At 62.4% G+C, this 111,313-nt stretch carries 115 protein-coding genes and 2 pseudogenes (2 of these 117 running past the window's edge); 49 read left to right on the top strand and 68 right to left on the bottom strand.

The window, feature by feature from the left end:
• From phnE to phnG, 12 genes are all read right to left on the bottom strand, one after another.
• Positions 1–554, bottom strand: the 5' portion of a protein-coding gene (phnE, locus tag AC0L3N_RS17015) for a phosphonate ABC transporter, permease protein PhnE (RefSeq protein ID WP_473548686.1). The gene continues 421 nt to the left of window position 1, outside the view; the window shows 554 of its 975 coding nt (coding positions 1–554); the start codon lies at positions 552–554; the stop codon falls past the left edge of the window.
• A gap of 76 nt (positions 555–630) precedes the next feature.
• Positions 631–1,539 carry a phosphonate ABC transporter substrate-binding protein gene (gene phnD, locus AC0L3N_RS17010; RefSeq protein WP_123151668.1) on the bottom strand — a complete coding sequence of 303 codons (909 nt, stop codon included), beginning with the start codon at positions 1,537–1,539 and terminating at the stop codon, positions 631–633.
• A 162-nt stretch (positions 1,540–1,701) separates the two neighbouring features.
• Positions 1,702–2,559 (bottom strand): phosphonate ABC transporter ATP-binding protein, encoded by an 858-nt coding sequence (phnC, locus tag AC0L3N_RS17005; RefSeq protein ID WP_473548685.1) that lies wholly within the window; start codon positions 2,557–2,559, stop codon positions 1,702–1,704.
• Positions 2,560–2,652: 93 nt separating this feature from the next.
• Positions 2,653–3,330: a DUF1868 domain-containing protein gene (locus AC0L3N_RS17000; RefSeq protein WP_425294164.1), complete on the bottom strand. Its 678-nt coding sequence runs from the start codon at positions 3,328–3,330 to the stop codon at positions 2,653–2,655.
• A 144-nt stretch (positions 3,331–3,474) separates the two neighbouring features.
• Complete coding sequence (locus AC0L3N_RS16995; protein ID WP_165848833.1) at positions 3,475–3,867, bottom strand: hypothetical protein; 393 nt, start codon at positions 3,865–3,867, stop codon at positions 3,475–3,477.
• Between the two features lie 126 nt (positions 3,868–3,993).
• A complete protein-coding gene (locus tag AC0L3N_RS16990; RefSeq protein ID WP_473548684.1) occupies positions 3,994–4,611 on the bottom strand; it encodes a DapH/DapD/GlmU-related protein in 618 nt (205 codons plus the stop codon).
• A complete protein-coding gene (gene phnL / locus AC0L3N_RS16985; RefSeq protein ID WP_473548683.1) occupies positions 4,608–5,315 on the bottom strand; it encodes a phosphonate C-P lyase system protein PhnL in 708 nt (235 codons plus the stop codon). Before phnL ends, AC0L3N_RS16990 begins: the two co-directional genes overlap by 4 nt.
• Before the next feature lie 2 nt (positions 5,316–5,317).
• Positions 5,318–6,094 (bottom strand): phosphonate C-P lyase system protein PhnK, encoded by a 777-nt coding sequence (phnK, locus tag AC0L3N_RS16980; protein WP_473548682.1) that lies wholly within the window; start codon positions 6,092–6,094, stop codon positions 5,318–5,320.
• On the bottom strand, positions 6,091–6,984 hold the full coding sequence (locus AC0L3N_RS16975; protein WP_123151674.1) for an alpha-D-ribose 1-methylphosphonate 5-phosphate C-P-lyase PhnJ: 894 nt from the start codon (positions 6,982–6,984) through the stop codon (positions 6,091–6,093). Before AC0L3N_RS16975 ends, phnK begins: the two co-directional genes overlap by 4 nt.
• Entirely contained in the window at positions 6,981–8,087 is a 1,107-nt protein-coding gene (locus AC0L3N_RS16970; protein WP_473548681.1) for a carbon-phosphorus lyase complex subunit, read from the bottom strand. The genes AC0L3N_RS16975 and AC0L3N_RS16970 overlap by 4 nt, the downstream gene beginning before the upstream one ends.
• Before the next feature lies 1 nt (position 8,088).
• Positions 8,089–8,700 (bottom strand): phosphonate C-P lyase system protein PhnH, encoded by a 612-nt coding sequence (phnH, locus tag AC0L3N_RS16965; protein ID WP_473548680.1) that lies wholly within the window; start codon positions 8,698–8,700, stop codon positions 8,089–8,091.
• Positions 8,700–9,164 (bottom strand): phosphonate C-P lyase system protein PhnG, encoded by a 465-nt coding sequence (gene phnG / locus AC0L3N_RS16960; RefSeq protein WP_473548679.1) that lies wholly within the window; start codon positions 9,162–9,164, stop codon positions 8,700–8,702. Before phnG ends, phnH begins: the two co-directional genes overlap by 1 nt.
• A gap of 123 nt (positions 9,165–9,287) precedes the next feature.
• Between phnG and phnF the strand changes: the two genes are divergently transcribed.
• Positions 9,288–10,037 (top strand): phosphonate metabolism transcriptional regulator PhnF, encoded by a 750-nt coding sequence (gene phnF, locus AC0L3N_RS16955; RefSeq protein ID WP_473548678.1) that lies wholly within the window; start codon positions 9,288–9,290, stop codon positions 10,035–10,037.
• A gap of 249 nt (positions 10,038–10,286) precedes the next feature.
• Here phnF and AC0L3N_RS16950 read toward each other — a convergent pair whose 3' ends face one another.
• From AC0L3N_RS16950 to AC0L3N_RS16925, 6 genes are all read right to left on the bottom strand, one after another.
• The gene (locus AC0L3N_RS16950; protein WP_473548677.1) at positions 10,287–11,303 is read right to left on the bottom strand and encodes a zinc-binding alcohol dehydrogenase family protein; all 1,017 of its coding nucleotides are present in this window, start codon (positions 11,301–11,303) and stop codon (positions 10,287–10,289) included.
• 68 nt (positions 11,304–11,371) lie between these two features.
• Positions 11,372–12,337: an ABC transporter permease gene (locus tag AC0L3N_RS16945; RefSeq protein WP_473548676.1), complete on the bottom strand. Its 966-nt coding sequence runs from the start codon at positions 12,335–12,337 to the stop codon at positions 11,372–11,374.
• Complete coding sequence (locus tag AC0L3N_RS16940) at positions 12,334–13,887, bottom strand: sugar ABC transporter ATP-binding protein (RefSeq protein ID WP_473548675.1); 1,554 nt, start codon at positions 13,885–13,887, stop codon at positions 12,334–12,336. Before AC0L3N_RS16940 ends, AC0L3N_RS16945 begins: the two co-directional genes overlap by 4 nt.
• Positions 13,888–13,978: 91 nt before the next feature.
• The gene (locus tag AC0L3N_RS16935; RefSeq protein ID WP_473548673.1) at positions 13,979–14,974 is read right to left on the bottom strand and encodes a substrate-binding domain-containing protein; all 996 of its coding nucleotides are present in this window, start codon (positions 14,972–14,974) and stop codon (positions 13,979–13,981) included.
• 338 nt (positions 14,975–15,312) lie between these two features.
• A complete protein-coding gene (locus tag AC0L3N_RS16930; protein ID WP_473548672.1) occupies positions 15,313–16,311 on the bottom strand; it encodes an aldo/keto reductase in 999 nt (332 codons plus the stop codon).
• A gap of 62 nt (positions 16,312–16,373) precedes the next feature.
• Positions 16,374–17,924: a UxaA family hydrolase gene (locus tag AC0L3N_RS16925; protein WP_473548671.1), complete on the bottom strand. Its 1,551-nt coding sequence runs from the start codon at positions 17,922–17,924 to the stop codon at positions 16,374–16,376.
• Positions 17,925–18,148: 224 nt separating this feature from the next.
• Here AC0L3N_RS16925 and AC0L3N_RS16920 point away from each other — a divergent pair, with 224 nt between their 5' ends.
• From AC0L3N_RS16920 to gndA, 6 genes are all read left to right on the top strand, one after another.
• On the top strand, positions 18,149–19,075 hold the full coding sequence (locus AC0L3N_RS16920; RefSeq protein WP_473548669.1) for a GntR family transcriptional regulator: 927 nt from the start codon (positions 18,149–18,151) through the stop codon (positions 19,073–19,075).
• Positions 19,076–19,170: 95 nt separating this feature from the next.
• On the top strand, positions 19,171–19,527 hold the full coding sequence (locus tag AC0L3N_RS16915; RefSeq protein WP_473548668.1) for a hypothetical protein: 357 nt from the start codon (positions 19,171–19,173) through the stop codon (positions 19,525–19,527).
• Positions 19,528–19,631: 104 nt separating this feature from the next.
• Positions 19,632–20,171 (top strand): copper chaperone PCu(A)C, encoded by a 540-nt coding sequence (locus tag AC0L3N_RS16910; RefSeq protein WP_473548667.1) that lies wholly within the window; start codon positions 19,632–19,634, stop codon positions 20,169–20,171.
• 57 nt (positions 20,172–20,228) lie between these two features.
• Positions 20,229–20,747 (top strand): YcnI family copper-binding membrane protein, encoded by a 519-nt coding sequence (locus AC0L3N_RS16905; RefSeq protein WP_473548666.1) that lies wholly within the window; start codon positions 20,229–20,231, stop codon positions 20,745–20,747.
• A gap of 51 nt (positions 20,748–20,798) precedes the next feature.
• Positions 20,799–22,436, top strand: a complete 1,638-nt coding sequence (locus tag AC0L3N_RS16900) for a copper resistance CopC/CopD family protein (protein ID WP_473548665.1) — start codon at positions 20,799–20,801, stop codon at positions 22,434–22,436.
• Positions 22,437–22,572: 136 nt separating this feature from the next.
• On the top strand, positions 22,573–24,000 hold the full coding sequence (gene gndA, locus AC0L3N_RS16895; RefSeq protein WP_473548663.1) for an NADP-dependent phosphogluconate dehydrogenase: 1,428 nt from the start codon (positions 22,573–22,575) through the stop codon (positions 23,998–24,000).
• A gap of 171 nt (positions 24,001–24,171) precedes the next feature.
• Here the strand turns inward: gndA and AC0L3N_RS16890 are convergent, their stop codons facing one another.
• The 6 genes from AC0L3N_RS16890 to AC0L3N_RS16865 all read right to left on the bottom strand — a co-directional run bounded on the left by AC0L3N_RS16890 (position 24,172) and on the right by AC0L3N_RS16865 (position 30,982).
• On the bottom strand, positions 24,172–25,824 hold the full coding sequence (locus AC0L3N_RS16890) for an ABC transporter ATP-binding protein (protein WP_473548661.1): 1,653 nt from the start codon (positions 25,822–25,824) through the stop codon (positions 24,172–24,174).
• Positions 25,814–26,698: an ABC transporter permease gene (locus AC0L3N_RS16885; protein WP_091594958.1), complete on the bottom strand. Its 885-nt coding sequence runs from the start codon at positions 26,696–26,698 to the stop codon at positions 25,814–25,816. Before AC0L3N_RS16885 ends, AC0L3N_RS16890 begins: the two co-directional genes overlap by 11 nt.
• Positions 26,695–27,741 carry an ABC transporter permease gene (locus tag AC0L3N_RS16880; RefSeq protein ID WP_473548660.1) on the bottom strand — a complete coding sequence of 349 codons (1,047 nt, stop codon included), beginning with the start codon at positions 27,739–27,741 and terminating at the stop codon, positions 26,695–26,697. The genes AC0L3N_RS16885 and AC0L3N_RS16880 overlap by 4 nt, the downstream gene beginning before the upstream one ends.
• A 72-nt stretch (positions 27,742–27,813) precedes the next feature.
• Positions 27,814–29,421 (bottom strand): ABC transporter substrate-binding protein, encoded by a 1,608-nt coding sequence (locus tag AC0L3N_RS16875; RefSeq protein ID WP_473548659.1) that lies wholly within the window; start codon positions 29,419–29,421, stop codon positions 27,814–27,816.
• Positions 29,422–29,533: 112 nt separating this feature from the next.
• Complete coding sequence (locus AC0L3N_RS16870; RefSeq protein WP_023797723.1) at positions 29,534–29,887, bottom strand: Rieske (2Fe-2S) protein; 354 nt, start codon at positions 29,885–29,887, stop codon at positions 29,534–29,536.
• A gap of 12 nt (positions 29,888–29,899) precedes the next feature.
• Complete coding sequence (locus tag AC0L3N_RS16865; RefSeq protein ID WP_473548657.1) at positions 29,900–30,982, bottom strand: amidohydrolase family protein; 1,083 nt, start codon at positions 30,980–30,982, stop codon at positions 29,900–29,902.
• 133 nt (positions 30,983–31,115) lie between these two features.
• Here AC0L3N_RS16865 and AC0L3N_RS16860 point away from each other — a divergent pair, with 133 nt between their 5' ends.
• Together AC0L3N_RS16860 and AC0L3N_RS16855 are read left to right on the top strand one after the other, a co-directional pair.
• Complete coding sequence (locus AC0L3N_RS16860; protein ID WP_236375494.1) at positions 31,116–31,973, top strand: LysR family transcriptional regulator; 858 nt, start codon at positions 31,116–31,118, stop codon at positions 31,971–31,973.
• An 86-nt stretch (positions 31,974–32,059) separates the two neighbouring features.
• Entirely contained in the window at positions 32,060–33,145 is a 1,086-nt protein-coding gene (locus tag AC0L3N_RS16855; protein WP_236375488.1) for an FAD-binding oxidoreductase, read from the top strand.
• Between the two features lie 347 nt (positions 33,146–33,492).
• On the opposite strand, the gene AC0L3N_RS16850 is transcribed toward AC0L3N_RS16855, so the two are convergent.
• Positions 33,493–34,542 carry a LacI family DNA-binding transcriptional regulator gene (locus AC0L3N_RS16850; RefSeq protein ID WP_473548656.1) on the bottom strand — a complete coding sequence of 350 codons (1,050 nt, stop codon included), beginning with the start codon at positions 34,540–34,542 and terminating at the stop codon, positions 33,493–33,495.
• 419 nt (positions 34,543–34,961) lie between these two features.
• On the opposite strand from AC0L3N_RS16850, the gene AC0L3N_RS16845 reads away from it, so the two are divergent.
• The 8 genes from AC0L3N_RS16845 to AC0L3N_RS16810 all read left to right on the top strand — a co-directional run bounded on the left by AC0L3N_RS16845 (position 34,962) and on the right by AC0L3N_RS16810 (position 43,031).
• Positions 34,962–36,200 carry an ABC transporter substrate-binding protein gene (locus AC0L3N_RS16845; RefSeq protein WP_473548655.1) on the top strand — a complete coding sequence of 413 codons (1,239 nt, stop codon included), beginning with the start codon at positions 34,962–34,964 and terminating at the stop codon, positions 36,198–36,200.
• 102 nt (positions 36,201–36,302) lie between these two features.
• Positions 36,303–37,196, top strand: a complete 894-nt coding sequence (locus AC0L3N_RS16840) for a carbohydrate ABC transporter permease (protein WP_473548653.1) — start codon at positions 36,303–36,305, stop codon at positions 37,194–37,196.
• Complete coding sequence (locus tag AC0L3N_RS16835) at positions 37,189–38,124, top strand: carbohydrate ABC transporter permease (protein WP_473548652.1); 936 nt, start codon at positions 37,189–37,191, stop codon at positions 38,122–38,124. Before AC0L3N_RS16840 ends, AC0L3N_RS16835 begins: the two co-directional genes overlap by 8 nt.
• Positions 38,125–38,126: 2 nt before the next feature.
• The gene (locus AC0L3N_RS16830; RefSeq protein ID WP_473548650.1) at positions 38,127–39,224 is read left to right on the top strand and encodes an ABC transporter ATP-binding protein; all 1,098 of its coding nucleotides are present in this window, start codon (positions 38,127–38,129) and stop codon (positions 39,222–39,224) included.
• A 53-nt stretch (positions 39,225–39,277) separates the two neighbouring features.
• Positions 39,278–40,024, top strand: coding sequence for a sugar phosphate isomerase/epimerase family protein (locus AC0L3N_RS16825; protein WP_473548649.1), 747 nt, complete (start codon positions 39,278–39,280; stop codon positions 40,022–40,024).
• Positions 40,025–40,036: 12 nt separating this feature from the next.
• A complete protein-coding gene (locus AC0L3N_RS16820) occupies positions 40,037–41,200 on the top strand; it encodes a Gfo/Idh/MocA family protein (RefSeq protein ID WP_473548648.1) in 1,164 nt (387 codons plus the stop codon).
• Positions 41,201–41,348: 148 nt separating this feature from the next.
• A complete protein-coding gene (gene mgrA / locus AC0L3N_RS16815) occupies positions 41,349–42,395 on the top strand; it encodes an L-glyceraldehyde 3-phosphate reductase (RefSeq protein ID WP_473548647.1) in 1,047 nt (348 codons plus the stop codon).
• A 231-nt stretch (positions 42,396–42,626) separates the two neighbouring features.
• Positions 42,627–43,031 carry a Fur family transcriptional regulator gene (locus AC0L3N_RS16810; RefSeq protein ID WP_023797411.1) on the top strand — a complete coding sequence of 135 codons (405 nt, stop codon included), beginning with the start codon at positions 42,627–42,629 and terminating at the stop codon, positions 43,029–43,031.
• Positions 43,032–43,230: 199 nt separating this feature from the next.
• Here AC0L3N_RS16810 and polA read toward each other — a convergent pair whose 3' ends face one another.
• Positions 43,231–46,197 (bottom strand): DNA polymerase I, encoded by a 2,967-nt coding sequence (polA, locus tag AC0L3N_RS16805; protein ID WP_473548646.1) that lies wholly within the window; start codon positions 46,195–46,197, stop codon positions 43,231–43,233.
• A 403-nt stretch (positions 46,198–46,600) separates the two neighbouring features.
• Between polA and AC0L3N_RS16800 the strand changes: the two genes are divergently transcribed.
• From AC0L3N_RS16800 to AC0L3N_RS16765, 8 genes are all read left to right on the top strand, one after another.
• On the top strand, positions 46,601–47,986 hold the full coding sequence (locus AC0L3N_RS16800) for a M20/M25/M40 family metallo-hydrolase (protein WP_473548645.1): 1,386 nt from the start codon (positions 46,601–46,603) through the stop codon (positions 47,984–47,986).
• A 196-nt stretch (positions 47,987–48,182) separates the two neighbouring features.
• Complete coding sequence (locus AC0L3N_RS16795; protein WP_095496889.1) at positions 48,183–48,803, top strand: ribonuclease D; 621 nt, start codon at positions 48,183–48,185, stop codon at positions 48,801–48,803.
• Between the two features lie 50 nt (positions 48,804–48,853).
• On the top strand, positions 48,854–49,102 hold the full coding sequence (locus AC0L3N_RS16790; protein WP_095496888.1) for a hypothetical protein: 249 nt from the start codon (positions 48,854–48,856) through the stop codon (positions 49,100–49,102).
• A 105-nt stretch (positions 49,103–49,207) separates the two neighbouring features.
• A complete protein-coding gene (locus tag AC0L3N_RS16785) occupies positions 49,208–49,462 on the top strand; it encodes a GlsB/YeaQ/YmgE family stress response membrane protein (RefSeq protein WP_095496887.1) in 255 nt (84 codons plus the stop codon).
• 26 nt (positions 49,463–49,488) lie between these two features.
• Entirely contained in the window at positions 49,489–49,635 is a 147-nt protein-coding gene (locus AC0L3N_RS16780) for a hypothetical protein (RefSeq protein WP_029348215.1), read from the top strand.
• Positions 49,636–49,840: 205 nt separating this feature from the next.
• Positions 49,841–50,230, top strand: coding sequence for a hypothetical protein (locus AC0L3N_RS16775; RefSeq protein WP_095496886.1), 390 nt, complete (start codon positions 49,841–49,843; stop codon positions 50,228–50,230).
• A gap of 451 nt (positions 50,231–50,681) precedes the next feature.
• Positions 50,682–52,937 (top strand): transglycosylase domain-containing protein, encoded by a 2,256-nt coding sequence (locus tag AC0L3N_RS16770; protein WP_473548643.1) that lies wholly within the window; start codon positions 50,682–50,684, stop codon positions 52,935–52,937.
• A gap of 156 nt (positions 52,938–53,093) precedes the next feature.
• Positions 53,094–53,846 (top strand): SDR family NAD(P)-dependent oxidoreductase, encoded by a 753-nt coding sequence (locus AC0L3N_RS16765; protein WP_027153080.1) that lies wholly within the window; start codon positions 53,094–53,096, stop codon positions 53,844–53,846.
• Positions 53,847–53,870: 24 nt separating this feature from the next.
• Here AC0L3N_RS16765 and AC0L3N_RS16760 read toward each other — a convergent pair.
• Positions 53,871–54,083 (bottom strand): annotated as a pseudogene (locus AC0L3N_RS16760) (NAD-binding protein); the annotation flags it as partial.
• A gap of 88 nt (positions 54,084–54,171) precedes the next feature.
• The gene (locus tag AC0L3N_RS16755) at positions 54,172–54,621 is read right to left on the bottom strand and encodes a baeRF12 domain-containing protein (protein ID WP_095488474.1); all 450 of its coding nucleotides are present in this window, start codon (positions 54,619–54,621) and stop codon (positions 54,172–54,174) included.
• A 315-nt stretch (positions 54,622–54,936) separates the two neighbouring features.
• Here AC0L3N_RS16755 and AC0L3N_RS16750 point away from each other — a divergent pair, with 315 nt between their 5' ends.
• From AC0L3N_RS16750 to AC0L3N_RS16715, 8 genes are all read left to right on the top strand, one after another.
• Positions 54,937–55,107, top strand: coding sequence for a hypothetical protein (locus AC0L3N_RS16750; RefSeq protein ID WP_473548642.1), 171 nt, complete (start codon positions 54,937–54,939; stop codon positions 55,105–55,107).
• The gene (locus AC0L3N_RS16745; RefSeq protein ID WP_123151718.1) at positions 55,100–55,573 is read left to right on the top strand and encodes a cupredoxin domain-containing protein; all 474 of its coding nucleotides are present in this window, start codon (positions 55,100–55,102) and stop codon (positions 55,571–55,573) included. The genes AC0L3N_RS16750 and AC0L3N_RS16745 overlap by 8 nt, the downstream gene beginning before the upstream one ends.
• Before the next feature lie 278 nt (positions 55,574–55,851).
• Positions 55,852–57,303 (top strand): siroheme synthase CysG, encoded by a 1,452-nt coding sequence (gene cysG / locus AC0L3N_RS16740; protein ID WP_473548641.1) that lies wholly within the window; start codon positions 55,852–55,854, stop codon positions 57,301–57,303.
• Complete coding sequence (locus AC0L3N_RS16735) at positions 57,300–57,605, top strand: DUF2849 domain-containing protein (RefSeq protein WP_473527327.1); 306 nt, start codon at positions 57,300–57,302, stop codon at positions 57,603–57,605. The genes cysG and AC0L3N_RS16735 overlap by 4 nt, the downstream gene beginning before the upstream one ends.
• 46 nt (positions 57,606–57,651) lie before the next feature.
• Positions 57,652–59,322, top strand: coding sequence for a nitrite/sulfite reductase (locus tag AC0L3N_RS16730; protein WP_473548640.1), 1,671 nt, complete (start codon positions 57,652–57,654; stop codon positions 59,320–59,322).
• Complete coding sequence (locus AC0L3N_RS16725; RefSeq protein ID WP_473548638.1) at positions 59,297–60,061, top strand: phosphoadenylyl-sulfate reductase; 765 nt, start codon at positions 59,297–59,299, stop codon at positions 60,059–60,061. Before AC0L3N_RS16730 ends, AC0L3N_RS16725 begins: the two co-directional genes overlap by 26 nt.
• Positions 60,062–60,087: 26 nt before the next feature.
• Positions 60,088–60,624, top strand: a complete 537-nt coding sequence (locus AC0L3N_RS16720) for a DUF934 domain-containing protein (RefSeq protein ID WP_095496870.1) — start codon at positions 60,088–60,090, stop codon at positions 60,622–60,624.
• Between the two features lie 137 nt (positions 60,625–60,761).
• The gene (locus AC0L3N_RS16715; RefSeq protein WP_123151722.1) at positions 60,762–61,382 is read left to right on the top strand and encodes a DJ-1/PfpI family protein; all 621 of its coding nucleotides are present in this window, start codon (positions 60,762–60,764) and stop codon (positions 61,380–61,382) included.
• Positions 61,383–61,426: 44 nt separating this feature from the next.
• Here AC0L3N_RS16715 and AC0L3N_RS16710 read toward each other — a convergent pair whose 3' ends face one another.
• Together AC0L3N_RS16710 and AC0L3N_RS16705 are read right to left on the bottom strand one after the other, a co-directional pair.
• Entirely contained in the window at positions 61,427–62,449 is a 1,023-nt protein-coding gene (locus AC0L3N_RS16710; protein WP_123151723.1) for a fatty acid desaturase, read from the bottom strand.
• 149 nt (positions 62,450–62,598) lie between these two features.
• A complete protein-coding gene (locus AC0L3N_RS16705; protein WP_123151785.1) occupies positions 62,599–62,832 on the bottom strand; it encodes a hypothetical protein in 234 nt (77 codons plus the stop codon).
• Between the two features lie 241 nt (positions 62,833–63,073).
• Here AC0L3N_RS16705 and grpE point away from each other — a divergent pair, with 241 nt between their 5' ends.
• Positions 63,074–63,709: a nucleotide exchange factor GrpE gene (grpE, locus tag AC0L3N_RS16700; RefSeq protein ID WP_123151724.1), complete on the top strand. Its 636-nt coding sequence runs from the start codon at positions 63,074–63,076 to the stop codon at positions 63,707–63,709.
• Positions 63,710–63,854: 145 nt separating this feature from the next.
• On the opposite strand, the gene olsB is transcribed toward grpE, so the two are convergent.
• The 11 genes from olsB to sppA form a co-directional block, all read right to left on the bottom strand.
• Positions 63,855–64,730, bottom strand: a complete 876-nt coding sequence (olsB, locus tag AC0L3N_RS16695) for a l-ornithine N(alpha)-acyltransferase (protein WP_165848842.1) — start codon at positions 64,728–64,730, stop codon at positions 63,855–63,857.
• 176 nt (positions 64,731–64,906) lie between these two features.
• A complete protein-coding gene (locus AC0L3N_RS16690; RefSeq protein ID WP_473548637.1) occupies positions 64,907–67,195 on the bottom strand; it encodes a hybrid sensor histidine kinase/response regulator in 2,289 nt (762 codons plus the stop codon).
• A gap of 111 nt (positions 67,196–67,306) precedes the next feature.
• On the bottom strand, positions 67,307–68,296 hold the full coding sequence (acuI, locus tag AC0L3N_RS16685; RefSeq protein WP_473488047.1) for an acrylyl-CoA reductase (NADPH): 990 nt from the start codon (positions 68,294–68,296) through the stop codon (positions 67,307–67,309).
• A gap of 55 nt (positions 68,297–68,351) precedes the next feature.
• Positions 68,352–68,852 carry a signal peptidase II gene (gene lspA, locus AC0L3N_RS16680; protein ID WP_095496863.1) on the bottom strand — a complete coding sequence of 167 codons (501 nt, stop codon included), beginning with the start codon at positions 68,850–68,852 and terminating at the stop codon, positions 68,352–68,354.
• A gap of 8 nt (positions 68,853–68,860) precedes the next feature.
• Entirely contained in the window at positions 68,861–69,718 is an 858-nt protein-coding gene (locus tag AC0L3N_RS16675; RefSeq protein ID WP_123151729.1) for a TrmH family RNA methyltransferase, read from the bottom strand.
• A complete protein-coding gene (locus AC0L3N_RS16670) occupies positions 69,719–70,765 on the bottom strand; it encodes an RsmD family RNA methyltransferase (protein ID WP_473548636.1) in 1,047 nt (348 codons plus the stop codon).
• An 89-nt stretch (positions 70,766–70,854) separates the two neighbouring features.
• Positions 70,855–71,334: a DUF1772 domain-containing protein gene (locus AC0L3N_RS16665; protein ID WP_473548634.1), complete on the bottom strand. Its 480-nt coding sequence runs from the start codon at positions 71,332–71,334 to the stop codon at positions 70,855–70,857.
• Between the two features lie 145 nt (positions 71,335–71,479).
• Positions 71,480–72,460, bottom strand: a complete 981-nt coding sequence (lhpI, locus tag AC0L3N_RS16660) for a bifunctional Delta(1)-pyrroline-2-carboxylate/Delta(1)-piperideine-2-carboxylate reductase (protein ID WP_473548633.1) — start codon at positions 72,458–72,460, stop codon at positions 71,480–71,482.
• Positions 72,461–72,595: 135 nt separating this feature from the next.
• Complete coding sequence (locus AC0L3N_RS16655; RefSeq protein WP_473548631.1) at positions 72,596–72,928, bottom strand: LapA family protein; 333 nt, start codon at positions 72,926–72,928, stop codon at positions 72,596–72,598.
• A gap of 82 nt (positions 72,929–73,010) precedes the next feature.
• The gene (locus AC0L3N_RS16650; RefSeq protein ID WP_006200394.1) at positions 73,011–73,295 is read right to left on the bottom strand and encodes an integration host factor subunit beta; all 285 of its coding nucleotides are present in this window, start codon (positions 73,293–73,295) and stop codon (positions 73,011–73,013) included.
• A gap of 70 nt (positions 73,296–73,365) precedes the next feature.
• On the bottom strand, positions 73,366–74,319 hold the full coding sequence (gene sppA, locus AC0L3N_RS16645; protein ID WP_473548630.1) for a signal peptide peptidase SppA: 954 nt from the start codon (positions 74,317–74,319) through the stop codon (positions 73,366–73,368).
• A 320-nt stretch (positions 74,320–74,639) separates the two neighbouring features.
• Between sppA and lptC the strand changes: the two genes are divergently transcribed.
• The 6 genes from lptC to ptsN all read left to right on the top strand — a co-directional run bounded on the left by lptC (position 74,640) and on the right by ptsN (position 79,888).
• Positions 74,640–75,353 (top strand): LPS export ABC transporter periplasmic protein LptC, encoded by a 714-nt coding sequence (gene lptC / locus AC0L3N_RS16640; RefSeq protein ID WP_473548629.1) that lies wholly within the window; start codon positions 74,640–74,642, stop codon positions 75,351–75,353.
• On the top strand, positions 75,340–75,951 hold the full coding sequence (locus tag AC0L3N_RS16635) for an LptA/OstA family protein (protein WP_473548628.1): 612 nt from the start codon (positions 75,340–75,342) through the stop codon (positions 75,949–75,951). Before lptC ends, AC0L3N_RS16635 begins: the two co-directional genes overlap by 14 nt.
• Positions 75,951–76,769 (top strand): LPS export ABC transporter ATP-binding protein, encoded by an 819-nt coding sequence (gene lptB / locus AC0L3N_RS16630; RefSeq protein ID WP_123151735.1) that lies wholly within the window; start codon positions 75,951–75,953, stop codon positions 76,767–76,769. Before AC0L3N_RS16635 ends, lptB begins: the two co-directional genes overlap by 1 nt.
• A 191-nt stretch (positions 76,770–76,960) precedes the next feature.
• The gene (gene rpoN / locus AC0L3N_RS16625; protein WP_123151736.1) at positions 76,961–78,487 is read left to right on the top strand and encodes an RNA polymerase factor sigma-54; all 1,527 of its coding nucleotides are present in this window, start codon (positions 76,961–76,963) and stop codon (positions 78,485–78,487) included.
• A gap of 268 nt (positions 78,488–78,755) precedes the next feature.
• Complete coding sequence (hpf, locus tag AC0L3N_RS16620) at positions 78,756–79,340, top strand: ribosome hibernation-promoting factor, HPF/YfiA family (protein WP_123151737.1); 585 nt, start codon at positions 78,756–78,758, stop codon at positions 79,338–79,340.
• A gap of 83 nt (positions 79,341–79,423) precedes the next feature.
• Positions 79,424–79,888 (top strand): PTS IIA-like nitrogen regulatory protein PtsN, encoded by a 465-nt coding sequence (gene ptsN, locus AC0L3N_RS16615; RefSeq protein WP_095488401.1) that lies wholly within the window; start codon positions 79,424–79,426, stop codon positions 79,886–79,888.
• Positions 79,889–79,962: 74 nt separating this feature from the next.
• Here ptsN and AC0L3N_RS16610 read toward each other — a convergent pair whose 3' ends face one another.
• Positions 79,963–80,220 (bottom strand): BQ00720 family protein, encoded by a 258-nt coding sequence (locus tag AC0L3N_RS16610; RefSeq protein WP_095496852.1) that lies wholly within the window; start codon positions 80,218–80,220, stop codon positions 79,963–79,965.
• Positions 80,221–80,385: 165 nt separating this feature from the next.
• Entirely contained in the window at positions 80,386–80,811 is a 426-nt protein-coding gene (locus AC0L3N_RS16605; protein WP_095496851.1) for an Hsp20 family protein, read from the bottom strand.
• Between the two features lie 143 nt (positions 80,812–80,954).
• On the opposite strand from AC0L3N_RS16605, the gene AC0L3N_RS16600 reads away from it, so the two are divergent.
• A complete protein-coding gene (locus AC0L3N_RS16600) occupies positions 80,955–81,896 on the top strand; it encodes a nucleoside hydrolase (RefSeq protein WP_473548627.1) in 942 nt (313 codons plus the stop codon).
• 52 nt (positions 81,897–81,948) lie between these two features.
• Here the strand turns inward: AC0L3N_RS16600 and AC0L3N_RS16595 are convergent, their stop codons facing one another.
• From AC0L3N_RS16595 to AC0L3N_RS16575, 5 genes are all read right to left on the bottom strand, one after another.
• Entirely contained in the window at positions 81,949–82,563 is a 615-nt protein-coding gene (locus AC0L3N_RS16595; protein WP_473548625.1) for a LysE family translocator, read from the bottom strand.
• Between the two features lie 110 nt (positions 82,564–82,673).
• Entirely contained in the window at positions 82,674–84,113 is a 1,440-nt protein-coding gene (locus AC0L3N_RS16590) for an amidase (protein WP_473548624.1), read from the bottom strand.
• A gap of 9 nt (positions 84,114–84,122) precedes the next feature.
• Positions 84,123–85,031 carry a ribokinase gene (locus AC0L3N_RS16585; protein WP_473548623.1) on the bottom strand — a complete coding sequence of 303 codons (909 nt, stop codon included), beginning with the start codon at positions 85,029–85,031 and terminating at the stop codon, positions 84,123–84,125.
• 202 nt (positions 85,032–85,233) lie between these two features.
• Positions 85,234–86,112 (bottom strand): methylated-DNA--[protein]-cysteine S-methyltransferase, encoded by an 879-nt coding sequence (locus tag AC0L3N_RS16580; RefSeq protein WP_095496846.1) that lies wholly within the window; start codon positions 86,110–86,112, stop codon positions 85,234–85,236.
• 249 nt (positions 86,113–86,361) lie between these two features.
• Entirely contained in the window at positions 86,362–86,856 is a 495-nt protein-coding gene (locus AC0L3N_RS16575; protein WP_123151742.1) for a DUF2244 domain-containing protein, read from the bottom strand.
• 22 nt (positions 86,857–86,878) lie between these two features.
• Between AC0L3N_RS16575 and nth the strand changes: the two genes are divergently transcribed.
• Complete coding sequence (nth, locus tag AC0L3N_RS16570; protein WP_473548622.1) at positions 86,879–87,682, top strand: endonuclease III; 804 nt, start codon at positions 86,879–86,881, stop codon at positions 87,680–87,682.
• On the opposite strand, the gene AC0L3N_RS16565 is transcribed toward nth, so the two are convergent.
• On the bottom strand, positions 87,676–88,131 hold the full coding sequence (locus AC0L3N_RS16565; RefSeq protein WP_473548621.1) for a DUF2214 family protein: 456 nt from the start codon (positions 88,129–88,131) through the stop codon (positions 87,676–87,678). The two genes, nth and AC0L3N_RS16565, sit on opposite strands and share 7 nt — an antisense overlap.
• A gap of 245 nt (positions 88,132–88,376) precedes the next feature.
• Between AC0L3N_RS16565 and AC0L3N_RS16560 the strand changes: the two genes are divergently transcribed.
• Positions 88,377–88,916: a GNAT family N-acetyltransferase gene (locus tag AC0L3N_RS16560; RefSeq protein WP_473548620.1), complete on the top strand. Its 540-nt coding sequence runs from the start codon at positions 88,377–88,379 to the stop codon at positions 88,914–88,916.
• A 50-nt stretch (positions 88,917–88,966) separates the two neighbouring features.
• On the opposite strand, the gene AC0L3N_RS16555 is transcribed toward AC0L3N_RS16560, so the two are convergent.
• Entirely contained in the window at positions 88,967–89,740 is a 774-nt protein-coding gene (locus AC0L3N_RS16555) for an IclR family transcriptional regulator (RefSeq protein WP_473548619.1), read from the bottom strand.
• 204 nt (positions 89,741–89,944) lie between these two features.
• Between AC0L3N_RS16555 and AC0L3N_RS16550 the strand changes: the two genes are divergently transcribed.
• The 5 genes from AC0L3N_RS16550 (at position 89,945) to AC0L3N_RS16530 (ending at position 95,182) form a co-directional block, all read left to right on the top strand.
• Positions 89,945–90,922: a Bug family tripartite tricarboxylate transporter substrate binding protein gene (locus AC0L3N_RS16550; RefSeq protein ID WP_095496841.1), complete on the top strand. Its 978-nt coding sequence runs from the start codon at positions 89,945–89,947 to the stop codon at positions 90,920–90,922.
• Positions 90,923–91,052: 130 nt separating this feature from the next.
• Positions 91,053–91,589, top strand: a complete 537-nt coding sequence (locus tag AC0L3N_RS16545) for a tripartite tricarboxylate transporter TctB family protein (RefSeq protein ID WP_127208652.1) — start codon at positions 91,053–91,055, stop codon at positions 91,587–91,589.
• A 4-nt stretch (positions 91,590–91,593) separates the two neighbouring features.
• Positions 91,594–93,117, top strand: coding sequence for a tripartite tricarboxylate transporter permease (locus AC0L3N_RS16540; protein ID WP_473548618.1), 1,524 nt, complete (start codon positions 91,594–91,596; stop codon positions 93,115–93,117).
• Between the two features lie 15 nt (positions 93,118–93,132).
• The gene (locus tag AC0L3N_RS16535; protein WP_473548617.1) at positions 93,133–94,317 is read left to right on the top strand and encodes a CaiB/BaiF CoA transferase family protein; all 1,185 of its coding nucleotides are present in this window, start codon (positions 93,133–93,135) and stop codon (positions 94,315–94,317) included.
• A 13-nt stretch (positions 94,318–94,330) separates the two neighbouring features.
• Entirely contained in the window at positions 94,331–95,182 is an 852-nt protein-coding gene (locus AC0L3N_RS16530) for a citryl-CoA lyase (RefSeq protein ID WP_473548616.1), read from the top strand.
• Here AC0L3N_RS16530 and AC0L3N_RS16525 read toward each other — a convergent pair.
• Together AC0L3N_RS16525 and AC0L3N_RS16520 are read right to left on the bottom strand one after the other, a co-directional pair.
• Entirely contained in the window at positions 95,158–95,667 is a 510-nt protein-coding gene (locus tag AC0L3N_RS16525; protein ID WP_473548614.1) for an NUDIX hydrolase, read from the bottom strand. The genes AC0L3N_RS16530 and AC0L3N_RS16525 overlap by 25 nt on opposite strands.
• A gap of 131 nt (positions 95,668–95,798) precedes the next feature.
• Positions 95,799–96,041 (bottom strand): hypothetical protein, encoded by a 243-nt coding sequence (locus tag AC0L3N_RS16520; protein WP_473548612.1) that lies wholly within the window; start codon positions 96,039–96,041, stop codon positions 95,799–95,801.
• 275 nt (positions 96,042–96,316) lie between these two features.
• On the opposite strand from AC0L3N_RS16520, the gene AC0L3N_RS16515 reads away from it, so the two are divergent.
• Positions 96,317–96,472 carry a hypothetical protein gene (locus AC0L3N_RS16515; protein WP_473548611.1) on the top strand — a complete coding sequence of 52 codons (156 nt, stop codon included), beginning with the start codon at positions 96,317–96,319 and terminating at the stop codon, positions 96,470–96,472.
• 20 nt (positions 96,473–96,492) lie between these two features.
• Here AC0L3N_RS16515 and AC0L3N_RS16510 read toward each other — a convergent pair whose 3' ends face one another.
• The 16 genes and pseudogenes from AC0L3N_RS16510 to AC0L3N_RS16435 all read right to left on the bottom strand — a co-directional run.
• Entirely contained in the window at positions 96,493–97,185 is a 693-nt protein-coding gene (locus AC0L3N_RS16510) for a response regulator transcription factor (protein ID WP_473548610.1), read from the bottom strand.
• Positions 97,182–99,899 carry a DUF4118 domain-containing protein gene (locus AC0L3N_RS16505; RefSeq protein ID WP_473548609.1) on the bottom strand — a complete coding sequence of 906 codons (2,718 nt, stop codon included), beginning with the start codon at positions 99,897–99,899 and terminating at the stop codon, positions 97,182–97,184. The genes AC0L3N_RS16510 and AC0L3N_RS16505 overlap by 4 nt, the downstream gene beginning before the upstream one ends.
• 52 nt (positions 99,900–99,951) lie before the next feature.
• Positions 99,952–100,521 carry a potassium-transporting ATPase subunit KdpC gene (kdpC, locus tag AC0L3N_RS16500; protein ID WP_473548608.1) on the bottom strand — a complete coding sequence of 190 codons (570 nt, stop codon included), beginning with the start codon at positions 100,519–100,521 and terminating at the stop codon, positions 99,952–99,954.
• A 12-nt stretch (positions 100,522–100,533) separates the two neighbouring features.
• Positions 100,534–102,627 carry a potassium-transporting ATPase subunit KdpB gene (gene kdpB, locus AC0L3N_RS16495; RefSeq protein ID WP_473548607.1) on the bottom strand — a complete coding sequence of 698 codons (2,094 nt, stop codon included), beginning with the start codon at positions 102,625–102,627 and terminating at the stop codon, positions 100,534–100,536.
• A 235-nt stretch (positions 102,628–102,862) separates the two neighbouring features.
• Positions 102,863–104,566 carry a potassium-transporting ATPase subunit KdpA gene (gene kdpA / locus AC0L3N_RS16490; RefSeq protein ID WP_473548606.1) on the bottom strand — a complete coding sequence of 568 codons (1,704 nt, stop codon included), beginning with the start codon at positions 104,564–104,566 and terminating at the stop codon, positions 102,863–102,865.
• Positions 104,567–104,599: 33 nt separating this feature from the next.
• Positions 104,600–104,689, bottom strand: coding sequence for a K(+)-transporting ATPase subunit F (locus AC0L3N_RS16485; RefSeq protein ID WP_036266998.1), 90 nt, complete (start codon positions 104,687–104,689; stop codon positions 104,600–104,602).
• 352 nt (positions 104,690–105,041) lie between these two features.
• The gene (locus tag AC0L3N_RS16480; RefSeq protein ID WP_473548604.1) at positions 105,042–106,541 is read right to left on the bottom strand and encodes a hypothetical protein; all 1,500 of its coding nucleotides are present in this window, start codon (positions 106,539–106,541) and stop codon (positions 105,042–105,044) included.
• A gap of 77 nt (positions 106,542–106,618) precedes the next feature.
• Complete coding sequence (locus AC0L3N_RS16475; RefSeq protein ID WP_473548603.1) at positions 106,619–107,320, bottom strand: class I SAM-dependent methyltransferase; 702 nt, start codon at positions 107,318–107,320, stop codon at positions 106,619–106,621.
• Positions 107,301–108,350: a glycosyltransferase family 2 protein gene (locus AC0L3N_RS16470; protein WP_473548601.1), complete on the bottom strand. Its 1,050-nt coding sequence runs from the start codon at positions 108,348–108,350 to the stop codon at positions 107,301–107,303. Before AC0L3N_RS16470 ends, AC0L3N_RS16475 begins: the two co-directional genes overlap by 20 nt.
• Positions 108,351–108,522: 172 nt before the next feature.
• Positions 108,523–108,705 (bottom strand): hypothetical protein, encoded by a 183-nt coding sequence (locus AC0L3N_RS16465; protein ID WP_165848837.1) that lies wholly within the window; start codon positions 108,703–108,705, stop codon positions 108,523–108,525.
• On the bottom strand, positions 108,705–108,893 hold the full coding sequence (locus AC0L3N_RS16460; protein ID WP_473548599.1) for a DUF3606 domain-containing protein: 189 nt from the start codon (positions 108,891–108,893) through the stop codon (positions 108,705–108,707). The genes AC0L3N_RS16465 and AC0L3N_RS16460 overlap by 1 nt, the downstream gene beginning before the upstream one ends.
• A gap of 157 nt (positions 108,894–109,050) precedes the next feature.
• Positions 109,051–109,311, bottom strand: coding sequence for a DUF982 domain-containing protein (locus tag AC0L3N_RS16455; RefSeq protein ID WP_165848838.1), 261 nt, complete (start codon positions 109,309–109,311; stop codon positions 109,051–109,053).
• Between the two features lie 269 nt (positions 109,312–109,580).
• Positions 109,581–109,811, bottom strand: coding sequence for a hypothetical protein (locus AC0L3N_RS16450; RefSeq protein ID WP_473548597.1), 231 nt, complete (start codon positions 109,809–109,811; stop codon positions 109,581–109,583).
• Positions 109,812–109,934: 123 nt separating this feature from the next.
• Complete coding sequence (locus AC0L3N_RS16445) at positions 109,935–110,696, bottom strand: NYN domain-containing protein (RefSeq protein ID WP_473548595.1); 762 nt, start codon at positions 110,694–110,696, stop codon at positions 109,935–109,937.
• Positions 110,697–110,777: 81 nt separating this feature from the next.
• A pseudogene (locus AC0L3N_RS16440) lies at positions 110,778–110,966 on the bottom strand (Atu4866 domain-containing protein); the annotation flags it as partial.
• Positions 110,967–111,053: 87 nt separating this feature from the next.
• Positions 111,054–111,313 carry the final stretch of an outer membrane protein gene (locus AC0L3N_RS16435; protein ID WP_473548593.1) on the bottom strand. The gene runs 445 nt beyond the window's last position, so only the last 260 of its 705 coding nucleotides appear in the window; its start codon lies off the right edge, out of view — the gene reads right to left on this strand; the stop codon is at positions 111,054–111,056.

Raw genomic sequence — 111,313 nt, 5'->3', positions numbered from 1 at the left:
GAGAAAATCGCGAGAAAGAAGCCGGCAATAACAATTTCCGGAAAGGCGCGGACGATTTCAAGGAAGCGACGCGTGGCGAAACGGAGCCAGCGGTTGGCCGTGATATTGCTCGCAGCGAGGAAGCAGAGCAGGAAACCGAATGTAGAGCCTACGAGCGTCGAAAACAGGGCGATGTTCAGCGTCTCGATCATCCGGTGGAAATATTCCGGAATGTAGATGCTTTGGGTCAGGTAGACCCGGCCTTCGGGGTAGTCGAACTTGAGGCTGCCATCGTCATAAGGGGACGGCAGGTCGAACAGCGCGCGCGCCGGGTCGAACCAGTCGCGCGGCTTCAACTCCGCGAAAAAGTCGGCGACGTAGGGAAGGCGGTGGAAGAACTTCCCAGCATTTGTTTCGTTGGCGAACCAGAGCGAGCCAGACAGTGCAAAAAACAGGAAAACCAGGCCGCCGATCGTGTAAAGGCGCCGGCGGGCGGCAAGGTCGCGCCAGTGCCGCTCGACAGTAGCTCCCCCCGGTGAAAGCGCGGGCGCGCGGCAGACGTCGGTCGCACTCATCGTTATTTTTTCTCGGCCCCTGATGCGGCAACGCCGCCGGCGGCACATGGCCCCGGCGGCGTTGTGGCAGTTTGCTTTACGAGCCGATCTTCGCCTTACGGGCGTCGATGATCGGCTGGTAGAATTCCGGGGTGACCGGCGAATAGCCCTTGTAGTCGCCGCCTTGTATCGCCGAGAAACAGGCCGGATCGGTTTCCGGAAGCTTGGTCAGGAAATCGGTGATCTTCTGCTTGGCGCCGGCGTCGATTGACGTACGCAATACCAGCGGGCCGTTCGGGATCAGCGGCGACTGCCACAATTCGACGAGGTCGTCCATCTTGAGGACACCCTTGTCGACCATCTTGCGCAGATTGCCCGAGCTGTAGCCGTCGTTGAAGTCGCCGACGCCCGAAGCCCAGGTGGTGCCGGCATCGAACGTGCCCTTCAGGACTTCAAGGACAAGCTGTTCATGGCCGCCGCCGAAACCGGTCGACGCGAAGTAGCTCTTCACATCCATGCCGATGTCCTTGGGCAGTGACGTGACCGGGATCAGGTAACCAGAAGTCGAATCGGGATCGGCGAAACCGAGTTTCTTGCCCTTCATGTCGGCGAGCGTCTTGATGCCGGAATCGGCGCGCGCGACCATGACCGCACGGTAGCCGGTCGAGCCGTCGGTCTGGATCGTCGTCAGGATCGGTTGAACCGCGTCCTTGTTTTCGAGATAGACCTTGGCGTAGGCGGAAGCGCCGAGCTCGGCAAAGTCGAGCGTGCCGCCGAGCAGGCCCTGGATGACGCCGTCATAGTCAGCGGCCGGGAACAGCGAAACTTTTTCCACGCCGAGGACTTCCTTGATGTGGTCGGCGAAGCACTGGTAGTTGCGCAGGCGGTCGGCTTCGTTCTCGCCGCCCAGAATGCCGACGCGGAATTCCTTCAGGTCCTGTGCCTGGACCGCGCCCATCGCCATGGCGAGGATGGAAACGGCACCGAAAACTATTTTTCTAAACATTTCGCGTCTCTCCTGTTGATTCCGGCGTCGCGCCGGAAGCGTTCGAATTTTGATAGCGCCTTTTTTACGCCCGGCCTTGATGCGGACTGGCGGTCCAGGCGCTCTTTCGTCGTCTGCTTTCGTATACTCGTATACAAATATCCACTCGCCGGGATCTTGGAGCTAATAGCCGGGAAATGCCGGCTCGAGCGGCCCGGCGGATGCGGCGATTTTTTTCTTGATGGCAACGCTGGTCGAGGTAATGGCCTCGGAGATTTCACCGCCATTGCTGTCGGCGCCATAGACCATGCGCACGGCCTCGCGGTTGAGCTCTTCGGGCGGGCCGTCGAACACCACCTTGCCGGCGGCCATGCCGATGATGCGGTTGCAATAGGTGCGCGCGGTATCCACCGTGTGGAGATTGGTGACGACGGTGAGGCCCTCGCGCAGATTGATGTCCTGCAGCGAATCCATCACCACCTTGGCGTTGAGCGGGTCGAGCGAGGCGATCGGCTCGTCGGCGAGGATGACTTTCGGCTGCTGCATCATGGCACGGGCAATCGCAACGCGCTGCTGCTGGCCGCCGGACAACGTGCCGGCCGGTTGCAGCGCCGTGCGGGCGATGTCGAGACGCTCGAGCGCCGCGATCGCCTCGGCCCGTTCCTCGCGGGAGAAGACACCGAGCAGATTGACAATTGTCGAGCGGTGATTGAGCCGGCCGAGCAGCACATTGGTCAGCACGTCGAGACGCGGCACCAGGTTGAATTGCTGGAAGATCATGGCGCGATCGCGCTGCCAGCGCCTGAGCAGCGAGCCGCGCAGGCTGGAGACTTCGGCGCCGTCAAAGAAAATCGAGCCCTGGCTCGGATCGATGAGGCGGTTGATCATCCGCAAAAGCGTCGACTTGCCGGCGCCCGAGCGGCCGATGATGCCGACCATCTGACCCTGCGGGATCAAGATGTCGACATTGCTGACGGCGGTGTTCCTGCCAAACCGGCGGGTGACACCGCGGATCTCGAGCGTGGCTGAGGTTGCTGACATAGGCAAGTTCCAGTCCAGTCGCGTTTCGAAGGTCCGTTAACCTTCGCTAGCGCAGCCGCATGAAACTGCGGTGTCGGTTTGATGTCAGTTTTGTTACCGCCCACAGGCCATAGGCGACGCGCCGTCAACCCAGGACCAGAGCTCCTCGAAATGCTTCATGTCCTTGAAACGGCAGAATGCCGGAGCCCGCAACTCGATCACCGGAGCCTGACGGGCGAGCAGCGAAAGGCAATCATCGAACACGTCCTGCCATTGCGATGCACTTTCGTCGTCGAGATGGCGGATCTGATAGGCGAAGGTTATGTGGAATGTGTAGCTGTCGTGGTCGGAATGCCGGTATCCGAACGGCACCGACAGAGCATCGCGCCAGGCGCGCATGACGCGCTCATCCTCGTCCGACGCGCCGGCGACGGTCCGGCCGGTCGGCACGACATCGACGACCCTGACTTTGAACGCACCATGGCCTTCGAAGCCCTTCAGACGCTCCAGATAGAGCCGGGTCATGTCTTCGATGCTGGTGTCGAGAGGCATGTACTGCGGCCAGAAGGGAAGCCGGCGGCGATGTTCGATGATGCCCTGGAACAGCGTCATGTGCAGGCTGGAGATCGGGGTGAAGGCCAGCCGGTCGGGATCGGGCATAGCGCGCATCCGCTCACGCACTTCGATGACCACCGCTTCGGACGGTGAGCCACTGGCGAGATGGCAGACGACAGTGTTGCCGGGCTCGATGAGGAAATTGCCAGCACTGTCGTAGCGCGTGCGGAGATGCACGGGAGGGTTCGGGTTAGAGCCGGCAAAAATCCGGCTAGCGACGGTTTCACGGAGTGAAGCATGGCGATCTCCAGGGAAGACCGCCTCCTGTCCGAGTCATGTGTCAGGCATATGAAAACTGCCCGCAGGGCGAGAAAGGAACCTTCAAAGACAGGGGTTTAACAAGGGCTCGCGATCGACTTCGAGCAACTTGTCCATGTTGGCGGTGCTCTGGCTGGGATCGACAGACTTGAGCGAATTGTAGAGTGCCATGCTCTCGCCCTCCAGCTCACAAGAGGCGGTGCCGCGTTGAGCTTGGCGCGCACGGATCTGGTTCTGCCGTTCGTCCAGCGCAGCTTGCGTGGTGTCCGAGTTCCTGATGATGAAGGCGTTCATGCGGTCGATCCCTGACTGAAGGAAGTCGAGAAAATCACGATCTTGCTTCGGAGCGCAGTTTTCACCGATCGCGTGGATTGATGCATAGATCATCCAGATGCAAAGGACCGCGCCGCGAGGATCCATCTTCGGCACCTGGTTGGCAGGCGCTTGTTGAGGCAAGAGAGTCACCAGCGCAACCAGGCAAGATCCTACCCATCGTCTGAGCATGCCAATCCTTACGTTTTTTCTTACGACTTTTTGCCCGGCAATCGTCAATTAAAAGGCGACAGCGTTGAGCAAGGGACGTTAGCCGCCATATTTTTCCAGAAACGCTTCCGCCGCAAGCGCGCGAAAATCGTCGAGCGCGGCGCGCAGGCGGGCATGGTCCCAATCCCACCAGGCGAGTGCCTGATAGCGTTCCACCGTGCGGCGGTCGAAGCGTTCGCGGATCGGTTTGGCCGGCACGCCGCCGACAATGGTGTAGGGCGCGACGTCTTTCGACACCACGGCGCCGGCGCCGACCGCTGCGCCATCGCCGACGCTGACGCCGGGCAGGATGGTCGAGCCGTGGCCAAGCCAGGTGTCGTGGCCGATGGTGACGCGCCTGGCGCGGCGCTGGGCGAAAAATTCGCTCTCGTGCTCGGCGTCGTCCCAATAGTCAGAGGCGCGATAGGTGAAATGGTGCAGCGTTGGCCGCCAGGTCGGATGGTTGGTGGCGTTGATGCGCACGCTGGCGGCGATGTTGGCGAATTTGCCGATCGTCGCGCACCAGACGCCGCAGTCCTGCATCACGTAGGAATAGTCGCCGAGCGTACTTTCCGAAAGCCGGCAGCGTTCGGCGATCTCGGTCCAGCGGCCGAGCGTCGAGTTCTCGACTTCCGCCGTCTCGTGGACCAGCGGCGTTTCCGACAGTTTTCGGGTCATGCGGCGATTTTCCCGGCGGCAAAAACGGTCACGTCGATAACGCGGTCGGCCACCGCCTCGCGCACGTCGTGGTCGTGGAAAATGCCAAGCAGCGCGACGCCCGCCGCCTTCTTGGCCGCGATCAGCGCAATCACCACGTCGCGGTTCCTGGCGTCGAGCGAAGCGGTCGGCTCGTCGAGCAGCAGGATCGGGTGCTCGGTGATAAAGCCGCGCGCGATGTTGACGCGCTGTTGTTCGCCGCCGGAAAACGTCGCCGGCGGCAGCATCCAGAGCTTTTCCGGCAGGTTGAGTTGCGCCAGCAAGGCGCGCGCCTTGCCGCGCGCGACCTCACGGTCCTCTCCGCGCTCGACCAGCGGTTCGGCGACGACATCCAGCGCCGAGACGCGCGGCACGGTGCGCAGGAACTGGCTGACATAGCCGATCGTGAGCCGGCGCACGGCAAGCACGGTGCGCGGGCTGGCCGTCGCGAGATCGATGAGCCCTTCCTCGTGCTGGACGATGATCTGGCCTACGTCGACGGCGTAGTTGCCGTAGAGCATCTTCAGGATCGAGCTCTTGCCGGCGCCGGACGGGCCGCCGAGCACGGCACATTCGCCGCTCCTGATCGAGAACGACACGCCGGTGACGACAGGCAGCTTGATGCCGTCGCGCAGATGCATGGTGAAGCTCTTGGCGACATCGGAGACGACGAGCGGGGTTGCCATGGTTACACCTGAAGTATCGAGGAAACGAGAAGCTGGGTGTAGGGCGCGCGCGGGTCGTCGAGCACGCGGTCGGTGAGGCCGCTTTCGACGACGCGGCCGTCCTTCATCACCATGATGCGCTGCGACAGCAGACGCGCCACTGCGAGGTCGTGGGTGACGACGATGGCAGCCAGGCCGAGATCGGTGACCAGGCCGCGCAGCAGGTCGAGCAGGCGCGCCTGCACCGAGACGTCGAGGCCGCCGGTCGGCTCGTCCATGAACACCAGCCGCGGCCCGGTGACGAGATTGCGGGCGATCTGCAGGCGCTGGCGCATGCCGCCGGAAAAGGCGCGTGGTTCGTCGTCGATGCGGTCCTCGTCGATCTCGACGCGCGACAGCCAGTCGAGGGCGGTAGCGCGGATTTTCCCATAGTGGCGATCACCCACCGCCATCAGCCGCTCGCCGACATTGGCGCCGGCCGAAACCGTCATGCGCAGCCCGTCGGCGGGGTTCTGGTGGACAAAACCCCAGTCGGTGCGCATCAGGAAGCGGCGCTCGGCCTCGCTCATGCGATAAAGCTCGCGGAACTGGCCGTCGCGCATACGGTAGCTGGCGGTGCCAGAACTCGGCAGCAATCTGGTCGAGAGGCAGTTGAGCAGCGTCGTCTTGCCGGAACCGGATTCGCCGACCACCGCCAGCACCTCGCCTGGCCACAGGTCAAAGGTGACGTTCTCGCAACCGACGCGCGAGCCGTAGAACTTGGACAGCGCGGAAACGCGCAGCAACGGTTCCTCGGTCATTGCGCCGGCTCCATCGTTTCAGGCGCAAGGTGGCCGCGATGGCCTTGTTTGCGCCGCTTCTCGCAATGGTCGGTATCGGAGCAGACGAACATGTGGCCGCCATGGTCGTCGAGGATGACCTCGTCGAGATAGACGTTCTCGGCCGCGCACAGCGCGCAGGGCTGGTCGAATGTCTGCACCTCGAACGGATGGTCCTCGAAGTCGAGGCTGACCACATCGGTGAAAGGCGGCAGCGCATAGATGCGCTTTTCGCGGCCGGCGCCGAAAAGTTGCAGGGCGGGCGAACGGTGCATCTTTGGGTTGTCGAATTTCGGCGTCGGCGAAGGGTCCATCACATAGCGGCCCTCGACCTTGACCGGGTAGGCATAGGTTGTGGCGATGCGGCCGTGCCTGGCGATGTCTTCATAGAGTTTTACATGCATGAGACCGTATTCCTCCAGCGCATGCATTTTGCGCGTTTCTGTCTCGCGCGGCTCGAGGAAGCGCAGCGGCTCGGGAATCGGCACCTGATAGACCAGCACCTGGCCTGCGGTCAGCGGGTGCTCGGGGATGCGGTGGCGGGTCTGGATAATGGTCGCCTTGGCCGTCTCGGTGGTCACGGCGACATTGGCGACCTTCTTGAAGAAGGCGCGGATCGAGACGGCATTGGTGGTGTCGTCGGCGCCCTGGTCGATGACCTTGAGCACATCGTCGGGGCCGATAATCGAAGCGGTGACCTGGACCCCGCCGGTGCCCCAGCCATAAGGCATCGGCATTTCACGTGAGGCGAACGGCACCTGATAGCCGGGAATGGCGATGCCCTTGAGGATCGCCCGGCGGATCATCCGCTTGGTCTGCTCGTCGAGATAGGCGAAGTTGTAGGTGGCGATGTCGGTCGGTTGTGCGGTCATTCCGCGGCCTCCCTTTTTTCTTCGACTTTGCCGGCGCTTTCGCGGGCATCGTGCTCGGCGCGCATGCGGCGCACCAGGTCGAGCTCGGCCTGGAAGTCGACATAGTGCGGCAGCTTGAGGTGCTCGACGAAGCCGGTCGCCTGGACATTGTCGCAATGCGAGATGACGAACTCCTCGTCCTGGGCAGCGGCGACGACGTCTTCGCCGAATTCGGTTGCACGAAGAGCGCGGTCGCAGAGCGCCATGGCCATCGCCTTGCGCTCGCTCTGGCCGAAGACGAGGCCGTAGCCGCGGGTGAATTGCGGCGGCGCCTTGGCCGAGCCCTTGAACTGGTTGACCATCTGGCACTCGGTGACACGCACGGAGCCGAGCGGTACAGCGAATGGCAGCTCCGGCACGTCGAGTTCCAGCTCGACCTCGCCGATGCGAACCTCGCCGACGAAGGGATGGTTGCGGGCATAGCCGCGCTGGGTGGAGTAGCCGAGTGCGAGGAGAAAACCCTCATCGCCGCGTGACAGCGCCTGCAGGCGGATGTCGCGCGCTATCGGGAATTCCAGCGGCTCGCGGGTGATGTCACCCGGGATATGGTCCTGCGGCATGTCGCCATCAGGCTCGATCAGGCCTTCGCGGGCGAGGATGGCAGAGACGCGCGGCATGGCTTCCGCCTCGCTGGCGCGCTGCAGCGGCTCGGCGACATCGCCGCCAAGCTCGGGATCGAGCAACCGATGGGTGTAGTCGAAGGTCGGGCCGAGAAGCTGGCCGCCGGGAAGATCCTTGTAGGTCGCCGACACGCGCCGCTCGACCAGCATCGCGCCGGTGTCGATCGCCCTGGTGTAGCCGAAGCGTGGCAGCGTGGTGCGATAGGCGCGAACCAGGAAGATCGCTTCGATCATGTCGCCGCGCGCCTGAACGATGGCCAGCGCCGCCAATTCGCGGTCGTAGAGCGAACCTTCGCTCATCACCCGGTCGACGCCGAGCGCCAACTGCTCGACGATCTGGTCGAGGCGAAGCGCCGGCACGGAACGGTCGCCGCGGCGGCGGTCGGCGAGCAGGGCGTGGGCGTTGGCAATGGCCGCTTCACCGCCTTTTACTGCGACATACATATCACGCCTCCATCGTCTTGATGCGCGTCGTGCGCGGCAGGCAGGCAACGCCTTCCGGGGTGGCGAGGATAATGTCGACGCCACGGGGAAAACGCTGATTGTTCTGCTTCCATTGTTCGACGAAGTGGCGCGGCATCTGCGCCGGCGCGATTGTCGCGGTTCTTTCGATGCCAGGACCTTCGAGCAGCAGAGGGACGCCTGACACGAGATCGCTCACCTGCAGGATCAGCGTCATCGAGCGGTCGGGATAGTCTTGGGTGCCTTGTGAAAAGCCGTCGAGCGCCATCATCTCGGCCGGCGTGGCGATCAGCGCGAAATGCGCATCGGCTGGCGTGTTGGCAAGTGGCGCGCCGGTGTGGAAGCCGAGCCAGGATTTCACCGCTGCTGGGGCCTGCAAAACGAGGTCGAGCCAGAGCGGCGTGTCATTGTCGCACAGCGCCAGCGCGATGGCACCCGCGGTGGCCGACAGCGGCGCCGGCGGGCGGGCAAAGACCGGCAGAGGCTGCCGGGTGCCCGGCCGCGCCATCGCATCCATCACGGCGCGGAACACTGTCTGGGCGTCGAACACCGGATCGGAAAAGCCGCCCTCGATCGCTTGCGTTGCGATGTCCATCAGTCTTCTCCGCGTACCATGGTGAAGAAATCGACCTTCGTTGCTGCCGTCTCGGCGCGCCGCCGTTCACGTTCGCTGGCCAGTGCGGCCTGCAGCGGCGCAATGAGCTTGGTCTCGAGCTCGTTACGACGGGTGGGATCCTGCCAGAGCGCGTCGGCGATCGCCGCCAGTTTTGCCTTATGCTTGTCACGGCCCAGCGCGTAGCAGTGGCCGACTTCTCCCGAGGCAAGCCGCACCGTCGCGCGGGTGACCGTCGCCTCGCCGACGTTGAATGGCGCGCCGCCGCCGCCGATGCGGCCACGCACGGTGACCAGGCCGGTTTCGGGGCCGCGCAGGAGTTCTGCTTGCGAAGGCAGGCCGGCTTCGTTCCAGAGGCGGACGATATCGTCGCCGGTCGATTGCGCCAACGTCGCCATGACGGCCTTGCGCTCAAGCTGCTGATCGCGCGCTTCCTGTTCTCGCATGGCCGCCGTTCCTTCTCGTTCCAATTTGTATAATGATGTAGACAATTATACAAATTATACCTATTCTCTAAAGCCTGTCCATGACGGATGGATGACAGGGCGAAAAAGATCGGGGGCAAAGAGATGATCGGTCAGCAGATGGCCAGCAGCTTGGAGCGGCGCAGCGGCGTCTCGCTGTGGCGGCAGATCGCCGAGCAGATCATGCATTCGATCGCCGTCGGCGACTTTGCCGAGAATGCTGCGCTGCCACCGGAAGTTGCACTGGCCGAGCGCTATGGCGTCAACCGCCATACGGTGCGCAGCGCCATCGCAGCACTTGTGCAGGATGGCGTGCTCAGGGCCGAGCAGGGGCGCGGCACCTTCGTGTTGTCGCGCAAGCGCCTGTCCTATCCGATCGGCGCGCGCACCCGTTTTTCGGAGGGCTTGCAAGGGCAGGCGTCGGAGCGTCGCAGCGTGCTGCTCGAATCGGCGGTCGAACCGGCCAGCCGGCGCGTCGCCGAAGGGCTGGGGCTTGCCAAGGGTTCGAATGTAATTCGCCTCGAGACGCGCGGCGAAGCCGATGGGCAACCGGTCTCGCGTGCCACCGGCTGGTTCGACGCGGCTCGCTTCGCCGGCATCGATGCCGCCATGGCCGAAACCGGATCGGTGACCGCCTCGTTCCAGCGTTTCGGCATCGGTGACTATCTCAGACAATCGACGGTGTTGTCGGCCCGCCACGCGGACGCCGCCGACCTTGCCGATCTCGATCTGCAGCCCGGCGCCATCGTGTTGGTCACGGTCGCCGTCAACGTTACCCCGGACGGCGAGCCGATCCAGTTCGCCGAAACGCGGTTCCCGGCTGAGCGGGTCGAGCTCAAGATATCGGCGCTTTAAGGTGTGTTGATATTCAGGTGAGACCGGCCTGCAAATGGCTGATACCTGCGCTTCCGGTACTCACGTACCCAAAAGTACGCTGCGTTCCGGTTCTCGGAACCCACCTGTTTGGTCGCTTCGCGCCCGTCTTCGACTCCGACTCGGCCTGACCCGAATCTCAACAGACCTTGGTGCATCTTTGTAGCCAAGTGGAACAAAAACAAACCGGATGCCCTGTTTTGACGCATCTCGCTTTAGGGCGTTCCGGTTTCATCCGACCTGGATGACGGCCTTGATCAGACCGGATTTCTCATGCGCCCAGCGGGCGAGGTCGCGCGGTGTGTCCAAAAGCGTCGTGCGATGGGTGACGAGCTTTGCCAGCGGCACCGCGCCGTTGCGGATCGAAGCGGCGACATGGTCGAAATCGGCGCGTAGCGCGTTGCGGCTGCCGATGAGCGTCATCTCGCGCTTGTGGAATTCAGGATCGGAAAAGATGATGTCGTCCTTGACGACGCTGACCAGGACCAGCGTCCCGCCATGCGCGACATGGGCGAAGGCCGAACGGACGGACTGGGTGTTGCCGGTGGCATCGAAAATCACGTCAAAACCTTCGCCGCCGGTCGCCTCCTTCACCAGATCGGTCGCAGACTGCCGTGAACCGTCGAGCGTGGCGAAGCCGAGTTCACTTGCGGCAAAACCCAGTCTTTCCGCACTCATGTCGAGCAGCGTCACGTCGAGACCGCCGATGCGGGCGAACAGCGCCGTGCCGAGGCCGATCGGCCCGGCGCCGATGACCAGCGTGCGCGCGCCGGGATCTGTTAGCGAGCGCCGCACGCCGTGCGCCCCGATCGCCAGGAATTCGACGGCGGCGGCATCAGCCAGCGACAGGCCGTTTGCCGGATAGAGATTTTGCGCCGGCACCAGGATCCGCTCGCACATGGCGCCGTCGCGGTGGACGCCGAGCACCTCGATCCTGACGCAGCAATTCGGCTTGCCTTGGCGGCAGGCGATGCATTTTCCGCAAGCGAGATACGGGTTGATGATGACCGGGTCGCCGAGGGCCAGATCGACGCCTTCGCCAGCCTCGATCACAGTGCCGGAGACCTCGTGACCCATGATGCGGGGATAGGCGAGGAACGGATGCTTGCCCTCGAAAATGTGATAATCGGTGCCGCAGATGCCGACATGACTGACCGCGACCAATGCCCAGCCAGAGGGCGGAGTGCCTGGCGCTGGGCGGTCTTCCAGAACAAGCTCACCGGGCGAACGGCAGACGACGGCTTTCATGCTTTTATCCAGTCGGTTCATGGCACCGCCGGCCCCGTTAGCGCCGGCCAGCGGTTTGTTAATATGGTCTACTTGCCGCGGCGGCGCAGGCCGTCGAAATAGACGATGACGATGATCAGCACGCCGGTGATGATGCGTTGCCAGAAGGCGTTGACGTTCAAGAGATTGGCGCCGTTGTTGATAGTGGCGAGGATGAAGGCGCCGAGCAGCGGTCCGTGCACCGAGCCGACGGCGCCGAACAGCGAGGTGCCGCCGATCACCGACGAGGCGATCGCCTGCAATTCCCAGCCCTCGGCCTGTGTCGGATTGCCGATGCCGATGCGCGAGGCAAGCAGCACGCCGACAAAAGCTGCACAGAGGCCCGATAGCGTATAGGCCATGTAGATGGTGCGCTGGACGTTGACACCGGACAGACGCGATGCCTCGGCGTTGGAGCCGACCGAGAACAGATACCGGCCCCAGCGGCTGTGATGCAGGAAGATGTAGGCGGGGATGCCGACCAGGATCACCATCCAGAACAGATTGGGGACGCCGAGAAACGAGCCGCGCGAAAACAGCTGGAAGGCATCGTTGTTGATCGAGATCGAGTTGCCGTTGGTCATCAAGAGGCCGATGCCGCGCAGCGAGGTCAATGTCGCCAGCGTGATGATGAAGGGCGGCAGGCCCATCTTGACGATGCCGAAACCGTGGAACAGGCCGATGGCGACGCCGACCAGCAAGGTGATCAGGATGGCGAGGAAAATCGGCACGCCGGCATTGATCAGCATTGCCACGATGACGGTGGCGAAGCCAACGACGGCGCCGACGGAAAGGTCGATACCTCCGGTGATGATGACGAAGGTCTGGCCGACCGCCAGGATGGCGATCATCGAACCTTGCCGCAGCAGGTTCGAGATGTTGTTGGCGGAGGCGAAGCTCGGCGTCGCCACCGACAGGATGACCCACAACAATACCAGCAGCGCCAGCAGTGTCAGCCCGAACAGGGCGTTGTAGTTGCGTTTCGGCCTTTCGGCCGGTATCGCCTCGGTGCTCATGTCTGTCCTCCCGGTTTTTCTTGCTTCTCGGCCAGTGCTTGGGTGAGGATCTCCTCATGGTCGGCGGTGTGAAAACCATGAGTGGCCACCAGTTTGCCGCGCCGGAACACATGCAGCGTGTCGGCGAGTTCATAGACCTCGGGCAGGTAGGACGAGATCAGGATGATGCCGGCGCCCTTGGACAACAGTTCGCCGAACAGGCGGTAGATCTCCGCCTTGGTGCCGACATCGACGCCAACGGTCGGCTCGTCGAAGATGAACAGCTTGGCGCCGTGCGCCAGCCACTTGCCGATGACTATCTTCTGCTGGTTGCCGCCGGACAGGCTGGAGGCGAGCGCGTTGCGCGTCGGCGTCTTGATCCTGAGATTGGCGATCTGGCGATCCGCCTCGGTCTTTTCCTGTGCGCTGGAGATCAGCAGATTGCTGGAGATGCGCTTGTAGATCGGCAGATTGAGATTGAGGCCGACCGGCAGGTTGAGGCAGAGGCCCTGGTCACGGCGGCTTTCCGGCGCCAGCGCCATGCCGAGCCTGATAGCGTCATGCTCGGAGTTGACCTGAACCGCCTTGCCCTCCCAGAGGATCTGGCCGGCCGACTTGCGATGACGGCCGTAGAGCGTGGTGACGAACTCGCTGCGCCCGGCACCGATCAGGCCGTAGAGCCCGACGATTTCGCCGGCACGGACCGTCATCGAGACATTTTCGAAGCCCTTGCCGGAGAGATTTCTGGCTTCGAGGAGCGTCGCGCCCGGGGTAAAATGCTCCTTGTGATAGACTTGCTCGATCGAGCGGTTGATCATCATCTTGACCAGCTCGGCGTCGTTGGTCTCGGCGATGTTCCTGGTTCCGACAAGCGTGCCGTCGCGCAGCACCGAGACACGGTCGGCGAGTTCGAACACCTCTTCCATGCGGTGGCTGATATAGATGATGGTGACGCCTTCGCCCTTCAGCCGGCGGATCAGCGTGAACAGCTGGTCGGCTTCCTTTCGGGTGAGATAGGCAGTCGGTTCGTCGAAGATCAGGAATTTGGTGCCGCGCACGGTGGCACGGGCGGCGGCGATCAGTTGCTGCTGGCCTATGGTCAGGTCACCCAGCACGACATGCGCCGGCAGATCGAAGCCGAGATCGTCGATGATCTTCTGCGCTTCCCTGACCATGGCCCGCTGCTGCAGGATGCCGAAGCGGGAATCCTCCTCGCCGAGGAACATGTTGGCCGCGACAGTGAGATGGCGGCACAGAACGACCTCCTGATGCACGGCATTGATGCCCAGCGCCATCGCCTCATGCGGCGTCGCCAGTGCTGCCGGCTTGCCCTCCCAGATGACGTCGCCGGAGGTGCGCGGCATGACGCCGGTCAGCAGCTTGATCAGGGTGGATTTGCCGGCACCGTTCTCGCCGACAATCGCGTGGATTTCGCTGGCCTTGAAGGCGAGGTTAACCGGCTTCAGTGCGTGCGTGCCGGGATATCGCTTTTCCAGTCCCTTGAGTTCGAGGATCGTCCTGCCCGGTTCCAGCGTTGGGGCCGGATGCAGTTCCTGCGCCGTCGACGTCATGACAATCCTCCCAGATTGGCCTCACGAGTTGCACGAGTGTAGGTCGTTTCCGGGGCAAGAAGCCCCGGAAACGGTGCGACAATGTCGGTGCTCAGTCGAGCTTCGGATTGAGCAGCGCGTCGATCTTCGGGTCTTTCATGTTAGCCTTGGTGACCAGGTTGGCGCCGGTGTCGACATTGGCCTCGACCTTCTCGCCCTTCGAGGCAGCGAGCGCCGTCTTGATGCCGTCATAGCCCATCCGGTACGGATCCTGGACGACGAGGCCGGAAATGACGCCGTCATTGAGGAACTTGACCAGCTTCTCGTCACTGTCGAAGCCGATCAGCCCGACCTTGCCGGCAAGGCTGTTCTCGGCGATCGCCTGACCGACGCCCTGCGCCATGATCAGGTTGGAGGCGAAGATGCCCTTGAGGTTCGGGTTGGCGGTGATCAGGTCGGTCGCGATGTTGAGGCCGGTCGTGGCCTGGCCGTCGGCGTATTTGTCGGCAATGAGCTTGAGGCCGGGATATTTGGCGGCAAGCTGTTCCTTGAAGCCCTGGGCGCGCTGCTCGAGCGAGCCTGCGCCGGGAAGTGCGGTGATCAGGGCGACGTCGCCCTCGATTTTGCCGCCATTGGCTTCGGCGATCGCGGCCGCCAGCCCGTCAGCGGCGACGCGGCCGCCTTGGATATTGTCGGTGGTCAGGAACGAAGTGAAGGCCTTGGAGTCGGCGCCGGAGTCGATGCCGATGATCTTGACCTTGGTGGCTGCCTCATCGATGGGCTTGCCGAGCGCCTTGGCTTCGGTCGGTGCGATGACGACGGCAGCCGGGTCGCCGGCGACGGCGTTTTCAAGGATGGAGATCTGGCCGTTGACGTCGGTCTCCGCCTGGGCGCCGAGTTCCGGCACGTTAACGCCGAGGTCCTTGCCGGCCTTGCGAGCGCCGGCCAGGACGATCTGCCAGTAGAAAGAGGTGGTGTCCTTGACGATGATCGGAATGGTTACGTCCGCCGCCGAAGCCGGCGCCGAATGCATCACGCCGGCAAGCATCGAGGCGGCGGCGAGCGCCACGAATGCGCGGCGGTTGAGAATGCTGGTCACGAATTTCATTAGACTTCCTCCCTAAGTCGCCCGGTGAACGTTGCGGAAGCTCGGTTTGGATAGGCGTTGCTCCAAACAGAACTTTATCAATAAAAAACATTTACCGCATTTTGATAGTATATCGGTCCGGTCGACGCAAGCGGTGTTTCGCATCGCCCTCCGTACGTCTCGACCGGAAGGGAGTGCCGATCCTCATTGGAAATCCTACAAATACTCTCCGAAAAGGTATGGAATATTAATTCCAACAACCAGTCAATATGGAATATTCATTCTTTTTTTGAGGGGTACGATTGTGACGCCTCCTAATCGCACCGTCCGCCGTTTAACCGGCGAAGGCCGCAGGGTCATCAGCCGAGTTTCTGTACGACCGTGTAGGGATCATATTTGGCGAATTCTGTTTCGGGCACCTGGACGTCGAGCAGTTGGAGATTTCGCGCCAGATTGGCCGGTTTGGCGGTGCCCGTCAGCACAGAAGCTACCACAGGCTCGTGCAGCGGGAACTGGAACGCCGCCGCGGCAAGCGGATAGCCGCCCTCGGCGGCGATTTTTTCCATGGCGCCGACGCGGTCGAGAATGTTCTGGGTGGCTGGCAGGTAGTCGAAATGCGCCCCCGGCACCGGGCCGGTCGCCAAGATGCCGGAATTGAAGACGCCACCGATGATCAGCGAGGTCTGCCGTTGCCGGCAAAGCGGCAGCAATTCGGCTTCGGCGGTGCGGTCGAGCAGCGAATAGCGGCTGGCGAGCAGGATGCAGTCGAGCGGCGCCTGGCGCAGCACATCGAGACAGATCTGAACCTCGTTGACGCCAAGGCCGTAGGCGGAAATGACCCTGGACGACTTCAGCTCTTCCAGCGCCTTCAGCCCGCCATCCATAAACTGGCGGAAATGCAGCTTCGTCTTCTCGACGCCATGCGTGTAGACGCCGATGTCGTGGACGAACAGGATGTCGATTCGATTGAGGCCAAGCCGCGCATAGCTGAACTCGACCGAACGCATGATGCCGTCGTAGGAATAGTCATAGTCGAGCGCAAAGGGCAGCGGATCGACATAGGAATGGTCCGGAACCTGGTCTTCCGGCACCGGCCGGAACAGGCGCCCAACCTTGGTCGACAGCACGTAGGAATCCCGCGGCTTGTCGCGCAGGAAATCGCCGAAGCGGCGTTCCGAGAGGCCGAAGCCGTAGAAGGGCGCCGTATCGAAATAGCGCAAGTCGGCATCCCAGGCGACCTGCAGCGTCTGCATCGCCGCCTCGCGCGGGCAAGCTCGGTAGAGGCCGCCGACCGCCGCGCCGCCGAAGCTGACCTCGGTTATTTCCAGCGCGGTGCTGCCAACACAGCGTTTCTTCATGCAAAGCCTCCCACCGGCCATTCGCCTGGCCCGTCTATGTCTTAAGTCAGTTAGTGGCTGGTCTAGAGGGTCGCTCCGAGGTGCCAGGGCACGAACTCGTTGTCGCCGTAGCCGAACTCCTCGCTCTTGGTCTTGCGGCCGGAAGCCGTCTCGACGATCAGTTCGAAGATCTCGCGGCCCATGCCGGCGATGGTCTTTTCGCCCGAGGCGATGACGCCGCAATTCACGTCCATGTCCTCTTCCATCACGTGGTACATGGTCGAGTTGCTGGCGACCTTGATCGACGGTGTCGGCCGGCAGCCGAAGCAGGAACCGCGGCCAGTGGTGAAGACGATGACGTTGGCGCCGCCCGCGACCTGGCCGGTGGCGGAGACCGGGTCGTAGCCGGGCGTGTCCATGAACACCAAGCCGTGCCCGGTGACCTTCTCGGCATAGCCGAAGACACCGTTGAGCGGCGTCTGGCCGCCCTTGGCGACCGCGCCCAGCGACTTCTCCAAAATGGTGGTCAGGCCGCCGCGCTTGTTGCCGGGCGACGGATTGTTGTCGATGGAAGCGCCGTGCTTGGCGACATGGTCTTCCCACCACTTCACATAGCCGTCCAGCTTGGCGGCGATCTCCGGGCTCGCCGCACGGTAGGCCAGCAGATGCTCGGCGCCGTAGATTTCCGTCGTCTCGGAGAGGATGCCGATGCCGCCGACGCCGGCCAGGATATCGACGGCGGCGCCCAGTGCCGGATTGGCGGTGATGCCGGACATGCCGTCCGAGCCGCCGCATTGCAGGCCGACGACGATCTCGCTGACCGGGATCGGCTCACGCTCAAGCTTACCGACCTCCTCGGCGATCTCGGCCAGCACCAGCATCGCCTTTTCGACCGATTTGCGCGAGCCGCCGGCTTCCTGGATGTTGAAATGGCGTTTCCCCGCGGCGACGCCCTTCTGGCCATAGAGGGTGAGTTGGTTGACCTCGCAACCGAGGCCGACCATCAGCACGCCGCCGAAATTCGGATGGCGGGCATAGCCGGCCAGCGTGCGGTGCAGCACCATCATGCCGTCGCCGGTGGCGCTCATGCCGCAGCCCTGGCCGTGGACGATGGGAACGAAGCCGTCGATGCCCGGATATCTGGGAAGCAGCGTGCGGTTCGCCTCGTCGGCGATGGCGTGGCAAACGGTGGCCGAGCAATTGACGCTGGCGAGAATGCCGATGAAGTTGCGCGTGCCGGCACGGCCGTCGGCGCGACGGTAGCCCATGAAGGTGCGGGCGCGGTCGGCCTCGGTCGCGTGCACGGCTTCGCTCGGCGGCACCACCGGCAAACGCCCGGACTCGAATACCAGATTGTGCGAATGGACATGCTCGCCGGGCGCGATGTCCTGGGTGGCGCGGCCGATCGCTTGAGCGTATTTGACCACGGCCTCGCCGGCGGCGATCGGCTTGATCGCCACCTTGTGGCCGGGTTCGATCAACGCCGTGGCGACGGCACCGCCCGGCAGGACCGCGCCGATCTCGATGCGGCCATTGGCGACCGCGACATTGTCGGCGGGAGACAGAAGAATGCTGTTTGCGGGGTTCACTGGCAGTTTCCTGGGTGTTCCTGGGATGGGCAAGCGGATTGACATGCGCCTGTTAAAAGATAATGTCTTTTATCGTGAAAAAACAGTTTTGCGTCAATTGTTTTTTCGTGACGACGCCGCGCGTTCTTATGGATGCAGAGGACGGGGCACCGGAATCAGGGCTGACTTCTGAAGAGCAATTCCGCTTTTTGGGGGCCTGCGCTAGGAACGTTTGTCAATATCGCGCTTCAAGCCGGCCGCCGCAAGCGCCGGCGCGCAATGGGGCAGGGATGTCGAAGAGCAATAACGTCTATAAGGACGCCTACAATCGCGGTCTGCGGCTGCTCGACGAAACGAAAAGCCTGCCGTCGGAGCCCGAATTGGGTGTGCTGCTCGGCGTCAGCCGCACGACGATCCGCACCATCCTTGCGCGCATGGAAGAAACGGGGCTGATCGCCTGGAACAAACGCAGCAAGACGGTCTTGCGCGTGCCGCGGCCGGACGACTTTTTCCCCGAGGAAGAGACCGACACGCTGTCGCAGATCATCGAGCGCTCTTTCATGCGGCGGCTGCTTGCCGGCGGCGCCGAGCCCGGCATGCAGATCAACGAACTCGAACTGGCGCGCGAGATCGGCGTCGGCACCACCAGCGTGCGCGAGTTCCTGATCCGCTTTTCCCGCTTTGGGCTGATCGAGAAGCGCCGCAACAGCCATTGGGTGCTGAAAGGTTTTACCCGCGCTTTTGCGCTGGAATTGACTGAAATCCGCGAGATGTTCGAATTGCGCTCGGCTGCCGCCTTTGCCGCGCTGCCGGAAGACAGCCCGGTGTGGGCCGACCTCGACCTGCTGGAAGACGAGCACCGCCTGCTGGCGCGCGAGATCGCCACGCGCTTCAACGAATTCTCGGAGCTCGACGAGCGCTTTCACCGGCTGATCCACCGCGCGTCGCACAATCGCTTCATCGTCGATTTCTACGACGTCATCGCCATGATCTTCCATTACCACTACCAGTGGAACAAGGCGCAGGAGCGCGAGCGCAACGAAGTGGCGGTCGCGGAGCATCTGGCCTATATCGCGGCGCTCAAATCGCGCGATCCCGGCAAGGTCGACGCCGCCTGCCGCAAGCATCTGAAGTCGGCGCGGCACACGCTGCTGACGTCGATTCCGGAAGGCCAGCAGCCGCAACGGGCTCAAAGCGCCGCGTTGCCGCAGCAGTGATTTGGCGATTTTCCACCTGCTGAGCCCGTGCTAGATATCTGGCCATTGCTGCGTGAAGAGGCAGGTCTTTGAATATCCGGCGGAGACGATGGAGCATGCCGGCCGCGTTCGCTGCGGCCTATTTGCTCGTGCTCCAGTCGGCGCTTGGCGCATTCGCCTTCGGCATCGGGCCGAATGCTTCGCAACTTGACGCCTTCGGCAATGTCATCTGCACCCAGGAGGGCGCGGCCCAGCTTCCAGGCGGCGATCCACACCAGCAGCACATGCCGGCTTGCAGTATGCTTGGCTGCGGCATGGCCTCGGCTGTTTACGCGCCGCCGCCCGCTGCCGCCACGGTGCCCGGCAATTTTCCCGTCGAAATCGTCGCCTTTGTGCTGCCGGCGTTCCAGCACCTCGATCTCACCCGCGACCGCTCTCCATCGAATCCGCGTGCGCCGCCGGCGACGGCCTGATCCGTTCCCAGATCGCCTTGCGGAAGTCTTGGCGAGCGCATTCATTCGACATCGAAACTGTTCGCGACCGGCTACCGGCGCGCTCTCTCAGTTCTGGAGCTATCATGTCTCACTTTTTCCGCGCGCGATTCGGCCGCAACAGGTCCTTCCTGCACAGCTTCGAGGAGCGACTCGGCATCACCGTGTTCCTCCTCGCCCTCCTGTTCGTCGGCGCCCAGGCCGTTTTCGCGCATGAGTTCAGGGTTGGCGACCTCGAGATCGGGCATCCCTGGTCGCGCGCCACGCCACCTGGCGCCAAAGTGGCCGGCGGCTATTTCACCGTCACCAACACCGGCAGTTCGCCGGACCGGCTGCTGTCGATCTCCTCTGAAGTTTCGGCCAAGACCGAACTGCATGAGATGGGCGTCAGCGATGGCGTCATGACCATGCGGCCGGTCACCGGTGGCCTTGAAATTCCGGCCGGCGGCAAGGTCGCGCTGGCACCCGGCGGCTATCATCTGATGTTCGTCGGGCTGAAACGGCAACCGAAGCAAGGCGAGACCTTTCCAGCCACGCTGACCTTCGAGAAGGCCGGCAGCGTCACTGTCGACTTCGCCGTGGAAGGCATCGGCGAAACTGGCGGCATGGACAATCATGCTAACTGATCCGGCACGCCAACTGACCCGGCCAGATCCGGACAATTCGAAATTTGAGGGACCATCATGAACAGGTATCTTCTGTCGGCCGGCGCGTTTTTCGCCTTGGGGACAAGCACGGCCTTTGCCCACATTACGCTGGAAACACAGGAGGCGGCGGTCGGTTCGACCTATAAGGCCGTCCTGCGCGTGCCGCATGGCTGTGAGGGCAAGGCAACGACCGCCGTGCGCGTGCAGATCCCGGAAGGGGTCATTTCGGTAAAGCCGATGCCGAAGCCGGGCTGGACGCTGCAGGTCAAGAAAGGCAGATACGAAAAATCCTACCAGCTCCACGGTGAGGCGGTGACGTCAGGCGCTAGGGAAATCGACTGGAGCGGCGGCAGCCTGCCGGACGAATTCTACGACGAATTCGCCTTCCGCGGGACACTGGCGGCGGAGCTGCCGGCCGGCCAAACGCTCTATTTCCCGGTGGTGCAGGAATGCGACGGCGCTGCCGAACGCTGGATCGAGATTCCGGCGGCCGGCCAGGATGAGGATGCCCTGGAATATCCGGCGCCGGGCCTCAAGCTTTCGCCGAAGAAATGATTTTTTGGCGGCGCGCTTTGAAAGAGCGCGTCGCTGTTTTGTGGCGGTGACATGAGTGCTGTGTCCTTACAGCGGACGGTCTGGGCGGCCGGCAAGCGCATCGGCCGATTTGCCGGCGGCCTGCTGGCTGCGATCGTGCTGCTTGCCGCTATTGCCGCGCCAAGTCCGGCCTTCGCCCACGCGGCGCTGATCACAACCGAGCCGGCGGACGGCGCCGTGCTTGCGCAGAACCCCGCGCAGTTCTCGCTGACCTTCAGCGAGCCGGCCTCGCCGCTGGTGCTGACCTTGGTGCAGCCTGACGGGACGCCGGTTCCGCTGACGTCTTTTCGGCTCAATGGCCAGACGATCGAGATCGACAATCCGCAAACGCTCGGATCCGGCACGCATGTGCTGAGTTGGCGAGTGATTTCCGCCGATGGCCATCCGGTCGGCGGCTCGGTGCTGTTTTCCATCGGCGCGCCGAGTGCTGCGCCGCCCGTCTCCGAAGCTGTCGACCGGGGCTTGAGGTCGGCGATCTGGATCGGCAAGGTCTTTCTCTATGTCGGCCTCTTTCTCGGCGTCGGCGGCGCCTTTGCCATCGCCTGGCTGGCGAAGGGCGGGTGTTCCGGCCAGCGCTTCGTCATCGCCGCAATCCTGTGCGGCCTTGTCGCGGCGCCCTTGTCGCTCGGCTTTCAGGGACTGGACGCGCTCGGTTCACCGCTCGCCCGGCTGGCGCAGCCGGGCGTCTGGCAGGCAGGGCTCGGCACCAGCTTTGGCTGGGCGGTGCTGGTCGGGCTGGTGGCGCTCGGGCTAGGCCTGCTGTCGCTGGTCGGGCCGCGCGGCGGCGCAAAACTGTTTGCCCTTGCCGGCTTGGCCGGTGTCGGTGCCGCCCTCGCCGCCAGCGGGCATGCAAGTGCCGCCGAACCGCAATGGCTGACAAGGCCGATGGTGTTTCTGCACGGCGCCGGTATCGCGTTCTGGGCCGGGGCGCTGGCGCCGCTCGGTCTCGCCATGAGGCGGAAACCGGTCGAGGCCGCGCCTTTCCTGCACCGGTTTTCCCAAGCGATCCTGCCCGTCGTGGCCGTGCTTGCCACCACCGGCATCGTGCTGGCTGTCATCCAGGTGCAGGCGCCCGCAGCTTTGCCCGAAACCGCCTATGGCCGGCTGCTGCTGATCAAGTTGGCGCTGCTGTTCTTTCTGTTCACGCTCGCCGTCATCAATCGCTGGAAGCTGACCGGTCCGGCCGAAGCGGGAGAGACGGAAGTACAGAGGAGGCTGTTCCGCTCGATCGGCATTGAAATGCTGATCGTTCTGGCGATTTTCGGCGTTGCCGCCGGCTGGCGCTTCACGCCGCCGCCACGCGCCCTGGCGATCGCAGCAGCGCAGCCGGCATCGGTGCATATCCACACGCCGAAGGCGATGGCCGACCTCAGCATCACACCCGGCCATGTTGGGCCGGTTGCCGCCTCGATCATTATCATGACCGGCGATTTCGGCCCGCTCGACGCTGAACAAGTGACGCTGGTGCTGTCAAAACCCGACTCCGGCATCGAGCCGATCAAGCGCGCGGCGACAAAGCCAGGCGACGGCACATGGCGCGTCGACGGTCTCGTCGTCCCGGTTCCCGGCCGATGGACCGCGCGGCTCGATATTCTCGTCTCGGATTTCGAGATCGTGAAGATCGAGGCGCCGATCGACATCAGGCCGTGAGGACAAGCTGGCGGTCTGCAACACAATCCGGCGAGGCGGTTGACGCGGCCCTGAAGGCCCGTCAATCATCTCGGCAAGAATGGTCATCGCCGCAAAATCGCGGTCTAGCAAAAGATCCGAAAGCAGGGAAGAAACGATGGAAAAAGCCGAAATCGGCCTGATCGGCCTTGGCACGATGGGCTCCAACCTGGCGCTCAACATCGCCGAGAAAGGGCACCGCATAGCCGTCTTCAACCGCACCGCCGCGCGCACCGACGCCTTTGTCGAGAATGCCGGGGCGCTGAAGGACATGGTCGTGCCCTGCTACAGCCTGGAGGAACTCGCCGCCGCCATCCGGCCGCCGCGGCCGATCATCATCATGGTGCTGGCCGGCAAGCCGGTCGACGAGCAGATCGCGGCGCTGCGCGGCGTGCTGTCGGCCAACGACATCGTCATCGATGCCGGCAACGCCAATTTCCGTGACACGATGCGACGCTTTTCCGAGCTTACCGATTCGGGTCTCACATTCATCGGCATGGGCGTGTCCGGCGGCGAGGAGGGCGCGCGCCATGGACCGTCGATCATGGTCGGCGGCACGGAAGAGTCCTGGAAACGCGTCGAAAAGGTGCTGACCGCCATTTCGGCCAAGTTCAGGGATGAGCCCTGTGCGGCATGGCTTGGCACCGATGGTGCCGGGCATTTCGTCAAGACCATCCACAACGGCATCGAATATGCCGATATGCAGATGATCGCCGAGATCTACGGCATCTTACGCGACGGCTTAAGCATGGGGCCGAAGGAGATCGCACAGGTGTTTGCCGGCTGGAACAAGGGCCGGCTCAACTCCTATCTGATCGAGATCACCGCCAGGGTGCTGGCCGCCGACGATCCGAAGACAGGCAAGCCGATGGTCGACGTCATCCTCGACCGCGCCGGCCAGAAGGGCACCGGCAAATGGTCGGTGATCGAGGCGCAGCAGCTCGGCATTCCGGCCACGGCGATCGAGGCCGCGGTGGCGGCGCGCGTGCTGTCGTCGATCAAGGACGAGCGCCTGGCCGCCGAAAAGGCCTATGGCGATAGCGGCGTGACCACCATTTCCGGAGACAGGGACGCGCTTCTCGACGATCTCGAGCTGGCGCTGTTCGCCGGCAAGATATCAGCCTATGCGCAAGGCTTCGCGGTGATGAGCGGCGCGTCGAAGGAATTCAACTGGAACCTGCCGATGCCGACCATTGCCGAGATCTGGCGGGCCGGCTGCATCATCCGCTCGCAAATGCTGGACACGATGGCGGAAGCTTTCGGCACCGGCGGGGCGGCCACCAATCTTTTGATGGCACCGGCCTTCATCGCGATGATGCAGGAAGCGCATCCGTCGCTCCGGCGCATCGTGGCAAGGGCGTCGGAAGCCGGCTCACCGGTGCCGGCGCTGTCGTCGGCGCTCGCCTATTTCGACAGCTACCGCCAGGGACGCGGCACCTCGAACCTGATCCAGGCGCAACGCGATTTCTTCGGCGCGCACGGCTTCGAGCGCATCGACGGGCCGGGCGCGTTCCATGGTCCTTGGGGGAGCGGAGCGGCTGGCTAGCGCCTGATATCGGCCGTTGAGGTGACCGTTGCTACTGCCTGAAAGGAGACATTGTTGCGACCATTCTGGACGTCGCGGTTGCGGCATAACCGGTGATTCCCGCCATCCCTCAATATCGGACGTTCGCGCGAGAACTGGAGCCGGAGTCTCAAGCGGTCAATAGGTTGGGATTCAGTTCGCCGCGCCGACCCGCTTGCGCTCCCGGGTTTCCAGCAGCTTCGTCAGCCAGTCTGGATCCATCTCCGGCACGGAGGAGAGAAGCAGTTCGGTATACGGAGCATGCGGCGGCGTCAGGATTTCGGTCTTGAGCCCCTGCTCGACGACTTTGCCTTGGTGCATGACGACAATTTCGTCGGCGATTGCCCGCACCGTCGCGATGTCGTGCGTGATGAAAATATAGCTGACTCCGAATTCTTGTTGCAGCCGCATAAGGAGCTTCAGGATCTCTTCCTGTACGATCTGGTCGAGCGCCGAGGTCACCTCGTCGCAGATGATGAGCTCCGGATTAGCAGCCAGCGCCCGGGCAATGCAGATGCGCTGCTTCTGACCGCCCGAAAGTTCGCCCGGCAGACGGTCGAGGAAGCTTTCGTCCATCTCGATCATGTGCATGAGTTCGCCAACGCGGCGGTCGCACGCCGCCCCTTTGAGGCCGAGATAGAACTCGAGCGGCCGGGAGATGACTTCCTCGACGGTCTGACGCGGATTGAGCGCGTTGTCAGGCATCTGATAGATCATCTGAATGCGGCGCAGAATGTCTTTGGGCCTCTCTTTCAGAGTTCTTGGCAGACGATGCCCCGCAAATGAGATCGAGCCCGAGACCGGCGGCAGCAGGCCGGTGATGACGCGGGCGAGCGTTGATTTACCGGAACCAGATTCACCGACGACCGCTACCGTCCGTCCGCGCGGCACCTTGATCGATACATCCTGCAGAACCTTGACTTTCCCTGCGTAGGCGGCGGTGATGTTATCGATCGTGAGCAGATGGTCCGCGGCCGGCACTTCGGGTTTGGCTAGCTTTCGCACCGCCCAGAGCGTCCTCGTATAGTCTTCGGCCGGCGCCGCAAGCATCTGGCGTGTTTCGGCCTCCTCCACAGTACGGCCATGGCGCAGAACCATGATCCGGTCCGCCATCTGCGCAACCACGGCCAGATCATGCGTGACGTAGATCGCGGCAGTGTTGAATTCTTCGACAACCTTACGGATCGAGGCGAGGACCTCGACCTGTGTGGTCACGTCGAGCGCCGTCGTCGGCTCGTCGAAGACGATCAGGTCGGGCCGGCAGGCCATAGCCATCGCCGTCATAGCCCGCTGCAACTGCCCTCCGGAGACCTGGTGAGGATAGCGGAAGCCGATGGTGTCCGGATCCGGCAGGTGAAGACGCCGGTAAAGTTTGATGGCATCCCGATTCGCTGCCTCGCGACTGGCGATCCCGTGCGCCACGACCGTTTCGACGGTCTGATCGAGGAGCCGATGGGCCGGGTTGAAGGAAGCGGCCGCGCTTTGCGCGACATAGGCGATGCGCGAGCCTCGGAGCCGTCGCCGTGCGGTTTCGGCCATGGCGAGGAGGTCGATCCCGTCGAACAGGATGGATCCTTGCGTGATCCGGCAGCCTGGCTTGGCATATCCCATCGCGGCAAGCCCAATGGTGGACTTTCCGGCGCCGGACTCGCCAATGAGGCCGAGAACCTCACCGCGCTTTAGCGAGAGATCCACACCGCGAACGATCGGATGCCAGCGCTCGTCGGAAAACCCTTCGACGTGAAGGTTGCGAACGCTGAGGAGTTTCGTTCCCTTTTCGCGTTGGCCAGAATTCTTACTTTTCATCGCGCAACCCGCTTGTCGCATGCAAGAACCAGTCGACAACGAAATTCACCGAGACCGTGAGAAGGGCAATCGCGCCTGCCGGCAAGAGCGGAGTGATGTCGCCATAGGTGATGAGGGTAGCGTTTTCCCGCACCATCGAGCCCCAGTCGGCAGTCGGCGGCTGGATGCCGACGCCGAGAAAGGAGAGCGCGGCGATGGTGAGGAAAACGAAACAGAAGCGCAGGCCGAATTCCGCGATCAGCGGCGGCAGCACGTTGGGCAGGATCTCCTTGGTCAGAATCCATCTCGGCCCTTCGCCACGCAGTTGCGCGGCTTCGACATATTCCATGACGGCAACATTCAGCCCGACCGCGCGCGCCAGCCGGAATACGCGGGTCGAATCGAGCAGGGCGATGATGAGGATCAGGCTGGTGACCGACGAACCGAAGATGGATAGCAACATCAGCGCGAAGATGAGGCTCGGGATCGACATCAGCACGTCTACCGCGCGCGACAGAATCTGGTCGAGCCACCCCCGGTACATCGCGGCCAGCAAACCGAGCGTGACGCCGACCGCGAAGGACAGAAGCGTAGTCGCGAAGGCGATGCCGATCGTATTGCGCGCGCCATAGATCAGCCGGGTGAGCACGTCGCGACCGAGTTGGTCGGTCCCGACGATGAACTCTTGGCTCCAAGGCGCGAAAGCCTCGGTGAAAACCTGCGTTTCTCCGTAGGGCGCTATCCAGGGCGCTAACAGCGCGACGAAGACGTAGCCAAGGATGACCACGATGCCGAACCAGGCGCTGAATGGAGCCTTTTTGAGTGCGGTTTTTACCCGGGAGGCGCGCGTGCGCCTCTGTCTTGAGACCGCCACGACATGTTCGGTGCTGGTCATCGCGGGTGCAAAAGCCTCGGATTGGTGGCAATGGAAATGATGTCGGCGGTCAGGTTGAGCAGGATGTAGGTTGCCGCGAAGATTAGGGCGCAGGCTTGCACGACCGGAACATCCCGGGACTTCACCGCATCGACCATCAATTGGCCGATGCCGGGATAGACGAACACCACCTCGACCACGACCACGCCGACGATGAGATAAGCGAGGTTGAACGCAATCACCGTGATGATAGGCGCCCAGGCATTGGGCAGGGCGTGTCTGAGAACGATTGTCATAGGCGACATTCCCTTGAGCCGCGCCATATCGATATAGGGGCTTGCCAGCATGTTGATAATCGCCGCGCGCGTCATACGCATCATATGGGCAACAATCACCAGCGTGAGGGTGATGGACGGCAGCGCTGCGCGCCAGACGTGCTCCCAGAACGGCGTTTGGTCGCTGATGTTCGCCAGTGTCGGAAATTTGGGAACCAGGTTCAGGACCCAGTTGATCGAAGCCGCGAGCCACTCGGGCAGGGATTGTGCGAATTCGGTTCCGATGAACGTGTCGCGCGAGATGATGAGGTAGGCCAGCATATAGGCGACGAAGAATTCGGGGAATGAAATCGTCGTCAGCGTCACCGTGTTCACCACACGGTCGAACCAGCTGTTGCGGTAGAGAGCGGCGAGAATGCCAAGTCCTAGCGCGAGTGGAACCGCTATAAGGGCGGTCATCACGGCAAGGAACATCGTGTTGTAGAGCCGGGGCGCAATGATCTCGGCGACTGTGCGCCGGTAGCCGGTGCGGCTTGCGAAGGAAGAGCCGAAATCCCCCTGCACGATCTGCCCGACCCAAGCGAAATAGCGCTCAACCGGCGGACGATCGATGCCGATCTCGCGCTGGAATGCGGCGACCGTCTCGGGCGTCGCGGATTGCCCGAGCATCGCCTTGGCGAAATCGCCCGGAAGCATGGCAATCGCCGAAAAGATGATGATGGTGACGATGAACAGCGTGATCAGGCCGAGACCCAGGCGCTGCAAAACCGTCCTAACGACCGGGTTCATGGGCGGTGCCTTCGAGCGTTTCCCCTGAAAAGAGCGAACCGCCCGCGCCGCCGGCGGTTCGCCTGGCGAACGTCACGCGTTGGCTACCCACCAGCGCTCGGCCATCTTCAGTCCGTCATTTTCCCAGTTCGGCGCCACCTCGCCATGCGCCAGTTTCTTGGACTTGGCGCTGACAAAATTGTTGAAGACCAGGACGATGGCGCCGCCGTCGTCATGCGTCAACTGCTGCATTTCGGCATACATCGCGGAGCGCTTGGCCTCGTCGGTCTCCGCGCGTGCCTGGATCAGCAGTTCGTTGAAGCGGGGATTTTTCCAGAACGTCTCGTTCCAGCTGGAATCGGCCGAGTAGGCCTGCGTGAACATCCAGTCGGCCGTTGCACGACCGCTCCAATAGGAGGCGCACCACGGTTTCTTGAGCCAGATATTGTCCCAATAGGCGTCCTCGGCCTCGCGCACCACATTGACATCGATGCCGCATTGGGCCGCCGTCTCGCGGATGAGGGCGGCTGCGTCCACGGCGCCGGCGAAAGCCGCGTCGGCGACGGAAAGGTCGACCTTGAGATTTTCCATACCCGCTTTTTTCAGATGGAAGCGGGCCTTTTCAGGATCGAACTTGTGCTGCGGCTCCGGATTGATGGCGAACTTGATAGCCGGTGCGATCGGGTTGTCATTCCCGACGGTTGCATGGCCAAGGAAGATCTTCTGCGCGATTTCCTCGCGGTCGATCGCCCATTTCAGGGCCATGCGCACATCGGGGTTGTCGAATGGGGCAACCGTCACGTTCATAGGCAGCGTGTAGTGGCCGTAGCCGGTGACCTCAAGGATATCGATATTCGGCTTGTGCTTCAGCATACCGAGCGTTTTCAGGTCGGCGCGGCCGATATAATCCACCTCGCCGGTTGACAGCGCGGCCATACGCGCGGCGAGGTCCGTGATGGCGATAAACTCCACCTCGTCAAAATAGGGTTTGCCGTTCTTGAAGTAGTTGGGATTGCGCTTGAGCTTGGCCGAGACGCCTGGCTGAAAGTTCTCAAGCACGAAGGCACCGGTCCGGACGCCCGATTCCCAGTCCGCCTTTCCGTCCTTGGCAGGCATGACGACAAGGTGATAGTCGCTCATGATGTAGGGAAAGTCGGCATTGCCGCTTTTTAGCGTGAAAACGATCGTTTCCGGACCGTCCGCCTTGATGTTGGTCACCGATTCGAGCAGCGACTTCGCCGCCGATTTGGTGTCGGCTCCCATGTGATATTGCATAGAGGCGACCACGTCGTCCGCCGTGATGGTCTTGCCGTTGTGGAAGGTCGCACCTTTGCGCAGCTTGAAGACCCATGTCGTCGCGTCGTCCGAGGTCTCGAAGCTCTCGGCAAGGTCCGGCTGGATGCTGCCTTTCGCGTCGATCTCGGTCAGGCTGTTGGACATGGCACCCGAAAAGGCGGTTTGCGTGAAGGTATCGGGATAGCCGGCCGGATCGATCGAATCGGTCGTCGCGCCATGCGCCAAGCCGAGCTTGGCGAAGCCGCCTTGCTTGGGTGCGGCCCGCGCCACGCTCACGAAGAGCATATCTGCGGCGGCGACCGTCAGGCCTGCCGCCAGCCCTAGATGGATGAAATCACGGCGCGAAACCTTGCCGCGGCCGATCAGGTTTTGCGCCAAGCGCAGTTTATATTCAGATTCCGACACTGCTTCCTCCCATTGCGGATTTCCCGCATTCTTGTTGTTGGCATTACCGAGCAGATCTGGCGGATTCAGCCGATTTGCCTCCTTTCGATTTTTCCGCGGTTTGACGCAAATCTTACGCCGTTACATAGATTTCACCAGCTTCCACCGTGACCGGGAATGTTCGGGCACGTACGCCCGGATCGACCAGGGCCGCACCGGTTTTTATGTCGAATTCCCAGCCGTGCCAGGCGCAGCGCACGATCTCGTTCTCGCGGTGATAGATGAATTGCGCTTGGTCGACCGGCGCCGTGGTTCCGCATTGCGGTCCCTCGCAAAGCGGAGCGCCGCGGTGCGGACAAACGTTCAGCAAGGCATGGAATGAATCTCCGATGCGGAAAACCCCGACTGAAAGGCTGCGGATTTTGGCGATGTAGGGAGTTCCGGTCTCGATTTCGTCGACGCGGCAAATGTATGTCTTCTCAGCCATGGTTTGCTCCCGTCACGCGGCATTCGCCGCTTGCGTGCGGGGAATGCGTTTATAGACCTCGAGCGCATTCAATCCCATGATCTTGCTTTTCCAGGCGGGCGGGATGTGTAGCGTGTTGGCATCGTCATAATCCCAATGCGGGTAGTCGGAGGCAAACATCAGCGTGTTCTCGCCGTCCATTGCTTCGAGAGTGGACCAGAGATGCTGAACGTTCGCGGGCTGCTCCAGTGGTTGCGTGGAGAAGCGGATGTTGCGCCGGCAATACTCGGAGGGCAGCATCTTCAGCCACGGCGTTTCCTTGCGCAGCGCTTTGTAGTCTGCGTCCAGGCGCCACAATACCGACGGAACCCAAGCCACGCCGCACTCGATGATCACAAAATACAGATCCGGCCATTTCTCGAAAACGCCATGCGCGATCATGCTCGCAACATGCGCCAAGGCCGACATGTGAAGAATTGCGTGCGTCTCCCAGAAAAAGGTCGTCGGAGCCGGCGCGACCGCGTTCCAGTTGATGCCGCCATGGCCGCCCAGGTGAATCGCAAATGGTAGCCCGACTTCGGCGCAGGCCTCGAAAATGGGATGGTAAAAGGGATCGCCGTAGGGTTTGACCGAGCCTTGGGAGGCTAGAACCTGGACCATACGGGGGTGGTTGCCGAGGCGGCGGATCTCGGCTGCTGCGAGCTTCGGATCCTGCGGCGCGATGATGATCGAACCCATGAAGCGGCTGTCTTTGGGAAGCCACTCGGCGATTTGATAGTCGTTATAGGCGCTGACCAGCGCGCCAGCGTAATATGGGTTTGCCAGCGTGGAAGCCTCTATCGGCTCGTCGCCGGTGAGGATGGCGGCCCCGACATTATATTTGTCGAGATGCTTTTCCTTCATGATGAGATAATTGTCGGCTTCGGTCTCTGGCCTGACATCCTTGCGGGAAAAGTCCTGCGGGTGAAACCAGGGACGGTGCCCGTGTGGGAAGGCGCCTCTCGGACCAGTTTTCTCGCCTTCCATGAACATGTCTTTCCAGACGCCGGAAAGGTAGGGCTCGAGCACCGTCGCGCTCGACCAGTAATTGTGACAATCGCAATCGACTATGAACACCCTATCCAACTCCCTGGCGTGGCAGGCCGGCTAACCGAGCCGGCTTCTTCAACTGCAGCTTCCGCCTTGGGAATTATTTGATCAAGCTTGTGATTTGGGGTAATACGATCGGATTTTTCGATTGCGAGGCGACATGCAGCTGGATCACATCGAGACCTTTCTCGACATCATGGAATCGCGAAATTTTAACCGCACTGCGGATCGTTTGGGCGTAACGCAGTCAACAGTCAGCGCCCGCATCAGGAACCTGGAGCAGGCCATCGGTTCGGAGCTCTTCCTGCGAGGACGCGCCGGCGCCGAACCGACCGCGGCGGGGCGGCGTTTCGAAGCCTATGCGCGCGCCATGCTCTCGACATGGTCACAGGCCCGCCATGACGTGCGGGCATTTAACCGGTTCGAAGGCACCTTGCGCGTCGCTGCCCAGGTCGGGATGACGCGCTCGATATTGCCAGGTTGGGTGGAGACGTTGTTCCAAGTGCTGCCAAAATCGTCAATTCACGTGGAATCCGACTATTCACCGCAAATGATTTCCGATTTGAGCTTGGGAAACCTCGATATTGCTGTGGTCTACGCGCCCCGATACCTGCCTGAAATCTCCTACGATCCTCTTATGGTCGAAGAATACGTGATGGTGTCTACGTCTGCCAGGATCCTGTCGGAGGTCAACCCGGATACGTATATCCGGCCAGGCTACACGGTCGCGCTTGAAAAAGCCCACGCCGTGGCGCTACCGGAATTGGCGATAGGCCGCCTTTCGATGGGCTCGGAAACGCTCGCCGAAGCGATGCTGCGGCGCATGGGTGGCTCTTGCTATATGCGCAGTGACGACGCTCGGCGATATACCGCCGAGCGGCCGTCTTTTGTGGTCGAGGGTGCGCCCGCGCTTCAGCAGCCCGTTCACACCGCTATTTTGGCGCGCCGCAAGCACGAGCCGATCATCCGTAGAGGGATTCGCGCGCTCCATCTGGCCGTTATGTCCATGGAAAGTTAGATCGAAATACCCGATTGTAAAGGGGACATCTGCCGCTTTTTTTAAAGCATCCCGGCTGCCATCCTGGCCAGGTCAAGCAGAGTCAAATGATGAACGCGCACGCTTCCTTTTCGACCACCGATTTCGCTCCGGCGATGCGTCAACGGCAATGGGCGGAGAGCGCAAGACAGTTCGTGCGCTGCCGACGCGTCATCGATGACACGTCCGATGTCAGGACATTCGTTTTTTCGGCCGCTTCTGGCCACATGTTCAGCTTCAGTGCAGGCCAGTATTTAGTCCTGCACCTGACGATCGACGGCACCCGAGTAACAAGATCGTACTCGGTGTCGTCTCCGCCGACTCGACCGCTCGACCTGCAGATCACGGTGAAGCGGGTGAAGGGCGGGCTTGTTTCCAACTGGCTTCACGACAATCTCCGGCCGGGCCACGACATTGAAATCGAAGGGCCGGTCGGACGTTTCAACTTCGACGATCTGCCATCCGAGAAGCCGCTTTTCCTTTCGGGCGGCAGCGGCATCACTCCCGTTATGTCGATGCTGCGGGCGCTAACCGACCGGGCATCTGGTCATGACATCCGTTTCATTCACTGCGCTCGGACGGCGAACGACATCGCTTTCCGCTCCGAGTTGGAGGCGCTCGCCGCGCGATTCTCCAATGTCGATGTAAGCTTCATCTGCAGTCAGGAAGGTTCGGCGTGGCAGGGCCCTATGGGTCGGATCGACGGCCCCATGCTCTTGCGGCTGGCTCCCGACCTTCACCAGCGCACGTCTTACGTTTGCGGCCCCGAGCCGTTTATGCAGACGGTTCGGGCCTGTGTCGCGGAGATCGGCATCGCACCCTCGCAGTACCACGAGGAAAGTTTCGGCGGCGCCGTGGGCAATTCCATGCCTCCTCAATCGGCTGCCGCTGGCCCAACTTGTGTCCGTTTCGCCCGGTCTGGCGTGGAGCACCTGTGTGCGCCTGGAGAGACTCTGCTCGATGCGGCGCGCAATAGCGGCCTCTACATCCCTACCGCATGCCAGCAGGGCATTTGCGGAACCTGTCGGACGGTCAAGCTCTCAGGTGACGTCGTGATCGACGACCTTGGAGGACTCAGCCTTGAAGAGAAGGCGGCTGGTTATGTGCTGGCTTGCTGCAGCCGGCCGCAAGGCACCGTTTGCCTCGATCTCTGACCTCATTGCGAATTGATGGCCAAGCCCGGCGCTGCGGGCATGCCGGTGGCTCACATGATTGGATAAACGGCGCGCGCACTCATGAGTCGGTTCCGGCAACCTGCGCTTGGCCGCTGGATCCTTTGAATGTCGGCTTTCGGGCGGCATCGTGCGGCGGGAATGGTCGGATTGGGTCAGATCACGTCGGTACCCGCGGGGGGCCTGAAGGGCCGCTTGTTATAATCCGAGCCTCAAAGCTGCCAGTCAGCAGCGCGCATTTTGCAGCCAAGTGGAATCACTTGGCGTCGCAGAAATGCGGCTAAGACAAATAGATGGAGATGCCCAGTTCAATTTGAACGTATCCCGCTCTAGTCGGGACGGCGATAGGCCAGAACCTCGGTCGGCTTGCTCAGGCTCTGCAAGGAGCCAGGTGCCGCGCCGCCGATCCAGCCCAGCACCGACCGGGCGAGCTCGGCGCCGGCCAGCCGGAAGTTCTCGTTGACGACCAGCAATTCCCTGCGGAACAGGTGCAGCAGGTCGGACGACTGCTTGGACACCACGTCGACGTCCCGGCCGAGCTTGAGGCCGGCGTCCTCGATGCCGGCAACGATCGCGAGTGTCGCGGCAGCGGCACTGCTGACGAAACCGTCCGGCCTGACGCCGCGGCGCATCAGCTGCGCGGTCCTCATCCTGATCTGCTCGATCGAATGGTCGACCGAAACGGTGTTGAACGGGATTTCGCTGGCGCCGACCTCGCTCAGCGCATCGGTGAAGCCGTTCAGCGTATGACTGTGGTAGGTCAGCTCGACTGGAGGCGCCAGCAGAGCCAGCCTGCGGCGGCCGATGCCGGCCAGATGGCGTACAGCCTCGGTCGCGAACGCGTAATTGTCGAAATCATGATAGGGATGGATCAGCCCCATATCGGTGCGGCCATGCGTGGCAAAGGGGATACCACGCTCCAGCATGTAACGGGCCCTGGAGTCATTCGGCTGAGTGCGCGAAATGATGACGCCGTCGGCGGAGCCGGTTTCCACCAGATAGCGTATCGGGTCCAGGGGGTCCTGCGAACGTGAGTAGGGCGTCACGATCAGGTGATAGGGTGTGTCGGCGATGACTTCCGAGACGCCGTAGATGATGTCCGAGACAAAGCTCATGATCTCGCGCTCGGTGTTGAGCACGAGACTGATGACGCTGGTCTTGCCGGTCCGCAGGCGCACACCGGCACGGTTCGGCCGGTAGCCAATCTGCTTAGCGACGAGCTGGACGCGTCGCCTGGTCTCGGCGCCGATTTCAGGCGCGTCCTTCAACGCCCGCGACACGGTGGTGACGCCCAGCCCGGTCATGAAGGCAAGCGTCTTCAGCGTCGGCCGGCCCCGTCCCGACGCCTCGTCGTCCTTTTCCGTCTGATCTCTGTCCATTCATCCCGCCCGTCAGGCGCATAGCAGTTGTCGTGCAGGCCGGCAATCGGCGGATTGCGGCTCGCCCGCGACTCTCCGCCTGATGAACACCTTATATACTGAAACGTTACAGATTGTCACTTGCCATCGCATAGCGGTTGGTGACAGGTATCCTGCACGAGCGACGCTCCATTCGACGCAAAGTCGTTGGGACGTCGGCAAGGGATTGCCTGCGGAGCAGGATTTTGCCGGATTTCGTTAATTGCAACCGTCATTTTTGCGGTGCAACCTACCTTGCTGCGGTGCAATGGAAGGCAGTTGCGCGGGCAGATTTGTTCGCAGCTCGAAAAAATGTTGAACCGCTGCTATTCGGGGTTGCGCGCCTCCCGCAATTGCCTTATCGAAAATCTGTAACGTTTCAGATTCTGGGAGGAGCCGAAATGCGATACCAATTCATCACCGCTGCGTTGGCGGTGACAACCGCGCTGTCATTCGCCGGCCCGGCGGCAGCGACGGATCTGGAAGTCACCCATTGGTGGACTTCGGGCGGCGAGGCGGCGGCGGTCGCCGAATTCGCCAAGGCGTTCGACGCGACAGGTAATCATTGGGTCGACGGCGCTATCGCCGGCTCCGGCGGCACGGCGCGGCCGATCATGATCAGCCGCATCACTGGCGGCGATCCCATGGGCGCCACCCAGTTCAACCACGGCCGGCAAGCGGAAGAATTGGTGCAGGCCGGTCTGATGCGCGACTTGACCGATCTCGCCACCAGGGACAAGTGGGCGGAAATCGTACAGCCGAAGAGCCTGCTCGACGGCTGTACCCTCAACGGCAAGATCTATTGCGTGCCGGTCAACATTCACTCCTGGCAGTGGCTGTGGCTGTCGAACGCGGCATTCGAAAAGGCCGGTGTGCCGGTGCCGAAGAATTGGAATGAATATGTCGCAGCCGCGCCTGCGCTGGAGAAGGCAGGCATCATACCGCTCGCGGTCGGCGGGCAGCCTTGGCAATCCTCCGGGGCCTTCGACGTGCTGCTTACGGCGGTCGGCGGCACGGACACTTTCTTGAAGGTCTATCGCGACAAGGACGCGGAATTCGCCGCCGGACCCGAGGTCGCCAAGGTGTTCAAGGCCGCGGACGATGCCCGCAAGATGGCGAAGAACACCAATGTGCAGGACTGGAACCAGGCCACCAATCTCGTCATCTCCGGCAAGGCCGGCGGCCAGATCATGGGCGACTGGGCGCAGGGCGAGTTCCAGGTTGCCGGCCAGACCGCCGGCAAGGACTACACGTGTCTTCCCGGCCTTGGCCTGAACGAGGTCATCGCTACCGGCGGCGACGCCTTCTACTTCCCGCTGCTACAGGACGCTGAAAAGTCCAAGGCGCAGGAAGCGCTGGCCGAAGCGCTGCTCGATCCCAAGACGCAGGTCGCCTTCAACCTCAAGAAGGGTTCGCTGCCGGTGCGCGGCGATATCGACCTCAAGGCGGCGAACGACTGCATGAAGAAAGGGCTCGACATCCTGGCCAAGGGCAGCGTCATGCCCTGGACGGACCAGCTGCTGTCACAGGACACCCAAAAGCAGAAGGAGGACCTTTTCTCCGAGTTCTTCGCCAAGCCGGACATGACCGTGGAAGAGGCGCAAAAGCGCTTCGCCGACATCGTCGCCTCAGCGGACTGACGATCGACGAACCGCTCGCTCCCGGCCCGCGACCGCGGGGCCGGGAGCTCCGGGTCTAGTCTTGACCCGCCCGCCCTTACCCGATCCAGCCCGGCTGTGCAGATGAGCAAGAGCGAACGCCCCAACCAACTCTTCCGCAACCTTAATGCCAAGGTTGCCTCTATTCCGATGGTCCTCACCGCGCTGGTGATCTTCGTCGGCGGCAGCGCGTGGACGGTGCTCTATTCCTTCACCAATTCGAAGCTCCTGCCGCGGCTGAACTTCGTTGGGCTCGACCAGTATTATCGGCTGTGGTCGACGCCGCGTTGGCTGGTCTCGATCGAGAACCTCCTGGTCTACGGCGTGCTGTCGCTGGTGTTCTCTCTGGTCATCGGCTTCGTGCTGGCGGCGCTGCTCGACCAGAAGATCCGCTTCGAGGATACGTTCCGCACTATTTTCCTCTACCCTTTTGCGCTCTCCTTCATCGTCACCGGTCTTGTCTGGCAGTGGCTGCTCAACCCGGAGTTCGGAATCCAGGGGGTGGTGCGCGGCCTCGGTTGGGAAAGCTTCAATTTCGATCCGCTCTACAATTCCAACATCGTCATCTACGGCATATTGATCGCCGCGCTCTGGCAGGGCACCGGGCTCATCATGTGCCTGATGCTGGCCGGCCTGCGCGGCATCGACGAGGATATCTGGAAGGCCGCGCGGGTGGACGGGATACCGACCTTGAAGACCTATCTCTTCATCATCATCCCGATGATGCGGCCGGTCTTCATCACCGCGCTGGTCATCATCGCTGCCGGTATCGTCAAGGTCTATGACCTGGTTGTCGCCCAGACCAGCGGCGGTCCCGGCATCGCCTCCGAAGTGCCGGCCAAATATGTCTATGACTACATGTTCTTCGCCCAGAACCTCGGCCAGGGCTTCGCCGCCTCGACCATGATGCTGCTGTCGGTGGTGGTCGTCATCGTGCCGTGGGCTTACCTCGAATTCGGAGGCAAGAAGCATGGCTGACCTTGCCGTTTCCCTGCCTGCCGGTACGGGTTCTAACGGGCTTGAGGCATCCGGGCCGCGAGGGCCGAAGCCGCGGCATGTGTTCTCGCGCCGCAACATCTTCCTCTATGGCACGCTCATCGTGGTGGCGCTGTATTATCTGCTGCCGCTCTATGTGATGGTGGTGACATCGCTCAAGGGCATGCCGGAGATACGCCTCGGCAATATCTTCTCACCGCCGCTCGAGATCACCTTTGAGCCTTGGGTGAAGGCCTGGTCCAGCGCCTGCACCGGCCTCAACTGCGACGGGCTCTCGCGCGGCTTCTGGAATTCGGTGCGCATCACCGTTCCGTCGGTCATCCTGTCGATCGCGATCGCTTCGGTGAACGGGTATGCGCTTGCCAACTGGCGCTTCAAGGGGGCCGACACTTTCTTCGTGATCCTGATCGTCGGCGCCTTCATCCCCTATCAGGTGATGATCTATCCGATTGTCATCATCCTGCGCGAAGTCGGCCTCTATGGCAGCCTGAGCGGCCTGGTGATCGTCCATTCCATTTTCGGCATGCCGATCCTGACTCTGTTGTTCCGCAACTATTTCTCTTCCATGCCGGAGGAACTGTTCCGGGCGGCGCGCGTTGACGGCGCCGGCTTCTGGGGCATCTATTTCCGTATCATGCTGCCGATGTCGCTGCCGATCTTCGTCGTCGCCATCATCCTGCAGGTGACCGGTATCTGGAACGACTTCCTGTTCGGCGTCGTCTACACCCGCCCCGACACCTATCCGATGACGGTGCAGCTCAACAACATCGTCAACTCGGTGCAAGGCGTGAAGGAATACAACGTCAACATGGCCGCCACCATCCTGACCGGCCTCGTACCGCTCGTCGTCTACTTCGTTTCCGGCAAGCTTTTCGTGCGTGGCATCGCCGCCGGCGCGGTGAAAGGATGATGATGACAAGACTCGAAAATCCCAGCGTTTCGATCCAGGACCTGTCGCTGAATTTCGGCGCAATTTCGGTGCTGGAAACGCTCAACATCGATGTCGCCGAGGGCGAGTTCATCGTGCTGCTCGGGCCGTCCGGCTGCGGCAAGTCGACCTTGCTCAACTGCATCGCCGGCCTACTCGACGTTTCGGACGGCCGCATCTTCATCAAGGGCAAGAACGTCACCTGGGAGGAGCCCAAGGACCGTGGCATCGGCATGGTGTTCCAGTCCTATGCGCTCTACCCGCAGATGACTGTCGAGAAGAACCTGTCCTTCGGGCTGCGCGTTGCCGGTATTCCCAGGGACGAGATCGCCAAGCGCATCGCGCGGGCCGCCGAGATCCTGCAGATCGAGCCGCTGCTGCAGCGCAAGCCGTCGGCGCTTTCGGGCGGCCAGCGCCAACGTGTGGCGATCGGGCGGGCGCTGGTGCGCGACGTCGACGTCTTCCTGTTCGACGAGCCGCTTTCCAATCTCGACGCCAAGCTGCGCGCCGAGCTGCGTGTCGAAATCAAGCTGCTGCACAGCAAGCTACAGAACACCATGATCTATGTCACCCACGACCAGATCGAGGCGATGACGCTGGCCGACCGCATCGCGGTGATGAAGGGCGGCGTCATCCAGCAGCTCGACGCACCGCAGACCATCTACAACCGCCCGGTCAACCGTTTCGTCGCCGGCTTCCTCGGCTCGCCGGCGATGAATTTCCTCGACGGCCGGCTGGAGAAAAATGATGGCAACTGGCACTTCGTCGCCGAGGAAGTGCGGATCCCGCTTGCCACCTACGCTTTCGAAAAGGAGCCCGTGCCGGGAGCGGCGGTGTTCGGTATCCGGCCCGAGCATGTCGCGTTCAACAGCGACGCTGGATGGCTGTTCACAGCCACGGCAAATGTCGTGGTCGTCGAACCCATGGGGTCCGACACGCTGGTCTGGCTGAAGCTCGGAAATCAGAACTTCACCGTGCGGGTGACATCTGAGCGCACGCCAAACAACGCCGACAGGGTGAGCATCGGTTTTGACCCGATGCGCGCTTCGCTGTTCGACGCCGCAACCGGCGCCCGCCTGTAACCCCCAAGAATTTCACCTCAAGCCCATCCATCCCCAGAGAACGGACAGAGACGATGAACTGGTCATTCCAACTTTACAGCGCCCGCAATTTCCAACCTTGGGAAGGGGTGCTCAAGATGCTGGGCGAGCTCGGCTACGCGCAAGTCGAAGGGTTCGGCGGCGTCTATGGCGACCCCAAGGCATTTCGTGCCGAACTCGACAAGAACGGGCTGGCCATGCCGACCGGCCATTTCTCGATCGACGCGCTCGAGAACGATTTCGACGGCGTGCGCAAAATCGCCGACGCACTCGGCATCACTCTGCTCATCTGCCCCTATCTGGTCGCCGAGAGCAGGCCGACCGACGCGGCCGGCTGGCGCGGCTTCGGCGCACGCCTGGCCAAGGTCGGCGAGACGGCTGAGAAAGCCGGCTACGGCTTTGCCTGGCACAATCATGACTTCGAGTTCAAGACGCTTGCCGACGGCTCGGTGCCGCAAGACCACATCCTGGCGGCAGCGCCCGACATCGGCTGGGAGATGGACGTCGCCTGGGTGGTGCGCGGCGGCGACGATCCGCTGCCCTGGATCGAGAAGTATGGCAAACGCATTGCCGCCGTCCATGTCAAGGACATTGCCAAACCCGGCGAGGGTCTCGACGAGGACGGCTGGTCGGATGTCGGCCATGGCACGATCGACTGGGCCGGACTGATCCAGGCGCTGCGCACCAAGAGCGCCGCCAAATACTACGTCATGGAACAGGACAACCCCAACGATATCGAGCGCTTCGCCCGCCGCTCGATCGCAGCCGCCAAGACCTATTAGGAGCAAACCAGCATGGCAAGAAAACTTGGGGTCGGCGTCATCGGCTGCGGCAATATCTCGAAAGCGTATTTCTCGTTTGCGCCGCTGTTTCGCGGCATCGAGATGCGCGCCTGTGCGGATATCAACATGGATGCAGCCAAGGCGCGGGCGAAGGAGTTCAAGCTGCGCGCCGAGACAGTCGAAGGACTGCTCAAGGCTGACGATATCGACATCATCGTCAACCTCACCGTTCCGGCGGTGCATTACGAGGTGTCGAAACAGATCCTCGATGCCGGCAAGCACGTCTATTCGGAAAAGCCGTTCGTTCTGTCGGTCAAGGAAGGGCTCGACCTGAAGAAGCTGGCGGAGAGAGAGGGACTGCGCATCGGCTCGGCGCCCGATACTTTCCTCGGTGGCGCGCACCAGCTTGTCCGCAACCTGATCGACAGTGGCAAGCTCGGCAAGATCACAAGCGGCACATGCCACGTGATGAACCATGGGATGGAGCATTGGCACCCCAATCCGGACTTCTTCTTCCAGCCTGGCGCTGGGCCGGTGCTCGACATCGGACCCTACTATATCACCAACCTGATCCAGCTGATCGGGCCGGTGAAGCAGGTGGCAGCCTTCGCTTCGATCCCGAAGACAGAACGTACCATCAGTTCGAAGCCGCGCGCCGGCGAAAAAGTCCTGGTCGCCACGCCGACGACGATCCACGGCGTGATGGAGTTCGAGAATGGCGCCGTGGTGACGCTCAATACCAGCTGGGACGTGTGGAGCCATGGCCATGCGCCGATGGAACTCTACGGCGAGTTGGGCACGGTGTTTTTGCCGGATCCGAATTTCTTCGGCGGTGACGTTCGCATCACCGATGCCGCCAAGCCGGTCAAGAAGCTGCCGAAGTGGAAGCATCCGTTCGGCATGGCCAACCAGATGCATTCGCACGGCATGATGGCCAACTATCGCACCGCCGGTCTCGCCGACATGGCACTAGCGATCACGGAAGGCCGGCCGCATCGGTGCTCGATGGAACTTGCGCTGCATGCCGTGGATGTGATGACCGGCATGTTGCGGTCGGGCGCGAGCGGAAAGTTCGTTGCCATGCAGACCACCTGCGAACGGCCTGCGGCCCTGGGCGTCAAGGATGCGGAAGGGCTGTTGGCGAAGAAGAAACAGCTCTTGGCAAAGAAGAAGTAGCATAAGCGCTCCAGTGATTGCGACACGTGCTGTTTTCCGTCGACCCCTCTCCCCATGAAAATGGGGAGAGGCTAAGGGTGAGGGCAGAGCCGACTCACCCTTTTCGCGGTAGCAGCTGCCGGGCTCGCTTTTGCTTTGAGGATCTCCCATGCCGTATGTGCCCGCCGAAAACCGCTACGAGAAAATGATCTACAATCGCTGCGGGCGATCCGGCCTGAAATTGCCGGCGATCTCGCTCGGACTCTGGCACAATTTCGGCGGCGACACGCCGCACCGGACCAAGCAGGCGATCGCGCGCAAGGCCTTCGATCTCGGCATCACGCATTTCGACCTCGCCAACAATTACGGTCCACCGCCCGGTTCGGCGGAGACGGCTTTCGGCGAAATCCTGCGGACGGATTTCTCCTCCTATCGTGACGAGCTGATCATCTCGACCAAGGCCGGTTATGAGATGTGGGCCGGACCCTATGGCGAATGGGGCGGGCGCAAATATGTGCTGGCCAGCCTCGACCAGAGCCTGAAGCGGATGGGGCTCGACTATGTCGACATCTTCTATTCGCACCGCTTCGATCCTGATACTCCGCTGGAAGAAACGATGGGCGCGCTCGATCACGCGGTGCGCTCGGGTAAGGCGCTTTATGCCGGCATCTCCTCCTACAATTCGCAGCGCACGCGCGAGGCCGCCGACATTTTGAAGCAGCTCGGCACGCCTTGCATCATCCATCAGCCGAGCTATTCGATGCTCAACCGCTGGGTCGAGGACGATGGTCTGCTCGACACGCTGGAGGGGCTCGGCGTCGGCTCGATCGTGTTCACGCCGCTGGCGCAAGGCATGCTGACCGACAAATATCTCGGCGGCATCCCGGAGGGCAGCCGCGCCAGCCAAGGCAAGTCGCTGAGGCCGGCCTTCATCAACGACAAGACCATCGCCAACATCAAGGCGCTGAACGCGATTGCCGGCCGACGCGGGCAGACGCTGGCGCAGATGGCGCTGGCCTGGGTGCTGCGCAAGGGCCGGGTGACCTCGGCGCTGATCGGCGCCAGCCGGCCGGAACAGGTCGAGGATTGCGTCGGCGCGCTGAAGGCGCTCGACTTCAGCGATGCCGAGCTCGCCGATATCGACACCTACGCGCGCGAAGCCGACATCAATCTGTGGGCCGCCTCCGCCGAGCGCAAGGGTCCGCCACGGAAGTGATTGGCAGCGCATAGCCGAACAGGTACGGCGGGAACTGCTCCCGCCGTTTTTTTACTCGGCCGCCAATGTCTGCTTCGAAATTTGGGCCTGCCCGGAGTTGGCCGGCTTCTGGGCCATGCCGACACAGAAACAGTAGCAAAAAGGCCCGTTCGTCGCTATCTGGATAGGACTGGAGCCGCTTGCATGCGGAAATGACGTGCAACCGGCGCAATACGGGTTGGAAACAGGATCATGGCGGCAAGGGATGTGCTGACGAAAAACCAGCTGTGCGTGCTTGAGAAACTCGAGGCCGCCAGCGGGCCGCTCAGCGCCTATACATTGCTCGACCAGCTTCGCGATCGGGGTTTTCGAGCACCGCTGCAAGTCTATCGCGCGCTCGACACGCTGGTGAAGTCCGGCTTCGTGCACAGGCTCGAAAGCCTCAATTCCTTTGTCGCCTGCGCCGAGCCGCACGACCACAGTCATTCGATGACCGCCTTTGCCATCTGCGACACATGCGGGCAGGTGACCGAATTTTCCGACCATGATGTCGGACACCGGCTCGACGAATGGGTGCGCTCGACCGGCTTCGCCGCCAAGAAGGCGGTGATCGAGTTCCGCGGCACCTGTGCCAAATGCCTGGCCGAGGCGGCTTAGCTCTTCGTCATCCTAGGGCGGAGCGACGCAAAGCGGAGCGAAGACCCTAGGATCCATTCCGTTACGTTTCCGGCACTTGCAGCGCCGCAGAAAAATTCTCCGCCGCCGCTGCGCTTTGGCGTCACGGCATAGATCCCAGGGTCTGCGCCGCGTCGCTTCGCTCCTTGCTTCGCCCTGGGATGACGAAGGCGATGAAAGTTCAATGCGCCTCTTCCCAATTGTCGGCGGCGCGGGCGTCGACGTGCAGCGGCACTGACATCGACACCGCCGGCATCGCGGCGTTCTCCATCACATGGCGCACGACGGGGATCGTCGCCTCGACCTCCGCTTCGGCCGTCTCGAAGACCAGTTCGTCATGCACTTGCAGCAACATGCGGGCGGAAAGCTTCGCTTTTTCCAGCGCATCGTCCATGCGTATCATGGCGCGGCGGATGATGTCGGCCGCGGTGCCCTGCAGCCGGGCATTGATCGAGGCGCGCTCGTTGAAGGCACGGACTGAAGGATTCGACGACCGTATCTCCGGATAGTGGATGCGGCGGCCGAAGATGGTTTCGACGAAGCCGTGCTCGCGGGCATAGGCCTTGGTCGCGTCGATGTAGTCGCGGATGCCCGGGAAGCGTTCGAAATATTTCTTGATATAGGCGCCGGCCTCTTCGCGCGGGATCGACAGCTGATTGGCGAGGCCAAAGGCGGAAATGCCGTAGATGATGCCAAAATTGATCGCCTTGGCGCGGCGGCGTATCTCCGCGGGCATGCCCTCGACCGGCACGTTGAACATCTCCGACGCGGTGATGGAGTGGATGTCGGCGCCGTCGGCAAACGCCTGCTTGAGCTGCGGGATCTCGGCGACATGGGCGAGCACGCGCAGCTCGATCTGGCTGTAGTCGGCGGAAACCAGCTTGTTGCCCTTGTCGGCGATGAAGGCTGTCCTGATCTTCCGACCCTCGACGGTGCGTACCGGGATGTTTTGCAGGTTGGGATCGGAGGACGACAGCCGGCCCGTCGTCGTCGCGGCAAGGGCGTAGGAGGTGTGGACGCGCTTCGTATCGGGATGGACGAAACCCGGCAGCGCATCGGTATAGGTCGATTTCAATTTGGTCAGCTGGCGCCAGTCGACGATCTTGCGCGGCAGTTCGTGGCCTTCTGCGGCGAGGTCTTCCAGGAGCTGCGCCGAGGTCGACCATTGGCCGGTCTTGGTCTTGGAGCCACCGGGCAGGCCCATCCTGCCGAACAAGATGTCGCCGAGCTGTTTTGGCGAGCCGATATTGATGCGCTCGCCGACGAGCTGGTAGATTTCATCCTCCAGCCGCGCGGCGCCCTGTGCCAGTTCGCCGGAGAGCCGCGACAGGATCTGCCGGTCGACGGAGATGCCGCGCTGCTCCATCCTTGCCAGAACCGGCACCAGCGGCCGTTCCAGCCGCTCGTAGACTGAGACGAGGCCCTTGGCGGCAAGCCGTGGCTTCAGCACCCGCCAGAGCCTGAGCGTCACATCGGCGTGCTCCGCGGCATAAGTCGTTGCCTTGTCGATATCGACCTGGTCGAAGCCGACGAAGCTTCTTCCAGAGCCGGCCAGCTCCTTGAGAGTAATGGTCGAGTGGCCGAGCCACTTTTCCGACAGAGCCGCCATGCTGTGGCCGCCGGACGTGCCTGCGTCGAGCACGTAGGAAATCAGCATGGTGTCGTCGAAGGGGGCGACATCGATGCCGTGGCGGCTCATGACGACGAGATCGTATTTCAGCTCCTGCACGATCTTGAGAACCGACTTGTCCTCCAGCAACGGCTTCAGGATGCCAAGCGCCTCACGGATCGGGATCTGGTTTTCGACCATTCCGCCGCCGAGCAGGTCGCCATTGCCGCTTTTATGAGCGAGCGGCACATAGGCGGCGCGACCGGGCGCGGTGGCTATGGACAGGCCGATCAGCTCGGCCCGCATCGGATCGGCTGACGTGGTCTCGGTGTCGAAGGCGACGATGCCGGTCTCCATCGCCTCGGCCACCCATGCATTCAGCACTGCTGTGTCGCGGATGGAGACGTAGGCGCTGGTGTCGATCTTGCTGGCGGTGGCGTCCTCGAAGCGAAGCGCCGAGAGAAGCGATGGCGTGTCGCCTTCCTTGGGTTCCACCTTGACGGTGGCCGGCACTGCTTCTCCGGCTTCGTCTGTCACTGTGCCTGCCGCGCTTCCGGCGGCTGCCGCCACGCCAAACCCGACATCGGGACCATGCGCGGTGTCGGCGCGCTCGATAATGACGGGCACGGCCTTAACATCAGCCGCTTCCGTTCCGGTCGCTTCCGCCACGCGGCGGGTCAGCGAGGAGAATTCCATCGTCTTGAGGAAGCCGATCAGCTTTGGTCCGTCGGGCGGATGCAACACGAAATCGTCGAGTCCGCTGATCCCCGGCACGTCATTCTTCAGCGTCACCAGTTCACGCGAAATGCGCGCCTTGTCGGCGTTGGCAATGATCGATTCGCGCCGTTTGTCCTGCTTGATCTCGGCGGCGCGGGCGAGCAGCGTATCTAGATCGCCGAACTGTTCCAGCAATTGCGCCGCGGTCTTCGGCCCGATGCCGGGCACGCCCGGCACATTGTCGACCGAATCGCCGGTCAGCGCCTGCAGGTCGATCATTTTTTCTGGCGGCACGCCCCATTTCTCGATCACCTCGGGAACGCCGATCTGGCGGTCCTTCATCGGGTCGTACATGGCGACCGAAGGGCCGACCAGTTGCATCAGATCCTTGTCGGAGGAAATGATGGTGGTGTCGCCGCCGGCTTCGCAGGCAAGCCGGCAATAGGTGGCGATCAGGTCGTCGGCCTCATAGCCTTCTGTCTCGAGGCAGGGCAGGTTGAAGGCCCTGGTCGCCTGGCGGATCAGGCCGAACTGCGGGATCAGATCTTCCGGCGGTGCCGAGCGGTTGGCCTTGTATTCGGGGTAGAGGTCGTTGCGGAAGGTTTTCGACGAATAGTCGAAGATGACGGCGAAATGCGTCGGCACGATGCCGACATCGGTGTTGCGGGCGTCCTGCGTCAGCTTCCACACCATGTTGCAGAAGCCGAGCACGGCACTGGTTGGCAGCCCGTCGGATTTGCGGGTCAGCGGCGGTAGCGCGTGATAGGCACGGAAGATGTAGCCGGAGCCGTCGACAAGGAAGAGATGATCGCCTTTTTTCATGGGACGAAGGGATAGCGCGGCGCGGCGTCGTGGTCCATGCCAAAGGCGGCCTCAACCACCGGTTCCGGCAACATCCCTGACAAGTCGATCCGATCACGGGTATGTTACGAAAGTGTAATCTTCGTGCCCTTGAATCGCCACGTTCGGAGACACAGATAAACGCCATCGGCATTTTTCGCCGAGGTCCGGAGCAAGGCCCGTCCCCCGCCTATCCCGGACACTTGCGGCAGCCTATCCCCCTCTCCGGGCTGCCGCATCGTTTCGAGTAAAGGCCGCCGTGGTTCCCCCTCCACCACGGCGGCATTTTTTTGCTCTTTGAAGCCCGTGGTCCAACGACCGCCGGCTTTTCGTTTCTGCCTCGCAGCTTTAGGGTTGCCGCTCAGAATCGAAAGGCCTGATAAAAATGTCCAGAATTTCTCCCGTCCTCGACCACCTCGACAACAACCTCGACGAGAGCCTGGAGCGCCTGTTCGGCCTGCTCAGGATCAAGTCGATCTCGACCGACCCGACCTATGCCGCAGACTGCCGCAAGGCGGCGGAATGGCTGGTGGCGGAGCTCAAACTGATCGGCTTCGACGCCGGCGTGCGTGACACGCCAGGCCATCCGATGGTGGTGGCGCACCATGACGGGCCGGCGGGCGCACCGCATGTCCTGTTCTATGGCCATTACGACGTGCAGCCGGTCGACCCGATCGAGCTTTGGGAAAGCGATCCGTTCGCACCTTCGGTGAAGGAGATCGAGCCCGGCCATCGGGTGATCACGGGACGTGGTTCGGCCGACGACAAGGGGCAGCTGATGACCTTCGTCGAGGCTTGCCGCGCTTGGAAGCAAGCGCATGGCGGGCTGCCGTGCCGCATCACAATCCTGTTCGAAGGCGAGGAGGAGTCCGGCTCGCCATCGCTGAAGCCGTTCCTCGAGGCAAATGCGGCCGAGCTCAAGGCCGACTTTGCGCTTGTCTGCGACACCGGCATGTGGGACCGCGATACGCCGTCCATCTGCGTCGCGCTGCGCGGACTGGTCGGCGAGGAGATCACGGTGAAGGCCGCCGACCGCGACTTGCATTCCGGTCTCTATGGCGGTGCTGCCGCCAATCCAATCCGCATCCTGGCCAGGATACTGGCCGACATCCACGACCAGAACGCCCATGTCACCATTCCGGGGTTCTATGACGGCGTCGAGGAGACGCCTTCGCAGATCCTGAAGTCATGGGAGGCGCTCGGCGAGACCGCCGAGACGTTCCTTGGGCCTGTCGGCCTGTCGATCCCATCCGGCGAAAAGGGCCGCTCGGTGCTCGAACTCACCTGGGCGCGGCCGACGGCCGAGTTCAACGGCATTACCGGCGGCTATACCGGCAAGGGGTTCAAGACGGTGATCGCGGCGGAAGCCTCGGCAAAAGTTTCCTTCCGCCTTGTCCACAAGCAGAATCCCCAGAAGATCCGAGTCGCTTTCCAGGCCTTCGTCAGGGAGCGCATCCCTGCCGACTGCTCAGTCGATTTCCACCCGCATGGCGGCTCGCCGGCGATCCAGCTTTCCTACGACTCGCCGTTTCTCGCCAAGGCCAAGGACGCGCTGTCCGACGAATGGCCGAAACCGGCGGTGATGACGGGAAGCGGCGGCTCGATTCCGGTGGTCGGCGATTTCCAGACCTATCTCGGCATCGAATCGTTGCTGGTCGGTTTCGGGCTCGACGATGACCGCATCCATTCGCCGAACGAGAAATACGAGATGAGTTCCTTCCACAAGGGACAACGCTCCTGGGCGCGCATTCTCGATGCGCTGACACGCTGACAGGGCAAGAATTCAACTTTCTGTTGATTTTTCATCGGATCGCGGCAAGGACGGGCTAAAGCGCGTCGCGTTTGACCTGCCTGATGCGACGCGCTTTAGGTTGTTGTTTTATGCAGGTCGTTATCGCAAAACCGCTGCACACTTTTGCGCGACATGCATTAGAGCGACGTGCGTCCAGTCGCGACCGGAGAAGATGATGAGCGATATCCGCTTCCATAAGAACGACCTACCGGGGCTCTTGCACTACGACGTCGGGGCGGTCGCCATCGACACGGAGACGCTGGGACTCAATCCGCATCGCGACCGGCTTTGCGTGGTGCAGATCTCGCCGGGCGACGGTTCCGCCGACGTCATCCAGATCGCGCCCGGCCAGAAGAAGGCGCCGAACCTTGTCAGCCTGCTCAAGAACCGCAGCATAACCAAGCTGTTCCATTTCGGCCGTTTCGATCTCGCCGTGCTCTACAACGCCTTCGGCGTCATGCCGGAGCCGGTGTTCTGCACCAAGATCGCCTCGCGGCTTACCCGAACCTATACCGACCGGCACGGGCTGAAGGACATCTGCTTTGAGCTTCTCGGCGTCAGCCTGTCGAAGGCGCAGCAATCGTCGGACTGGGCGGCGGAGACGCTGTCGCCCGAACAACTCGAATACGCCGCCTCCGACGTGCTCTATCTGCACCAGCTGCGCGATGTTCTGACAGCGCGGCTGGCGCGCGACAACCGGAGCAAGGAGGCCGAGGCCTGCTTCCGCTTCCTGCCCACGCGTGCGAAACTCGACCTGATGGGCTGGGATGAGGCAGACATCTTCGCCCACAGCTAAGGTGAACCAGGTGTTCGCCGCGACGTTCTGTCGGTCCATGGAGGGATGAAATGGCTGCCAGAAAACCAATCGAAACAGCGCCCAAGGATGGCTCCAAGGTCACCGTCTACTGGAAGGACAGCGACGGCGTGATGAACGAATCCATCGCGCAGTACCGGTCGCTCGACCGCCTGAAGGCGGCCGGCGGCGACTGGGACGAGAACGACACCGGCTGGTGGGCGTATACGGACGGCCATACGCAAAGGAAGATCGAACCGATCAGCTGGCGGCCTGCATCCGGGGATGACGACGACGAATGACGCCGCTGGCGGCGCCGGCTCCTTTCCAATAGTTTGGCCCTGTTGCAATCGGAGGTCGATTCGGAGCTTGCTGCTCCGCGGCCATTCGCTCAGGAGGGATATGCAATGGGTACTGAAAGCCTGCTTGTCTTCATCATCATCGGCGCCATCGCCGGTTGGCTCGCCGGCCTGATGGTCAAGGGTTTCGGCCTCGGCCTTGTCGGCAATATCGCCGTCGGCATTGTCGGTGCCTTCATCGCCGGTTGGCTCTTCCCAAGGCTGGGGTTCGCCATAGGCGGTGGCATATTTGCCTCCATCATCCACGCCACGATCGGCGCGGTCATCCTGCTCGTGCTGATCAAGCTGGTGAAGCAGGCCTGATCCTCGAAGCACATCAAGGGCGCGCCATGAAACAGAACATGCTCTATCTCATCATCGGCGCGCTCGTCGTGGTGGTCATCGCGCTCGGCGTCTATGTCTATCGCGAGCAAACCAGGCCGAAGGGCGTGGAACTCAAGATCGACGACAAAGGCATTTCGATCCAGCAGAACTGAGCGCGCCGGGTTGGCGCGGCAAAGGTGCCGACGACCTACCCCATCAGGCCGAAAATTGACGATAAGGCAGGGGCCGCTCCATCCTTCGATGCAGCCGGAGAGAAGCCAAGCTGGATATGTAATGAGAGTGACGTATCGACACATTCGCGGTATGATCTTGGTACAGGGAGTTTGGGGCCAACCCACCTACTATTAGGAGGTTGCCATGAGGCACCAAACACTGGACCAACTGCATACGGTGGCAAAGGTACACAGAGACCCAACACCTCCTGCAATGGACCGAACCCAGCGTCTCGAACGTTGGTCAAAACTTCTTGAACGGCAGCCCAACCGACTCCTCACCGCACTTATCGGGACCGAATATCGTTCGTCACCCGAGCGCGAAATTATGCGTGGCGAAGGCTCGCCAATATCGGTTGCCTTCGAGGATTCGATCCTGCGCGATGAGGGGCTGAAAGACGATACTTATGGCGAAGCAAAGCGTTTCTTCGAATTGACCGACAATGAGCTCCACGAAATTGTCTGCTACTGCCATGTGGGCGAGACGATGCAATCATCCTGGGCAGCGCTTTCCGTTCGTGCTGCGATTGGCTAACGAATGATCCCCCAGTGCGCGTGACTTTGGTGACAAGGTCATGCGTAGATTCAATGGTTTAGAGCGCGGTCGAACGCACTTTACCGATCGCGCTCTAATGACGAGCATAGATTGCGGCTACCTTGCTATGGGCGGTCCGCGCCGAACGACTGCGGCTGGGCAGTTGATGCCGAAATGCGAGACCGCTCCGCCGTCTCGCGATAGACGCCCTTGTTGCCGACCGCCAGGAGCAAGGAACGGAGCGGTGACGTGCCGTAACGCATTGAATTAACTTTGAACCATTTAACCCGCCCTTAAATCGCCGCATCTACTCTTCACCCCGAACGCCATGGAGCGACGTGCGTCCGTTCGGACGCACAGAGTGCGCTCTACGACTTTGAAGCTTCGCATCAGCCCGAAAATTGCGAGTTGCGGGCCGATGCGATAGGCATCGGGACAGACAGCACAGCGCATGGCGAACCGCAGAGACAGCCGCATCGAACCGAGCTTCGAGGGACCGCCACGGGCGAAATCCTCGGCCGGTTTTTCGGTGAGCGAGGAGGATCGCGTCGTGCCGAGCAACCGCAAGACCTCTGCAAAGCGCCAATCGGCCAAGACAAAGTCGTCGCGTCGAGGACGCGGCAAAAGCCGGCGCGGCCTGTTCGGCGTGCTCGGCCGGTTGGCCTACTGGTGCTTCGTTCTGGCCATCTGGGGCGGCATCGCCACCGCCGGCATCGTTGTCTATTACGGTGCGAAAATGCCGGCGGCCACCACCTGGGCCATTCCCGACCGCGCACCCAATATCAGGATCGTCTCCGTCGACGGAAAGCTGCTTGCCAATCGCGGCATGAGCGGCGGCGAAGCCGTCGGCCTGCATGAAATGTCGGCCTATATTCCCGAGGCCGTCATCGCCATCGAAGATCGCCGCTTCTATTCGCATTTGGGCATCGACCCGATCGGTCTGTCCAGAGCCATGGTGGCCAACGTTCTCGGCGGGCGTTTTTCGCAGGGCGGCTCGACGCTGACGCAGCAATTGGCGAAAAACCTGTTCCTGACGCCCGATCGCACGCTGGAACGCAAGGTGCAGGAAGTGCTTCTGGCGCTGTGGCTCGAGCACAAGCACACCAAGGACCAGATCCTCGAAATGTACCTCAACCGGGTCTATTTCGGCTCCGGCGCCTATGGTGTCGAAGCGGCCTCGCGCCGCTATTTCGGCAAGAGCGCGCGCGATGTCACGCTGCCCGAAGCCGCACTCCTCGCTGGCCTGTTGAAGGCGCCCTCGCGACTGTCTCCGGCGCGTGACCCGAAGGCGGCCGAGCAGCGCGCGCAGCTCGTTCTCGCCGCCATGCGCGACGAAGGCAAGATCAGCGCCAAGGAACTGACCACGGCGATGACCGCGCCGGCGTCGCGGGTGGCATCCTACTGGACGGGCTCGGAAAACTATGTCGCCGACACCATCGTGGAAAAACTGCCCGACCTGATCGGCGACGTGCGCGGCGACATCATCGTCGACACCACCGTCGACCTCACGCTGCAGAAGCTCGCCGAACAATCGATCCGCCGGCTGATCGACGGGAGCGGCAAAAAGCTCAATGCCAGCCAGGGCGTGCTGGTGTCGATAGACAATTCCGGCGCGGTACGTGCCATGGTCGGCGGCTATGATTATTCGACCAGCCAGTTCGACCGTGCCTCGGAGGCGCGCCGCCAGCCGGGCTCGGCGTTTAAGCCGTTTGTTTACATGGCGGCGCTGGAGGCCGGCCGTACGCCCGACAGCGTGCGCAATGACGCGCCGATCAGAATAGGCAAATGGACGCCAACCAATTACGGCGGCAAGTATTTCGGCAAGGTGACGCTGGCGACGGCGCTGGCGAAATCGCTGAACTCGGTGGCCGCCCAGCTGACGATGGAAGTCGGACCTGACGCCGTCGTCGAGGCGGCGCATCGCATGGGCATCCAGTCCGACCTCACGGCCAACACCTCGATCGCGCTCGGCACCTCTGAAGTGACGCCGCTTGAATTGACGTCGGCCTATGTCCCCTTTGCCAATGGCGGCCACCGGCCGGACGTCCATTTTATCCGCCGCGTGACGACAGCCGGCGGCAAGGTGCTCTACGACAACAATGGCGGCGGCGCCCCGCGCGTCGTCAAGCCCGAGATTGTCGGTATGATGAACTCGATGATGACCGGCACTGTCGAAATCGGCACTGCCAGGAAGGCGGCCTTTGCCTGGCCGGCCGCCGGCAAGACCGGCACCAGCCAGAATTCGCGCGACGCCTGGTTCATCGGCTATACCGCCAATCTCACCACCGGCGTCTGGTTCGGCAATGACGATGGCAGTCCGATGAAGAAGGTCACCGGCGGCGCGCTGCCGGCGCAGGCCTGGCATGAATTCATGGTCGCCGCGCATGAAGGCGTGCCGGTGCGGCCGCTGCCTGGAACATGGAGGTCGACGCCTGCGGATACGATCGTGCAGGACGAAATACCGTCCAACACGCCGCAACCGGCGCCGGTGCCGTCCGCTTCGGTCAGCCAATCCGCGCCGTCCGCCCAAAAAGCGTCATCGCCTCGTGCTGTGCGTCCAGCCGAAACGGTCGATGGCGGCGGCTTCGGCATGCCAGGCGGTGACCGCACCACCGCATCGGTCAAGCGCCCGGTGCCGCCCGGCGATGTCGGCGGCCCGGTCAAGAAGCGGCAGACCTCGATCCTCGACATCCTCACCGGCGGCTGACCCCTCGTCATCGCTGCCGTGTTCCGCTACATCTCCGGGCTACACATCGGCCCGAAAATCGAAATCGATTTTCGGAAAGCACGATGCATGGTTTAAAAGTGCTAGAGCGTACTTTGTGCGTCCAAAGGGACGCACGTCGCCCTAGAGAGATCGCGAATGGCTGAGACCGACACCAGAAAGACCATCGTGCTGACCGGCGCCAGCCGTGGCATCGGCCATGCCACGGTCAAGCGCTTTTCGCGCGAAGGCTGGCGCGTCATCACCTGCTCGCGCCAGGCCTTTGCCGAGGACTGCCCGTGGCCGGCCGGTCCGGAAGACCACATCAAGGTCGATCTGGCCGACCAGGAGGATGTCGGCATCGCGATCTCGGAAATCCGCCATCGGCTGGAAGCGCATGGCGGCCAGCTTCATGCGCTGGTCAACAATGCCGGCATCTCGCCGAAGCTCAAGGACGGCAACAGCCGCATGAATTCGATCGACACGCCGATGCACGTCTGGCGCGACGTGTTCCAGGTCAATTTCTTCGCACCGATCATGCTGGCGCGGGGATTGTTTAGGGAATTGGCGTCGGCCAAAGGCTCGATCGTCAACGTCACCTCGATCGCCGGCACCCGGGTGCACCCCTTCGCCGGCACCGCCTATGCGACGTCAAAGGCCGCGCTCGGCTCGCTGACGCGCGAAATGGCGCATGATTTCGGCCCGCACGGCATCCGCGTCAACGCCATCGCACCCGGCGAGATCGACACGGCGATCCTGTCGCCCGGCACGGAAAAGATCGTCGAGACGATTCCGCTGCGGCGGCTGGGAACCACGGCCGAAGTCGCCGACATCATCTTCTTCCTGTGCTCGCAGCAGGCCTCCTATGTGACGGGTTCGGAAATCCACATCAATGGCGGCCAGCACGTGTGAATGGTGTTTCGCTCACTGAAGGAGCTACGCCGTCGGCGTCTCGGTCGCCTTTAACGGCAACGCCGGTGCCGCAGCATGTCCGATCACCACTTCGACGATACCGCGCGCGATCTCGCGCTCGCCCATGATGACGATGTCGGTTCCGAGCCCCTTGAGATGCTCGACCTCGGCATCGGAATGGGCGCGGGCAATGACGTTGATCTTCGGGTTGGCGGCGCGGGCGCGCAGCACGATCTGACGACAAAGATGGCAGAAGGCGAGCCGCCTTCGGGGCTGGCAATGGTTGCTGCAAAAGAGAAACGGCTAGTGCGCCTGATGCCCGCGATCAGGCCGCCTGCAGCAGGTTCTCGATGTCGACGATGGTGTGGTTGGTCAACGTCTTCGGAATTTCCACTGTGATTTTCTCGGCAACCTCCTTGTGCAGTTTTCGGCGCATGTCGCCCAGCACCTGCGGCGGTGCGATCAGCACCATCTCCTTGAAGGCGCCGCGGTGCGCGAGCTTGTACAGCCGCTCGGCAATTTCGTCGGCGAAACGCTCCTTGCCGAGACGATGCCAGTCAGTGTCCTCGACTGCGCTGCGGTGGACGGAAGGGCCGTCGCTGTAGCGGCCGGGGCGGTCCGAACCTTGCTCTCGCGTCGCCGGATTTGCCTGTTCCATCTCCTGCACGACCTGAAGGTCGGGATATTGGGTGTCGCCACGGTTCTCGAGGAACAGCGCCTTCTCGCCGTCGGCCACCACGATCCACAGTCCGCGTTTTAGCTTGAGGTTGTTCACGGAGCGCTCCTTTTTCCTGTTTTTCATGGTTTTTAGGCCCGTCTCTGGAGCCATTGCCGCAGCTGAACAGCCAGGCTCGGATTCGCAGGGCAAACGCGCGCCGAGGCAGGAATGTTCCGGTGACGACAAGAACAGCGAGCGAGCCAACCAACCAGCCAAGGATGACGGTGTTCGGCCACGACATCGAAGCGGGCTATCATGTAGCAGTCTTCGTGCCCGAGACGGTGGCAGTGGAGCACTCACTCGCCACAGGGGCAGCCTGCTTGACGGGCTGCGTCTTAAGGCTGGAAGAATCTGGCGTTTGGAATCGTTGATATGACGATACACCCGTTTGAGGTGATCCCCATGCAAGCACGATTGATCGTCAGCCTGGTGTCCTTGCTTGTCGATGCGCGCCTTGTGATCGCTCTCGCCTTTTCGGCCGGTGGCGGTGGCAGCGCGCGTTTCACAGTGGATAACAACATCAAGGGAGGTCCAAATGTTTAAGTCTAGCACAACCGCGACGCTGCTTTCGTTAGGTGTGGCGCTGAGCGCGGCGGCGTCGGCCGATCTCGCGCAGGCGGCGAAACGCACCATCACCATGGTCGCGGTCGAGGCCAAGGGCGGGACGACCGTCGACAAGGAGCCGTTCCCGACCGCGGGCCTACCAGAAGGTAAGGGCTACGAGCTCGAAGCGCCCAACGCCGAGGGTCGGTGGGAGGTATCGGCCTACCGCTGGGAGCCCAATCAGATCATCGTGAACCAGGGCGACGAAGTCACGCTCGAAATCCTGGGTGTCAATGGCGCGGAGCATCCGGGGGTGATCGACGGCTACGATGTCAGCTTCACTGTCAAGCGCGGCCAGCTCACAACCGTAACCTTCACCGCCGATAAGACGGGTGTGTTTGAATTTCGGTGTGGGACTCATCAGCCGTCGATGGTGGGCGAGTTGATCGTGCTGGCAGGCGGTTGATCAGCGTGTTCGGCGCTTGGTGACTTTAATCTACTAGATTGGTAGAATTTAGAAGAAAGTGTTTTGTGATATATCTCGCTTGTCGCTAGAACGGCGGCAGATCAAGGCGCGCAGCAGCGGCTTGGATCCGCTCCATTCGTGGGTGTGGAATTTTTTTCTCCTGCCTTTGGTGCTTGCGGAAAAGCGATTGCTTCGCACGAAGCGATGCGCGAGTGCTTTCCTTCTGCTTTTTCGCTCCCGCGCGTAGAACTGACAGCGTATTCAGGATTCCACTCGCCATGCCGCAGGCCACACCCAAGCTCAACGCCTTTCCCGTCTTCATGCGGGTCGAGGGCGAAGCCGTGGCCATCGTCGGCGGCGGCGAGGAGGCTCTGGCCAAGGCGCGACTGATGGGCCAGTCGAGCGGCGTGCTGCGCATCATAGCCGATCCCGCCGAGGCCGAGTTGCTGGCCTTCATCGCCGCGAATGGCGCCATCCACATCGCTGCCGCCTATGATGCCGCGCATCTCGAAGGCGCGGTGATGGTGTTTGCCGCCAGCGGCAATGAGGCGCTTGACCGCCGTGTTGCCGAGGATGCGCGCCGGCTGGGCATTCCGATCAATGCCGTCGACCGGCCGGAGCTGTGCGATTTCTTCACTCCGGCGCTGGTCAACCGCGCGCCGGTCGCCATCGCCATCGGCACGGAAGGGGCGGGCCCGGTGCTTGCCCAGATGCTGCGCAGCCGCATTGACCGCATGCTGTCGCCATCGCTCGGGCCGCTTGCTTCGCTTGCCGCCTCGTTGCGCGGCACCGCCGAGAGATTGCTGCCGAAAGGCAATGCTCGCCGCCGCTTCTGGAGCGACTTTTTCGGCGGCGCGCCGGCCCGCGCCATGGACGCCGGCCAGCTTTCGCAGGCGCATGACGCCGCCGTCGACCTGTTGCTTTCGAACGCGCCGGCATCGGGTCACATTGCCCTGGTTGGCGCGGGTCCCGGTGCCGAAGACCTGCTGACGCTGCGCGCCCACCGCCTGCTGATGGAAGCCGATGTCATCGTCCATGATGCGCTGGTGCCGGAGGCGATCGTCGCCATGGGCCGTCGCGACGCCGAGCGTCTGCCGGTGGGCAAACGCAAGGGCTGCCACACCAAGAGCCAGGCCGAGATCAACGCGCTGCTGATTGAGCTCGGCCATGACGGCAAGCGCGTCGTGCGGCTGAAATCCGGTGATCCGCTGGTGTTCGGGCGGGCGGGCGAGGAAATGGCAGCGCTGCGCGATGCCGGCGTCGCCTATGAGGTGGTTCCGGGCGTCACCGCGGCCTTCGCCGCCGCCGCCGATTTCGAGCTGCCGCTGACGCTGCGCGGCGTGTCTTCGTCGATGGTGTTCACCACCGGCCACGACCTCAAGGGAAATTCGCTGCCCGACTGGGCCAAGCTCGCCATTTCCGGCGCCACGGTCGCCGTCTATATGGGCCGCTCGGTCGCGGCCGAAGTGGCCGGCCGGCTGATCGAGGCCGGCCTGTCGCCGGATACGGCGGTCGCCGTGGTCGAGAATGCCAGCCTTGCCAACCGCCGCCGGTTCCACGGCACGCTCGCCGACCTGCCGTCGTTGGAGGTCCGCGCCGACCTTACCGGCCCGGTCATGACGATCATCGGCGATGCGGTTGCCGGCGCCAACTTTGAACGTTCCGAGCCGCTCGCGGCACACAGGCATGAAGGCGCGGCCCAAACAGCCGCCGAAGGAGCTGAACGATGAAAGTTCTGACCGCAAACCGCCTGACCAACGGCGAAGCCGTCTGGTACGCCAATGGCGGCTGGGCCGAGACCATCGACCATGCCGACGTCGCCCATGACAAAGTGGCTGAGGACCGGCTGGAGGCAATCGGCGCCATGGCCTACGCCAACAACGAAGTGGTCGACGTCAATCTGATCGACGTGGCCGTCGCCAATGGTGTGGTCGAGCCGGTGCGGCTGCGTGAAAAGATCCGCGCCGCCGGCCCGACCAATCGCAACGATTTGGGCAAGCAGGCCCGCCCGGTAGCCGCCCGGGCGGCGTAAACGACAAATTTGATGAAACGGGCGGACGCGCCCGGAAAGACCAGACATGTACCGTTACGACGAGTTCGATCACGATTTCGTCCAGGCCCGCGTTGCCGAGTTCAGCGATCAGGTTACGCGGCGGCTTGCCGGCGAGATCACCGAGGATCAGTTCCGGCCGCTGCGGCTGATGAACGGCGTCTACCTGCAGTTGCACGCCTACATGCTGCGCATCGCGGTGCCTTACGGCACGCTGAACAGCAAGCAGCTGCGCATGCTCGGCCACATCGCACGCAAATACGACAAGGGCTACGGCCACTTCACAACGCGCCAGAACATCCAGTTCAACTGGCCGGCGCTGTCGGACATTCCGGCGATCCTGGCCGATCTGGCGAGTGTGGAAATGCACGCCATCCAGACCAGCGGCAACTGCATCCGCAACGTCACCGCCGACCACTTTGCCGGTGCCGCGGCCGACGAAGTTGCCGATCCGCGCCCCTATGCGGAAATCCTGCGCCAATGGTCGTCGGTGCATCCGGAGTTCTCGTTCCTGCCGAGAAAATTCAAGATCGCAGTGACCGGCGCCGAGCGCGACCGCGCCGCCATCCAGACGCATGACATCGGCCTGCATTTGAAGAAGAACGCTGCCGGCGAACTCGGTTTCGCTGTCTATGTCGGCGGCGGTCAGGGCCGTACACCGATGATCGCCAAGAAGATCCGCGACTTCCTGCCCGAGGCAGACCTTCTGTCCTACTGCACGGCGATCCTGCGCGTTTACAACCTCTACGGCCGCCGCGACAACAAATACAAGGCGCGCATCAAGATCCTCGTCCACGAGACCGGCGTAGAGGAGATCACCCGCCAGGTCGAGGCCGAATGGCAGGAGCTGAAGGATGCAGATCTGAAACTGCCGGAAGCCGACATCCGCGCCATCGATGCCTATTTCGCGCCGCCGGCGCTGGCCGACCGGCCGGAAGGCGACGAAGCGGTCAAGCTTGCCCGCCTCGATTCGAAGAGCTTTTCGGAATGGCTCGACCAGAACGTGGTGACCCACCGCCATCCCGATTATGCCGCCGTGACGATCTCGCTCAAGGGCATCGGCGAAGCGCCGGGCGACGCCTCCGACAGCCAGATGGAAGCGGTCGCCGACCTTGCCGAAAAATATACCTTCGACGAGCTGCGCGTCAGCCATGAGCAGAACCTGATCCTGCCGCATGTCGCGCGCGCCGACCTCAAGGCGGTCTATGACGCACTGGTCGACTTCGGACTGGCGACGGCCAATTCCAACCTGATATCAGACATCATCTCGTGCCCTGGCCTCGATTATTGCGCGCTGGCCACGGCGCGCTCCATTCCGGTGGCGCAGGAAATCTCGCTTCGTTTCGCTTCGCTCGAGCGGCAGCGCGAGATCGGCGAATTGAAGCTGAAGATTTCCGGCTGCATCAACGCCTGCGGCCATCACCATGTCGGCCATATCGGCATCCTCGGCGTCGAAAAGAAGGGCGCCGAACTCTATCAGGTCACGCTCGGCGGCTCGGCCGACGAGAACACCTCGGTCGGTGAGATCATCGGCCGCGGCTTCAGCTCGGCAGAGATCACCGACGCCATCGAACAGATTGTCGAGACCTATCTCGGGCTTCGACTGGACAGAAACGAAAAATTCATCGACGCCTACCGCCGTGTCGGTCCCGCTCCGTTCAAGGAGGCGCTTTATGCTGGCGAAGCCAAGGCCGCTTGATCGTATCGTCGACGTCGAGGCCGGCATCGCCGCCGAAGCGGCGGGGCTCGATGCGCTCTATGGTCATCTGAAGCCGCTGGAGATCATCGAGCGCTCGGCCCGGGAGTTCTTTCGCGGCGAAATCGCCGCGGTTTCGTCCTTTGGCGCGGATTCGGCGGTGCTGCTGCATATGATCGCCAAGATCGACCGGACTTTGCCGGTGATCTTCCTCGACACCGGCAAGCATTTCGAGGAGACGCTCGGCTATCGTGACGCGCTCGTTGCCGACTTCGGGCTGACCGACATCCGGGTGATCACGCCCGAAGAAGCGGCACTCGAACGGATCGATCCGACCGGCAATCTGAACGAGACCGACACCGACGCCTGCTGCGGTGTTCGCAAGGTCGAGCCATTGGCGCGCGGCGTCGAGCCGTTCCGCGCCTGGTTCACCGGCCGCAAGCGTTTTCAGGCGACGACGCGGGCGTCGCTTCCGGTGTTCGAGGCGGTCGGCTCGCGCATCCGCATCAATCCGCTGGCGCATTGGACGACCGCCGACCAGGCCAACTATATGCGCGCGCATGCGCTGCGTGAGAATCCACTGGTCGCCTATGGCTATCTGTCCATAGGCTGCTTCCCGTGCACGCAGCCGGTGCAGCCGGGCGATGACGCGCGCAGCGGCCGCTGGGCAGGGCACGCCAAGACCGAGTGCGGCATCCATTTGTCGGGGCTGGAGAAGTCGCTGACCGACGCATCGCTTTAGGATCTTTTTGAGCTTTAGGATTTTCGATGACCGAACTGACGCCAGAGACTGTTACCCGCCTCTGGACCCCGACGGGTTTTAGCGAGGACGAGTGGAGCCATGCCGAGAGTGCCGACGCACTGTCCGGCAATGGCCGCTTCATCCTGCCGCTGCAGGCGTTTCTCGACCTCGATCCGGCGGTGCGCCGGTCGGCGAAGGAGCGCCTCGGCGTGCTGCTTCAGCCCGGCGATCAGCTCGAAAAGATCGCGGACCTGCTCGACCAGATATCGCTGGTGGCGCTGGCCTTCCCGGCTTTCAGTGACGGCCGGTCCTTCTCCAAGGGCGAACTGCTGCGCAGCCGCTACCGTTTCGAGGGCGCGGTCCGCGCCACCGGGCAGGTTCTGGTCGACCAGCTTCCGCATATGCTGCGCCTCGGCTTCGACGAGTTCGAAGTATCAAATCCAGTGTTGCTGAAACGGCTCGAGGAAGGCCGCACCGGCGGTCTGCCGCTCTCCTACCAGCCGACCGTGAAGCCGGAGGCCAAAGGACCCAAATATTCCTGGCGGCGGGTGCGCGCCGGCTGATCTTCCCCACGGAGCATGTCGCATCTGGTCGGACCACTTTGCAGATTCAATCTTTTATTTTCGGCGTCCGCACCTTAAGATAGGGCCTATTATTTCGCGATCCGAAATAAATACCGCCACCAAGGGAGGAACCGGGAATGGCTGGTAAGAAGATACTGATGCTCGTTGGCGAGTTCAGCGAGGAATACGAGATTTTCGTCTTTGAACAGGCCATGCATGCGGTCGGCCACACGGTCCATGTCGTGTGTCCCGACAAGAAGGCGGGCGATATCCTGAAGACGTCGCTTCACGACTTCGAGGGTCACCAGACCTATACGGAAAAGCTCGGCCACGACTACATCCTCAACAAGAGCTTTGCCGAGGTGAATCCGGCCGAATACGACGCCGTCTATGCGGCAGGCGGGCGCGGCCCGGAATATATCCGTATCGACAAGCGCGTGCAGGCGCTGGTGCGGCATTTCCATGAGACCGGCAAGCCGATCTTCACCATCTGCCATGGCGCGCAAATCCTGATGGCAGTCGACGGCGTGCTGCGCGGCAGGGAAGTCGCGGCGCTGCAGTATTGCGAGCCGGAAGTCACGCTCGCCGGCGGCACCTACATCGATGTCGCGCCGACCGGCGCCCATGTCGACGGCAATCTGGTATCGGCCAAGGGTTGGCCGGGCCTCGCCGCCTTCATGCGCGAATGCCTGAAGGTGCTCGGCACCGAGATCCGCCACGGCGAGATCCTGATGCGCGACGAACGCAAGGCGGCTTGAGCCAGGTCTTGGAAAACCGCCGCACCTGTGGTGCGGCGGTGCGTTTACGCAGTCATCCGCGCTTCGCGAAACGACACCAGCTTGCTGCGGCTCTCATCCCACAGAGCCAGCTTGACGCAGCGCAGGCTGTCGAGAAGCGTGACGCGGCCGATTTCGCGCAGTTCCGGATAGTCCCTCAGGACTTCCTGCAGACGATAGCACGGCACCTTGGCGGAGAGGTGGTGCACGTGATGGACGCCGATATTGCCGGTGAACCAGTTCAGTACCGGCGGCAGGTCATAATAGGACGAGCCGTGCAGGGCCGCATGCTGGAACTCCCATTCGGAGTCCTTTGCCCACTCGGTCTCTTCGAACTGGTGCTGGACATAGAACAGCCAGATGCCGGCGGAACCGGCCAGAACGACGATGGGCAAATGGACAACCAGGAACGCTTCGAGGCCGACGAACCAGACGAGGGCAGCGGCGGCGACTGCGATGGCCACATTGGTGGCCATTGACGACACCCAGGGCGTGAGGCCGCCTCGCATCATGCCGACCGGCAGTCTCTGCTCAAAGATGAAAAGCCAAATGGGGCCGAGGCCGAACATGACGAGCGGATGGCGATAGAGACGATAGGCAAGGCGGCCCCGCCAGGACATTTGCCGATATTCGGCGACAGTCAGCGTCGTGATGTCGCCCGTGCCGCGTTCATCGAGGTTGCCGGCGCTTGCGTGATGGGTAGCGTGGGCACGCCGCCAGCAATCGTAAGGGGTCAAGGTCAGGATGCCCAGCCCGCGGCCGATCCAGTCGTCGGCGGTGCGGTTGGCGAAGAAAGAACCGTGGCCGCAATCGTGCTGGATCATGAAGATCCGCACCAGAAAGCCGGCGGCAGGAAGGATCAGGATCAGACCCCACCAATGACCATGGGCATAGGCAGCCGAGGACAGTGCCCACAGCGTGGCAAAGGGGATGAGGGTGATGGCAAGTTCGACGGCGCTGCGCCGCCTGTCAGGTTTCTTGTAACGCGCCAGGATTTTCAACCAGGCACGTTTGCTGTTCGCTACAGCTTCGGGGGAAATCATGTTCATCAGGAAGCATAGACGGACCATTCCGTCGCCGCAAGGCAGGGATCACGCGAAGTTACTGCGCGTAATTGTCGCGCGATGCTCTAGGTGCTGCAATGTCGAAGGGCATGCTTGGACTCCGGCGGCACGCAACGACAGGCGAATGTGTTGGTCTATCGCCGTCTGCCACCGGCGGCTACGCTGCTTTCGATGCCGTCCAGGCGGTCAAGCAATTCCTTGAAACGATCGGGAATGTCGTTCTCCGTCCGGAACGCCGGCAACGCGCGCAGAAAGTGCATCGTTGCCTCGGTGCCGAACTGGCGCCTGATGCCGGCCGCGAGCCTTTCACGTCTTTCGTCATTGTTGCGGGCGCCATTCTTGTTACAGTCGCCATCGTTGCGGGTCATTATCTCAAAATCCTGTGTCGGCTTCGAAACTCTTCCAGCAGACGAATGGTTCCCCCATCGCAGCATCTTGGCAAGCAAAGCCGGCGCTTACAGTAAAATTTGAATTAATATCGAAAGGTCTTCATGGTGCGTCGTCGAAGCGCGAGCGGCCGCTCCAGTATCGCTTGCCCCTTGATTTTTGGCCGCCAAACCTCGATATCGGGCACAAAATCCACATCATTCGAAAAGACGGGAAACGGCGATGAGCGACCAGGCAAAAGACGAACGCGCGCCCGAGGATATCGAAGCGGCTGAGGCCGCCGCCGAGCGCTCGGAAGGCAGCGTCGACGGCGACTATGAAGCGCTTGTGCGGCTGTTGAAGGAAAACGACGAGCTGAAGGACCGCGCACTCCGTGTCGCGGCCGAGATGGAGAATCTGCGCCGCCGTACCGCCCGTGACGTGCACGACGCGCGTGCCTATGCGGTTGCCAATTTCGCCCGTGACATGCTGTCGGTATCGGACAATCTGCGCCGCGCGCTGGATGCGATCCCGGCTGAAACCAAGGCGTCGGGCGATGCCGGCTTCAAGGCGCTGATCGAGGGCGTCGAGCTCACCGAGCGCGCCATGCTATCGGCGCTGGAGCGGCACGGGGTGAAGAAGCTCGAGCCGGAAGGCGAGAAATTCGACCCGAATTTCCACCAGGCGATGTTCGAGGTGCCCAATCCGGAGGTGCCGGCCAACACCGTGGTCCAGGTCGTGCAGCCAGGCTATTCGATCGGCGAGCGGGTGTTGCGGCCGGCCATGGTCGGCGTTGCCAAAGGCGGTCCCAAGCATGTGGCTGGTGAAGCGCCGGTCGAGCCAGGGCCGGTGAATGAGCAAGCTGAGAAGGATGCGTAAGTTAGGGGAGTAGGGGGAATAGGGCAGTACGGGAGTAGGGAATAACGCCACCTACGATAAAGTAGAGCAATTGCCTACTCCGGCCGTTGGCCTGCTCCCCCCTACTCCCCTACTCCCCTACTGCCTTATTCCGCTACTGCCCTACTCAGGCGGCGAAACGCTGGGCTTCCCCGCCATAATAATTGACGTAGCGGGCGCCGATCTCCTGGACCGGCATCACGACGAACACGTCGACCGTCGAGAATTCGCGGTCGATGACGCAGCCGTCGCCGATGCGCGCGCCGACGCGCAGATAGCCCTTGACCAGCGGCGGCATCGCCGCGATCGCGGCCTTGGCATTGACCGCCTCGATCGGCATCAAATCCATGGAACAGTAGCGCCCGGCGACCGCACGCACGTCCCAGGCCGAATTCGTCCGGCAGTGATGGGCGAGATAGGTCAGCGCTTCGGCGTGCGCCGCCGGCACGGTGCCGTGGAACGAAGCGCAACCGGTCATCACGCCGATCCCGTAATGGTTGATATAGGCCCAAATACCTTGCCAGAGCGCCTCGATGGTGCGCTTCGAGCGGTATTCCGGCAAGACGCAGGAGCGGCCGAGCTCGAGGAAACGCTGGCCGGGATGGCGGGCGATAAGATTGGTCAGTTCGAATTCGCCCTCGGAATAGAAGCCGCCGGCCGCTGCCGCGATTTCCTGCCGCAGCAGGCGGTAGGTACCGACAATGCGGCGATGCTCGGGACCGGACAGCGAGGTATCGAAGACGAGCAAATGATCACAAAGCGGATCGAAATGGTCGGCGTCGCGGCGGTCCTGCACCTGGAACAGGTTCTTCCTGGCACCAAGCTCGTCATAGAACACCCGGTAGCGCACTTCCTGCGCGGCGGCGATCTCGGCCTCGTTGCGGGCGAGCCGCACTTCGAGGTTGCCGATTCGGCCGAGCGCTTCGCCTTTTATGACGGCATCGACGTTCCGCCCGGTGAGCAAAGCACCACTGGCGTTCGGCCGAGCGTCACGTTCCGGCATAACTGTATGCACGAGTGATTCTCCTTCGAGCCATCCCTCTTGGCACGGGGATACGGTGTAGGTGCAACAGGATTGTGACAGTACCGTGATACGGTGCTACGGGCAATACTTCGTCGGCTGGGTAATCCTTCAACCGGCTATGTTACGCAGGGAAGCCAGGAAGGACAGCCGGCGGATCAGGCGGCCACCTGGCCCTCGATCGCATGGACAAGCGCGTCGGGGTCGAGCGGCTTGGTGACGAAGCCGCTGGCGCCATGGGCAAGCACCGCGTGGCGCGTCGTTTCCTGGCTGTCCGCCGAAAGCACCATGATTGGAACCGGCGGCACGGCGGTTTCCTCCTCGTGCCGGCGGATGGCGGCGATGGCGTCCAGCCCGTCCATGACAGGCATGTGCAGGTCCATCAGCACCACGTCGAAGCGGTGCTTCTGACCGGTCCCAGTGACGGCCTCGACGGCGGCCTTGCCGTTGCCGACCACTTTCACGCGATGCCCGGCCTTCAGCAGAGTGGCACGAGCAAGCATGGCGTTGATGTCGTTATCCTCGGCGATCAGCACGGACAGCCCCTGCCTGCGGCCGCCAATGGCACGGACGGATGGTGCGCCGGGCTTTTCCAGCTGTGGCAGGGTGAGGGCGGGCACGCTGCTGGTCAAAAGCACGCGCAGCAACGTCTCGCCGCGCACCGGCCTTGCCAGGAAGGTGGCGTAGCCGCTGGCGCGGAACTCGCCCAGCATGCCCCGGTCGGTAGGCGCGATCAGCGTGATCGCCTCGCAATCGGCAAAGCCGCTCTGGCGAAGGCGTTTGAGCAACTTGCCGTCGCCCTCCTCCATGGCCGCATCGACCAGAAGCACGTCGCAGCCTTCTGCGAAGGACGCTGCCTGGGAGGCGGTCGCGGCCAGATCGACCATGCCGCCATTGGCACGGATGGTGCGGGCGATGGCGTCGGCCTCGATGGCGTTCTTCGACAGGATCACCGCGCGCCGTCCTGACAGCGCATTCAGGCGGGTCTGCGGCGGCTCGGTGGCCGATATTGCAGGGATTTCGAAGACGAACTCGGAGCCTTGGCTGAGCCGGCTCGATACCGAAATCGTGCCGCCCATGGCGATCACGAGGCGCCTGGAGATGGCAAGACCGAGCCCGGCGCCGCCATGCGCGCGGGTCGACGTGCCATCAGCCTGTTCGAATTCCTCGAAGATGCGCTCCATGTCGTCCTCGTGCAGGCCGGGACCGGTGTCGGCGACGGTGAAGCATATGCGGTCGGTGGTTTCGGTGCGGGTACGAGCGATGCTCACCAAAACGCCGCCGCTGTCGGTGAACTTGATCGCGTTGCCGATCAGGTTGAGCAGCACCTGCCGGACCCTTCCCGGATCGGCTGATATCATCTGCGGCACGTCGGGTTCGACATGGCAGCCAAGGCCGATATTCTTGGCGAAGGCGCGCGCAGCCAAGAGTTCGACGACGTTGTCGGCGATCTCGCGCACCGACATTGGCTGCGGTTCGGGATCGAAGCGGCCGGCCTCGATCTTCGAATAGTCGAGCAGATCCTCGATCAGCGCCAGCAGTGCGCTGGCCGAGGTCGAGACGGCGCCGACATAGGTCCGTTGTTCGGGCGAGAGATTGGTGTCCGCCAGCAGCCTGGCCATGCCGATGATGCCGTTCATCGGCGTGCGGATCTCGTGGCTGACGGTGGCGAGGAAGCGCGATTTGGCCTGGCTTGCATATTCGGCTCGCTCACGGGCGGTGATCAGCGACGATTCGGCGTGCTTGCGGGCGGTGATGTCGCGGGCGATGGCGCGATGCGAGGCGCCGCCGTTCTCCTTGTCGCGCACGGACAGTTCGATCCATGAGAACCAGCGCGGGCCAGCCGGCGTGCGAATGGCGACGTCGGTGGAACTCAGGCATTCGTGGTCGGAAAAAGCGGCATCGGGAACAATGCCGACGTCGATGCCGAGTTCGGCAAGGGTCCTGCCGGCAAGGTCGCGCTGATCGGCTCCGACAAGATCGGCGAAAACCTTGTTGGCATAGACGATGTGGCCGTCACGGTCGCGGTGGACGACGAGATCGCCAAGCGCGTCGATCAGCCCGCGAAAGCGTTCCTCGCTCTCCTGCATCTCCCACATGCGGTCGGCCAGGGTCTCGACCTCGGCGCGGCTGCGAGCTGCGGTCTCGCCAAGGAGGGCAACCGTACGACGCTCCTTGCGACTGGCACGCAGATGCACGGCGAGACCGGCCATGCCAGTCGCCAAAAGGCCGAAAGTGATGAAGACCGGCGCTCCGGTCAGATGCGACAGACCTGCCAGCACGACTATGGCGACGAGCGTCAGGAACGGCAGGCCTTCGCGATTGGCGGCGGGCAGCTCGGGCGCCAGTGGCGGCGCTGCGATATGCTGCCGTCTTGGCGCCTCCGGGCCGATCTCGTCGACGCTTTCGGCGCTCTCCGTTTCTCTGATGCCGGATTCCGTGACCATGCGGAAACCTTGCCAGACAGAGATTATGGAAAATTGCGGCCGATCGTTCGAATTTTATCGGTCGCGCGGTTTTTTTGCCTTCCTTTCGCGCAAAACGGCAGACGACAGAACTCACATATCCACCACCACGCGGCCACGGATCTTGCCCTCGACGATGTCGTGCGCGGCGTCGATGATGCCGTCAAAGCCAATGGTCGTGGATAGGCTGGCGAGCTTCTGGAGATCGAGGTCCGTGCCGATGCGGCGCCACGCCTCCAGGCGGACCGCTTTTGGCGCCATCACCGAATCGATGCCGAGCAGACAAACGCCGCGCAGGATGAACGGGGCGACGCTCGCCGGCAGATCCATGCCGCCTGCCAGGCCGCAGGCGGCGACGGCGCCGCCATAGGAGGTCATCGAAAGGACGTTGGCCAGCGTGTGACTGCCGACCGCATCGACGCCGCCGGCCCAGCGTTCCTTGGCGAGCGGCTTTGCAGGCTGGGCAAGCTCGTCGCGCGAAATTACTTCCGCAGCACCCAGGTCGATCAGATAGGGGCTTTCAGCGCTGCGGCCGGTCGAGGCGATGACATGATAGCCGAGGCTGGACAGGATCGAGACCGCGACCGAGCCGACGCCGCCGGCCGCGCCCGTCACCACCACCGGGCCGCGATCGGGCACGATGCCGTGCCGTTCCAGCGCGATGACGCAAAGCATGGCGGTGTAGCCGGCGGTGCCGATCGCCATGGCATCATGCGGGCTCATGCCCTGAGGCAGCTGCACCAGCCAGTCGCCGTTGACACGGGCACGCTCGGCATAGGCGCCAAAATGCGTCTCGCCGACGCCCCAGCCGTTCAATATGACCTTGTCCCCCTTGCGCCAGTCGGCATGGGAAGACGAGACGACGGTGCCGGCGAAGTCAATGCCCGGCACCAGCGGCCAGCGGCGGATCACCGGCGCCATGCCTGATATGGCGAGGCCGTCCTTGTAGTTCACCGTCGTCGCCTCGACGGCGACGGTGACATCGCCTTCCATCAGGTCGGCCTCGGTGAGGTCAGTCACCGCGACCGACTGTTTCTTCTCGGCGTCGCGCGAAACGAGGATGGCTTTGAAGGTTTCGGACATGTCTTCTTCTCCTCGGGCTTCTCGAATGGCCACTGTATGGCGGCAGAAGGCCAGGTCAATCGCTTGAGGGCTTGGCCTCGCGCCGCCAACCGATGAGTTCGTCGAAGACGACCACCACCGCGCCGACCGCGATGAAGGCGTCGGCGAGGTTGAAGATGGCAAAGGACCATACCGGGGTGTGGAACAGGATGTAGTCGATCACGTGACCATAGGTAACGCGGTCGAACAGATTGCCGAGCGCGCCGCCGACGATCAGCGCAAAACCGATGCGGGTAAGCACGTGGCCGGGCGGGGTGCGGGCCGCGAGATAGAGCACGAAAGCGACGACGAAAGCGGCGATGACCACCAGGCCGGTGTCGCCGAAGGACGAAAACATCGAGAAGGCGATGCCGGTGTTGTAGGTGCGATACAGCGCCAGGAACGGCACAAGATCGACCTTTTCCTGGAAGGCGAGGCCGGTCTCGACCAGGTATTTCACCCACTGGTCGAGCGCTATCGCGGCGGCGACCAGCAGGGCGTAGGGGAACCATGATTTTGCCGTTGGGGATTTGACCATTTGGGATGTCACGGTTTGGCGTCCTCCGGGGCAAGTTTCAGCGCGCCGCGCCGGATCTCGAACAGCATGATGCCGGTGGCCACCGCGAGATTGAGCGAATCGGCGCGGCCGGCCTGCGGAATCCGCAGCAATCTGTCACAGCTTTCGGCCATGCTTTCGGGCAGGCCCTGCTGCTCGTTGCCCATCATCAGCAGCACCGGGCCTTTGGAAAAGTCGACCGAGCGGTAATCGACCGCACCCTTCAGATGTGTGCCGGCAACGAGGCCAGGAAAGCCTTTTCGCCACGCAAGGAAGGTTTCCGGCGTCGCCTTGGCGACCGGCACCGCGAAGATCGAGCCCATCGTGGCGCGCACGGTCTCGACGGAAAAAGGATCGGTGGTCTCGCCGACCAGGATGATGCCCTTGGCGCCAACGGCATCGACGGTGCGGATGACGGTGCCGAGATTGCCGGGGTCGCGCACGCGGTCGAGCGCCACCCAGACGTCGCCGTCTCGAGCGCGGATGTCCTTCAGCGGCAGGAATTTCTGCGAAAAGACGCCGACCACCATTTGCGGGTTATCGCGGCGGGTGATGGCGACAAGCACTTTTTCCGAAACTTCGAGCACGGTGCCGCCGGCGGCAACCGTGCGCGCCGCGACCTTTTCGACTGCAGCATTGCCGCGTCCGGCCTTGGCGAAGACCAGCGTCCGGATCGACCAGCCGAGGTCGAGCGCGTCGATGACCAGCTTCAGCCCCTCGGCCATAAAGGCGTTCTGCTGGTCGCGGAATTTCTTCAGGGAGAGCGCCTTGATGTCCTTGATCAACGGATTGGCGAGGCTGGTCACTTCCTTCACCTGCCCTGGCGCGCCGGCGTGCCGCTCGCTCATTCAGGCCACCCAGCGTGAGAACAGCGACGTAGACAGCGCCCGGCCGGCGGATTTCTCGCGGATGATCAGTTCGCCCGATTCGACCGTGCCGCCCATGCCGGCAAATGTGTCGCGCATCAAGGCATGGATGGCGAAGAAGGAGGCGCGGATCGAATAGGCGGTCAGCACGACAGCGAGCGGCTTCGGCGTCAGGATCGAGCGGCAGAGGTCGGTCAGATCAGGCAGGTCCTCGAACAATTGCCAGACCTCGCCCTTGGGGCCACGGCCATAGGCGGGCGGATCGAACAGGATGATGTCGTAGCGGCTGCCTCGGCGCTCCTCGCGCTCGGCGAATTTCATGGCGTCGTCGATGATCCAGCGGATCGGCTTTTGCGACAGGCCCGCCATCTCCTGGTTCTCCCTGGCCCAGCCGATCGCCTTCTTGGACGCATCGACATGGGTGACCTCGGCGCCGGCGCGCGCCGCCACCAGCGAGGCAAGGCCGGTATAGCCGAACAGATTCAGCACCTTGACCGGTCGCTTCGTCGCCGCGATCAGCCCGGCCATGTGGTCCCAGTGCGAGGCCTGCTCGGGGAAGACGCCGACATGGCGAAACGAGGTGAAGCGGCCGAGATAGTCGATTCCGTCATGCTTCATCGGCCAGGTCTCGCCGAGCGGCGTCTTGGGGAAGCGCCAGCGGCCGATGCCTTCCTCGTCGGTGTCGCCGGTGAAAATGGCGTCGGCGCGGTCCCAGTCTTTGGCCAGCAACGCTTTTTGCCAGATCGCCTGGCCTTCGGGCCGGACGATGCGATAGGGCCCGTACTGCTCGAGCTTTTGACCGGCGCCGCTGTCGAGCAGCGCATAATCGGCGTTGGGCGCCACTTCGAGGATCAGCGGCAGGTGTTCGGCGGGCAGGGCGCCGTCGCGGCGGGAAAGGACGCGCGGCGCGGCTTTCGGCTCGGTGCGGTTGCCCGATGCTGTGCCGGTCCCGCGCTGCACCTGTTCCGCCCCGCCCTTTGCGAGCTGATGCGAGCGGCTGTCGCGGCGTTTGTCGCGAAAAGGTTTCAAGAAGAGCATCTCCGGGGCGACTTGGCCCGCTTCTGCCACAGCACATTCACCGGTGCAACAAACGCGGTCGCTGGACATTTCCGAAACGGTCAGCCGCGCCTGATCCAAAGCAGGGCGGCAACCGATACGAAACCGACTGCCTTGAAGGCGGCGACGATCATATGGCCGGTTTCCCAGCGCAGTCGGATCGCTTCGAAATTTTCCGGAATCGGTCCAGGCACCCAGGTGGCCAGAATATCGCTCGCCGGCTTGACGAGAGCAAACCACATCGCAAGAGACACCGCATAGAGCACGGCAGCGGCCAACGCGTACCAGAACGCCGGACGGTCAGTGCGCAGCATCCATGCGAGAAGTCCCGGGCAGCCGATCGCGGCCACGTCGAGTGGCGCGCCAATGACGGCAAATAGCTGGAACTGGGCGTTGAAGACAGTCGTCTCGCGCCAGAGCGAAGGCGACCACTTCGTCAGCCGAGGAGCCGATTCCAGGACATGGGCGAAGGACGGTCCAAGGCTGAACGCCGCGACGACTGCGGCCAAGATGGACCAGAACAGGAACCCGCGTATCTCCATAACGCCCGAACAACGGCGTGACGCCGGTGACGTTCCCCCACGGAAGGCAGTAGGGCAGTAGGGGAATAGGGAGTAAGTGAATAGGGAAAATACGACTTGTAGGAAGCCGCACGATTGGTACGGCTTGCCCTAATGCCCTAATGCCCTAATGCCCTACTGCCCTACTCTTCAGCGCCTTGTACACCGCAATGCCGGCGGCGAGGTCTTCGAGGGCTGCGCCGACCGATTTGAAAAGCGTGATCTCACCTGGGCTCTGCCGGCCCTTCTTTTGGCCGCGTGCCAATTCATGCAGGTCGGCGACGATGGCTTGCGCCTCCAGCACGCCCGAGGCCAGCGACTGGACGATGTCGCCCGCTTCCTTGGTGGCGCCGGCCCAGGTGTCGACATAGACGCGGGCACGCGCAATCGCATCGTCGTCGCTTTCGCGCATGGCCGGCGTGAAACCGCCGACCAGATCGACATGGGTTCCCGGCTTCAACAGCGCGCCCTTGATCAGCGGCGTGGTCGTGATCGTCGCCGACGAAACGATGTCGGCCTGGCCGAGTTCGGCGTCGAGATCGCTCGCGGCGGTGGCCGCAAAGCCCTCGGCGCGCAATTCCGCCGCAACCTTTTCGGCATTGGCCGGCGTGCGGTTCCAGATGCGGATGGCGGTGATCGGCCGCACCGCTGAATGCGCCCTGGCGAGGAACGGCGACAGCGCGCCGGCGCCGACCACCAGCAGCCGCTCAGCGTCCTCGCGGGCCAGATAGGAGGCGGCCAGCGCCGAGGCGCAGGCCGTGCGCCACTGCGTCAACCGCTGGCCGTCGATCATGGCTTCAGGCTCGCCGGTCGCGCCGTCGAGCAGGAGGTAAAGCCCCATCACCGCGGGTTTGCCTAAGGTGTTGTTGTCGGGCGACACCGTGACGATCTTGACGCCGATATGGCCGCCTGCCGACGTGCCGGCCGCATTGAAGTCGGTCCAGGCCGGCATCAGGAGCAGCGTCGAGGCCGCGCCGTCGGGCCGTTCGAGCGTATGGTGATGCCTGACAGGTTGTATCGCGCCATCGCGAAAAGCCGCGCGCAGCGTCTCGACCAGGCCGGGAAAGGTCAGCGCATGATCGACCTCGGCCGCCGAAATAGTCAGCATGGGAAACTCCGTGGAGAGAAATACGCCTAACGCATAACCGCGGAAATCGGAACCGATTTTCGGAAAAGATCATGCGTAATCAAAATGGTACGGCGTCCTTTGTGCGTCCCAAAGGACGTGCGGCGCTGTGTTGGCTCAGCTGGTCGGCTTCGGCAAGGCCGGGCCTTGTGGCGCAGCCGGCGCACGGTTGACCGCCTGGCGCAGGTTCTCGGCCTCGACGCCGCGCTGGCGCGCCAGCCTGCGATATCGGCCCTGCTTGATCCAGGTCGCCAGGCTGCCGACGACCATGCCGATGGCGAGAGCCAGGAACAGAAAGATGAAAAGCGGCAGCGTCACCGTCAGCGTCGGATTGCCGGGGTTGAACGGATCCAGGGTGAAGGCAACCGGATCGCGATTGGCGACCGCCAGCGCAATCAGGATGACGGCCAGCGGCACGAAGACCACGACGAGCATGAAGCGATTGAACATGGAATTTCCTGTCGAAGACGGGCTCGACCGCCGGCCGCGCCCTACTGAAAAGGCCGGCATGGCGCAAGAGCTCGCGCGGCGCCTATTTGCCGCCGTTCAGCCTTTCACGTAATTCCTTGCCGGTCTTGAAGAACGGCACCCATTTCTCCTCGACCTCGACGGATTCGCCGGTGCGCGGATTGCGGCCGGTGCGGGCGGGGCGGTTTTTCACCGAGAAAGCACCGAAACCGCGCAGCTCGACCCGGTTGCCTTCGGCAAGCGCGTCGGTGATCTCGTCGAAAATCGCGCCGACGATGTTTTCGACGTCGCGCAGAAAAAGGTGCGGGTTGCGTGTGGCGATGATCTGCACAAGTTCGGATTTGATCATGAGAAGGCTCCCCGTGAAAACACTGCGGTCAAAATTATGAGGATGATTTTATTTGCTTTTTTCACTCGTCTCAAGGGTGCCAGACGGAAACGAGACCGTCAAGAAACAAGCGGTCGGCACCAAGTTCGTGAATGATCTCGCCGCCATAGTCGGGCAGGCCGAGCGTACTGCCGATGGTTCGCGCCATCGCTTTCGAGAACAGGAAGCCGCCGCTTTCCGCGTCCTTCCACTCCACCACCTTGAGCTTGGCGTCGACGCCCTTTGTCGCGAGCCAGTCGATCGCTTCGGTCTCGCCGCCGACCGCGTCGATCAATTTGTTGGCAACAGCCTGCCGGCCGGTGAAGATCGATCCGTCGGCCAGGGCCAGCGCCTCCGGCTTGGTCATGTTGCGTCGTTCGGCGACGACGCCGACGAACCAGTCGTAGCTGTCCAGGATCAGCTTGCGGACCATGGTGCGCTCGTCGTCATTGGTCGGCTTGAAAGGCGATGGCGAGGCTTTCAACGGTGAGGATTTCACTTCCTCGAGCTTGATGCCGAGCCTGTCCATAAGGCCGCTGACGTCCGGATACTGGATCAGCACGCCTATCGAGCCGACGATCGACGATTTGCGCGCGACGATATGATCGGCCGCGGTGGCGATCATGTAGCCCGCCGATGCGGCCAGCGTGCCGACCTCGGCCACCACCGGCTTCTCGGTGGCCAGCTTGCGCACTGCCTCGTAGATCGATTCGCCCCCGACGGTGGTGCCGCCCGGTGAATCGATCGACAGGATCACAGCTTTCACCCTCGAGGATTGACGGATGGTATCCAGTTGTTTGATCAGGTCTTCGTCTTCGGTAATGGTGCCCTCGATCTTGACCTTGGCGATATGGTCGACCGCCGTGCCAGTGAAGTCGTCACCGTAAATCCAGCTCGAAAAGGCAATCAGCCCGACTGCCGCGACAACAAGCGCTGCAACGCGCCAGAATGTCAGCTTGCGGCGCAAGCGGCGGCGGTCGATCAGGTCGTCGGCTCTCAGTGCCATGGTCAGCCTCATAGTCGGTGGAAGCAGATGCTTTTAAAGCAACCATCCGCGCCCGGCTACCGATTCCTGACGAGCTTGCGCCAAAGACAGGGTTTCGACGTTCGCGACCCGGCGTTTCAAGAGACATCAAGACCAATCCACAGGCCCCTAACGCTGTGCGCCTGTATCTGGTATGAGATGCAAGTCGTGCCGGTTTCATTTTCGTTTGTACAACTGCAACCGTCACACTTTTGCGGTTTTCCTCCGCTTGTGCTTGCTTGAGGGCGCCGGCATCCCACCTATAGGGGTGCTTGGCGGCAGGGGTTTAAAAGAAAGCAGTTATGTTAGCGCGACCGATCGAACCGACCAACACCGAGACGGAGTTGGCTCCCCCGGACGTAGGCCCGGCGCGGGTCGACGCCTTCGGCATTGCCCAGCGCCATTCGCGCCGCGTGCGGATCTTGAAGCTGGCGGTGCCGCTGGCCGCTGCCGCGATCGCGGTCGCCTTCCCGATCTATTCCTATCTCGCGGCGCCTGGCTCAATCCAGGTCGAGGCCGACGGCAGCGCCTTCGCCAATGGCAAGCTGGTGATGGCCAATCCCAAGCTCAACGGGTTCACCAAGCAGAAACTGCCCTATTCCATGACGGCCTTGCGCGCCATACAGGACGTGACCAAGCAAGGCATCATCAATCTGGAGGGCATCGACGCCAAGCTGCCGATATCGACTGACAATGTGGCGGCCATCAATGCCTCGCACGGCACCTACAATCGTGACGGCAACACGATGAGCCTGACCAGCGATGTCACCATAACCACCACCGATGGCTTGGCGGCAAAGTTCAAATCGGTCTTTCTCGATATGGGCAAAGGCACTATGAAGACGAACGACCCGGTCGACGTCAGCCGCGGCGGGTCGCGGATCACCGCAGATTCGATGTCGATCCAGGACAACGGCAAGATCGTGGTTTTCGAGAACAGAGTGCGTGTCAACATCGATCCCGCCAGCTTGAAAGCGGCAGAGGCAATGAGCGGAGAATCCAATGCGGTTCAGTAGTTCGACACGGCTCGGGGCCGCAGCTTCGGCGTTGCCGGCCCTTGGGCTGGTTTTGGGGCTGAGCTTGGGGACGACGCCGGCTCTGGCGCAGTCCAAGGCCACCAGCCAGTTGTCGGGCCTCAAACTGTCCGGCGACAAGCCCATCCAGATCGAAAGCGATAAGCTCGAGGTCCGCCAGGCGGAAAGCGTCGCCGTGTTCACAGGAAATGTAAGCGTCGTCCAGGGGCCGACTTTGCTCAAGGCCGGCAAGATGACGGTCTATTACGTCAAGGACGCCGACGCTGACGCCAAGGAAGCGCAGGACGCAGGTGCCGCGATGACCGGCTCGGCCAACATCGACCGTCTGGAGGTCGCCAACAAGGTCTATATCAAATCGGACGACCAGGTCGCCACCGGCGACAGCGGCACCTTCGACATGAAGACGGAAGTGCTGGTGCTTTCAGGCAGCAAGGTCGTGCTTTCGCAAGGCGACAATGTACTGGTCGGCTGCAAGCTCACCGTGCAGATGAAGAGCGGCCTGGCCCAGGTCGACGCCTGCGGGGGCCGCGTCATGATGTCGATCACGCCGCCGGCGAAGTCGGGAGCGGCGAACCCCTGATGGTCGACGTAGCATCGCTGATGGCGCGTCTTCCAGGACGCGCCGCCAGCAAACTTGCGGCACCGGCCACGGTCAGCGTCGACCAGGTAAAGTTCAAGGGAACCTTGATCGCCAAGGGCCTGACCAAGAGCTACAAGGGCCGCAAAGTCGTCAGCGGCGTGACGATCGGCGTGCGCGCCGGTGAGGCGGTCGGGCTGCTCGGTCCCAACGGCGCCGGCAAGACGACCTGCTTCTACATGGTCACCGGCCTTGTGCCGGTCGATGAAGGCACGATCGAAATCGACGGCTTCGATGTCACCTCGATGCCGATGTACCGCCGCGCCCGCCTCGGCATCGGCTACCTTCCGCAGGAAGCGTCGATCTTTCGCGGCTTGAGCGTCGAGCAAAACATCCGTGCCGTGCTCGAAGTGGTCGAAAAGAGCCGCAAGGAGCGCGAACGCAGTCTCGACGAACTGCTCGAGGAGTTTCACATCAGCCATTTGCGCAAGGCCCCGTCGCTGTCGCTTTCCGGCGGCGAGCGGCGCCGCCTTGAAATCGCGCGCGCACTGGCGACCCGCCCCGCATACATGCTGCTCGACGAACCTTTCGCCGGCATCGATCCTATCGCCGTCGCCGATATCCAGCAACTCGTGCGCCATCTGACGGCGCGGGGCATCGGCGTGCTCATCACCGATCATAATGTCCGCGAGACGCTCGGCCTGATCGACCGCGCCTACATCATCCATGCCGGCCAGGTGCTGACCCATGGCCGGGCCGATGAAGTGGTCGCAAACCCGGATGTGCGGCGGCTTTATCTCGGTGAGGGATTTACACTCTAAGCGGGAAAATTCCCCTCCAAGCGCGATTTTTGGCGCGAGACGAGCCTTTTTCTCCGATTTCTCCTCCAAATAACGCACCGACAGGCGAGTTTTGATCGCTGTCGCCTTGACAAGCAAAAGCCGGGCCAGTTTCTATGCCCAACTCCTTCCGGCAGTCCGGATGCGTAGACAGGGCGTTTGAAAACCGAACCATGGCGTTGGCGGCAAAACTACAGCTACGACAGTCCCAGTCGCTGGTGATGACGCCGCAACTCATGCAGTCGATCCGGCTGCTGCAGTTCACCCACGTCGAGCTGGAACGCTTTATCGATGACGAGATCGAGCGCAATCCTCTACTCGATCGCGCCGAGCCGCAGGACGATGCCGTCAGCGATCAGGCGCAGAAGATCGATGCCGCGCCGGAAACGGCCACCGGCGGCGACTGGTTCGAGAAGGAAACGGCGTGGAGCGCCGAGGCGATCTCGGAAAAGCTCGATACTTCGCTGGAAAACCTGTTTCCCGACGACCCCGGCACCAGCGAGCGGCTCGGTCCCGACCTGACGGCCCAATGGAAATCGGCCTCCGGCAACGGTTCCGCGTCCTCGTCGGACGGCTTCGAGGTCGGAGACATGGCGGCCGCCGCCATCACGCTGCGCGAGCATGTCGGCGAACAGGTCGCGCTTGCCTTCGCCGACCCGGCAGCACGCCTGATCGCCAGCGAACTGGCCGATGGCCTCGATGAGGCCGGCTACATGCGCGCCGACATGGCTGAGATCGCCGCTCGTCTCGGCACCGACAGAGCGGCGGTGACGAATGCACTCGAGGTCTGCCAGACATTCGAGCCCGCCGGCATCTTTGCCCGCGACCTCGCCGAATGCCTGTCGCTGCAGCTTGCCGTCCGCGACCGGCTCGACCCGGCGATGAAGGCTTTGATCGCCAATCTCGAGCTCCTGGCGCGGCGCGATTTCCAGACCCTGAAACGGATCTGTGGGGTCGACGAGGAGGATCTGCTCGACATGCTGGCCGAGATACGTGCGCTCGATCCGCGCCCGGGGATGGCGTTTTCGGGCGGTGCCAGCGATGCGATCGTCGCTGATGTCGAAGTGCGGGCGGCCAATGACGGGAGTTGGGTGATCGAACTCAATGCCGAAACGCTGCCGCGCGTGCTGGTCGACCATATCTATTTTGCCCAGGTTTCACCGCATGCGAAAAACCAGACGGAAAAGGATTTCCTGGCGGAATGCCTGCAAAACGCCAACTGGCTGACGCGCAGTCTCGACCAGAGGGCGAAGACCATCCTTAAGGTTGCCTCAGAAATCGTGCGCCAGCAGGACGCCTTCCTCGTCCATGGCGTGCGTCACCTGAAGCCGCTCAACCTGCGCACGGTGGCCGACGCCATCGGCATGCACGAATCGACCGTCAGCCGGGTCACCGCCAACAAATACATGCTGACGCCGCGCGGCGTGTTCGAACTGCGCTATTTCTTCACCGCCTCGATCGCTTCGTCGGGTGGCGGCGATGCGCATTCGTCTGAAGCGGTGCGCGACCGCATCAAGCAGTTGATCGACGAGGAGAAACCGGCCGACGTGCTTTCCGACGACGCGATTGTGGATATGTTGCGGGAAAGTGGCGTCGATATCGCCAGGCGCACGGTCGCCAAGTATCGGGAGGGCATGAATATTCCCTCGTCGGTGCAGCGGCGGCGTGAAAAACGCGCTTTGGCCAGCGCCGGACGTTGATCCCCGACGGAATTTCCACAGCTTTCGCGCTTCATTGACAAGCCGCAATGAAGTGGCTAGAAGCCCGCCCGCATGGGACGGGCTACTGCCCGCATGCGGATGGTCCGTCACGACGTTGGCCACGGGACGGTCAAAGAAGGCGGCTTGTGATCAACCGGAAAGTTCGGATTTAAAATCGGCGCAAGTGACGCCGCAAAGCTTGTGCGCACAGACCACGGGTATAAACTCGGGACAGTTTGAAGCCTGAGCAAGGAAGGTCAGTTTTCAGATGACACTGCGCATATCAGGAAAACACATGGATGTCGGCGATGCGTTCCGTACGCGCATCAACGACCGTGTCGGAGAAGTGATCGGGAAATATTTCGATCGGGGCTTTTCAGGGCAAATTGTAGTCGTCAAATCGGGGTCGCGCTACACGGCCGATTGCATGATCCGTCTGGATTCCGGCGCTTCGCTGCAGGCGACCGGTGAAGCCCAGGACCCGACGCTCGCTTTCGAGGCCGCGGCGGATCGCCTCGAAACCCGCCTTCGGCGCTACAAGCGTCGGCTGAAGTCACATAATTCAGGCAATGCCAATGGCGAACTCACCGACATCGCCTATACGGTGATGGCGCCGCTTGCCGATGACGATGAGGAAATACCGGAGAATTTCGCGCCAGCCATCGTCGCCGAATCAACCATGACGCTGCGGACCATGTCGGTGGCGTCAGCCGTGATCGAGCTCGACACCAAGGACAGCCCGGTTCTCGTCTTCCGCAACGCCGGAAACGAGCATCTCAATATCGTCTATCGCCGGCCGGACGGAAATATCGGCTGGATCGACCCGTCTACGACCAAGGTCGCGCAGGGATGACGACCAAGGCCGCACTGGGATAAGGAACCAGCCGCACGCGAGAGTGAGGGTTGGCGACGGCAGGCGAACAAGGGATTTCAGGTATGGATCTGAGCGATCTTATCAACGTTCCGGCAATCTTGCCGGCGTTGAAGGCGAACTCCAAGAAACAACTGCTGCAAATGCTGTCCGAAAGGGCGGCAGCGATTTCCGGCATTCCGGAACGGGAGGTGTTCGACACCATCCTGCAGCGGGAACGGCTGGGCTCGACCGGTGTCGGCAACGGCATTGCCATTCCGCATGGCAAGCTGGCCGGGGTCAAGCGGATCGCCGGGGTTTTCGCCCGGTTGGAGACGCCGGTCGATTTCGAGGCGCTGGACGACCAGCCGGTCGATCTGGTGTTCCTGCTTTTGGCGCCCGAAGGCGCCGGCGCCGACCACCTCAAGGCGCTGTCGCGCATCGCGCGGGTGCTGCGCGACGCCGACACGGTGGCCAAGATCAGGGGCACCCGCGACGCCGCAGCGATCCACGCGCTTTTGTCGGACACGCAAGCCTCACACGCGGCCTGAGTTTTTGATTGGATCCGTTGAAGGGCCGCCGTGAGCGGCCCTGTCCGTTTCCAACCAGATCGCTGCGCCTATTGTTAGTGGATGGCGACGGGGATCAGGTCGTTTTCCAGGGCGCCAGCCAGCGCCCGGTCGCGAGCGTCCGAAAGCAGGATCGGCTGGCCATTGGCGGCAAACAGGGCCCACAGTTCAAGGCCGGGCGCGATTTCGCCGAGGCCCGGGAAACGGCCGCGCAGATCGTCGCTCGACACTTTCCTGAGATAGGCGACCGAGCCTTCGCCGAGATGGGCGAATTCGCCGCTGGTCATGATAAGATTTTCGTCAGTTCTAGTCATTTAAGCCTCCTTGTCGCGAGGACGCCGCTCAGGCCGCCTCGCATGAGAGCCATTAGAGCGCCGTGTGTCCAATTGGACACACAAAGGACGCTCTAACACTTCAATTTGCTGCATCGTACTTTCGGAAAATCGATTCCGATTTTCCGGCCGATTCAGCGGTAAGGATCAGTCTTTCACCGATATGTTTATTTTCCGTACCAGCCGTTCGGACTCGGGCCGATCGAGATCGATCGACAAAAGCCCGTTCTTCAGCTCCGCGGTGATCACCCGCATGCCGTCGGCCAGCACGAAACAGCGCTGGAACTGGCGCGCGGCAATGCCGCGATGAAGAAATTCGCGCTCGGTATCGTCGTTCTGGCGGCCGCGCACGACCAACTGGTTCTCCTCCGTGGTCACATCTAGATCGTTCTCGGCGAAACCGGCGACAGCGAGCGTGATACGCAACCTTTCGGCCTTGCCGTCGGCACCGCTGAGGCGCTCGATGTTATAGGGAGGGTAGCTATCACCCGACTTCGCCAGACGCTCCAGGGTCTTTTCCATGGCGTCGAAACCCAGGAGAAGCGGGCTGGAAAAAGGCGTCATTCGGCTCATGTTACATTGTCCTCTCAAGAGCGACATAAAGTGGAAAAACCCAGATGGCATTTTTCCCGATGGTCTTGATATGGTCCGCCCCGCGGTCAAGTTCAAGCCGTCAAAAGCCCCGCCCAAAAAGACTCCCCAAACAAGGAATTGAAATGCCCCTATCCCGCAAGATCATCATCGACACGGATCCCGGCCAGGATGATGCCGTCGCCATATTGCTGGCGCTCGGCAGCGCCGAGCTGGAGATCGTCGGCATAACCGCCGTCGCCGGCAACGTGCCGCTGAGGCTCACCGAAAAGAATGCACGCAAGATCTGCGAACTGGCCGGCAGGTGTGACATCAAGGTCTATGCCGGCGCCATCCGGCCGCTGGCGCGCGAACTGGTTACCGCCGAGGAGGTGCATGGCGAGACCGGTCTCAACGGACCGCAATTGCCCGAACCGACAATGAAGCTGCAGGACCAGTATGCGGTGGATTTCATCGTCGAGACACTGATGAAGGAAGAGAGCGGCACGATTACACTCTGCGCGCTCGGACCGCTCACCAACGTTGCGCTGGCGCTTATCCGCGAGCCGAAGATCGCGCCGCGCATCAAGGAAATCGTGTTGATGGGCGGCGGCTTCTTCGAAGGCGGCAACGTCACGCCCACCGCCGAATTCAACATCTATGTCGACCCACATGCCGCCGACGTCGTGTTCAAATCCGGCATCCCGATCGTCATGATGCCGCTCGACGTCACCCACAAGGCGCTGACCACTGCCAAGCGAACCCAGGCCTTCCGCAAGCTCGGCACCAGGGTCGGCACGGCTACGACGGAGATGCTGGAATTCTTCGAGCGCTTCGACGAGGAGAAATACGGCACCGATGGCGGTCCACTGCACGACCCTTGCGTCATCGCCTATCTGTTGAAGCCGGAGCTATTCAGGGGCCGCAACTGCAACGTCACCGTGGAAACCGCCTCGGAGCTCACCATGGGCATGACCGTGATCGACTGGTGGGGCGTGACCAAGCGACCGAACAACGCCATGGTGATGCGCGACATCGACCATGATGCGTTTTTCGCACTGCTGCTGGAAAGGCTGGGGCGGCTTTAGGGCTTCTTCCTTCTCCCCTTGTGGGCCCACAAGGGGGAAGGAAAGGTGCCGCTCACTTCGCCTTTGAAAACGCCAGCCACAGACCGCCGCCGATCAGGAAACTGCCGCTGATTCTGGACATGAGCTTGATGCGGCCGGCCGAGAGCAGGCGTCCGGCGCGGCCGGCGGCGAGCGCGAAGGTCGAATCCGACACGGCGGCGAAGATCAGAGCGGTGAGACCCATGACGACGATCTGCAACGCGTAGTTGCCTTCAGGGGCGATGAACTGCGGAAAGAAGGCGCCGAAAAACACCAGCGTCTTGGGATTGCTGATTGCCACCAGCAGGCCTTGCAGGAAGAAGCCGCCGCGCGGTGTCTTCGCCGATCCGTCGGCGTTCAGCTTGCCCTTGGAGCGGAACATCTGCACACCCATCCAGATCAGATAGGCAGCGCCGATCAGCCTGACCCATTCGAACCAATGGCCCATTCCCGCGATCAGCGAGGTCAATCCGATGCCGACAATGGCGATCATGATGGCCAGCCCCGCCTGCGTGCCGGCGACATTGGCGAGGCCGGCGCGGGAGCCATGGCGGATGCTGTTGGCGATGATCAGCGTGACGGTCGGTCCAGGCACCAGGACAATGACGATACAGGCAACGACATAGGTAGCGTAGAGTTCCAGCGACATGGTTTTTCCTCGACAATATGCGGCTTGCGACGCGGCCGACCGCGATCAATGCATGACAGCAACGCCGGTGCAAGCCGGCAGGATATGTCGCTGGCAACCTTGACCTGGATTTAGGCTCCAGCCTGCCACGGCAGTGCCGTCTCGTAGGCTGCCGCTGCTCTCAACACGGCCATATCGCCGCGCGGCCGCCCGATCAGTTGCATGCCCATCGGCCTGCCTCTGGCATCGAAGCCGGCCGGTACGTTGACCGCAGGGCAGCCGCCCAGCGTGGCGAGCGCTGAAACCTCCATCCAGCGGTGATAGCTGTCCATGGCACGCCCGGCCACTTGCGTCGGCCAGTGGGTGGAAACCTCGAAGGGGAAGACCTGTGCGGTCGGCAGTGCGACGAGGTCGAAGCGGTCGAAGAGCGACAGCAGGGTTTTGTGCCAGGACGAGCGCCTCACAGTGGCGGCGTGGATCTGCGGCGCCGTGAGCTGCAGCGCATGTTCCACTTCCCACACGGCCTCCGGCTTCAGAAGACTGCGTTTCAAAGGATCGTCGTAATGTGCCTTGAGCGCACAACCGCTGGTCGCCTGGCGCAGCGTCACAAAGGCCTGCCATAGGGCTTCGAAGTCGAAATCCGGCACCAGCGCTTCGGTCTGAAAGGATACATCGGCGAACCGGCCGAGAGCGGCCTCGCAAAGGTCAAGGATGCCGGGTTCGAGCGGCAGATGGCCGCCGAGATCGCCGAGCCAGGCGATGCGGCCGCCGTCCGCCGCCGTTTGCAGTCCCTGTAGGAAGCAGCCCTGCTTGTGATGCGAGAGCGGCGCGCGAGAGTCGTAGCCGGCCTGCTCGTCGAGCAGCAGCGCCATGTCGCGCACGCTGCGGCCCATCGGCCCTTCGACGCCCATCTGCGCGTGAAAGACGTCAAGCTCGGGGCCGGCCGGGACAAGTCCCTGCGACGGACGGAAGCCATAGACATTGTTGTAAGCGGCCGGGTTGCGCAGCGAGCCGCCAAAGTCGCTGCCGTCGGCGACAGGCACCATGTCGAGCGCCAGTGCGACCGCCGCGCCGCCGCTCGAACCGCCAGCGGTCAAGGCCGCGTCGAAAGCATTGAGCGTCGGGCCGAACACGGTGTTGTAGGTATTGGAGCCAAGGCCGAATTCGGGAACGTTGGTTTTGCCGATGATGATGGCGCCGGCCTTGCGGATGCGCTCGACGAAGAAATCATCCTCTTGCGGCACGAAATCGGCGAAGATCGGCGAGCCGAAGCTGGTCCTGAGGCCCTTGGTCTGCGCGAGATCCTTGATGGCGATCGGCAGGCCGAACAGCGGTCCGGCATGCCCTGCATGCGCCAGATGGGCGTCTGCCTCGCGCAAGATGTCGGCACGGTCGCGTAGTGAGACGATGGCATTGACCAGCGGGTTCACGGCGTCGATTCGGTCGAGGAATGCCGTCACCACCTCGCGCGCGGACAGCTGACGGCGCCTGATCGCGTCGGCAAGGTCCACGGCGGACAGACGGCAGATATCGCCGGCAGGCGGCACGGCGTGTTTTGTGGCCGGACGCATGGCTGTCACCTAGCTGGCGGATTTTTGAAGCGCAGCGTCGACTTCCTTCGCCAGCGGGATCGCCGGCTGGGCGCCGGGCTTCAGGCAAGCGAGCGAACCTGCGGCCGCAGCACGGGCGAGCGCCTGATCGAGCGGCAGGCCGGATGACAGCCCGGCGGCGAAATAGCCGCAAAACGTGTCGCCGGCGCCGACCGTGTCGACAGGGGTGATCTTCAACGCCGGAAGCATCAGAAGATCGGCTGGCGTGGCGGCCAGAACGCCGTCACCGCCGAGCGTGACGACAATTGTGCGACCGGTCTTCCCGGCATAATCGCGCATCCGCGCCGGGCGATCACGGCCGCTCAGCGACAGCGCCTCACCATAGAGGTCGAATTCGGTCTCGTTGGCGACGACATAGTCGGCCTTGCCGAGGAAGGCGGCCGCCTCGCCGCGGAACGGTGCCGTGTTGAGCACGGTGACCGCGCCTGCCGCCCCGGCCGCGTCCAGTGCTGCATCCACAGTCTGCAGCGGGATCTCCTGCTGCAGGAGCACGACATCGCCCTTTTTCATGAAAGCCCTGGAGAGGTCGCCTGTCACGACCGAATCATTGGCGCCCGGCACCACGGCAATGACGTTCTCGCCGTCGTCGGCGACCATGATCAATGCCGTGCCCGTCCAGGCGAAGGTTTCGCCGACACCGGACAGGTCGATCTTGCCGTCCCGCAGCAGCGCCAGCGCTTCAGTGGCGAAATTGTCCTTGCCGACCGCGCCGACCATCCGCACCTTGGCACCGGCGCGCGCGGCGGCCAAGGCCTGGTTGGCGCCCTTGCCGCCAGGTGCAGTGGTAAATCCGGAGCCCCGAACCGTCTCGCCCGGTGCGGGCAAGCGGTCGACATTGGCGATAAGGTCAAGGTTGATCGAGCCGATAACGATGATCAAGTGGTGCCTCCCTGCTGACGCATCGTGCTTTCCGAAAATCGGAAAGCACGATGCGTAGAATTAAATTGTTAGAGCGTACTTTGTGCATCCAAATGGACGCACGTCGCTCTAATTGTGCGGGAAGCTAGCCCGTAAGGCCGCCGCTTGCCAGACCGCGCGAGATGAACCCGCGCGCTGTTGGCCCGAATCTATGGGTGTGTCATCAAGATCCTACCTGTCCCGCTTCCCAGCCAAGGATGGCGCGTTTGCGAGTCAGGCCCCAGTGGTAGCCGGTGAGCGCGCCGGATTTGCCGAGAGCCCGGTGGCACGGCACCACGAAGGACATCGGATTGGCGCCGACCGCGGCACCCACCGCCCGGCTGGCGCTCGGTGCGCCGATGCCGGCAGCGATCGAGGAATAGGTGCAGGCCTTGCCCATCGGGATGCGCAGCAGGGCTTCCCAGACGCGGACCTGGAAGTCGGTGCCGATCATGACGACGCGCAACGGCTGGTCGGCGCGCCACAGCGCCGGATCGAAGATGCGCGCGGCATAGGGCGCCGTCGCAGCCATGTCCTCGACATAGTTTGCGTTCGGCCAGCGGCCAGACATATCGGCGAAGGCCGCACGCTCGCCGCCGGCATCGCTGAAGGCGAGGCCGGCAAGGCCGCGGTCGGTGACCATGATCAGGGCGATGCCGAAGGGCGAGATATGATAGCCGTAGCGGATCGTCAGCCCGGCGCCGCGCGTCTTGTAGTCGCCCGGCGACATCGCCTCATGCGTGACGAAAAGGTCGTGCAGCCGGCCGGGGCCTGACATGCCGACCTCGAAAGAAGCCTCGAGCAGTGGCATGCCGGAATCGAGCAGTTTGCGCGCATGATCGAGCGTGACCGCCTGGAGGAAAGCCTTGGGCGACAGGCCGGCCCAGCGCGTGAAGAGCTTCTGCAGGCCGGTCGGCGTCTCGCCGACTTCCTCGGCCAGTATTTCGAGGGACGGCTGGTCACGGTAGTCAAGGCTGATCTTCTCGATCGCGCGCCGAACAACTTCGTAGTCACCGCCTTCGGGCGTGATGTCTTTCTTCAGAATAGCTGTCTGTGCGTTCATCGGACTATCTCCTTGACCGCGAATATCGTCCTTCGCGGCTCCGATCACCACCCGAAACTTGCCTTCTCGCGGCACATACCCAGATAGAATTGGCTTCGAGGAAGGAGCCGATGATGGGCTGGCGAAAAGGTGCATCTCACCAAGGAGAGGGAGACGCTGCTGATTACCGTCTATGGCAAGGCACTGGAGAGCCGGTTGCCTCAATCGCTGCTGAAAGATCATTTTGCGGACGAGGCGGTTCGCTCACATTTAGCGCGCTTTGGCGGTCGCCAGGGCGCGCGAAAAAGCTGACGCAAAGCTCTCGCGGTCGTCGGGATTGAGGAAGCCGCCGATCGGCACATTCTGGCCTTGTGCTTCCACCGCCATCCTGGTGATGCCGATCTCGGCGTGGCGGGCGACCGAAAAACGCGCCCAGAACGGATTGAAGCGATGCGCTTCCGATTTGCCTGACGGTGCGGTCTTGCGGATGTCGAGGCTGGTGCGCGAGACCGACACTTCCTCGCGGGCGCGGGCGGCACGATAATTGGCGCGAAAGGCGATGTAGACGGCAATCACGTCGAAACCGAGGAAGCCGAACACCGGCCAGGCGCCGCGCGACAGGAAAAACGCTCCGGTCACCAACGAGCCGAACAGCAGAGCGCCCATCAGGATGGCAAAGCCGGTTTTGCCCAGCGACCGATGCGGTATCAGCAACGCCTGGAAGAATGGCTCGTCGGCCTGAAATGAGGCGTTTGTGTCGCTCATGACGGGATATTATAGGAAGGGGATGACGAGCCCCAAGCCCAAAAATTCCTCTACACCCGAAAATGAACCGCCCCCCGGCCGACGCGACGGCTCGAACGCCAAGCCGCGTGCCCGGCCGGTGCGGTCCCATTCGCGCTACAGCCCGGCCGAGGTGCACGAGATTTTCCGACGCTTTTCCGTTCAGCGGCCCGAGCCGAAGGGCGAGCTCGAACACATCAACGCCTTCACGCTGCTGGTGGCTGTGGTGCTTTCGGCACAGGCGACCGATGTCGGCGTCAACAAGGCAACGCGGGCGCTGTTCAAGGTCGCCGACACCCCGCAAAAGATGCTGGCGCTCGGCGAGGCCAAGGTCGGCGACTATATCCGCACCGTCGGGCTTTGGCGCAACAAGGCCAAGAACGTCATTGCGCTGTCGGAAGCGTTGATCCGCGACCATGGCGGCGACGTGCCCGACGACCGCGATCAATTGGTCAAGCTGCCGGGCGTCGGGCGCAAGACCGCCAATGTCGTGCTTAATATGGCCTTCGGCCAGCACACGATGGCGGTCGACACGCATATCTTCCGCATCGGCAACCGGCTGGGACTGGCGCCCGGCAAGACGCCGGAACAGGTCGAGCAGGGGCTGTTGAGGATCATTCCGGACGAATATATGCGCCACGCGCATCATTGGCTGATCCTGCATGGCCGCTACGTCTGCAAGGCGCGCAAACCGGATTGTCCGGTCTGTGTCATCGCCGACATCTGCAAGGCCGAGGAGAAGACGAATGATGTTCCGGCGCCGCTGGTCGAGATCGCGCCGCTCGAACCCGTAGGGGAAATTCAGTAGCCGTAGCCGCGCGCCATCGCCGCGGCGAAGACCGGGATCAGCAGGAAGATCAAGGCTTCGGCGCGGACATAAGTTCGAACGGATGCAAGTTGCACCGCCGGCACTTGAAAACCGGGGCTGGCCGAGGCCTGCCTGTTCCAGGAAACAAAGCGGACCGTCGGGATGATCGACAACAGGCCGACGATGACGAAGGCCGCCATCTTTGCCCAGAACACCCAGTTGTAGACGTAGAATTCCCAACCCTTCAGGCCGTAGATGACGCGGCCGATGCCGACGATGATGATCAGCATGGCGATGATGCCATAATGGCGATCGATGCCGACAATCCGCCGGAGCGTCGCGGCGGGCAGATCGCCGCGGATCAGGACAAATTCGGCGCCGATGATGCCCGCCAGTGAAAACACCAGCAGATGATGAAAGATGGCAAGCAGAAGATCGGTGGTATCCATGTCCTTTCCCTCCGTCGGACGGCACAGCGGACGCTGAATCAGCTGCTGGTGAAAAGTAGCACCGCTGGGCAGGATTCACATTGGGCTGGAAGATGATCTGCACAGGCTTTGGCTCTTGTCTGGTGCAGGCGATTTGGATCTCTGTCGCGTGTCGCTGTCCCCCAAAACCGCCGAGCACCCCCCGGGGTCAAGTCCAAGGGCAGGCTACTAAGCACAGGCAAACAACGCAAACCGAGGCACGATACATGATCAATCCACAGGCGCTCGTCGCTCCCCTCATCGAAACGCCGCGCACCGCGCTGCGGCCACACCAGCTCGATGATTTCGATGCCTATGTCGCCATGTGGGCCGACCCGGCCGTCACCCGCTTCATCGGCGGCAAGCCGCGTACGCGCGAGGAAAGCTGGATGCGTTTCCTGCGTCATGCCGGCCTGTGGTCGCTGCTGGGCTACGGCTTCTGGGCGATCGAGGACAAGGCATCCGGCCGCTTCATCGGCGAAGCCGGCTTTCACGATTTGAAGCGCAACATCGTGCCGTCGATCGAAGGCGTTCCGGAAGCCGGTTGGGCGCTGGTCCCGAGCGCCCATGGCCAAGGCTTCGCCAGCGAAGTCGTCGGACGGGTTCTCGCCTGGGGCGACGAGACATTCGGGCGCGCAAGGACTGTCTGCATCATCGATCCGGAAAACACCGCTTCGCTGAGCGTCGCGGCCAAATGCGGCTACAGCGAAGTGTTGCGGACCACCTATCACGACGATGCGACGATCCTGCTGGAACGGCAGCCTTGAGGGTGCTGCCTGTCACCCCTGTGGTTCCGATCGGGCCGAATCGAGGCTTTCTAGGCCTGCCGCTTCAGCACCGGGCCTTCCGCTTTGGCTTTTAGGGCCGCCTGTTCGAGCATCGAGGCGTCTTCGCCGAAAGCGCGGGTGGCGCGCGCGGCCGCCTCGATCAGCGGATTTTTCATGCGCTGCAGAAAGGCCGCGTCGACGCGCGTGCTCGGGCCTGACAGCGTCAACGCACCGAGCAAGGTGTGCCCCGGCCCGAACACTGGTGCCGAGACGCCCGCCGTCTCGGGGTCGCGGTCGCCGACCGACAAACAATGATAGGTCCTGCGGATCGTTTCGTAAGGCTCGCCGTGCTGACCGGAAAACGCCGCAAGCACGCGGCCGCCCGTACCGGCCAGCAACGGCAGCACGTCGCCTTCCCGTATGGTGTAGCGGATGGGATGCTTGGACTCGACACGATAGAGGCAGGTGCGCACGTCGCCCGAGCGGACATAGAAAGCGACGCTTTCCCAGCTTCGCTCGGCCAGATCGCGCATGATCGGCAGCAGGATGTCGATCGCCACGACCGAACGCTGGTATAGGGCACCCAGCCGGAAGGTGGCAGGGCCGACACGGTAGCGGCCGTCGTCGAGACGCTCCAGCAGCTGCCCGCGCAATAATGAGTTCGCCAGCCTCAGGATCGTGCTCTTGTAGAGGCCGGTCCGCGCCGCGATTTCGGCCAGGCTGAGCGACCGGTCGGCGGTAGCGAAAGCATCGAGGATGGCGATCGCACGGTCGAGCGCGGCAACACCGTTGGTCGACGCAGGCTTGGATTGTGTTACGGTCATCTGCTTGACCACGTCGTTCCGTTCCCAGTTGGACAGAAGGGCCGATCGGAACAACTATGCCGCGTGCAGACAGTTCTGTCCAGTAGAATGCCGTTCCTGTTGACAGAACAAGACAAAGGCTGCATGAATTTTTGTCGAGCGGGTCTGAATTCAGGCTACGTTGCTGGCAGGCACCAGAGGAGGTGTCGTGATTGGAGGAATCCCATGCTGAACAGACGCAGATTTTTAATGAGCACCGCCGCTGCCGGCGCCGCCGGTTTCGCGGCGTTGCATCTCTCGCCCGCTTTTGCGCAGGATGCGCCGCAGATCCAGATCTTCGTGCCGGCAGCGCCCGGCGGCGGCTGGGATCAGACGGCGCGCACGATGGATCAGGTGCTGCGCAGTGAGAAGCTGATCTCCGGTTCGCAGATCACCAATGTCGGCGGCGCCGGCGGCACAGTCGGCCTGCCGCAATTCATCAGCCAGTGGAACGGCAAGGGCAATTCGCTGATGGTTGCCGGCATGGTCATGGTTGGCGCCATTATCGCCAACAAATCGGCCAACAATCTCACCGAAGTCACGCCGATCGCCCGCCTCACCGGCGAATTCGAGGCGCTTGTGGTGCCGGCGGCCTCGCCGTTCAAGACCGCAGCGGATTTCGTCGCCGCCCTCAAGGCCGATCCGACCAAGGTTCCGGTGGCTGGCGGTTCGGCCGGCGGCTCGGACCACATATTGTTCGGCCTTATCGCGAAGACGGCCGGTGTTCCGGCAGCCAACCTCTCCTACGTGCCGTTCGCCGGCGGCGGCGAGGCACTGTCGGCGCTTCTCGGCAACCAGGTCGCGGCCGGTATCTCCGGCTATGGCGAGTTCTCCGAACAGGTCAAGGCAGGCGCGCTTCGGCTGCTCGCCATTTCCGCGGACAAGCGTCAGGAAGGCATCGATGCACCGACGCTGAAGGAAGCCGGCATCGATGTCGAATTGTTCAACTGGCGCGGCGTCTTCGCACCGCCGGGCGTTTCCGACGCCGACAAGGCGGCGATGATCACGCTGGTCGAGACCATGGCCAAAAGCGATGCCTGGGCCACCGAATGCAAAAACCGCAACTGGACGCAAATCCTGCTCACCGGCGACGACTATGCCAAATTTCTCGCCGAAGACACGACCCGGATCGCAGCCATCCTCAAGGACCTCGGCCTTGCCTGATGTCCTCGGAGAGGGGCGGTCTGCACTGCCCCTTTCCGATGTTCGCCAGCCGCATGGACATACGATCCAGCGCGAGTGAAACTGCGGTGAGGTCGGCTGTGGGAGACCGGCCTATCCAGGGAGGACGATCATGAGCACCAGCGACCAGCAGGCGGCGCGGCCGCGCCTTGCCGTGCCCGAATTGCTGATCGGCATCGGGCTTCTCGCCTGCGCCGGCGCAGTAGCCTGGCAGACGCTGTCGATTCCGGTGTCGCCGCTCTACTCCAAGGTCGGCCCGACCGTCTTCCCCTACATCACCATGATCGGCATGACGATCCTTTCCCTCCTGCTGATCGTCGCCGCCCTGCGGGGCGGCTGGCAACCGGAAGAAGAAAAGGAAACGCCGACCGACTGGAAGGCGATGGGCATCGTCGCCGTCGGGCTGGTCGCGAACCTCGTTCTGATCCAGCCGCTTGGCTTCACCGCAGCCTCGGTGATCATGTTCGTTCTCATCTGCCACGGGTTCGGCAGCAGACATCCGCTGCGTGACGTGCTGCTCGGCCTGATCCTGGCGCTTGCCGCCTATTTCGGCTTCGCCAGGGCGCTCGGCGTCAATATCGGCGCCGGCTTCATCGAGAACCAGCTGAACACGGGTCTTGATTCGATTATCCGTATGTTGAGAGGCTGAAGCCATGGAAACGCTCAGCCATCTCGCGCACGGATTTTCGGTCGCTTTTACGCCGGTCAATCTCATGTGGTGCCTGCTCGGCACGACGCTGGGGACAGCGATCGGCGTGCTGCCCGGCCTCGGACCGGCGCTGACCATCGCGCTGCTTTTGCCGATCACCTACCAGGTGGCGCCAGAAGCATCCTTCATCCTGTTTGCCGGTATCTACTACGGCGCCATGTATGGCGGTTCGACGACATCGATCCTGCTCAACACGCCGGGCGAAAGTGCTACCATCGTCACTGCGCTGGAAGGCAATAGGATGGCCCGTTCTGGCCGCGGCGGCGCGGCACTTGCCACTTCGGCGATCGGCTCCTTCGTCGCCGGCACACTCGGCACGCTGGGCGTCGCTTTCCTGGCGCCGGTCGTGGTCAAATTCGCGCTGTCTTTCGGTCCGGCCGAATATTTTTCGCTGATGGTGCTGGCCTTCATCACGGTTTCGGCGGTGCTCGGCTCGTCGTCGGTGCGCGGCCTGACCAGCCTGTTTGTCGGCTTCGTCATCGGCATGATCGGCGTCGACCTGCAGACCGGGCAGCCGCGCTTCACCTTTGGCATGAGCCAATTGCTCGACGGCGTCGACGTGATCGTCGTCGCCGTCGGCCTCTTTGCAGTCGGCGAGACGTTCTACATGGCCTCGCGCCGCTATGCCGGCAAGGACGAGATCGTGCCGCTGAAGGGCTCGCTCTACATGACGGCGGCCGAATGGGCACGCTCGTGGAAGGCTTGGGTCCGCGGCGCCCTGCTCGGCTTCCCAATCGGCGCCCTGCCGGCCGGCGGCGCCGAAATCCCGACCTTCCTGTCCTATGCGATCGAGAAGAAGCTCTCCAAACACAAGGAGGAGTTCGGCACGGTCGGCGCCATCGAAGGCGTTGCCGGGCCGGAAGCCGCCAACAATGCATCGGCCGCCGGCGTGCTGGTGCCGATGCTGACGCTCGGCCTGCCGACCTCGGCGACGGCCGCGATCATGCTGTCGGCCTTCCAGAGCTATGGCATCAATCCCGGGCCGATGCTGTTCATGACGCAGGCCAATCTGGTCTGGGGGCTGATCGCCAGCCTGTTCATCGCCAATATCATCCTCGTCATCCTCAACCTGCCGCTGATCGGGTTGTGGGTGCGGCTGCTGAAAATCCCGGCGCCGCAGCTCTATGCCGGCATCCTGGTGTTCGCTACGGTCGGCACCTACGGTATTTCGCAGTCACCGACCGACCTCGTCATCCTCTATCTGCTCGGCGGGGCCGGATTCCTGATGCGGCGCTTCGATTTCCCGACGGCGCCGGTCATCATCGGCATGATCCTCTGGCCGCTCGCCGAAACGCAGTTCCGCCGCGCGATGACCATCTCGAACGGCGACTGGTCGGTGTTCTACAAACATCCGCTGTCGCTGACGCTGCTGACGCTGGCGTTCATCGGGCTGATTGGGCCGCATATCTACGCTTACATCGAACGCAGGCGCCTGCGCGGACCGGAGCATGTGCCGGGCGATGCCTGACCTGTCTGTAACATCATGACCGATCTGCTGTCCGGTATCCGCGTCCTCGACCTGACCAATGTTCTGGCTGGTCCCTACTGCGCCTATCAGCTGGCGTTGCTCGGGGCCGATGTGATCAAGGTCGAGGCGCCGCAAGGCGGCGACCTGGCGCGCCAGCTCGGCGGCTCGCCGGAACTCAACAGCACCGGCATGGGCGCTTCGTTCCTGGCGCAGAACGCCGGCAAGCGATCGGTGGTGCTCGATCTCAAGAAAGAGGCCGATCGCGAACGCTTTCTCGATCTGGTCGCCTCCGCCGACGCGCTGGTCGAGAATTTCCGCCCCGGCGTGATGGACCGGCTGGGACTCGGCTATGCCAGGCTGAAAGAGGTCCGCCCCAGCCTTGTCTATTGCGCGATTTCGGGCTTCGGCCAGACCGGGCCGATGCGCGACAATCCCGCCTACGACCAGATCATCCAGGGCCTTTCAGGCATCATGAGCATCACCGGCACGCCGGAGACCGCGCCGCTGCGGGTCGGTTATCCCGTCGCCGACACGCTGGGCGGACTGGTCGGGGCGTTCGCGATCGCCGCGGCACTTGTGAAGCAGAAGACGACAGGCGAGGGCGCCTTCCTCGACGTGTCGATGCTCGAATGCACGCTCTCGGCGCTGGGCTGGCCGGTCTCCAACTATCTGACGGCTGACGTCGAGCCGCAGCCGATGGGCAACGAGAACATGACGGCAGCACCTTCCGGAACGTTTCGCACCGGCGACGGCTTGCTCAACATCGCCGCCAACAAGCAGGAGCAGTTCGTCACGCTCTGCCGGCTGGTCGGGCTGCCGCAGCTGGCCTCGGACCCGCACTTTGCCGAGCGCGAGACGCGCAAGCGCAATCGCATCGCCTTGAAGGCACTGATCGAGGATGCCCTGGCGAACAGCTCGGCCGCGGCCTGGGAGGAGACGCTCAATCGCGCAGGCGTGCCGGCGGGCAGGGTGCTGACGATCCCGCAGGTGCTGGCCGAGCAGCAAGTGATCGAGCGCGACATGACCACCCGTTTCGATAGCATGCCGAACATCGACCGACCGCTGACCGTCGTGCGCGGCGGGTTCATGGTCGATGGTGCAGCACCGTTGCCGACCAAGCCGCCGCCGGCGCTGGGCGAGCATATGGACGAGGTGTTTGCCAGTCTGCCGCCGCGCGTCAAGAAAAGGGCGCAGGCATGAGCGACGCGAGAACATGAGCAACGTTGGGAAAAAAACCGGCCGCGAGCGCGGCGAGGAATGGTGGCAGACCGATATCATCGAAATGCGCCCTGGCGTGATCCGGCTGCGCGGCTATGAGATCCAGGACCTGATCGGCCGCGTCAGCTTTCCGGCGATGATCTGGCTGATGCTGCGCGGCGAACTGCCTGGTGAGGAGCAGGCGGCGCTGCTCGGCGTCGCGCTGGGGGCGGCCGTCGACCACGGGCCGCAGGCACCGTCGATCGCCATTGCACGCATGGCGGCCACCTGCGGCGTCGGCATCAACAGTGCCATGGCCTCAGCCATCAATGTGCTTGGCGACGTGCATGGCGGCGCCGGTGAACAGGCGCTTGCCTTCTACGGGGACATCGCCGCGGCACTGGATGGAGGCGTGACGCTTGCCGATGCCGTCGCGTCGCGGCTCGATCGGTTCTTCGCCGAGGAAAAATCCTATGTGCCGGGGCTCGGCCATCGCTTCCATCCGGTCGATCCGCGGGCGCCGCGCCTCATCGAGCTGACCCGCGATTTTGCCGCGCGCGGCGTCGTCAGCGGACGTTTCGCCGACATCGCCGAGGCTGTTGAGGCCGAGGTCGCGCGGCGCAAGGGCAAGAAGATCCCGCTCAACATCGACGGCGCCACCGCTGTCATCTATGGCGAGCTCGGCTTCCCGCCGCCGCTGACACGCGGCCTTTTCGTGCTCTCGCGCTCGGTCGGCATATTGGCGCATGCGTGGGAACAGTCGCAACAGAGCGACCGCAACAAGGGACCACTGCCGCGCGAATGGTTGTGGACCTATACCGGCACGCCGGTGCGGCCGTTCCCTCAGGGAGATGGTGACTCCAAATGAGGCCTTGGTTCAAGTTCGCCAGCGGGCGCTGGTTGGGGGATTTTTAGGTTCTTCAGAAGCGTTAACAGATCGGGCTCGTCGATAAGCACGGCTGCGTCTTCCGGCGCCAGCCATGCCCGCTGCCGCCTTTTGGCTTCCTGCCAGTTGGCCAGTTCCTCCGTCACCGCCAGCAGATAGACGGTGACGTCGACGCGGACGAAGCGGTTCGTCAGCCGCTTCCAGTAGGAATAGGTGCCGGCCGGTTGCCTCAGCGTCTTTCCGAGGACGCCGGCTTCTTCCTGCGCTTCGATGGTGGCTGCCTTGCGCCCGCTCTTGCCCTTCACCGGCCAACCCTTGGGCACGATAAAGCGCCTGGTCGATATCGAGGTGACCAGCATCACCTCGACGTCGCCACGCTCGCCCAGCCGAAAGGGAATCGCCGCGACCTGACGGATCCGCTCGCCCTTCCTTGCTTTGCGTACGACCTTCTTCTTGGTGGCTGCCATTCCCGACGATCCAATCAGGGCAGTGCCCAAGCGCAAAGGCACGTTGCGAAAATCAAAACCGCCTTTGATGCTACTTTAAGTAGAGCGGCGTTCAAGCGTACATCGGCTAAATAAATGAAAACGCCGGCTCATCAGCGGCAGATGCTGATGAAGCGGCTGCCCGACCGCCGCAACTGGCAAGTAGGCTTCATCTGCGGCACATCTGGCCGTTGCGGCGCGACCTCGCGATCCTGGGCACGAAACTGCTGTTGCTGCTGCTGATATTGCTGCCGCCGCAGCCTGTTCTCCAACATCTGCAATTCGCCTTGCAGGACCAGCGGGTTGCGGTTGGCGGGAGTGACGTTCTGCGCGGAGACAGCAGCGCCCGACAGCATCGCTGTTGCCAGGGTTGCCGACATCAAGATCGTCGATAGGCGAAGCGGCGACATCTATCCATTCCCGCGCGAAACTGAGCCTCCAATTATATAGGGCGTCTGTCTGGTGATGCCATGGTTAAAGTCTCGCCGAAGCGGAATTGGCGGGTTGAGCTGCCGGACTCAATGCCGATCGACCCCATGCGCGGCGGGCAAGGGGATAAAATCTCGAGATCGACGACAGGAAATTGGAGAGCATCCTGCAGTTCAGCACTTGTTAGGTCGTCGGTTGCCTGGTGCCTGTGGCATTCAACGCGAAAATCACGCCGCTGCTCAAGGCCGCCACCATTTTGAAAATCAATGTGGTTGCGGTCGACACAGGCCAGCCGATCAGCTTTCCCAATCTCATTGACCGGCTACAGCCGCGCGCCGCGGAGCTCTCGGCGGATTGAGCGTCGCCCCGCCCCTCGCTTCAGTCGACTTCGCGCAGACGATATCCGACGCCGGTTTCGGTGGTGATGTAACGCGGCTGGTCGGGCGTTTTCTCGATCTTTTGCCTGAGCTGCCGCACATAGACCCTGAGATACTGCACGTCGGTCGAATCGCCCCAGACCTGCTTCAAAAGAAACTGGTGGGTGAGAACCTTGCCCGCGTACTGCACGAGGATGCGCAGGATGTCGTATTCCTTCGGCGAGAGCTTTATCTCCCTGCCCTCGATCATGACGATGCGCTTCACCAGATCGACCGTGAGATCGCCGGTGTGGAAGACCGGCTTCTCGCCTTGCTGCTGGAACTTGTGGCGGAGCGCCACGCGGATGCGTGCGACAAGCTCGTTCATGCCGAACGGCTTGGTGACATAGTCGTCGGCGCCGAGCTCAAGTGCCGAGACGATGCCGGCCTCGTCGGTGCGGCTGGAAAGGATGACCACGGGAACATCCAGGCCGTCGTCCCGCCATTTGCGCAGCAATTCGTGGCCGCCCATGCCGGGCAGGCCGAGATCGAGCAGGATTAGGTCCGGCTTCTCCGTCTCCATCAGTTCGATCGCCGTGTTGGCGTTCGGCGCCTCACTGATCGCATAGCCCTGGCTGCCAAGGCCGACGCGAAGCAGCTTGCGGATCGGCGGTTCGTCATCGACGACCAATATCCTGACGTCCAGGTTCGTCATGGCAAGTCATCCATGTCGGGATAGTCCACACGTTGGCCGGCCGGCACCGGCATCCTGATGGTGAAAACCGCACCCGAGCGGTCGGTCCTGTTGGCCGCCGAAATCGTCCCGCTCATCGCCTCGATGAAGCCGCGGCAGATCGAGAGCCCGAGCCCGGTGCCGGCACGGACCTGGTCGCCCTTGCGCACCCGGTGGAACGTGTCGAAAATGCGCTCCAGATCCGCTGGCGGAATGCCCGGTCCCTCATCCATGATCTGCAGGGTGACGGAACCATTGTCGGCCCAGCCCTGCAGGCGGATCGTCGAACCTGGCGGCGCATATTTAGCGGCGTTGTCGAGGAGGTTGAACAGCGCTTGCTCGAACAGGACGGGGTCGAGCCTCAACATCGGCAGATCCGCGGGAATGTCCATTTCGGTCTTGTGTTCGCCGATGATTTTCCTGGCCCGATGCAAGGCGGTGCCGACAATGTCGCCGACATAGTGGAATGCGTAGTTCGGCTCCATCGCACCGGATTCGATCTTGGTCATGTCGAGCAGATTGGCGATGAAGCGGTTCAGTCGCTCCGATTCGTCAAGCACGGTCGACAGCAGCTCCGCCCGATCCGCTTCGGGAAGCGCCGGCGCAAATTCCCGCAAGGTGCCGGCGGCGCCCATGATGGCGGCAAGCGGTGTTTTCAGGTCATGGGAAATCGAAGTCAGCAGCGCCGAGCGCAGGCGGTCCGCCTCGGCCTCGAGCTTGGCCCGGTCGACGTCGGCAACAAGCTGGATGCGCTCGATGGCGACTGCCGCTTGATCGGCGAGCGCGTCGAGGAGGCGCTTCTGTTCTGGAGTCAGCAGCGGGCCTTGTTTGTCGTTGTCGAGGCCGACGACGCCGACGGCGGTGCGCCCCGTCCGCAACGGCAGATACAGGCGTCTTGCTCCGGGAAGCGTGTCGGCGCCGCGGCCCGCGGGGCGATCGTGCTCCCAGGCCCAACGGGCCGCCGCGATGTCGGCCTCAGCCAGCGTGTCGTCGGGTGGGTAGCCGGCCTTGACGGTGATCGAGCCGTTTTCGGGCAGCAGCAGCACCACGCGCAGCTTCAGCATCGAGGCAATCTGGAAGGCAGTTGCCCAGAGCACGTCGTCAAGCGTGCCAGCGCCAGCGAGCTTCTTCGAGAAGAGATAGATATCTTCCGTGGCGCGTGCCCGCGAGCGGGCAGCGACCGCCTGTCGCTGCACGCGCGCTGTCAGATTGCTGGCAATGACCGCAACAACTAGGAAGACAGCCAGCGCAACGATGCTCTCCGGATCCTGGATCGTCAGCGTGTAACGTGGTTCCAGGAAGAAATAGTTGAAGGCAATGGCGCTGATGAGGCAGGCATACAAAGCTGGCCAGAGACCGCCGGTCACCGCCGAAGTCAGAACCCCGATGAGAAAGATGATCGCCAGGTTGCGGACGTCGAGAAACTGGTGGAGAAGGACGGCGAAGCCGAGCGAGCCAACAACATAGGCCGTGGCCTTGAGATAGGGCCAGATCTCGAATTGCCACTGCTCGTCCGCCGCCTTGACGGTCCTCGACGTCGCCTCGGCGTTGCGTTCATTTCCCGAAATGACATGGACGCTGATGTCGCCAGCATTGCGGATGAGATCATAAGTGAGCGAGCCTTCGATCAATTCCCGCCAGCGCGATCGGGTCGGCCTGCCGATCACGATATGGGTGAAGTTGTTCGCGGTCGCATGGCGAACGATGTCCTGCGCGACGTTCTGACCTGGAATGGTCGTTACATCGGCGCCGAGCTGCTCGGCAAGGCGCAGCAGAGTCGCTAGCCGATCCTTGTCCTCCTCGGACATCCCGGCTGAACGAGGGGTATCGACATGAAGCGCCGTCCAGGGGGCGCGGAGCCGGTCGGCCAATCTCCGCGCATAGCGGATACGGGCCGCCCCGCCCGGACGCGCGTCGACGCAGACAAGAACCCTTTCCCCCGCCGCCCAGGGCCCGGGTATGGCGTGGGCCTGCATGTGGATCAGCAACTGCTCGTCGACGCGCTGGGCGGTGCGGCGGAGCGCCAGTTCCCTGAGCGCCGTCAGATTGCCTGGCGAGAAATAGTTCTCGATGGCGCGCTGGGCGGTGCTGGGAATATAGACCTTGCCTTCCCCGAGCCGCTTGATCAGGTCGTCGGGAGTGAGATCGATGATCTCGATGTCGTCGGCCTGGTCGATGATGGAATCTGGAACCGTCTCGCGCACCCTGACGCGCGTGATCTGCGCCACGACATCGTTCAGGCTTTCGACATGCTGGATGTTGAGCGTCGTGTAGACGTCGATACCGTGCGTCAGGATTTCCTGAACGTCGAGATAGCGCTTGGGATGGCGGCTGCCCGGCGCGTTGGTGTGGGCAAGCTCGTCGACGAGGACCAGCGCCGGACGCCGGGCAAGGATGGCATCGAGGTCCATTTCCTCGAGGATGCGCCCCTTGTAGTCGACCTGGCGACGGGGAATCACCTCATAGCCGTCGACCAGTACCTGGGTTTCCTTGCGGCCGTGCGTCTCGACGACGCCGATCACCACGTCCACCCCGTCGGCCAGTCTTGCACGGCCCGACATCAACATTTCATAGGTCTTGCCGACACCGGGTGCTGCGCCCAGGAATATCCGCAGACGACCGCGCGCCTCCCGCTCCGCATGATCAAGCAGCGCGTCGGGTGAGGGTCTGGTTTCGTTGCGGCTGTCGTCCGGCATCAAAATCGATCATGAATGGCGTCGGGGATGGTGTCGATCCCCGGATCACCATTCATTGCTTGGTGGCCTCGTCCAGCGCCAGGTTGAGCGCCAGCACATTGACCACCGGCTCTCCCATGAAGCCGAGCTCGCGCTCCTCGACATGGCTGTCGACAAGGGCTTTAACCCTGGCTTCGTCAACGCCCCTGGCCTTGGCCACCCTGGCGACCTGGAAATAGGCGGCTTCGGGGCTGATATGCGGATCGAGGCCGCTGCCTGAAGTCGTGACCAGATCCATCGGCACCGGCTGGTCCGGATTTTCCGCCTTCAGCCTGTCGGCATCGCCCTTGATGCGGTCGATCAGCTTGGGGTTGGTCGACCCGAGATTCGAGCCGCTCGAAGCGGCGGCATTGTAGCCGTCGCCGGCAGCCGACGGGCGGCCATGGAAATAGCGCTCGCTGGCAAAAGCCTGGCCGATCAGTTCGGAGCCGACGGTCTTGCCGTCCTTCTCGATCAGGCTGCCGTTGGCCTGGCGCGGGAATAAGGCTTGGGCGATGCCGGTCATGCCGATCGGATAGATCAGGCCGGTAAGGATGGTGAAGAAAACGATCATGGTGATCGCGGGTCTGATTTGCTTGAGCATGGACTTAATTCCTTATGCGAGGCCAATCGCGGTGATGGCCATGTCGATCGCCTTGATGCCGACGAAGGGGACAATGATGCCGCCGAGGCCGTAGACAAGAAGGTTGCGGCTGAGCAGCGCGCCCGCGCCGATCGCGCGATATCTGACGCCTCTCAGCGATAGCGGGATCAGCGCGATGATGATCAGTGCATTGAAGATGATGGCCGAGAGAATGGCGCTCTGCGGCGTTACCAGATGCATGATGTTTAGCGCCTGCAGCGGACCTGATGTCTGCCCCGGCGCGATGTAGAAGACGGCGAATATGGCCGGGATGATGGCAAAATACTTGGCCACGTCGTTGGCGATGGAGAAGGTCGTCAGCGAGCCGCGCGTCATCAGCAGCGCCTTGCCGATTTCCACGATCTCGATCAGCTTGGTCGGATCGCTGTCGAGGTCGACCATATTGCCGGCTTCGCGTGCGGCGACCGTGCCGGTGTTCATCGCAACGCCGACATCGGCCTGCGCAAGGGCGGGCGCATCATTGGTACCGTCGCCGCACATGGCGACGAGCTTGCCCTTGGCCTGTTCGTCGCGGATGAGCTTCAGCTTGTCCTCGGGCGTCGCCTGGGCAAGAAAATCGTCGACGCCGGCCTCCGCCGCGATCGCCGCCGCCGTCATCGGGTTGTCGCCGGTGATCATCACCGTGCGGATCCCCATCTTGCGCAGTTCGGCGAAGCGTTCCCTGATGCCGCCCTTGACGATGTCCTTGAGATGGACGACGCCGAGCAGGCGTCCGTCGCGCTCGACCGCCAGCGGCGTGCCGCCGGATTTCGCGACGTCGTCGGCGATCGCCTGCAGATCGCGGACGATGTCGCTGCTGGGGCGCGTACCATGCGTGGCGACGGTCGACTGATTGACGTGGGCGAGCACCGAATCGACCGCGCCCTTGCGAACCGACGAGCCATCGATGTCGACGCCGCTCATGCGGGTTTGCGCGGTGAAGGGCACGAAAGCGGCATGCAATGTTGCCATGTCGCGGGCACGGATGGCGTATTTCTCCTTCGCCAGCACGACGATCGAACGGCCTTCCGGCGTTTCATCGGCAAGCGAGGCCAACTGTGCAGCGTCGGCCAGCTCCTGCTCGGTGACGCCCTTGACCGGGCGGAATGCCGTCGCCTGGCGATTGCCGAGCGTGATCGTGCCGGTCTTGTCGAGCAGCAGCGTGTCGACGTCGCCAGCCGCCTCGACGGCGCGGCCCGACATCGCCAGCACGTTGAACCGTACCAGGCGATCCATGCCGGCGATGCCGATGGCCGAAAGCAGCGCCCCGATCGTCGTCGGGATCAAGGTGACGAACAGGGCAACGAGGACGGTCACCGAGATGTAGCCGCCCGAATAGGAGGCGAAACTCGGGATCGTCGCCGTCGCCAGCACGAAGATCAGCGTCATGCCGACGAGCAGGATGTTGAGCGCGATCTCGTTGGGCGTCTTCTGGCGCTCGGCGCCTTCGACCAGCGAGATCATGCGGTCGAGGAACGTGTGGCCGGAGGCCGCGGTGATGCGCACGCGGATCCAGTCGGACAATACCTGCGTGCCGCCGGTCACGGCCGAACGGTCGCCGCCGGATTCACGGATCACCGGAGCAGATTCGCCGGTGATCGCCGCCTCGTTGACCGAAGCGACGCCTTCGATCACCTCGCCGTCCGATGGAATGATGTCGCCAGCCTCGACGAGCACCACGTCGCCGACCTTCAGGCTGGTGCCGGGTACCAGCTTGAACTTGGTGCGGTCGTCGCCGCTCAACAGCTTGGCCTCGGCCTCGGTGCGCGCCTTGCGCAGCGAATCGGCCTGCGCCTTGCCTCGGCCTTCGGCGACCGCTTCGGCGAAGTTGGCGAAAAGCACGGTGAACCACAGCCAGATGATGATCTGCAGCGAGAAGCCGAGATCGCCGCCACCCGTGACAAGATCCTTGGCGAACAGGACTGACGTGAGCGCCGAGACGACAGCGACGACGAACATCACCGGATTGCGCATCAAGGTGCGCGGGTTCAGTTTCCTGAAAGCCCCGTCGATGGCGGGCAGCAGGATGCGGGCATCCATGATAACAGCGGATTTGGACTGGCTCATTTAGTGGCTCCAGTATCGATGTTGTTGGACGGCACCGATCGATCGGATGCCGAAAGAAGATGCGGAAGCCCGGAGGCCAGCAGCCAGATCACGATCATGATTGCCGCAATGCCGAAGAACGTGGACATGGTCGGGAAAGGAGGCGGGGTAGCCCCCCTTTTGATCGGCTCGATGTCGAATCTTGCGGCGTATGGTTTCGAACCAGGACATGACATCGATCCAAGGTGGGGCGGTTTCAGAATGTCTGCCCGTGGATGCCAGCCAGGTGCTCGACAATCGGTCCGACCGCCAGCGCCGGGAAGAAGGTGAGGCCGCCGACGATCAGAATGATGCCGACCAGAAGCCCGACGAACAGCGGCCCGTCGGTCGGGAAGGTGCCAGCGGAGGCGGGTACCGTCTTCTTGGCGACCAGCGAACCGGCGATCGCCAGAGCCGGGATGATGACCAGGAAGCGGCCCATCAGCATGCCGATGCCGAGCGTGATATTGTACCAGGGTGTGTTGCCGGTCAGGCCGCCAAAGGCCGAGCCGTTGTTGGCGGCAGCCGACGTGTAGGCATAGAGGACCTCGGAGAAGCCGTGCGGGCCGGCATTGGCTATGGAAGCGATGCCTGTCGGCAGCACCACCGCGATGGCGGTGAAGATCAGCATCGCCAGCGGCAGGCAGAGAATGGCCAGCATTGCCATCTTGATCTCCTTGGCTTCGATCTTCTTGCCGAGATATTCGGGCGTGCGTCCGACCATCAGTCCGGCGACGAAGACGGCGATCACGATGTACATCAGAATGCCGTAGAGACCGGCGCCGACACCGCCGACAATAACCTCGCCGAGCTGCATGTTGATGATCGGGATCATGCCGCCAAGCGCGGTGAAGCTGTCATGCATGGCGTTGACGGCGCCGCAGGACGCGGCTGTGGTGATGACCGCAAACAGCGCCGACAAAGCGATGCCGAAGCGCGTTTCCTTGCCTTCCATGTTGCCGCCGTCGATGCCCAGCGCATGAACCAGCGGATTGCCTGATGCTTCCGCCCAGTAGCAGACGGCGACGCCGGCGATGAACAGGACGGCCATCGAGGTCAAGATCGCCCAACCCTGGCGCTGGTTGCCGTTCATGCGGCCGAAGACGTTGGTCAGCGCTGCACCGATGGCGAAGATCGAGACCATCTGGATCAGGTTCGAGATCGCATCGGGATTTTCGAAAGGATGCGCGGCATTTGCGTTGAAGAAGCCGCCGCCATTGGTGCCGAGCATCTTGATGGCGATCTGCGAGGCTGCTGGCCCGACCGCGATCGTCTGCCGCGCGCCCTCCAATGTTGTGACATCGATATAGGCGCTGAGCGTCTGCGGTATGCCGAGATAGACATAGACCAGCGTCAGCACGATGCAGAGCGGCAACAGCAGGTAAAGGGTGCACCGGGTCATATCGACCCAGAAATTGCCGATCGATTTGCCGGAGGCCTTGGTGAAGCCGCGGATCAGCGCGATTGCGATGGCGATGCCGGTCGCCGCGGACAGGAAGTTCTGCACGGTGAAGCCGGCCATCTGCACGAGATAGGACATCGTGCTTTCGCCGCCATAGTTCTGCCAGTTGGTGTTGGTCATGAAGCTGGCGGCGGTGTTGAAGGCGAGACCGGGTTCGACGGCGCTCATACCGGCCGGATTGTAAGGCAGGCTGCCTTGCAGCCGCTGCAGGAAGTAAAGCACCAGGAAACCGGCCAGGTTGAAGAACAGCAGGGCCGCCGCATAAGTGGTCCAGTGCTGCTCCTCACGCTCGCTGGTTCCCGAGATGCGATAAAGGCTCCGCTCGACAGGGCCCAAAATCGGCGAGAGGAATGTGCGGTCGCCGCTGAAAACGCGAAACATGTAGCCGCCGAGCGGCTTCACGAGCAAAACGACGATACCGCAATAGACGAGGATCTGTATCCATCCGTTGAAAGTCATTGAAATAGCTTTCCGTGCCTTCGCCAGTTGCCGTTAGAAGCGTTCTGGGCGAACGAGGGCGTATGTCAGGTAGGCGAGAAGGAACAAGGTCACAGCGCCACCAAGGATGTAATCGACAAGCATGTTGTGATCCTTCCGCCTAAAGACTGTCGCAGGCTTTGATGAAGGCGAAGAACAGGGCGAAAAATAAAAACCCTATTCCGAGAACGATGATGTCCATCGGACTTGCTCCTTATTTTCGTTTTGCACTGCCTTGCCTGCAGCCGGCAGGGTTGAAGTCATGTGAAGACACTCGGTCGCGACGGCAATGGCGACCGAGATAAGTCCTTCCCGACGGGATATGGATCAAAACCCCATAAAGGTTCGAGCCGGGGCAAAGAGGAAAGAAATAAAAATCCTATAGGGATTTTGCCGTCACGATCTCAGCGCACGGCGTTTAAAGACAAGTCGCGCGCCGGCGCGAAGCTGCCGAAAATCAGCGATCGCGCGTATAGATCACGGCGTAGTCGTCCGCATACGCCCGCTTCCAGCCCAATTCATCGAAGAATGGAATGCGGCTGTCGTCCGGCGTCAGCAAGGCCCAGTCTATCGCATGCTTCCCGAGCTGCGCTTCGAGGACAGGCTTTCCACCGCTGCGTCCTGTCTCGGCATCTGTCTTCATAAAGCCGTTGAGAAAGAGCTGATCTGTCCGGCCGTCGATGAATGTCTTGATTCCATGGAAAATCAAGCTGCCGCCGAAGTTGTAGGAATTCAGGACATTGCCTGACAGATGATGGCTTTCGACGAATGCAAGCGCATCCTTGGCCGAAGTCTTCTGACTCGGCGCGACCGGATAGGCGCTCGTGTGCATTGCGGTTGTAGCCACCAGCAAAACGCCTGACACGCCGCAAATCTGGTAAAATCGCTCCGCGAAAAACCGTTCCAGCCCGTCGCGCCTGTCGGACATCCATTTCGCCAGGGAGAGCGCGGGATATTGCTCCGCAATCTCGGCCGCAACCACGATCGGGACCAGCAGAAAGAACAGGTACATGAAGCGCAGATGGGTGAGATAGATATGCAAGGCAAAGACGATGAACAGCGCCTTCGCCCAGCCGATGCGAAGTCTCGACACAAGCAGCGCGAAAACGAACAGTAGGATACCCACCTCCTGGAACCGTTGATCCGAGGCGTCGAACGGTTTCCACTCGATAATCAAGGGAACCGCTTCATTGCCATAGGCTACGGTGAAAGTGGCAAGGATGGCCTTGATGCCATAGGGATTGATCAAGCTGACCACCGGGCAGAGCAGCCCGAAGGCAACCCATTTGCCAAGGAGTACGGGGTTGGACAGGCGGGTTCGCACAAGAACATCGAGGCCGGCGAAAGCCGCGATGACGAAGCCGATGGTAAAGGTCGCGTGGAGATTGGCCCACAGGACAAGCAGGGCAAGCAGCCAAAGAGGCGGTCCCTGCTCATTGCGCGCTGCGCGAAAAAGCATTGCGGTCCAGATCACGATGATGGGCAAGGTGAAGATGTGCGGACGTGCGGTGTAGATCGGGGAGATCATGGCCGCCGCGAACAAGGCCAGTCCCACTGCCGCCATCGGTCTCAACCAGGTGCTGAGATACCATGACAGCAGCGCGCCCGTGAGGGCGATGGTTGAGATGATCAGCACCGCCACGCCGTTCCAGCCACCTGCCGTGTAGGCGAGCGCAAGGAGAACCTGTCCAAGCCATTCCTTGGCGATCCACGGGTGTCCGGCGAAAGTGTGAGAATAGCTGTCAACAACCGGGAACGTACGATTTGCCAGCAGATCGAGCCCGACCTTGACCTGCCACCAACAGTCGGGGTCCTGCAGGATGACCTGGGTGTGGGCGGAAAGCGCGAAGGCCACGAGAGGCGCGACGAGCAGGCAGAACATCACTCTGGCCCGTTGCGCGTCGTTGAGCGACGACGCGGTCGCAACGGTCGCTACGGTCGCCTGAATCCCGTTCATTTCATAGCTCCAGTCCGCTCTGCGGCAGATCGATTGGCGGTTTCAGCTTGTCGCTCATCCGAGGGCAGGGCGTCCGCTCAAACGGCAGGCTTGATCGCATGCACGAAATATTGGGCTCCCATAGGCATCCTGGTCAGGAAGCGCTCCAAGGGTCGCAATCTTGCGAGCACGCGTGGGAAAAAGATCCGGTAGACGACGTCGGATTTGGAGAAGCCGGCCGCAGCCATTCGCTTGCGCACATCACGGCTGTTGATCAGGATTGCGTTCGCGTCGAAAGCGCAGTTTCGCACCGCGTGCGTCGTCAGCGGATTCCAGGGATTGTGCTCGAACAAAAAGAAGCTGCCACCGCCGGTCAGCACTCTCTCGATCTCCTTGATCAGGGCGATATGGAGGTTTTCGGGGATGTGATGGAACACGCAGGCGGTGAAGGCGAGATCGAAACTCGCGTCGTCGTAAGGGATCGTTTCGCCGTCGAAGTGCCTGAAATCGGCCTGGCCGGGAAAGCGCTTGCGGGCGATGTCTAGCGACTGCGACGAGGGGTCGAGCAAGGTGATTTCGCTGTCGGGAAATGCGGCGCGCATAGGTCCAAGCGAATTGCCGACACCCGCGCCGAAGTCGAGTATCCGCCTCGGCTTCACGCCTGAGCGGGCGAGCCTTGCCGCGACATCGTCGATCTTGTACTGCGCGAAGAAATCCGGGGTTTCGCCGCTCAGCCGGATACTTGCGGCATGCTGCTGCTGATACTCCAGCGCGAACTGATCAAACTCGGCCTGAAGCACGCGCGGCTCCCTTCGTCAGTTCATGGGCCATTTCCTGAAGGCGATGGACGGGCAGCTCCCCGGCGGCAGGATCATGGGCAGCGATCTCGTTTATGAGGTAGAGTGGCCGCCGCTTGGTCTCCATATACATGCGCCCGAGATATTCCCCGAAAATCCCAAGGACCAGAAGCTGGACGCTGCCGAGGATCAGGACGATTGCCGCCAGGCTGGTCCAGCCGGGCAACACGCTGCCGGCAAACCATGAGAAGAGCGTGTAACCGAGCGCAGCAAGTCCGAGAAAGCCGAAGATCAAGCCGAGATGCGAGGCGAACCGCAGGGGCACGATGGAGAAGCTGGTCATCGCATCCATTGCTAGAAGCACCATCTTCTTCAACGGGTAATGCGTGGTGCCTGCGAAGCGCTGGTGCCGCTCATAGGCAAAAGCCACCTGCTTGAGGCCGATCCAGCTCACCATGCCGCGAATGAAGCGGTAACGCTCGGGCATTGCATTGAGATGATCGAGCGCGCGGCGGTTCATCAGGCGAAAATCCCCGGAATCGAGCGCCATGTCGACGTCGACCATCTTGCGCAGCAGACGGTAGAACAATGCGGCGGTTGCGCGCTTGAACCAGCCTTCGCCCTGGCGCTTCAGCCGCTGGCCATAGACGACGTCGAACCCCTCATCCATCTTTGCCATCATGGCTTTGAGCAATTCCGGCGGGTCCTGGAGGTCGGCATCGAGAATGAGAATGCGCTGGCCGCGGCAAAACTCCAGGCCGGCGCTGAGAGCAATCTGGTGGCCGTAATTTCGGGCGAGGTCTATGCCGACGACGTGGCTGTCCTGTTTGGCGAGTTCGAAAATGGCCTCGCGGGTGCCGTCGGTGGCTCCGTCGATGACCAGCACGATCTCGTAGGAATGCCCCGCTTGTTCACGGCAAACGGCTGTGACGCGCCGGTAAAGTTCGGCGACCCCGCCGATTTCATTGTAGCACGGCACGACAACCGACAGCGCGACGGCGCGTCGCGCAGCGATTTTCTCTCTTTGCGCCAAAAGCCCAGCTCCCATGGTTAGAACGGGAATAGGCCGAATTTGTTAGAAAATTGATAAGCCGCTCAGGATTGCCGGCCCGCGACGCCAGATAAGCGAAGCGTACGGATGGCCGGGCGCGTGCGACGGTGCTGCGGGGATACGGCGAGGGCAGACGCTCCGCCAAATCGGCGGCTCAGCCTTCGGCCTTGAAGTTCTTCGCTTCCTTCTCGACCTTGGCGCGGTCCTTGCCGTGCTTGCGCATCAGATCCTTCGCCTGGTTGGGCGAAACGTCGGTGGTCTCGGCCAGGCGCAGGGCCTCCTTGTCGTCCGGTTCGCGTTTCTTCCGATCCGCCATTGTGGTCCGCTTGTCAGACATCACGACGCCTTTATGCTCTCGGCGATTTCGTGCAGCACCTTGCGATCGGTGCCGTGGCGCTTGATCAAGGTGCGTGCCTGTTCGGGAGTAATGCCGGCTTCCTCGGCGAAATGCCTCACCTCATAGTCTTCCTTGCCGGCAACTTGTGAGCGATCGCGGTCGTCGGTCTTGGTCTTGTCGTCGGGCATGGCAGTTCTCCTCGTTTCGACCTAGAGCATAACGACGGAGATTTCGTGAGGTTCCTTAATGCATGTCGCCCAAAAGTGCGCAGCGGTTTTGGGACAACGACATGCAAAAACAAGAACTAAAAGCGCGGCGCATCGATCTCTTCAGACGTGACGCGCTTCAATGCCGGCCTTCGCGAACAAACACATGGGCTTCCTTGGCGGCGGCCGTGAATGCCCGCCGCGCACTGCCAACCGCCCGCCGCTGCTCCATCGCGTCCATCATGGCTTTCAAGGCCGCGCGATATTTCGGCCCGCGCTTTTCGTCTGGCCATTTGTCGACCAGAAGCGAGGCCGCCTGGACCGTCCTCGTCACAGAGAGGAGGCGGCCGATCCGTTCGCTCTCGATCGTCACCGGAACGTCGAATTGCTCATCACGCATTACCGCCACTCCTTGACTCCAAGGACAGCAACGGCGCAACGGGACTATTCGTTCCGATGACGAATGGCGTGACCCATCCCGATCACAATTCATGGTTACTGAGTGGCTTACGTCGCCGCCCTAATGCATGTCGCGCAAAAGTGTGCAGCGGTTTTGCGATAACGACATGCATAAAACAGCAACCTAAAGCGCGTCGCATGAGGCCGATCAAACGCGACGCGCTTTAGTTCCGACAGTGCGCAAGCTAATTGGGCGCAGGGCGCCATGCATTAGCGGGACCGATGGTCGAACACGACCCCCATGGTCCTACCAATTGCGGTCATCACGACAAGCTCGACCAGATGGTCGTCGCTGTCCTCAAAACCCGGGGCTGCCCGGCGGATGGCGTCTATTGCGGCTCTGGTCGATATGGTGTCGCCGGCGCGGAATTTTGAAAGCGCAGATGAAACAAGTTCCTGGGCCGTCAAGTCAACGACAGGCACTCTCGAAACGATGTTCATTGGCCTCCTCCGCCATGAACCCCCCTCCCACAAGAATGATACGCCGAATGGCGGTTTCCGCCAGCGAAATAGTGGTCCGACCAGAGGCCAATAGGACCGGGGACAGTTGCCTTTTTGCGGGGCTCAGCGCGACGCTGCCGACTTCGATTTCTCTCGGCTCCTCGCAGCTGGCTTGACCCTTATACGCATCGCGCCACCCTCGGGATGATCGATCTCAAAGGCATTGGTCTTCCGCACGAGATCGCTCAGCTTGCGAAAGCCGAAGGTTCTGGGATCGAAGTCCGATGCCAGATTGGCGAGCTGATTGCCTACGATGCCGAGCGGCACCCAGCCGTCCTCGTTTCCCATCTGTGAAATGACCTTGGTGATGATCGGCGTCGCGGCGCTGGGCGGCTGCAAAGATTTCGTCGGCGCCGCATCGTGAGCGTTGGCTGGTGCGGTCGCAAGCAGGTTCTCGGTGTATACGAACCGGCGGCATGCCTGCCGGAAACTCTCCGGCGTCTTCTGCTCGCCAAACCCATAAACGTCGATCCCATGTTCCCTGATGCGAGCGGCAAGGCGGGTGAAATCGCTGTCGGACGACACCAGGCAGAAGCCTTCGAACCGTCCGCTGTGGAGAAGGTCCATCGCGTCGATGACGAGCGTGATGTCGGATGCGTTCTTGCCGGTGGTGTAGGCGAATTGCTGCTGCGGGATGATCGCGTGCTTCGACAGCACATCGGCCCATGCCTTCGAACGGGTGCTGGAAAAATCGCCATAGATGCGACGAACGCTCGCCTCGCCGATCTTTGCGATTTCCTCGAACAACCCGTCGGCAATCTTGGCCGAGGCATTGTCTGCGTCGATCAGCACTGCAAGCCGTGGAGAACGCGGTTCAGTCGCCAAGATGGCCCCCTGTTTTTTGGCTTCGCACCAAATGACATATGGTGCAGCGGTAACGTTTTTGTCGAGATTCGACGAACGTCACTACTTCTTGCGATACAAGATCATACCTGCGTGATGCAGCACGCCGTCAATGAACGTTCCGTCAGCGGTAAAGCCGGTGTCGTCCCAATAGCCGATGTGATTTCCTCGGATGTCATAGCGCCCCTGATATGTGCTCGCACGGTTTCCGCGCGTTTCGTCATAGCGACCGTTTGGGAGCAAGTTGTGGCGGTGCGGATGTTGAGGCGGTGATAGCTATTCGAGCCCAAACGAAAACCCCGGCCGCTAGGCCGGGGTTTTCCTTGCGTCCCCAAAGGATCAGAACTTGTAGCTGACGCCGACCCTCACCGCGTGGGTGGTTAGGTCAACCGGCATATCGACATCCGGGAATCCCGGAGCCAAGTTGCCTGAGGCTTCTCCGAAGTCTGTATACCGATACGCCAGTCGTGCGGTCCAATGTTCGTTGAAGGCCCACTCGCCGCCGGCACCGATTGTCCAGCCGTTGAGCGTATCCGAATAGTCCCCGCTGACAGGAAGCGGGAAGGGGCCGCCACCGAAGTCGAAATCGCCAATTGCCC

Source organism: Mesorhizobium sp. WSM4807, assembly GCF_055811615.1.
The sequence above is the reverse complement of the archived record's forward strand: the minus strand, read 5'-3'. Positions and strand labels throughout refer to the sequence as shown.

Coding starts and splice junctions, on each gene's coding strand:
- phnD (WP_123151668.1), bottom strand. CDS start 1,539: ATGTTTAGAAAAATAGTTTTCGGTGCCGTTTCCATCCTCGCCATGGCG.
- phnC (WP_473548685.1), bottom strand. CDS start 2,559: ATGTCAGCAACCTCAGCCACGCTCGAGATCCGCGGTGTCACCCGCCGG.
- AC0L3N_RS16990 (WP_473548684.1), bottom strand. CDS start 4,611: ATGACCCGAAAACTGTCGGAAACGCCGCTGGTCCACGAGACGGCGGAA.
- phnL (WP_473548683.1), bottom strand. CDS start 5,315: ATGGCAACCCCGCTCGTCGTCTCCGATGTCGCCAAGAGCTTCACCATG.
- phnK (WP_473548682.1), bottom strand. CDS start 6,094: ATGACCGAGGAACCGTTGCTGCGCGTTTCCGCGCTGTCCAAGTTCTAC.
- AC0L3N_RS16975 (WP_123151674.1), bottom strand. CDS start 6,984: ATGACCGCACAACCGACCGACATCGCCACCTACAACTTCGCCTATCTC.
- AC0L3N_RS16970 (WP_473548681.1), bottom strand. CDS start 8,087: ATGTATGTCGCAGTAAAAGGCGGTGAAGCGGCCATTGCCAACGCCCAC.
- phnH (WP_473548680.1), bottom strand. CDS start 8,700: ATGGACATCGCAACGCAAGCGATCGAGGGCGGCTTTTCCGATCCGGTG.
- phnG (WP_473548679.1), bottom strand. CDS start 9,164: ATGCGAGAACAGGAAGCGCGCGATCAGCAGCTTGAGCGCAAGGCCGTC.
- phnF (WP_473548678.1), top strand. CDS start 9,288: ATGATCGGTCAGCAGATGGCCAGCAGCTTGGAGCGGCGCAGCGGCGTC.
- AC0L3N_RS16950 (WP_473548677.1), bottom strand. CDS start 11,303: ATGAAAGCCGTCGTCTGCCGTTCGCCCGGTGAGCTTGTTCTGGAAGAC.
- AC0L3N_RS16945 (WP_473548676.1), bottom strand. CDS start 12,337: ATGAGCACCGAGGCGATACCGGCCGAAAGGCCGAAACGCAACTACAAC.
- AC0L3N_RS16940 (WP_473548675.1), bottom strand. CDS start 13,887: ATGACGTCGACGGCGCAGGAACTGCATCCGGCCCCAACGCTGGAACCG.
- AC0L3N_RS16935 (WP_473548673.1), bottom strand. CDS start 14,974: ATGAAATTCGTGACCAGCATTCTCAACCGCCGCGCATTCGTGGCGCTC.
- AC0L3N_RS16930 (WP_473548672.1), bottom strand. CDS start 16,311: ATGAAGAAACGCTGTGTTGGCAGCACCGCGCTGGAAATAACCGAGGTC.
- AC0L3N_RS16925 (WP_473548671.1), bottom strand. CDS start 17,924: ATGTCAATCCGCTTGCCCATCCCAGGAACACCCAGGAAACTGCCAGTG.
- AC0L3N_RS16920 (WP_473548669.1), top strand. CDS start 18,149: ATGTCGAAGAGCAATAACGTCTATAAGGACGCCTACAATCGCGGTCTG.
- AC0L3N_RS16915 (WP_473548668.1), top strand. CDS start 19,171: ATGCCGGCCGCGTTCGCTGCGGCCTATTTGCTCGTGCTCCAGTCGGCG.
- AC0L3N_RS16910 (WP_473548667.1), top strand. CDS start 19,632: ATGTCTCACTTTTTCCGCGCGCGATTCGGCCGCAACAGGTCCTTCCTG.
- AC0L3N_RS16905 (WP_473548666.1), top strand. CDS start 20,229: ATGAACAGGTATCTTCTGTCGGCCGGCGCGTTTTTCGCCTTGGGGACA.
- AC0L3N_RS16900 (WP_473548665.1), top strand. CDS start 20,799: ATGAGTGCTGTGTCCTTACAGCGGACGGTCTGGGCGGCCGGCAAGCGC.
- gndA (WP_473548663.1), top strand. CDS start 22,573: ATGGAAAAAGCCGAAATCGGCCTGATCGGCCTTGGCACGATGGGCTCC.
- AC0L3N_RS16890 (WP_473548661.1), bottom strand. CDS start 25,824: ATGAAAAGTAAGAATTCTGGCCAACGCGAAAAGGGAACGAAACTCCTC.
- AC0L3N_RS16885 (WP_091594958.1), bottom strand. CDS start 26,698: ATGACCAGCACCGAACATGTCGTGGCGGTCTCAAGACAGAGGCGCACG.
- AC0L3N_RS16880 (WP_473548660.1), bottom strand. CDS start 27,741: ATGAACCCGGTCGTTAGGACGGTTTTGCAGCGCCTGGGTCTCGGCCTG.
- AC0L3N_RS16870 (WP_023797723.1), bottom strand. CDS start 29,887: ATGGCTGAGAAGACATACATTTGCCGCGTCGACGAAATCGAGACCGGA.
- AC0L3N_RS16860 (WP_236375494.1), top strand. CDS start 31,116: ATGCAGCTGGATCACATCGAGACCTTTCTCGACATCATGGAATCGCGA.
- AC0L3N_RS16855 (WP_236375488.1), top strand. CDS start 32,060: ATGATGAACGCGCACGCTTCCTTTTCGACCACCGATTTCGCTCCGGCG.
- AC0L3N_RS16850 (WP_473548656.1), bottom strand. CDS start 34,542: ATGGACAGAGATCAGACGGAAAAGGACGACGAGGCGTCGGGACGGGGC.
- AC0L3N_RS16845 (WP_473548655.1), top strand. CDS start 34,962: ATGCGATACCAATTCATCACCGCTGCGTTGGCGGTGACAACCGCGCTG.
- AC0L3N_RS16840 (WP_473548653.1), top strand. CDS start 36,303: ATGAGCAAGAGCGAACGCCCCAACCAACTCTTCCGCAACCTTAATGCC.
- AC0L3N_RS16835 (WP_473548652.1), top strand. CDS start 37,189: ATGGCTGACCTTGCCGTTTCCCTGCCTGCCGGTACGGGTTCTAACGGG.
- AC0L3N_RS16830 (WP_473548650.1), top strand. CDS start 38,127: ATGACAAGACTCGAAAATCCCAGCGTTTCGATCCAGGACCTGTCGCTG.
- AC0L3N_RS16825 (WP_473548649.1), top strand. CDS start 39,278: ATGAACTGGTCATTCCAACTTTACAGCGCCCGCAATTTCCAACCTTGG.
- AC0L3N_RS16820 (WP_473548648.1), top strand. CDS start 40,037: ATGGCAAGAAAACTTGGGGTCGGCGTCATCGGCTGCGGCAATATCTCG.
- mgrA (WP_473548647.1), top strand. CDS start 41,349: ATGCCGTATGTGCCCGCCGAAAACCGCTACGAGAAAATGATCTACAAT.
- AC0L3N_RS16810 (WP_023797411.1), top strand. CDS start 42,627: ATGGCGGCAAGGGATGTGCTGACGAAAAACCAGCTGTGCGTGCTTGAG.
- polA (WP_473548646.1), bottom strand. CDS start 46,197: ATGAAAAAAGGCGATCATCTCTTCCTTGTCGACGGCTCCGGCTACATC.
- AC0L3N_RS16800 (WP_473548645.1), top strand. CDS start 46,601: ATGTCCAGAATTTCTCCCGTCCTCGACCACCTCGACAACAACCTCGAC.
- AC0L3N_RS16795 (WP_095496889.1), top strand. CDS start 48,183: ATGAGCGATATCCGCTTCCATAAGAACGACCTACCGGGGCTCTTGCAC.
- AC0L3N_RS16790 (WP_095496888.1), top strand. CDS start 48,854: ATGGCTGCCAGAAAACCAATCGAAACAGCGCCCAAGGATGGCTCCAAG.
- AC0L3N_RS16785 (WP_095496887.1), top strand. CDS start 49,208: ATGGGTACTGAAAGCCTGCTTGTCTTCATCATCATCGGCGCCATCGCC.
- AC0L3N_RS16780 (WP_029348215.1), top strand. CDS start 49,489: ATGAAACAGAACATGCTCTATCTCATCATCGGCGCGCTCGTCGTGGTG.
- AC0L3N_RS16775 (WP_095496886.1), top strand. CDS start 49,841: ATGAGGCACCAAACACTGGACCAACTGCATACGGTGGCAAAGGTACAC.
- AC0L3N_RS16770 (WP_473548643.1), top strand. CDS start 50,682: ATGGCGAACCGCAGAGACAGCCGCATCGAACCGAGCTTCGAGGGACCG.
- AC0L3N_RS16765 (WP_027153080.1), top strand. CDS start 53,094: ATGGCTGAGACCGACACCAGAAAGACCATCGTGCTGACCGGCGCCAGC.
- AC0L3N_RS16750 (WP_473548642.1), top strand. CDS start 54,937: ATGACGATACACCCGTTTGAGGTGATCCCCATGCAAGCACGATTGATC.
- AC0L3N_RS16745 (WP_123151718.1), top strand. CDS start 55,100: ATGTTTAAGTCTAGCACAACCGCGACGCTGCTTTCGTTAGGTGTGGCG.
- cysG (WP_473548641.1), top strand. CDS start 55,852: ATGCCGCAGGCCACACCCAAGCTCAACGCCTTTCCCGTCTTCATGCGG.
- AC0L3N_RS16735 (WP_473527327.1), top strand. CDS start 57,300: ATGAAAGTTCTGACCGCAAACCGCCTGACCAACGGCGAAGCCGTCTGG.
- AC0L3N_RS16730 (WP_473548640.1), top strand. CDS start 57,652: ATGTACCGTTACGACGAGTTCGATCACGATTTCGTCCAGGCCCGCGTT.
- AC0L3N_RS16725 (WP_473548638.1), top strand. CDS start 59,297: ATGCTGGCGAAGCCAAGGCCGCTTGATCGTATCGTCGACGTCGAGGCC.
- AC0L3N_RS16720 (WP_095496870.1), top strand. CDS start 60,088: ATGACCGAACTGACGCCAGAGACTGTTACCCGCCTCTGGACCCCGACG.
- AC0L3N_RS16715 (WP_123151722.1), top strand. CDS start 60,762: ATGGCTGGTAAGAAGATACTGATGCTCGTTGGCGAGTTCAGCGAGGAA.
- AC0L3N_RS16710 (WP_123151723.1), bottom strand. CDS start 62,449: ATGAACATGATTTCCCCCGAAGCTGTAGCGAACAGCAAACGTGCCTGG.
- AC0L3N_RS16705 (WP_123151785.1), bottom strand. CDS start 62,832: ATGACCCGCAACGATGGCGACTGTAACAAGAATGGCGCCCGCAACAAT.
- grpE (WP_123151724.1), top strand. CDS start 63,074: ATGAGCGACCAGGCAAAAGACGAACGCGCGCCCGAGGATATCGAAGCG.
- olsB (WP_165848842.1), bottom strand. CDS start 64,730: ATGCCGGAACGTGACGCTCGGCCGAACGCCAGTGGTGCTTTGCTCACC.
- AC0L3N_RS16690 (WP_473548637.1), bottom strand. CDS start 67,195: ATGGTCACGGAATCCGGCATCAGAGAAACGGAGAGCGCCGAAAGCGTC.
- acuI (WP_473488047.1), bottom strand. CDS start 68,296: ATGTCCGAAACCTTCAAAGCCATCCTCGTTTCGCGCGACGCCGAGAAG.
- lspA (WP_095496863.1), bottom strand. CDS start 68,852: ATGGTCAAATCCCCAACGGCAAAATCATGGTTCCCCTACGCCCTGCTG.
- AC0L3N_RS16675 (WP_123151729.1), bottom strand. CDS start 69,718: ATGAGCGAGCGGCACGCCGGCGCGCCAGGGCAGGTGAAGGAAGTGACC.
- AC0L3N_RS16665 (WP_473548634.1), bottom strand. CDS start 71,334: ATGGAGATACGCGGGTTCCTGTTCTGGTCCATCTTGGCCGCAGTCGTC.
- lhpI (WP_473548633.1), bottom strand. CDS start 72,460: ATGCTGACTATTTCGGCGGCCGAGGTCGATCATGCGCTGACCTTTCCC.
- AC0L3N_RS16655 (WP_473548631.1), bottom strand. CDS start 72,928: ATGTTCAATCGCTTCATGCTCGTCGTGGTCTTCGTGCCGCTGGCCGTC.
- AC0L3N_RS16650 (WP_006200394.1), bottom strand. CDS start 73,295: ATGATCAAATCCGAACTTGTGCAGATCATCGCCACACGCAACCCGCAC.
- sppA (WP_473548630.1), bottom strand. CDS start 74,319: ATGGCACTGAGAGCCGACGACCTGATCGACCGCCGCCGCTTGCGCCGC.
- lptC (WP_473548629.1), top strand. CDS start 74,640: ATGTTAGCGCGACCGATCGAACCGACCAACACCGAGACGGAGTTGGCT.
- AC0L3N_RS16635 (WP_473548628.1), top strand. CDS start 75,340: ATGCGGTTCAGTAGTTCGACACGGCTCGGGGCCGCAGCTTCGGCGTTG.
- lptB (WP_123151735.1), top strand. CDS start 75,951: ATGGTCGACGTAGCATCGCTGATGGCGCGTCTTCCAGGACGCGCCGCC.
- rpoN (WP_123151736.1), top strand. CDS start 76,961: ATGGCGTTGGCGGCAAAACTACAGCTACGACAGTCCCAGTCGCTGGTG.
- hpf (WP_123151737.1), top strand. CDS start 78,756: ATGACACTGCGCATATCAGGAAAACACATGGATGTCGGCGATGCGTTC.
- ptsN (WP_095488401.1), top strand. CDS start 79,424: ATGGATCTGAGCGATCTTATCAACGTTCCGGCAATCTTGCCGGCGTTG.
- AC0L3N_RS16610 (WP_095496852.1), bottom strand. CDS start 80,220: ATGACTAGAACTGACGAAAATCTTATCATGACCAGCGGCGAATTCGCC.
- AC0L3N_RS16605 (WP_095496851.1), bottom strand. CDS start 80,811: ATGAGCCGAATGACGCCTTTTTCCAGCCCGCTTCTCCTGGGTTTCGAC.
- AC0L3N_RS16600 (WP_473548627.1), top strand. CDS start 80,955: ATGCCCCTATCCCGCAAGATCATCATCGACACGGATCCCGGCCAGGAT.
- AC0L3N_RS16595 (WP_473548625.1), bottom strand. CDS start 82,563: ATGTCGCTGGAACTCTACGCTACCTATGTCGTTGCCTGTATCGTCATT.
- AC0L3N_RS16590 (WP_473548624.1), bottom strand. CDS start 84,113: ATGCGTCCGGCCACAAAACACGCCGTGCCGCCTGCCGGCGATATCTGC.
- AC0L3N_RS16580 (WP_095496846.1), bottom strand. CDS start 86,112: ATGAACGCACAGACAGCTATTCTGAAGAAAGACATCACGCCCGAAGGC.
- AC0L3N_RS16575 (WP_123151742.1), bottom strand. CDS start 86,856: ATGAGCGACACAAACGCCTCATTTCAGGCCGACGAGCCATTCTTCCAG.
- nth (WP_473548622.1), top strand. CDS start 86,879: ATGACGAGCCCCAAGCCCAAAAATTCCTCTACACCCGAAAATGAACCG.
- AC0L3N_RS16565 (WP_473548621.1), bottom strand. CDS start 88,131: ATGGATACCACCGATCTTCTGCTTGCCATCTTTCATCATCTGCTGGTG.
- AC0L3N_RS16560 (WP_473548620.1), top strand. CDS start 88,377: ATGATCAATCCACAGGCGCTCGTCGCTCCCCTCATCGAAACGCCGCGC.
- AC0L3N_RS16555 (WP_473548619.1), bottom strand. CDS start 89,740: ATGACCGTAACACAATCCAAGCCTGCGTCGACCAACGGTGTTGCCGCG.
- AC0L3N_RS16550 (WP_095496841.1), top strand. CDS start 89,945: ATGCTGAACAGACGCAGATTTTTAATGAGCACCGCCGCTGCCGGCGCC.
- AC0L3N_RS16545 (WP_127208652.1), top strand. CDS start 91,053: ATGAGCACCAGCGACCAGCAGGCGGCGCGGCCGCGCCTTGCCGTGCCC.
- AC0L3N_RS16540 (WP_473548618.1), top strand. CDS start 91,594: ATGGAAACGCTCAGCCATCTCGCGCACGGATTTTCGGTCGCTTTTACG.
- AC0L3N_RS16535 (WP_473548617.1), top strand. CDS start 93,133: ATGACCGATCTGCTGTCCGGTATCCGCGTCCTCGACCTGACCAATGTT.
- AC0L3N_RS16530 (WP_473548616.1), top strand. CDS start 94,331: ATGAGCAACGTTGGGAAAAAAACCGGCCGCGAGCGCGGCGAGGAATGG.
- AC0L3N_RS16525 (WP_473548614.1), bottom strand. CDS start 95,667: ATGGCAGCCACCAAGAAGAAGGTCGTACGCAAAGCAAGGAAGGGCGAG.
- AC0L3N_RS16520 (WP_473548612.1), bottom strand. CDS start 96,041: ATGCTGTCGGGCGCTGCTGTCTCCGCGCAGAACGTCACTCCCGCCAAC.
- AC0L3N_RS16510 (WP_473548610.1), bottom strand. CDS start 97,185: ATGACGAACCTGGACGTCAGGATATTGGTCGTCGATGACGAACCGCCG.
- AC0L3N_RS16505 (WP_473548609.1), bottom strand. CDS start 99,899: ATGCCGGACGACAGCCGCAACGAAACCAGACCCTCACCCGACGCGCTG.
- kdpC (WP_473548608.1), bottom strand. CDS start 100,521: ATGCTCAAGCAAATCAGACCCGCGATCACCATGATCGTTTTCTTCACC.
- kdpB (WP_473548607.1), bottom strand. CDS start 102,627: ATGAGCCAGTCCAAATCCGCTGTTATCATGGATGCCCGCATCCTGCTG.
- kdpA (WP_473548606.1), bottom strand. CDS start 104,566: ATGACTTTCAACGGATGGATACAGATCCTCGTCTATTGCGGTATCGTC.
- AC0L3N_RS16485 (WP_036266998.1), bottom strand. CDS start 104,689: ATGCTTGTCGATTACATCCTTGGTGGCGCTGTGACCTTGTTCCTTCTC.
- AC0L3N_RS16480 (WP_473548604.1), bottom strand. CDS start 106,541: ATGAACGGGATTCAGGCGACCGTAGCGACCGTTGCGACCGCGTCGTCG.
- AC0L3N_RS16465 (WP_165848837.1), bottom strand. CDS start 108,705: ATGTCTGACAAGCGGACCACAATGGCGGATCGGAAGAAACGCGAACCG.
- AC0L3N_RS16460 (WP_473548599.1), bottom strand. CDS start 108,893: ATGCCCGACGACAAGACCAAGACCGACGACCGCGATCGCTCACAAGTT.
- AC0L3N_RS16455 (WP_165848838.1), bottom strand. CDS start 109,311: ATGCGTGATGAGCAATTCGACGTTCCGGTGACGATCGAGAGCGAACGG.
- AC0L3N_RS16450 (WP_473548597.1), bottom strand. CDS start 109,811: ATGAACATCGTTTCGAGAGTGCCTGTCGTTGACTTGACGGCCCAGGAA.